At 47.4% G+C, this 115,343-nt stretch carries 89 protein-coding genes and 1 riboswitch (1 of these 90 running past the window's edge); of the genes, 34 read left to right on the forward strand and 55 right to left on the reverse strand.

All coding sequences use genetic code 11. The features are described 5' to 3' along the window. From FSB84_RS29880 to FSB84_RS29900, 5 genes are all read right to left on the reverse strand, one after another. Positions 1-417 carry the 5' portion of an ABC transporter ATP-binding protein gene (locus FSB84_RS29880; RefSeq protein WP_262713780.1) on the reverse strand. 366 nt of this gene lie to the left of the window's left edge, so the window shows 417 of its 783 coding nt (coding positions 1-417); the start codon lies at positions 415-417; the stop codon falls past the left edge of the window. Between the two features lie 287 nt (positions 418-704). Then, positions 705-2,309 carry a hypothetical protein gene (locus tag FSB84_RS29885; protein WP_130543703.1) on the reverse strand — a complete coding sequence of 535 codons (1,605 nt, stop codon included), beginning with the start codon at positions 2,307-2,309 and terminating at the stop codon, positions 705-707. 43 nt (positions 2,310-2,352) lie between these two features. Then, positions 2,353-3,264 carry a DUF4843 domain-containing protein gene (locus FSB84_RS29890; RefSeq protein ID WP_130543702.1) on the reverse strand — a complete coding sequence of 304 codons (912 nt, stop codon included), beginning with the start codon at positions 3,262-3,264 and terminating at the stop codon, positions 2,353-2,355. A 52-nt stretch (positions 3,265-3,316) separates the two neighbouring features. Beyond that, on the reverse strand, positions 3,317-4,777 hold the full coding sequence (locus tag FSB84_RS29895; RefSeq protein ID WP_130543701.1) for a RagB/SusD family nutrient uptake outer membrane protein: 1,461 nt from the start codon (positions 4,775-4,777) through the stop codon (positions 3,317-3,319). A gap of 9 nt (positions 4,778-4,786) precedes the next feature. Then, the gene (locus FSB84_RS29900) at positions 4,787-8,065 is read right to left on the reverse strand and encodes a SusC/RagA family TonB-linked outer membrane protein (protein ID WP_158644177.1); all 3,279 of its coding nucleotides are present in this window, start codon (positions 8,063-8,065) and stop codon (positions 4,787-4,789) included. Here FSB84_RS29900 and FSB84_RS30765 point away from each other — a divergent pair. After that, positions 8,030-8,524: a hypothetical protein gene (locus tag FSB84_RS30765; RefSeq protein WP_158644178.1), complete on the forward strand. Its 495-nt coding sequence runs from the start codon at positions 8,030-8,032 to the stop codon at positions 8,522-8,524. The genes FSB84_RS29900 and FSB84_RS30765 overlap by 36 nt on opposite strands. On the opposite strand, the gene FSB84_RS29905 is transcribed toward FSB84_RS30765, so the two are convergent. From FSB84_RS29905 to FSB84_RS29915, 3 genes are all read right to left on the reverse strand, one after another. Further along, positions 8,518-9,687 (reverse strand): FecR family protein, encoded by a 1,170-nt coding sequence (locus FSB84_RS29905; protein WP_130543699.1) that lies wholly within the window; start codon positions 9,685-9,687, stop codon positions 8,518-8,520. The genes FSB84_RS30765 and FSB84_RS29905 overlap by 7 nt on opposite strands. 60 nt (positions 9,688-9,747) lie before the next feature. Further along, positions 9,748-10,338: an RNA polymerase sigma factor gene (locus tag FSB84_RS29910; RefSeq protein ID WP_158644179.1), complete on the reverse strand. Its 591-nt coding sequence runs from the start codon at positions 10,336-10,338 to the stop codon at positions 9,748-9,750. A 79-nt stretch (positions 10,339-10,417) separates the two neighbouring features. After that, the gene (locus tag FSB84_RS29915) at positions 10,418-11,575 is read right to left on the reverse strand and encodes an ATP-binding protein (RefSeq protein ID WP_130543697.1); all 1,158 of its coding nucleotides are present in this window, start codon (positions 11,573-11,575) and stop codon (positions 10,418-10,420) included. Between the two features lie 220 nt (positions 11,576-11,795). Here FSB84_RS29915 and FSB84_RS29920 point away from each other — a divergent pair, with 220 nt between their 5' ends. The 3 genes from FSB84_RS29920 to FSB84_RS29930 all read left to right on the forward strand — a co-directional run bounded on the left by FSB84_RS29920 (position 11,796) and on the right by FSB84_RS29930 (position 14,373). Beyond that, positions 11,796-13,058, forward strand: coding sequence for an ATP-binding protein (locus FSB84_RS29920; RefSeq protein WP_130543696.1), 1,263 nt, complete (start codon positions 11,796-11,798; stop codon positions 13,056-13,058). A gap of 66 nt (positions 13,059-13,124) precedes the next feature. Then, positions 13,125-13,622 (forward strand): hypothetical protein, encoded by a 498-nt coding sequence (locus tag FSB84_RS29925; protein WP_130543695.1) that lies wholly within the window; start codon positions 13,125-13,127, stop codon positions 13,620-13,622. Between the two features lie 391 nt (positions 13,623-14,013). Continuing rightward, entirely contained in the window at positions 14,014-14,373 is a 360-nt protein-coding gene (locus FSB84_RS29930; RefSeq protein WP_130543694.1) for a nuclear transport factor 2 family protein, read from the forward strand. Positions 14,374-14,398: 25 nt separating this feature from the next. Here the strand turns inward: FSB84_RS29930 and FSB84_RS29935 are convergent, their stop codons facing one another. The 3 genes from FSB84_RS29935 to FSB84_RS29945 form a co-directional block, all read right to left on the reverse strand. Further along, positions 14,399-16,165 carry a BACON domain-containing protein gene (locus tag FSB84_RS29935; RefSeq protein WP_130543693.1) on the reverse strand — a complete coding sequence of 589 codons (1,767 nt, stop codon included), beginning with the start codon at positions 16,163-16,165 and terminating at the stop codon, positions 14,399-14,401. A gap of 201 nt (positions 16,166-16,366) precedes the next feature. Next, positions 16,367-17,554, reverse strand: a complete 1,188-nt coding sequence (gene cmk, locus FSB84_RS31330; protein ID WP_225979928.1) for a (d)CMP kinase — start codon at positions 17,552-17,554, stop codon at positions 16,367-16,369. A gap of 135 nt (positions 17,555-17,689) precedes the next feature. Continuing rightward, positions 17,690-20,215 carry an ATP-dependent Clp protease ATP-binding subunit gene (locus FSB84_RS29945; RefSeq protein ID WP_130543692.1) on the reverse strand — a complete coding sequence of 842 codons (2,526 nt, stop codon included), beginning with the start codon at positions 20,213-20,215 and terminating at the stop codon, positions 17,690-17,692. Positions 20,216-20,310: 95 nt separating this feature from the next. On the opposite strand from FSB84_RS29945, the gene FSB84_RS29950 reads away from it, so the two are divergent. Beyond that, on the forward strand, positions 20,311-20,694 hold the full coding sequence (locus FSB84_RS29950; RefSeq protein ID WP_130543691.1) for an STAS domain-containing protein: 384 nt from the start codon (positions 20,311-20,313) through the stop codon (positions 20,692-20,694). Between the two features lie 35 nt (positions 20,695-20,729). Beyond that, on the forward strand, positions 20,730-21,410 hold the full coding sequence (locus FSB84_RS29955; protein WP_127126056.1) for a 2-C-methyl-D-erythritol 4-phosphate cytidylyltransferase: 681 nt from the start codon (positions 20,730-20,732) through the stop codon (positions 21,408-21,410). A gap of 957 nt (positions 21,411-22,367) precedes the next feature. Here the strand turns inward: FSB84_RS29955 and FSB84_RS29960 are convergent. The 8 genes from FSB84_RS29960 to FSB84_RS29995 all read right to left on the reverse strand — a co-directional run bounded on the left by FSB84_RS29960 (position 22,368) and on the right by FSB84_RS29995 (position 33,071). Further along, positions 22,368-23,306 (reverse strand): GNAT family N-acetyltransferase, encoded by a 939-nt coding sequence (locus FSB84_RS29960; protein ID WP_130543690.1) that lies wholly within the window; start codon positions 23,304-23,306, stop codon positions 22,368-22,370. A gap of 12 nt (positions 23,307-23,318) precedes the next feature. Then, positions 23,319-26,213 (reverse strand): M1 family metallopeptidase, encoded by a 2,895-nt coding sequence (locus tag FSB84_RS29965; protein WP_130543689.1) that lies wholly within the window; start codon positions 26,211-26,213, stop codon positions 23,319-23,321. Between the two features lie 51 nt (positions 26,214-26,264). After that, positions 26,265-27,695: a sugar transferase gene (locus FSB84_RS29970; RefSeq protein ID WP_158644180.1), complete on the reverse strand. Its 1,431-nt coding sequence runs from the start codon at positions 27,693-27,695 to the stop codon at positions 26,265-26,267. Continuing rightward, on the reverse strand, positions 27,688-28,662 hold the full coding sequence (locus FSB84_RS29975) for a Gfo/Idh/MocA family protein (protein WP_130543687.1): 975 nt from the start codon (positions 28,660-28,662) through the stop codon (positions 27,688-27,690). The genes FSB84_RS29970 and FSB84_RS29975 overlap by 8 nt, the downstream gene beginning before the upstream one ends. Positions 28,663-28,766: 104 nt before the next feature. After that, positions 28,767-29,426, reverse strand: a complete 660-nt coding sequence (locus FSB84_RS29980) for a murein L,D-transpeptidase catalytic domain family protein (RefSeq protein WP_225979929.1) — start codon at positions 29,424-29,426, stop codon at positions 28,767-28,769. Between the two features lie 377 nt (positions 29,427-29,803). Further along, positions 29,804-30,514, reverse strand: coding sequence for a LytR/AlgR family response regulator transcription factor (locus FSB84_RS29985; protein WP_130543685.1), 711 nt, complete (start codon positions 30,512-30,514; stop codon positions 29,804-29,806). Next, entirely contained in the window at positions 30,504-31,937 is a 1,434-nt protein-coding gene (locus tag FSB84_RS29990; RefSeq protein ID WP_130543684.1) for a sensor histidine kinase, read from the reverse strand. Before FSB84_RS29990 ends, FSB84_RS29985 begins: the two co-directional genes overlap by 11 nt. A gap of 96 nt (positions 31,938-32,033) precedes the next feature. Next, the gene (locus FSB84_RS29995; RefSeq protein WP_130543683.1) at positions 32,034-33,071 is read right to left on the reverse strand and encodes a Kelch repeat-containing protein; all 1,038 of its coding nucleotides are present in this window, start codon (positions 33,069-33,071) and stop codon (positions 32,034-32,036) included. Between the two features lie 599 nt (positions 33,072-33,670). Between FSB84_RS29995 and FSB84_RS30000 the strand changes: the two genes are divergently transcribed. Together FSB84_RS30000 and FSB84_RS30005 are read left to right on the forward strand one after the other, a co-directional pair. Continuing rightward, entirely contained in the window at positions 33,671-34,906 is a 1,236-nt protein-coding gene (locus FSB84_RS30000) for a DUF4270 family protein (protein ID WP_158644181.1), read from the forward strand. A 7-nt stretch (positions 34,907-34,913) separates the two neighbouring features. Next, positions 34,914-36,164, forward strand: coding sequence for an outer membrane protein transport protein (locus FSB84_RS30005; protein ID WP_130543681.1), 1,251 nt, complete (start codon positions 34,914-34,916; stop codon positions 36,162-36,164). Positions 36,165-36,247: 83 nt separating this feature from the next. On the opposite strand, the gene ppsA is transcribed toward FSB84_RS30005, so the two are convergent. Next, positions 36,248-38,683, reverse strand: a complete 2,436-nt coding sequence (gene ppsA, locus FSB84_RS30010) for a phosphoenolpyruvate synthase (protein ID WP_130543680.1) — start codon at positions 38,681-38,683, stop codon at positions 36,248-36,250. Between the two features lie 534 nt (positions 38,684-39,217). Beyond that, a riboswitch (cobalamin riboswitch) is annotated at positions 39,218-39,378 on the forward strand. A gap of 135 nt (positions 39,379-39,513) precedes the next feature. On the opposite strand from ppsA, the gene FSB84_RS30015 reads away from it, so the two are divergent. Together FSB84_RS30015 and FSB84_RS30020 are read left to right on the forward strand one after the other, a co-directional pair. Further along, the gene (locus tag FSB84_RS30015; protein WP_130543679.1) at positions 39,514-40,488 is read left to right on the forward strand and encodes a ribonucleoside-diphosphate reductase small subunit; all 975 of its coding nucleotides are present in this window, start codon (positions 39,514-39,516) and stop codon (positions 40,486-40,488) included. Positions 40,489-40,540: 52 nt separating this feature from the next. After that, a complete protein-coding gene (locus FSB84_RS30020; protein ID WP_130543678.1) occupies positions 40,541-42,928 on the forward strand; it encodes a ribonucleoside-diphosphate reductase subunit alpha in 2,388 nt (795 codons plus the stop codon). Positions 42,929-43,480: 552 nt separating this feature from the next. On the opposite strand, the gene FSB84_RS30770 is transcribed toward FSB84_RS30020, so the two are convergent. From FSB84_RS30770 to FSB84_RS30030, 3 genes are all read right to left on the reverse strand, one after another. Further along, positions 43,481-43,657 (reverse strand): hypothetical protein, encoded by a 177-nt coding sequence (locus tag FSB84_RS30770; protein WP_158644182.1) that lies wholly within the window; start codon positions 43,655-43,657, stop codon positions 43,481-43,483. A 70-nt stretch (positions 43,658-43,727) separates the two neighbouring features. Continuing rightward, positions 43,728-44,663, reverse strand: a complete 936-nt coding sequence (locus FSB84_RS30025) for an ABC transporter ATP-binding protein (protein ID WP_130543677.1) — start codon at positions 44,661-44,663, stop codon at positions 43,728-43,730. Between the two features lie 18 nt (positions 44,664-44,681). Beyond that, entirely contained in the window at positions 44,682-45,737 is a 1,056-nt protein-coding gene (locus FSB84_RS30030) for a response regulator (RefSeq protein ID WP_130543676.1), read from the reverse strand. A 124-nt stretch (positions 45,738-45,861) separates the two neighbouring features. Between FSB84_RS30030 and FSB84_RS30035 the strand changes: the two genes are divergently transcribed. The 8 genes from FSB84_RS30035 to FSB84_RS30070 all read left to right on the forward strand — a co-directional run bounded on the left by FSB84_RS30035 (position 45,862) and on the right by FSB84_RS30070 (position 54,692). Then, positions 45,862-48,258 (forward strand): heavy metal translocating P-type ATPase, encoded by a 2,397-nt coding sequence (locus FSB84_RS30035; RefSeq protein WP_130543675.1) that lies wholly within the window; start codon positions 45,862-45,864, stop codon positions 48,256-48,258. A 96-nt stretch (positions 48,259-48,354) separates the two neighbouring features. Next, entirely contained in the window at positions 48,355-48,519 is a 165-nt protein-coding gene (ccoS, locus tag FSB84_RS30040; RefSeq protein ID WP_130543674.1) for a cbb3-type cytochrome oxidase assembly protein CcoS, read from the forward strand. Between the two features lie 36 nt (positions 48,520-48,555). Further along, on the forward strand, positions 48,556-50,682 hold the full coding sequence (gene ccoN, locus FSB84_RS30045; RefSeq protein ID WP_130543673.1) for a cytochrome-c oxidase, cbb3-type subunit I: 2,127 nt from the start codon (positions 48,556-48,558) through the stop codon (positions 50,680-50,682). A gap of 6 nt (positions 50,683-50,688) precedes the next feature. Further along, a complete protein-coding gene (locus FSB84_RS30050; protein WP_130543672.1) occupies positions 50,689-50,847 on the forward strand; it encodes a CcoQ/FixQ family Cbb3-type cytochrome c oxidase assembly chaperone in 159 nt (52 codons plus the stop codon). A gap of 46 nt (positions 50,848-50,893) precedes the next feature. Then, complete coding sequence (locus tag FSB84_RS30055) at positions 50,894-52,069, forward strand: cbb3-type cytochrome c oxidase N-terminal domain-containing protein (RefSeq protein WP_158644183.1); 1,176 nt, start codon at positions 50,894-50,896, stop codon at positions 52,067-52,069. A 24-nt stretch (positions 52,070-52,093) separates the two neighbouring features. Next, positions 52,094-53,515, forward strand: a complete 1,422-nt coding sequence (gene ccoG / locus FSB84_RS30060; RefSeq protein ID WP_225979930.1) for a cytochrome c oxidase accessory protein CcoG — start codon at positions 52,094-52,096, stop codon at positions 53,513-53,515. A gap of 26 nt (positions 53,516-53,541) precedes the next feature. Next, positions 53,542-53,985 carry a FixH family protein gene (locus FSB84_RS30065; protein ID WP_130543670.1) on the forward strand — a complete coding sequence of 148 codons (444 nt, stop codon included), beginning with the start codon at positions 53,542-53,544 and terminating at the stop codon, positions 53,983-53,985. After that, positions 53,982-54,692, forward strand: a complete 711-nt coding sequence (locus tag FSB84_RS30070) for a sulfite exporter TauE/SafE family protein (protein ID WP_130543669.1) — start codon at positions 53,982-53,984, stop codon at positions 54,690-54,692. The genes FSB84_RS30065 and FSB84_RS30070 overlap by 4 nt, the downstream gene beginning before the upstream one ends. A gap of 8 nt (positions 54,693-54,700) precedes the next feature. Here FSB84_RS30070 and FSB84_RS30075 read toward each other — a convergent pair whose 3' ends face one another. Next, complete coding sequence (locus FSB84_RS30075) at positions 54,701-56,263, reverse strand: PAS domain-containing sensor histidine kinase (protein ID WP_225979931.1); 1,563 nt, start codon at positions 56,261-56,263, stop codon at positions 54,701-54,703. A gap of 117 nt (positions 56,264-56,380) precedes the next feature. Between FSB84_RS30075 and FSB84_RS30080 the strand changes: the two genes are divergently transcribed. From FSB84_RS30080 to FSB84_RS30090, 3 genes are all read left to right on the forward strand, one after another. Continuing rightward, positions 56,381-57,130: a DUF542 domain-containing protein gene (locus tag FSB84_RS30080; RefSeq protein ID WP_130543668.1), complete on the forward strand. Its 750-nt coding sequence runs from the start codon at positions 56,381-56,383 to the stop codon at positions 57,128-57,130. A gap of 147 nt (positions 57,131-57,277) precedes the next feature. Further along, positions 57,278-57,742 (forward strand): pyridoxamine 5'-phosphate oxidase family protein, encoded by a 465-nt coding sequence (locus FSB84_RS30085; RefSeq protein WP_130543667.1) that lies wholly within the window; start codon positions 57,278-57,280, stop codon positions 57,740-57,742. 37 nt (positions 57,743-57,779) lie between these two features. Beyond that, entirely contained in the window at positions 57,780-59,189 is a 1,410-nt protein-coding gene (locus FSB84_RS30090) for a nicotinate phosphoribosyltransferase (protein WP_130543666.1), read from the forward strand. A 4-nt stretch (positions 59,190-59,193) separates the two neighbouring features. On the opposite strand, the gene FSB84_RS30095 is transcribed toward FSB84_RS30090, so the two are convergent. Next, the gene (locus FSB84_RS30095; protein ID WP_158644184.1) at positions 59,194-59,943 is read right to left on the reverse strand and encodes a sensor histidine kinase; all 750 of its coding nucleotides are present in this window, start codon (positions 59,941-59,943) and stop codon (positions 59,194-59,196) included. Between the two features lie 264 nt (positions 59,944-60,207). Here FSB84_RS30095 and FSB84_RS30100 point away from each other — a divergent pair, with 264 nt between their 5' ends. From FSB84_RS30100 to FSB84_RS30125, 6 genes are all read left to right on the forward strand, one after another. Then, positions 60,208-60,846, forward strand: coding sequence for a response regulator (locus tag FSB84_RS30100; protein ID WP_130543664.1), 639 nt, complete (start codon positions 60,208-60,210; stop codon positions 60,844-60,846). Between the two features lie 83 nt (positions 60,847-60,929). Further along, a complete protein-coding gene (locus FSB84_RS30105; RefSeq protein WP_130543663.1) occupies positions 60,930-61,829 on the forward strand; it encodes a DMT family transporter in 900 nt (299 codons plus the stop codon). Between the two features lie 11 nt (positions 61,830-61,840). Then, the gene (locus tag FSB84_RS30110) at positions 61,841-62,203 is read left to right on the forward strand and encodes a VOC family protein (protein WP_130543662.1); all 363 of its coding nucleotides are present in this window, start codon (positions 61,841-61,843) and stop codon (positions 62,201-62,203) included. Between the two features lie 133 nt (positions 62,204-62,336). Beyond that, on the forward strand, positions 62,337-62,909 hold the full coding sequence (locus tag FSB84_RS30115; protein WP_130543661.1) for a GNAT family N-acetyltransferase: 573 nt from the start codon (positions 62,337-62,339) through the stop codon (positions 62,907-62,909). Between the two features lie 86 nt (positions 62,910-62,995). Further along, on the forward strand, positions 62,996-63,934 hold the full coding sequence (locus FSB84_RS30120; protein WP_130543660.1) for a DUF5050 domain-containing protein: 939 nt from the start codon (positions 62,996-62,998) through the stop codon (positions 63,932-63,934). A 96-nt stretch (positions 63,935-64,030) separates the two neighbouring features. Then, positions 64,031-64,699, forward strand: coding sequence for an NAD-dependent epimerase/dehydratase family protein (locus FSB84_RS30125; protein WP_130543659.1), 669 nt, complete (start codon positions 64,031-64,033; stop codon positions 64,697-64,699). A gap of 3 nt (positions 64,700-64,702) precedes the next feature. Here FSB84_RS30125 and FSB84_RS30130 read toward each other — a convergent pair whose 3' ends face one another. Next, complete coding sequence (locus FSB84_RS30130) at positions 64,703-66,163, reverse strand: alpha/beta hydrolase-fold protein (protein WP_130543658.1); 1,461 nt, start codon at positions 66,161-66,163, stop codon at positions 64,703-64,705. A gap of 119 nt (positions 66,164-66,282) precedes the next feature. Beyond that, a complete protein-coding gene (locus FSB84_RS30135; RefSeq protein ID WP_130543657.1) occupies positions 66,283-68,040 on the reverse strand; it encodes a cellulase family glycosylhydrolase in 1,758 nt (585 codons plus the stop codon). Between the two features lie 213 nt (positions 68,041-68,253). On the opposite strand from FSB84_RS30135, the gene FSB84_RS30140 reads away from it, so the two are divergent. Continuing rightward, complete coding sequence (locus FSB84_RS30140; protein ID WP_130543656.1) at positions 68,254-71,256, forward strand: triple tyrosine motif-containing protein; 3,003 nt, start codon at positions 68,254-68,256, stop codon at positions 71,254-71,256. Positions 71,257-71,271: 15 nt separating this feature from the next. On the opposite strand, the gene FSB84_RS30145 is transcribed toward FSB84_RS30140, so the two are convergent. Then, positions 71,272-71,655: a hypothetical protein gene (locus tag FSB84_RS30145; RefSeq protein ID WP_130543655.1), complete on the reverse strand. Its 384-nt coding sequence runs from the start codon at positions 71,653-71,655 to the stop codon at positions 71,272-71,274. A gap of 133 nt (positions 71,656-71,788) precedes the next feature. Between FSB84_RS30145 and FSB84_RS30150 the strand changes: the two genes are divergently transcribed. Beyond that, positions 71,789-72,793 carry an AraC family transcriptional regulator gene (locus FSB84_RS30150; RefSeq protein ID WP_130543654.1) on the forward strand — a complete coding sequence of 335 codons (1,005 nt, stop codon included), beginning with the start codon at positions 71,789-71,791 and terminating at the stop codon, positions 72,791-72,793. A gap of 6 nt (positions 72,794-72,799) precedes the next feature. Here FSB84_RS30150 and FSB84_RS30155 read toward each other — a convergent pair whose 3' ends face one another. From FSB84_RS30155 to FSB84_RS30225, 15 genes are all read right to left on the reverse strand, one after another. Then, positions 72,800-73,372, reverse strand: a complete 573-nt coding sequence (locus FSB84_RS30155; RefSeq protein ID WP_158644185.1) for a DUF4240 domain-containing protein — start codon at positions 73,370-73,372, stop codon at positions 72,800-72,802. Between the two features lie 113 nt (positions 73,373-73,485). Beyond that, a complete protein-coding gene (locus FSB84_RS30160; protein WP_207234330.1) occupies positions 73,486-73,953 on the reverse strand; it encodes a VOC family protein in 468 nt (155 codons plus the stop codon). A 122-nt stretch (positions 73,954-74,075) separates the two neighbouring features. Next, positions 74,076-75,059: an alpha/beta hydrolase gene (locus tag FSB84_RS30165; protein ID WP_130543652.1), complete on the reverse strand. Its 984-nt coding sequence runs from the start codon at positions 75,057-75,059 to the stop codon at positions 74,076-74,078. A gap of 149 nt (positions 75,060-75,208) precedes the next feature. Further along, positions 75,209-76,009, reverse strand: a complete 801-nt coding sequence (locus tag FSB84_RS30170) for an alpha/beta hydrolase (protein WP_130543651.1) — start codon at positions 76,007-76,009, stop codon at positions 75,209-75,211. Between the two features lie 43 nt (positions 76,010-76,052). Further along, the gene (locus FSB84_RS30175; RefSeq protein WP_130543650.1) at positions 76,053-76,556 is read right to left on the reverse strand and encodes a DinB family protein; all 504 of its coding nucleotides are present in this window, start codon (positions 76,554-76,556) and stop codon (positions 76,053-76,055) included. Between the two features lie 256 nt (positions 76,557-76,812). Continuing rightward, positions 76,813-77,397, reverse strand: a complete 585-nt coding sequence (locus FSB84_RS30180; RefSeq protein ID WP_130543649.1) for a Crp/Fnr family transcriptional regulator — start codon at positions 77,395-77,397, stop codon at positions 76,813-76,815. A gap of 96 nt (positions 77,398-77,493) precedes the next feature. Beyond that, a complete protein-coding gene (locus tag FSB84_RS30185) occupies positions 77,494-78,855 on the reverse strand; it encodes a MutS-related protein (RefSeq protein ID WP_130543648.1) in 1,362 nt (453 codons plus the stop codon). After that, entirely contained in the window at positions 78,852-80,201 is a 1,350-nt protein-coding gene (locus FSB84_RS30190; RefSeq protein WP_130543647.1) for a MutS-related protein, read from the reverse strand. Before FSB84_RS30190 ends, FSB84_RS30185 begins: the two co-directional genes overlap by 4 nt. 15 nt (positions 80,202-80,216) lie before the next feature. Further along, entirely contained in the window at positions 80,217-82,517 is a 2,301-nt protein-coding gene (locus tag FSB84_RS30195) for a Gldg family protein (protein WP_130543646.1), read from the reverse strand. A 31-nt stretch (positions 82,518-82,548) separates the two neighbouring features. Further along, positions 82,549-83,469: an ABC transporter ATP-binding protein gene (locus FSB84_RS30200; RefSeq protein ID WP_130543645.1), complete on the reverse strand. Its 921-nt coding sequence runs from the start codon at positions 83,467-83,469 to the stop codon at positions 82,549-82,551. A gap of 35 nt (positions 83,470-83,504) precedes the next feature. Continuing rightward, positions 83,505-84,410 (reverse strand): zinc-binding metallopeptidase, encoded by a 906-nt coding sequence (locus FSB84_RS30205; RefSeq protein ID WP_130543644.1) that lies wholly within the window; start codon positions 84,408-84,410, stop codon positions 83,505-83,507. Positions 84,411-84,428: 18 nt separating this feature from the next. Next, positions 84,429-85,946: a RagB/SusD family nutrient uptake outer membrane protein gene (locus tag FSB84_RS30210; protein WP_158644186.1), complete on the reverse strand. Its 1,518-nt coding sequence runs from the start codon at positions 85,944-85,946 to the stop codon at positions 84,429-84,431. A 16-nt stretch (positions 85,947-85,962) separates the two neighbouring features. Further along, a complete protein-coding gene (locus FSB84_RS30215; RefSeq protein WP_130543642.1) occupies positions 85,963-89,541 on the reverse strand; it encodes a SusC/RagA family TonB-linked outer membrane protein in 3,579 nt (1,192 codons plus the stop codon). Between the two features lie 53 nt (positions 89,542-89,594). Further along, on the reverse strand, positions 89,595-90,779 hold the full coding sequence (locus FSB84_RS30220; RefSeq protein ID WP_130543641.1) for a FecR family protein: 1,185 nt from the start codon (positions 90,777-90,779) through the stop codon (positions 89,595-89,597). Between the two features lie 13 nt (positions 90,780-90,792). Then, a complete protein-coding gene (locus FSB84_RS30225; protein WP_130543640.1) occupies positions 90,793-91,386 on the reverse strand; it encodes an RNA polymerase sigma factor in 594 nt (197 codons plus the stop codon). A gap of 117 nt (positions 91,387-91,503) precedes the next feature. Between FSB84_RS30225 and FSB84_RS30230 the strand changes: the two genes are divergently transcribed. Next, the gene (locus FSB84_RS30230; protein WP_130543639.1) at positions 91,504-92,211 is read left to right on the forward strand and encodes a DNA alkylation repair protein; all 708 of its coding nucleotides are present in this window, start codon (positions 91,504-91,506) and stop codon (positions 92,209-92,211) included. 35 nt (positions 92,212-92,246) lie between these two features. Here FSB84_RS30230 and FSB84_RS30235 read toward each other — a convergent pair whose 3' ends face one another. Together FSB84_RS30235 and FSB84_RS30240 are read right to left on the reverse strand one after the other, a co-directional pair. After that, positions 92,247-93,089, reverse strand: coding sequence for a hypothetical protein (locus tag FSB84_RS30235; RefSeq protein ID WP_130543638.1), 843 nt, complete (start codon positions 93,087-93,089; stop codon positions 92,247-92,249). Between the two features lie 46 nt (positions 93,090-93,135). Continuing rightward, the gene (locus tag FSB84_RS30240; protein ID WP_158644187.1) at positions 93,136-94,110 is read right to left on the reverse strand and encodes a DUF4421 family protein; all 975 of its coding nucleotides are present in this window, start codon (positions 94,108-94,110) and stop codon (positions 93,136-93,138) included. A 165-nt stretch (positions 94,111-94,275) separates the two neighbouring features. Here FSB84_RS30240 and FSB84_RS30245 point away from each other — a divergent pair, with 165 nt between their 5' ends. Continuing rightward, complete coding sequence (locus FSB84_RS30245) at positions 94,276-96,807, forward strand: hypothetical protein (RefSeq protein WP_130543636.1); 2,532 nt, start codon at positions 94,276-94,278, stop codon at positions 96,805-96,807. Between the two features lie 7 nt (positions 96,808-96,814). On the opposite strand, the gene FSB84_RS30250 is transcribed toward FSB84_RS30245, so the two are convergent. The 9 genes from FSB84_RS30250 to FSB84_RS30290 form a co-directional block, all read right to left on the reverse strand. Next, on the reverse strand, positions 96,815-98,065 hold the full coding sequence (locus FSB84_RS30250; RefSeq protein ID WP_130543635.1) for a glycoside hydrolase family 71/99-like protein: 1,251 nt from the start codon (positions 98,063-98,065) through the stop codon (positions 96,815-96,817). A 19-nt stretch (positions 98,066-98,084) separates the two neighbouring features. Next, positions 98,085-99,056 carry a family 43 glycosylhydrolase gene (locus FSB84_RS30255; RefSeq protein WP_130543634.1) on the reverse strand — a complete coding sequence of 324 codons (972 nt, stop codon included), beginning with the start codon at positions 99,054-99,056 and terminating at the stop codon, positions 98,085-98,087. Beyond that, entirely contained in the window at positions 99,053-100,039 is a 987-nt protein-coding gene (locus tag FSB84_RS30260; protein WP_130543633.1) for a family 43 glycosylhydrolase, read from the reverse strand. The genes FSB84_RS30255 and FSB84_RS30260 overlap by 4 nt, the downstream gene beginning before the upstream one ends. 11 nt (positions 100,040-100,050) lie before the next feature. Next, entirely contained in the window at positions 100,051-101,202 is a 1,152-nt protein-coding gene (locus FSB84_RS30265; protein WP_130543632.1) for a hypothetical protein, read from the reverse strand. 36 nt (positions 101,203-101,238) lie between these two features. Beyond that, entirely contained in the window at positions 101,239-102,555 is a 1,317-nt protein-coding gene (locus tag FSB84_RS30270) for a glycoside hydrolase family 71/99-like protein (protein ID WP_130543631.1), read from the reverse strand. Next, on the reverse strand, positions 102,552-103,265 hold the full coding sequence (locus FSB84_RS30275) for a DUF3823 domain-containing protein (protein WP_158644189.1): 714 nt from the start codon (positions 103,263-103,265) through the stop codon (positions 102,552-102,554). Before FSB84_RS30275 ends, FSB84_RS30270 begins: the two co-directional genes overlap by 4 nt. A gap of 18 nt (positions 103,266-103,283) precedes the next feature. Continuing rightward, positions 103,284-105,119, reverse strand: a complete 1,836-nt coding sequence (locus FSB84_RS30280; RefSeq protein ID WP_130543629.1) for a RagB/SusD family nutrient uptake outer membrane protein — start codon at positions 105,117-105,119, stop codon at positions 103,284-103,286. A gap of 20 nt (positions 105,120-105,139) precedes the next feature. Then, positions 105,140-108,286, reverse strand: coding sequence for a SusC/RagA family TonB-linked outer membrane protein (locus FSB84_RS30285; RefSeq protein WP_130543628.1), 3,147 nt, complete (start codon positions 108,284-108,286; stop codon positions 105,140-105,142). A gap of 115 nt (positions 108,287-108,401) precedes the next feature. Then, positions 108,402-110,621: a GH92 family glycosyl hydrolase gene (locus tag FSB84_RS30290; protein ID WP_130543627.1), complete on the reverse strand. Its 2,220-nt coding sequence runs from the start codon at positions 110,619-110,621 to the stop codon at positions 108,402-108,404. A 454-nt stretch (positions 110,622-111,075) separates the two neighbouring features. On the opposite strand from FSB84_RS30290, the gene FSB84_RS30295 reads away from it, so the two are divergent. Further along, positions 111,076-111,222 (forward strand): hypothetical protein, encoded by a 147-nt coding sequence (locus FSB84_RS30295; RefSeq protein ID WP_207234329.1) that lies wholly within the window; start codon positions 111,076-111,078, stop codon positions 111,220-111,222. A gap of 355 nt (positions 111,223-111,577) precedes the next feature. On the opposite strand, the gene FSB84_RS30300 is transcribed toward FSB84_RS30295, so the two are convergent. Continuing rightward, the gene (locus FSB84_RS30300; protein ID WP_130543626.1) at positions 111,578-114,103 is read right to left on the reverse strand and encodes a T9SS type A sorting domain-containing protein; all 2,526 of its coding nucleotides are present in this window, start codon (positions 114,101-114,103) and stop codon (positions 111,578-111,580) included. Positions 114,104-114,317: 214 nt separating this feature from the next. Between FSB84_RS30300 and FSB84_RS30305 the strand changes: the two genes are divergently transcribed. Together FSB84_RS30305 and FSB84_RS30310 are read left to right on the forward strand one after the other, a co-directional pair. After that, positions 114,318-114,881, forward strand: coding sequence for a hypothetical protein (locus FSB84_RS30305; protein WP_130543625.1), 564 nt, complete (start codon positions 114,318-114,320; stop codon positions 114,879-114,881). Positions 114,882-115,003: 122 nt separating this feature from the next. Beyond that, on the forward strand, positions 115,004-115,288 hold the full coding sequence (locus FSB84_RS30310; protein ID WP_147122460.1) for a hypothetical protein: 285 nt from the start codon (positions 115,004-115,006) through the stop codon (positions 115,286-115,288). Positions 115,289-115,343 lie beyond the last annotated feature (55 nt).

A 115,343-nucleotide genomic window follows, 5' to 3' on the forward strand; every position in this document is an offset into this window, starting at 1 on the left:
ATGATCTTTACCGATCTCTTTGATGAGTTTACGTGCTTCAATGATCTGATTGGGATCGAGCCCATTGGTGGGCTCATCCATCACTACCAGCTTCGGCTTGTGCAAAATAGCCTGTGCAATGCCTACACGTTGTTTGTATCCACCGGACAGGTTATTGATGAGGCGTGAGCTGAAATGTGAAATGCCTGTTCGTTCCATCGCTTCTGCTACGGCAGACCTGATATTGTTCTTGTTCATCAGCCGCAGGTCAGCAGCGTAATGCAGGTATTCGTTCACAGTAAAATCAGGATAGAGCGGAGGCGTTTGCGGGAGGAAGCCAATATTCATTTTTGCAGCCTCTGCCTCTTTCCGGGTATCCTTTCCATCGATAAAAACATTACCCTGTGTTTGATTGAGTACTCCGCAAATAATATTCATGGTGGTTGATTTACCGGCTCCGTTGGAACCCAGCAAACCAATCACCCCGTCTGGTTGATCTCGAGATTGATATCCCTGATGGCCCAGGCCGTACTGTATTTATGCGAAAGATTTTCAACTTTTAAAATACTGCTCATTGTTGCATATTGAATTGTATGATTAATAGGATCATTATGAAATCAGGTAAAAGTTTTGGGCAATAGGATCCCTGAAGCACAGGAAAAATTTTTTCAAACTCTGCCTGTACCAGTATTGAGCACCGTTCAATTACTTCTACCCTTTACTCATCAGGGCATTGGATTGAACGTAACATCCACGATCTTCGGGAACCCGGTTTCTTCCGCTTCCTTTACAGGCAGCTGGTGGCCCAGCGGAAGTTCGTATTGTCTGAATATGCCACTGTTATCCGGGTTGGCAGGATCGTAAGTACACACCACCAATCTCTTGAACAGTTCATTATAGACGGCTTGTCTGCCAGGCGTTCTGACCATGCCTGGTGTATATCGTTGCATTTTGATAAGGCTGATGGTTTCATTGGCGAAAGTGAGAAGGTTGATTGCCTGACCCATTTTGTAATCATAGGCTTTCACTTGATTTCCTTTGGTATAGACCAGGTAATTGGTACTGGTGTTGATCTCAATAAAAGGAGAACCGGCCACTTCCTTTGCGTCTGCTGAATTCATTTTCTTCACAGATTTCAGGATGGCATTGGAAAGGAACTCGATCACATATCCTTCTTCAGTAACCGGGTTATACAGGAAGGCTGTAATGAGATCTTCATCGATCATACCTTCCATTTTGGTGTTCATTGCTTTGGGCAGGAAGCCATTTTTAGAAAAAGGAAGATTGAGAGGGAACACTCCATTGACATTTGAATTTCCTTGTGCATGGGCTCTTACAAATTCATAGTTCTCCATATCATACAGGAACCTGTTGAATTCGGTAGCTAACCATCCAGGTCCGGTTAAAGTATGAACAGGTGAGGCTTTGAAGGCTGGCGCACCGGGTTCCAATGGCGGAGAGGTGCTGAACATGTCATGTGCGTATATGCCAAAGTAGCTCATATAAAAAGTGACGAATCTGTAGACTTTATTGTCTTGTGTTCCCACAAAACTGCTTTCTCCGGAAACATTCAGCACCACAGGAGAAGTTTCAGTGGGCACCATCGTTTGATTGAGATAACCGGTAATATCTTCATTAACCATAAAATCCATGCTTCTGAAAAATTTTATTTCCTTATCGGTGGTCAGCCCCATCCATTGATAAGGACTCAAACCCCATGGTATATCGGCTCCGATATTGTTGAGAGAAACAGGCTTACCGGTAATTGGTAAATGAATACCCAGTTCGGATTCGATATCGATAAATTTTTTATACCCGTTAGCAGTATAAGTGAGCACGCTCAATTTTGCTGTTCCGGATTTGTCGCCGAGTAATACCCAACCTTCACGGGTTGCCGTAGTCAGGAACACGCTGGTATTGGCCAGTTTCGATTTACCGGTTGTTTTTTCGGTAACGGTGAGCAGACAGGGAATACTGGCAGGGTCCTGATTTTCGAAATCCCCGTAAGTCAGGTAAGAGCGGTGACTGATGGTATCATGTGTATTGAGGTTGGTCCATACGAAATGATAGTCTGCCGTATCGAAACCTGCTGGTTCACCGGGAATACGGATATTGGCTTTGATGGAATCTCCGCCTTCGATCCCTTTGATGATTGTAGTAGTTCCGGAAGGTAACTCAAGCACAAATTCTTTTGAGTTACCTGAATCTGCACTAACAAGATCTTTTTTACAGCCGCTGATGATAAGCAGTATCGAGCATGCCAGCAGCGCTCCGGGCCATAGCTTTCGCGGGCCGGGTTTGAATGCAGAAAAACTATATAAATATTTCATTGTTGTAGTATTGGTAAACTTGAATTGAAACATAAAAACCATATCATGGGAAACTGATCTCATTACCATTTCCGTCCAGTACAGGATGTCCGGCATTCTTCTTCTCAATAAGAAGGGTTTTGGAAAGGGAGATGATTTCTGTTTTGATACTGTTATAGGCATCCCTCAACGGCCCTGATGAAATGCCCGTTAAGAGGATTTCAGTATCATCAATAAAATTATAGAGGTCGTTAAAACTGAATGGATCGAAATACAGGTGTTTGCCAGCTTGCAGATCGATGAAATTATTCAGCGTGGTCATATTCGCATTCGATTGCCAATAGGCCGCGCCCTTACGATTGACAGCTTCCTGCATCACGATCATTTTCGCAGCAGAAAAATTACCATAGAAAGTTTCATTCCTGTCAAAATAAGCAGGCTGCTGAAGCATGTTCCCGAATTTGTAGGTGATCCTGTACCAGGTATGATTACCAGGTTTGAAAAACTGGTTATTCTTCAGGGTGAGTGTTAAAGTTTTTGTTGCCGTGTCAGACAATGGTGGTCTGACCAGTTTCAGCTTGAGTTTATGTACCGACTCGTTGGCGCTGATATAGATAGAATCAAGAGGAGGCAGCACAGCATATTCAACGCCATTCCCTTCCACTTCCAGTAGTACGGGCCGGTTCTTGTCTGACATTCTTCCTTCTGCCCTGATCAATAAATTGTGATTGTACACCTCATTTAATTTCAGGGTATCCATTTGATTGAAACTGATGAGGAAGGAAAATTCCTTTTCTGCAACGTATACATTCTGAATATTTCTGACGTTTGCATCGAGAATATTGGTATTGACAAAATAGGTGAAATCCTCACCCGAAAATTTTGGCGGCATTTCCTTTTTGCAAGACAAGAGTGAAATCATCACTATTGCCAGGCTGAGGAGTTGGAGTGTATTCGATTTATTGTTGGCTTGCATGGATCACATTTTTGATATAACGCATTGAAGTTAGCTGGGGATCATCCTGCACTTATTGACGATAATAAGTTTCGTCCTCAGGCAGCGGCACAACATATTTACCGGCATCCATTGTAACGGTGCTGGTACCTGTATACGATGTGATAGTTCCCAGGTTCAGTCGCTTGAACATAAAATAAGTTTGTCCCTCACCAATAAACTCTCTCTCATACTCTTTGCGGATCTCCAATAACAGATCAGCGGAGGTACTGGCAGGCTGATAATTCACAGGGGTGAGGCCGCGACTCAATCGCAGACTGTTCAGGTAAAAATAACCTTGCTGAAGATCAGGCGCCGTTTCTGCGGCAATCAGGTAGAGCTCAGCTTTTTTGATCAGAGGCTGATAATACCTGAAGGTGGCATCTGTGATATTGGCGTTACTATGCTTTACGAAAACCTTGTAGTTCTTATTGCCTTCCACTCCTGTTTTGAACCAGTATCGTAAACGAAGATCGGTTGATGCAGGATCATACATTGCATCCAGCTTTTCCTGTGTGGGTGTATAGATCATTTCATCATGAACGAGGGGACTGAACATACGGCGGTAATAATCATACAGGCTCCTGTTATCGATCCCAAAAAAGGTCTCTTTACTCAGCAAGGGATCTGAGGCCATTTGCTGTTCAGTTTGCCAGGGGAAGAACGCTTCCTGTTCTGCGATGATCGATTGTGCCGCTGTACCTGCCAGTTCTTTTTTGCCGGCATATAAGAGTACTCTTGCCTGTAAGGTCCTTACAGCATAGTAGTTCATCCGGCGATGGCGGTTAGACAGGTAGTCCATTACTTGTCCATCAGCTGGCATTCCGCTGCGGTCAGCGCCTTTGGTACGGACGGGATCTTTTTCCAGCAGTTTAACAGCTGCATCCAGGTCTTCAAGGATCTTATCGATTGCAGCAGTGGCGGATAAAAGCGGTTGTGCTTCAATGGCAGGCTTTGTTATATAAGGAATAGCGGTATTACCCGGAGAGGCGGCATATACAGGACCGAAGATGCGCAGCATATCAAAATGTAAAAATGCACGGATGGCATAGGCTTCTCCCAACAGGATCTTTTTTTCAACAGGCTCAACCACATTAAAGGAAGGGTTCTCCAGCTTGCTGCAAAAAACATTAGCGCCAAGAATAGTGCGGTACGACTTGCTCCATACCTGCGAAAACAAAGATCTCACCGCAGTCATGTTATAATCCTTGAACAGATTCTGGTGTTCGCCGGCGATGGGATAGAAATACTGTGCAAACTGTTCTGTGCCTCCAATAGTAAGGGTTTTGCCATACAGCATGGAATCAGGCAATGATTGATACAGTCCATTCAATGCAGCTTCCACGCCTTTCTTTGTGGAGAAGGCTTCTTCTTCGAACATATAATCCCTGGGCTGTACATCCAGGAATTTTTTGCAGGAAAAGAACTGGAAAGACAGCAGGCAGCACACCAGTGTTACCCGGATTGTTCTATTGGTAAGATGTAATTTTTTCATTCTCCTGGTTTAGAAAGTGATACTGAGGTTAACCGTCACAGATCGCTGGAAAGGATAATCGATACCCCGTTCCAGTTTGATATTCGACAATTGGAATTGGAAAATATTCGATGTGGTGATACCCATATTGAGTGATCGCATTCCCAGCTTCTTCCGGATGCGGTCTTTCAGACCTTGCGAATATTGGTCAAGCAGATCATAGTTGAAATTGATCCCTTCCACATACAATGTATTTTCTTTTTGCAGGAACCGGGACGACATGCCCAGTGATTGCTGTGTGATACCCAGGAAAGAGGCATCATCACCTGGTTTTTGCCAGCGTACATAAAGAGCCCTGCGGTCCTGGTTGAATTCCATTTTTTCCGGAGTGATATTTTCCACTTTGTTATACAGCGCACTGTTGAACTTCATTTCCTGCAATACATAACGGGTGTATACAGAGAGTGTGAACCTGCGGTACCTCAGGCGCATATTGATATTTCCCTGAGATACCGGTCGGCTGCTGCCCACTACCACTTCATTGTTCTTATCGAACAGATAAGTATAATTGCCATCCTTATCCAGGAATACTTCCATTCCCATTCCTTGTCCGATACCGAGTGAGCGTACAGCATATAAGTCATCCGGACTGGCGCCGTCATAATATCTTTGAGCGTATCCACCTTTGCGGGCAGAATCGTTGAACTTGCTCAGTGCATCACCCAATCCACTGTAAACACTTTTGTAGAATAAGGGAGCATTGATGCCGACAGTGAGTGTCCAGTCTTTTTTATTGATCAAACGGGCATCGAATTGAAAATCGAGACCTGTGGTTGTTAGTTTTCCAATATTTTTTGGAATACCATCCGTAAGCCCCACAGAAAGTGGCAGCGGCATTGTGATGATCATTGGATCGGTGAAATTCCTGAAACCTGCCAGTGTCAGGGAGAGCATATTGTTTAAGAATCTTCCTGAAAGGCTATAACTTAAGCTATATGTTTTAGTCCAGTCGAGATTTGGGTTTCCAAAACTCATCAGCTGAATGGATTCACCAAAATAAGAAGGCGCATTGTTGAGCTTGTAAGTGCTTTTTGAGCCGAAATTTCCTGCGTTCTCATTTCCCGTGAGACCGAAATTAGCGGAGATATTCAAATGATCGATCCAGCGTACATCTTGCATAAAGTTTTCTCTGCCCAGGTTCCAGCCTGCTCCCATCGAGTAGAAAGATTGATAAGGATTGTCAGATCCGAAATTGCTGGCCCCGGATAATTTGTACGAGAGATCGAGGTTGTAACGCATATCGTATGAATAGCTCAAGCTGGCGGTAACGCCTATAGAGTTTTGCCTGGTAGCTGATCCTTGTGGTCTTCCGTCGATACTATATGAATTGGCCAGATAGAGCAGCGGCTCTGCCGTGGTGGCAAATCCTACAGCGGAAATGGATTGAATACTGGTAGCATTTTTTGCAATATCACCCCGCAGGTTCGATGTGAGGATATGCTTACCTCCAATCACTTTGTTATAGGTGAGTGTAAGAAATCCATTATAATTCTCCGATGCGGCGTTGCTTTGTTCATAGCTTCCTTTTTGAAGTGCCTCTACATCATTGAATTGGGTATGAAGGGGAGAAAGGAAGAAATCGGTTTGATCGGATGTTTTTGCATATTGAAATCCACCAGACACCCGCAGAAAAGGAAGCAGGTCCCAATGTAACATCAGGTTATTGGTGATCATATTACTTATGGCAGTGTTCTTATGCGGCAGAAGTGCATTGTACAACGGATTGTTGAACCTGTAACTCATCTTCGCCATAAAATTGTTCTGAACGAAATGCTCCGTATGTTGATCCTCCAGGAATCTGGCTGCATAATTGATCCGGTAATAAGGCGGGATACGTACAAAATTGGTGAAAGAGCCATATGGGCTACCTTCCCGTTTGTCGCCTCTTATGGTAAGATTATTCGAAACAGTGATCTTCCCTTTACGGTAATTCAGATTGGCATACCCCGAGTTGGTATTATTTTCAGAACCTTTCATTACGCCGGTGTTTCCGTTCTTTGACAGTCCCAATGTATAATTGAAAAAGCCATCGCCACCTGTTACAGACAAATGATGGTTCAATGTTCCTGCAGTTTGCAGTGGAACTTTCATCCAGTTTGAATTGACCCCGTCGAGAATGGCATTTTTTCGATAGGCATGTTTTTGTTTGACAAGTAGCAGGTTGGCCTCGTTCTCAAATACACCGAAGGGGCCAGGTGCATCTACTCCTACTGAAGCCAGTTCCTGGAATTTGAGCAATTCTTCCGCTGTCATCATATTGTATCCGCTCAAATCCGGCATCGTTACAGTACCTGTAGCTGTATACGAAATGGTCAGATCGCCACTTGTAGGGCGGATGGTTTCCACCACTACTACGCCATTGGCAGAACGGGAACCATACAGGGCAGTAGAAGCAGCATCCTTCAACAGTGTTACACTGGCGATCCGGTTGATATCAAGACTCATGATGGATTGGAGATTGGTCTCAAATCCATCGAGAATGAACAGTGGTCTGTTGGGGTCATTTTCGTATTGCAATTTCAGTTGCTGGCTGTACTGTCCGGGGGTGGGAGGCGGAGGGGTTCTGCTCCCACGCATTTCTATTTTTGGCAATTGATTGGGATCGGAGCCGAGATTGTTATTGCGAATGATCTTCAGGGAGGGATCGAGCAGGTTCAGCGCTTCCAGAATATTTTGCCGGCTGGCAGTGCGAATTTCCTTACCTGAATATTTTTTGGTGACGCCTGTAAAAGTCTCTTTTCTGCGATCGAACATACCAGTGCTTACCACAACTTCATCCAGGTCTTTCACTTCCTGTTTCATGTAAAATGTAAAAGCAGTGGCAGATGATTTGATGAAACTACCATTGTTGGTGAAAGCCATTTTACCGATAGGAGCATTCAACAATTGAGCACCGGTTAAGGTTAGTGGCAGAAATCCGACTGAGGTGATTACAAGTGTTTCGCCTTCTTTGATACTACTGAGCGTAAACCCGCCATCATTATCAGTAGAACCTTTGATGTTGGATCCTTTCAGCAGGAAGGTGGCGCTGGTAACAGGAACTCCGGCAGAATCCACCACTTTGAATTGCAGTTTTTGAAACAGCAGCAGCTCTTCACCGATGACGGGTGAAGGCAGTGCTTTAATTTTTATGACCACCACTTTATCGATCACGGAATACGTGAGGGGCTGGTGGTTGAAAATAATACTCAATACAGTTTCGATAGTAGCATCGTGAACAGACAGATCTACTTTTTCAGTCTTTTTCAATACATCGCTGCCGTATACGAAATTATACCCCGCCTGCCTGGTGATTTCCCTGAATACCTTTTCAAGGGGGCATTCTTCACGGATAGTGTGATCTGGGAAAATCCTCCTGCGCTGGCGTGCAGGCTCGCAATGGTTAGTAAAATAGCCGTCAATCTCATAACCAGAAATATTTTGGATAATCGCTGTCGTTTGGCTACAGAAAAATTACAGCATGGCACAGGCCTTAAGCCTGTACAAAGCAATTTTAAATGCATAACTTTGATAGGTAGTTTACCTGTTGGGAAAGCAATTGTCCCAACAGTGGTTATCAATAAGCAGTCTTTGCGGTTTGTTTATGAGATCAACATTAACTACTTGCCGGGTTCCGTTCGCTGCGGGATCCGGTTTTTTTTATATGCCAATCTGCGTGCTGGTTATAGCATCATCATTGAATTATATTTTAGTTTGAATAATCAGTAGCCTTGCATTACGATCACCTTCTTTCCATCAACTTTAAACCGGACCTTATCAGTGAGCTCCAGGATTTTCAGCACATTGGAAAGCTGGGTATTCCTGGGGAATGAACCATCGATCTCCTGTGATGCTCCGGACTCGATTTTCACTTCGATATCATACCATCTTGCTACCTGTTTCATGATCGATTCAACGGTAGCATTTTTGAATTGGAACAATCCATTCTTCCAGGCGATCACTTCGCTGGTATTTACATTGTTCGTAACTGTGAAGCTGTTGTTCCTGTGCAGTTGCGACTGCTGGCCGGGGATCAGCACTTTGCCGGCTCCGTTTCTAAGTGATACTTTCACACTACCCTGCAACAGCGTGGTAGCCACGATCGCTTCATCGTCATAAGCATTGAAGTTGAAGGAGGTACCCAGTACTTCTATTTCCTGGTTTCCGCCAATTACTTTGAAAGGTCTGGTGGCATCTTTGGCGATCTCGAAATAAGCTTCCCCTGTTACTTCTACCCTTCTTTCATCCTCACTGAATGTTGAAGGGAACCTGATGGAAGAAGCGGCATTCAACCAAACCGCTGAACCGTCAGGCAGGGTTGCCTGCCATTGACCGCCGCGTGGCGTTGCGAGTTGAACCAGTTGGCCGGCGGATGCAATCTTTTCGCCATCGTTGTAAGTGATATTCCCGGAGATACTGATACCATTCTTGCCGGAATCGAGTTCGATGCGCTGATTGTTATTGATGGTGAGAACAGCACGGTTTGTGCCCGGGGCGATATCATTTTTTGCAATGGCGATCTCTTCCGGACCAGGTGATTGAATGGTTTTGTTGTTGAAATAGTAAATAAATGTACCCGTGGTAAGAATAAGGATGGCTGCAGCATAGCGGAGCCATTTTCGTTTGTAGAGCGGGATAGGTTTAATGGTTGTCTGACGGGCGGAATTTTCTTGCTGAACCTTCACGAGGAGATCGGTTTTCAGCCTTTCGATTACAGAAGGATAGGTAAAACCAGCACTGTGGCGGGCAGTGAGCTGAATTTCCATCAATTCCTCCAGCACCTGCTGGCTTTCGGGTTGATGCATCAGCTCCTGTAAGATGCTCCATTCTTCGGGAGTAATGCTGCCGTCCAGGTAACGTTCGATATAGTATGTAAGCCGGTCTGCTGTCATAGTTATGATTGTATAGTCAGGTATTTTTAAGGGGAGGTGGGGCCGCGACAAAAATATTTTTTAGCGGCTGTGGGAAGCCAGCCAGAAAAGGCTGATTGTAACAATTCCGTATTCCTCTTTGATATAGGTGCGCAGGAAAACCAGGGCTTCGAGGATATGATCTTTGACGGTGCTTTTGGCGATGTTCAATTGCTGCGCGATCTCTTCGTAGGAAAGACCTTCATATCGGCTCATTTTGAAGACCTGTTGTCTTCTGGCGGGCAACAATTCAACGCCGCGGGCAATCGCTTCGGAAAGTTGTTTGTATTCAATGCTGGCGTCAGGGGAATGCAGCCAGCTTTTCAAGTGATCGGCAGGAGGTTCAGTGGCAGCCAGTTTGGATTTGAATGCATTGATAGAGCGATTGCGGGTCATCCGGTAAACGTAGCCGGCAAAATTGCTGATGGAAGGAAGTTCGGCTCTTTGTTTCCAGATACTGAAGAGGATGTCCTGGGTAATTTCTTCTGCGAGACCAGCATCTTTGACGTACATCAGACAGTGGCCGTAGATAACTGAGCCGTAATGGTCAATGATTTCGGTGTAAGCTTTTTCATCGCTTTGGGCAAGACGAATCAGCAGTTCGGGTTCGTTATGGATTTGAGTACGGGGCAATTGCTCAAGAACGGTTGACGTGTAAAGGTGCGGAAAAAATGAATATGATGGAATGTGGATGGAGTAAAGAGGGAAATAGTTAGATGTTTTTCCAACTTGTTACATTGTAGTTGCTTCTGTTTTCGTTCTCATTGCCACCGTAAATGAGTGCTTTCTCTACTATTGCAGGTTGTGCTAATTGCTCAAACCGGTCCATCTCTTTGAACAATGCATTGCTTACAGTTTCCGTAGCCTTTATTTCTGCAATGTCAAATCCATTACTGGTTTTCCGCAAGAGGTCTACTTCATTACCATTGCTATCCTGCCAGAAAAAATAATCATAATGCAGGTATTGGTGATGATTTTTCTTTTGATATTCTGCAATCACCATATTTTCGAATACCTGTCCTTTTGATCTGTTTTCGCTTAGTTCCTCAGGCGTTCTGATTCCGAGCAGATAACTCAATAAGCCTGTATCATAGAAATATAGTTTCGGGGTTTTGATCTGCCGCTTATTGAAGTTTTGGTGATATGGCTGCAGAAGAAAAATTATGTAGCTGCTTTCGAGTAAAGACAGCCATGCTCTGGCAATATGGTTGGTAATGTCACATTCATTGGCTAGTGCGCTTACATTTACTAACTGTCCTGCCCTGCCAGCACATAAATTAACAAATGTCCGGAATACTTTTAAATCCTTAATATTTAGAAGTTCGGTTACATCTTTCTCAATATACGTTTGCAGATAGTTCGAATAAAAAACTACAGGGTCAATTAGCCTGTCAAAGATTGCAGGATAAAATCCTTTTATAGCAGCATGCAGGTAAGTAGTTTCTAAAAGCTGTGCTGATCTCAATTCATTAAAATCCAAAGGCAGCAGTTTGAACAGCGCTACTCTACCTGCTAAGGATTGTGTTATGTTTTTCAACAAATGAAAGTTTTGAGATCCGGAAAGGATGAACTGTCCCATCAGACCTGATTCATCTACTCTCGCCTGTATGTAAGAGAAAAGCGAAGGCACTCTTTGTACTTCATCAAGAATAACAAATTTGTTGTTTTGATTCAGAAAACCAACAGGATCAACAGTTGCAAATTCCCTGGTATTAGGATTTTCAAGAGAAACATACCGGTATTCACTGAACAGGTTTTTCAAGAGGGTTGTTTTGCCAGATTGCCGGGGCCCTGTTATTGCGAGCACCGGAAATTTTGAAATCTGAGCCTTAATAAGGGAGGTTATTTGTCTGTGAATGAAGTTGCTCATAACATGAAATTACAAATTATTCACAAATAGCATAGCCAATATTTACAATTTACATAAACAATATTGAACAAATTGCATAAATAAATGGGAAGCAGGCCTTTAATCAGCTGTCGGATTAAACTATATTTAATTAATAATCAATACTTAAAGAGATATTTTGTAAATCTAAAGTAGAATTTTAGAATATCAAAAACAGTATTTTATATTTGTAAAAGTTTTTATGACCACTATTCCGCGCCAAATTACTTCGGAACTCCAGGCTGCCCTCAAAGTAAGCCCTGTTGTATTCCTGGATGGCCCCAGGCAGTCAGGGAAGAGCACATTAGTACGTCATATTACTCACCCCCCTGTAGTGGACGCTGAAGAAAGCGCTACCTATATCACGTTCGATAGTCCTACTCAGATGGCGGCAGCCGCCGCAGAGCCGCAAGCATTTCTTACCAGTAGAAAGGGGAACCTCATCATTGATGAAGTGCAACTGGTACCCGAAATATTCAGGGCTTTGAAAATTGTGGTGGATGAAATCAGGTTAAAAGATAAGTCGAATGTAAATGGCCGGTTCCTCCTTACAGGGTCTGCTAATATCCTGGCTCTCCCCCAACTATCAGACCCATTGGTAGGGCGAACGTCTGTTCTTACGCTATATCCCTTTTGCACAGCCGAAGCCATTCAAAGCAAATGCGATGGCTTGACCAGATTACTCTCTATGAACTTTGATGCAATGAGCAGTCATGGGTTAAGTTTAATCAAAGCAATCGAACTGGCAACCTTTCCTGAAATTTCTACAAGCAATAGCGGAGAAAGATTCCGCTGGTTCGATGGTTATCTTTCAACTATACTTCAACGTGATGTGCGTCAATTGGCTGAACTTGACAAAATCGCTTTATTACCTACCCTCCTGCGTGTTCTTGCAACAAGAGCAGGCAACCTTCTCAACGACGCTGATATCGCAAGAGACATTGGACTCAATGCGGTGACATCTAAAAATTACAGGAATATACTTAAGATGATGTTCCTCAATTTTGATGTCCAACCCTGGTACAGGAATATCGGAAAACGACTGGTGAAAGCCCCCAAAGGATATCTTACAGACACCATGCTACTCTCACATATGTTGGGCATGGAACTTGAAGACATGCAATTGAACAGACCTGAATTGTTTGGCCATGTACTTGAAAACTATGTAGCTACCGAACTGGTGAAGCAATTATCATTCGGAAATGTCAGAGGGCAACTCCATCACTTCCGCACCAGCGATGGTAAGGAAGTTGATTTTGTAATCGAGAAACAGGACGGCTCTATTTTCGCTATTGAAATAAAGAAATCTGAATCAGTAAGCATCCATGATTTCAAAGGAATACAGTTGCTGGCCGAATCTGCTCCAAAAGATTTTAAAGGAGGGGTTATTTTGTATTCCGGAAAAGAAGCAGTTCCGTTTGGGAAGAATTTATGGGCAGTGCCGTTTCAAGTGCTGTGGCAGTAGGATACGCAGCTTACATCACTATTCTGAAAGCTGAAACATCGTTTTATTGTACAATAAATCTGTCTCTTGAATATTATTAAACGCCCCTGGTTTGCTCCTGCGCTAGTACTGTTCTTCGTAACAGTAATTGCAGCGGAAAACTTCATCCTTCCCTTCACACAGATAACCGAAGTTAAAGAAGCCAATGATTTTGAAATAAGCAGAACCAGCCCTACACGCTCTCATTCAACTCGCTGGCTAATTGCAGCAAGCGGCCGTCGCTACAATGTTTCAGCGCCTCCGTACAACTATCTTTCCAAAGGTGATTCCTTTATTATTTATCGTTCATTAATATTCAAAAAACCGTTAAAGATTAGCTGGTGCGAGCCGGATGGTTGCTATATAATGGCAATGGGCACAATGAATGGCAATTACATTTCTTTAATTGCTCTGGGTGCCTTAGCAATCTGGGCACTGTTGAATTTGTTGGGGATCATAAAGCCTTCACCGGAAAGAAAAGGACATTGGAATACTGTAGCTATTGGAATAAGCGGAGCCCTATTTATTTTCTATTTGTGGTATTAAATCAAGATCATAGGCAAACTGAGCCCTCTATTAGTTTCACCTATGCGCAGCGAAAAACGGGAGCTGGAATAGACACCCCCCTGGGACTCTTGCGGATCGCGGATTTCTTTGGCCCCCTTTTCTCCGGCTAATCACTTTGTCCACTCCTCTTATGGTATAAAAGGAAAGCCCGTTCATCAACGCATCCATAGCTGCTTTGGAAGATGCTGGTATTTTTGCCATAGAATTGGTTTTGCCTGAAATTAATCCATCATCATGTTATTTAATTCTTTAATGCAATGATGATCACTTATCTTATAAAGTGATATCTAAGTAATATACCCCATCCCATAATAGGATCCTACGGCTCCCCAGGCCCATTTTTTGCATCCCATCTCATAAAACCTATAACATGACCACTAAAGAGATCGCCACCAAACTGGCCAATTATTGCCGCGAAGGACAATGGGAACCAGCCCAGAAAGAATTCTACGCCGAAGATGTGATCAGCATCGAACCATATGCTACCGATGATTTCGAAAAAGAAACAAGAGGACTGAAAAACATTCTCGCCAAAGGCGAAAAATTCCAAAACATGGTGGAAGAAATGCACAGCCTTGAAGTAGGCGAACCCATCGTAGCAGAAAACTCCTTCGCATTTGTAATGACGATGGATGTAACGATGAAAGGCAAAGGCAGAATGAAAATGCCGGAACTCTGTGTATATACTTTGCGCGATGGAAAAGTGATCTCAGAACAATTCTTCATGTGATCACTTTTTCATCGCGACAATCAGCTTACTGTTTAAAGAGCTTTCTTATCATTTTATTGCCCTGGTCGGCAACAAGGAACTCGCCGTTTATGCCTAATGCGATCGCTACAGGCAAATTGAATTTCGCCTGAACTCCTTCGCCGTCCTTATGACCTGGCAGTACCATGCCTGCAATTACAGTCGCCACACCGGCAGGGCTCAGTGAGTAAACACTGTGGCGCAACTGATCTGCAACGTAGATATTACCTGCAGCATCGGATGCGATATCGGAAGGATTCGTAAACGGATCATTGGTGAGCCCGTTCACCAGGGTGGTCACCTTACCTGTATTATCGATCTTCCTGATCCTTCTTGCAGTTGGTTCAGCAACGTATATCATGCCGTCAGTTGTTACTTCAATGGCAGCCGGATTATTGAAAGACGCCGCTACCCCCGTCCCATCTGAAGATCCTGCTGTACCGGATCCTGCAATGGTGGTGACCACTCCGGCGGGTGTGATCTTTCGGATCCTGTGATTACCATAATCAGCTACATATACATTCCCATTTGCATCAACGGTAACGCCCTGCGGATTATTGAAAATGGCAGTAGTGCCGTCGCCTGCAAGCGTAGACACATTTCCGTTAGGTTCGATCTTCCTGATACGTTTATTGTTCCTGTCCGATACGTAAAGATTATTGTTGCCATCGATCGCCATGGCAGTAGGATCACTGAACATAGCAATATTTCCAGGTCCATCCTGGAATCCCTGCGAACCTGTTCCGGCCAGAACCGTTACAGCCCCGGTTGAACTGATCTTCTTGATCTGCTGATCGGTTTTGTCTGCTACATACAGGAATCCATCATTGCCGATCACTACTGCTGCAGGTGCAGCCAGATCATTTTCAGATGCAATCACAGGAACAGTATACACCCTCCATACCAGGTCATACACGAAATCTGTTGAAGAAACGCCTGTTTTTGTTCCAACCGTAACGGCGATCTTTCCTGTTCCGGCAGCAACAGGTACTGTCACGTCCAATTCATCAGGAACAGCCTTGGTTACAACCGCATCCTGACCATTGATGGAAACACTGTTCTCACTGAGCATGGAAGAGAAACCGCTTCCCCTGATCTTGATCGTTGCACCGCCTTTTGCATTGGGCGTAAAAGAGTTTATAACGATCTCAGGTTGCTCCTGTGTTATTTTCAACAACAATGGCGTAACCGCCGGACCAGTGCTTTCAAGTTTGATAACAGCCTCGCGGGCGCCTATCCTGTTATTGGGAGCGATGGTGAAAAACAATTTGGTAACACCTGCCTTACCGGTGGAGGCACCTGGCGTGATCCACCAGGAATCAACCGGCATCACTATTTTCCAGGGTACATTCGAAGTAATAGTTACAGAGTCCTGCTGACCTTCAGGCTTTTCTTCTATTTCTGTTTTATTGATCAGCATGGAAGGTGCTGCGCCAAGCTGATTGAATACTACACGACTTGATGATAAGCCTTTGGCATTCAGGATAAGCGTAACCGTGAGTTGCTCCGCTTTTGCATTGGCAGGATAGCTGAACTCAACAGTAGCATTGCCACGACCGCTGGAAGGTTCGATGGTGAGCCAGGAAGGGATACCGCTGAAATCCCAATCCACGTTGGAGGTAATATCAAGGGATGCCGTACCGGCTTCTGCAGTGGCTTCGATGGAGGGTTTGTCTACCTCCAGCACCGGTACAACTTTTTCGTCTTTATTGCAAAAAGGGAAAACTAAACAGATTAAGATGAGCAGGCTCCATTGCTGGAATAAGGTTTTCATATTGATGAATTTCGATCATGAACCAAATCGCATTAATAACGCATGTCGTTCAGCCATGTATATGCGAACGGTTAAAAAATGAAATTTATTGGGCTGGAAGGAAATAAAATGGCTCTGTAATTTACAAAAAGCAGGCACATAAGCAAATCCCGGGATAATTTATTGTATTGTCCCGGATGCACATACGCTTTTTATCATGTATTACAATCTTTCTTTCACCCATCCGAGGGCGATATCCAGTTGCTGTCTGATGGTAAGATGGGAATTGTCCAGTACCAGGGCGTCTTCTGCCTGTCTTAACGGGCTTACTTCCCTGTGGGAGTCTATATAATCGCGCATTTCAAGATTGGCTCTCACCTCTTCAATGGTCACATTGGGATTCTTTTCATAGAGCTCTTTGAAACGGCGCTGAACGCGGATGGCGTTGTCGGCGGTCATGAAAATTTTAAGCTCGGCATCGGGGAAAACAACGGTCCCAATATCGCGGCCATCCATCACGATCCCTTTCTTTCTTCCCATCTCCTGCTGTTGTTTAACGGCATATTCACGCACTTCACGGATGGCTGCTACTTCGCTTACTTTTTCCGCTACTACCAGGTCGCGGATCACATATTCTACGTTCTCGTCGTTGAGGAAAATTTCACTCTGGCCATTCTTGTGATTGGCGTGGAATTGAAGTTTGATATGCCCCAATGCTTCGTGTACCGCTTCGGGGTTTGTCCAGTCAACATGATTGCGGAGAAAGTAAAGAGTGATGGATCGATACATGGCGCCACTGTCGATATACACATATCCCAGTTCTCTCGCCAATTGTTTTGCAAGGGTGCTTTTGCCACAGCTGCTCCAGCCGTCAATGGTGATGATGATCTTCTTGTCCATGTTGCACTGCAAAAATGCAGAAAAAGCGGGAATCCGCAATGAATTGGTCAAGCCGAATGAAAGCAGTTTCAATGGGTCAATTTTCAGGCTTGATGGGAGTGCTATTGCCCCAGATATCAGCAGGGCATCGGGTGATGACGCAACAGGAAGAGAATGGCGCTTCTGTTCATTTTCCAATTCGAAAATGCGGGTGTAAAACTTTTGTACCCATTTCAATTTTTCTATTTCACTTTCCTTGCCATTCATATTCTTCTTGTACAACACCAGCACAAAATGGGCATCAAAGATAGCGGGCAGATCCTGCAGGTTACCAGGAAGGCAGAAAACAAGAAAGCGGTCCAGCAAACTGGCCCGCCTTCTCAATAATGTAGTGGGCGACGACAAAGTGGACTCACTACTGTAAGTCACCTGGTTTTCGGTAAGCATTGGATTTTTAGTAGTGTCCATGCCCATGATCAGGGGGGTGGCATCGCGAAAAATAACCGGGGCCTCATCAAGGAAACAAAACACAAGGACTTATGATTGTTAAACGGGCGTTCTTTTCAAATAGTGTGTCTTAAGCTGATTTTAATCCCCGCGAAAAAAGAAGGCCCCGCCTTTCGACGGAGCCTAAGTGTTTCCTTGTAGTGAAAAACTATATTGAGCTTATGCTTCTGATTTCGATTTGCTGGGTTCCTGGATATTGAACGTGATCTTACTGTTCTCTTTATCCAGGTCAGCGATCATGATATCACCCTGCTTGATATGCATGTTCAGGATCTCTTCCGCGAGAGGATCTTCCAGGTATTTCTGGATGGCCCTGTGCAGCGGACGGGCGCCGAATTGAACATCGTAACCTTTCTCGGCGATGAAGTTCTTCGCTTCTTCTGTGAGCTCCAGCGTAAATCCAAGGGATTGCAAACGCTTGGTAACACCCTTCATCAGGATATCGATGATCTTGAAGATATTCTCTTTGGTGAGAGAGTTGAAGATGATCACATCATCGATACGGTTGAGGAACTCGGGAGAGAAAGTACGTTTCAGCGCTTTCTCGATCACGGCCTTGTTGTTCTCATCGGAAGATTGTGTGCGGGCTGCAGTTGCAAATCCTACACCTTCTCCGAAGTCTTTCAACTGGCGTACACCGATGTTGGATGTCATGATAATGGTAGTGTTCTTGAAGTCCACTTTTCTACCGAGTCCATCAGTAAGCTGACCATCATCCAGCACCTGCAACAGGATATTGTAAATATCGGGGTGTGCTTTTTCGATCTCATCCAGCAGGATCACGGAGTAAGGTTTGCGGCGCACTCTTTCGGTGAGCTGACCACCTTCTTCGTATCCAACATATCCGGGAGGCGCGCCGATCAGGCGGCTCACAGTGAATTTCTCCATGTATTCACTCATATCGATACGCACCAGCGCATCTTCAGAGTCGAACATATAACGGGCGAGTGAACGTGCAAGCTCCGTTTTACCCACACCGGTAGGTCCGAGGAAGATGAAGGTACCGATCGGTTTCTTCGGATCTTTCAGGCCCACACGGTTACGCTGGATGGCTTTTACCACTTTCTCGATGGCTTCGTCCTGACCAACTACCATTCCTTTCATGTCCTCAGACATGCGGCGGAGTTTTTCGCTTTCAGCCTGTACCATCCGCTTAACGGGGATACCGGTCATCATGCTCACCACTTCGGCAATGGCTTCATCGTCTATGGGATAACGTTTGTGTTTGCTTTCTTCCTCCCAGCCTGCTTTCGCTTTTTCCAGTTCTTCCTGGAGGCGTTTTTCAGTATCGCGGAGAGAAGCAGCTTCTTCAAACTTCTGGCTCTTTACAACTTTATTCTTTTCCACTTTTACATCTTCGATCTTCTTCTCGAGATCAAGGATCTCTTTGGGCACATTGATGTTCTTGAGGTGAACGCGGGCTCCTACTTCATCCATCACGTCAATCGCCTTGTCTGGCAGGAGACGGTCTGTAATGTAGCGGTCGCTCAGTTTCACACAAGCCTCGATGGCGTCGTCACTGTAAGTAACGTTGTGGTAGTCTTCGTATTTGGACTTGATATTGTTGAGGATCTGGATGGTTTCATCAACGGAAGGCGGTTCAACCATTACTTTCTGGAAGCGGCGGTCGAGTGCGCCATCTTTTTCGATATACATCCTGTATTCGTCCAGTGTGGAAGCGCCGATGCATTGGAGCTCACCTCTGGCGAGTGCGGGTTTGAAGATATTGGAAGCATCCAGAGAACCGGAAGCGCCGCCGGCGCCCACGATGGTGTGGATCTCATCGATGAAGAGGATCACGTCGCGGTTCTTTTCGAGCTCGTTCATGATCGCTTTCATTCTTTCTTCAAACTGACCACGGTATTTGGTACCTGCCACCAGGGCGGCGAGGTCAAGAGAGATCACACGTTTGTCGAACAGAACGCGTGAAACTTTTCTTTGCACGATACGTAACGCCAATCCTTCCACGATAGCGGTTTTACCAACGCCTGGTTCGCCGATGAGGATGGGGTTATTCTTTTTACGGCGTGAGAGGATCTGAGATACACGTTCGATCTCAGCTTCACGTCCTACAATGGGATCGAGTGATCCGTTCTCTGCAAGTCTTGTGATGTCACGGCCGAAATTATCGAGCACGGGCGTTTTGCTTTTTGCATTGCCTGATGCGCGTGATTTCTGCTGCGAGTATTTTTTCTCTTCATCAAAATCATCCTCACCTTCATCAGCATACTCGCTTCGTACGTCATTGCTCTTCACCACGCCTAATTCATTTCTGAAAAGATCGTAATCCACGTCGAATTGATTTAAAATTTGAGTAGCTATGTTTTCTTTGTTCTTGAGAATCGAGAGCATCAAGTGTTCGGTTTCCACCGTAGGGCTCTTGAGCGCTTTAGCCTCGAGCACGGTTACACGAATTACCTTTTCCGCCTGTTTGGTTAGGGGTAAACTATTTATGTTGGCAATATTCTTTCCGGTTTTGTCCTTCACCGCCATCTCCACTTCCTTTCTGAGCTCATAAAGGTCTACATTGAAGCTCTTCAGAATGCGGACAGCAGTGTTCTCTCCTTCCCGGATCAACCCCAGCAACAAATGTTCGGTACCGATAAAATCGTTCCCCAGCCTTAAAGCCTCCTCCCTGCTAAACGAAATGATCTCTTTCACCTGGGCTGAAAAATTGTTGTCCATTTTTATAATTTGTTGTGTTATACAATAATAACGAATATTTTTGACTTCTGTTCTAGCCGTCTTATTAACGGTTGTTAACAAGTACCAAGTGTGTTATGAAGGTCAAAATTGATACCAAGCAAAAATTCCATGTCATTTACATCACAGAACCAGTTCTTTCTGGCAATATGACAGCGGAATTAAGTGAAAGTCTGCTTCCTTTCCTCCAAATTGACGTTAAAAACGTGATCGTTAATTTGAAAGACATTGAAAACCTGGACGAAGCTGCCGCTGAAACATTGTTAAAGCTTCAACAAACCTTTTACGAGCAACAGGCCAGCTTCGTAATCTGTGAGCTTCAACTGTCTGTAAAGGATCAGCTGGATCAAATGGAACTGCTGGACCTGCTGAACATCACCCCCTCCGAAAGTGAGGCATGGGATATAGTTCAGATGGAGGAAATCGAAAGAGAGTTGCTTGGTGGCGATAATGAGTTCTGACGATTGCCCGCCGCCACCCATTACAACCAAAACGAATGAAGAAATTTGCCGTGATAGTAGCCGGTGGATCCGGCCTGCGTATGGGTACACAGGTACCCAAACAATTCCTGCCATTGCGCGATAAACCTGTGCTCTGGTACACGCTCACCGCCTTCCTGGAAGCATTCGATGATCTCACCATCATCCTGGTTCTCCCGGAATCACATCTCCAGACCGGCCATGAAATCCTCCGCTCCACCTTCGACCCCGATCGCATCTGGATGACCACCGGAGGGGAAACACGTTTCCATTCCGTTAAAAATGGACTCGATCATATCCACCAGCACTCCATCGTATTCGTGCACGACGGCGTCCGCTGCCTCCTCACGCCAGACCTCATCCGCCGCTGCTTCAATATGGCACAGGAACGAGGCAATGCCATCCCCGCCGTTACCGCGGTTGATAGTATCCGCATCGAAACATTCAATGGAAATGCTGCCATAGACCGCAACAAAATAAAAATCATACAAACACCACAAACATTCTACTCAGACCTCATCAAAGCCGCTTTCGAACAGGAATATGATGAAAGCTTCACCGATGAAGCAAGCGTAGTGGAAAAACTGGGAGTGAAAATTCACCTGCTGGAAGGCGAACCTACAAATATCAAGATCACGAGACCTCTGGATATTTTGATAGCAGAGAAGATACTTGAGGAACGCGAAATGGGGATATGAGTTGGGGGCGTGATATTCGCTTTTTTATTAGGCTGGTGTTCGCGAAGGGATATGTCAACGCGGCTGAGAAACGAACCAGCGCTTTTTGTTCGTTGATGGGCTGTGGGCGGGTTGGATGGGACAGGAGGAATTCTATTGGGGTCTTTCGCTTACGTTTCTTAGGCCGCTTGTGCCATATCCCGTTCGCTCAATCACGCTGAGAGAGAGATGGTGGTAAAAGTGCAGCAGTTCCTGTGAAATGAAACTGCGGTCCCCGGACTTTGAGAACTTTGATAAATGATATGGACCTGGAATTGCGTTTTACCAATGTTGCTTTTCAGTGTGCACTTTCCTGAAACAGTTTTTACATTTTTTCTTGATTCAGATTTTCCCTTTGTTGTTTTTAAGATTAAAAGCCCACTTGATTTCGCATTCCTATTTTTTAGCCCCTGCCTTTTCTGCTCCCACTTTTTCAGTTCTTAATTCCATTAATCCATTATGATTATTTTGGAATTTTATTATTCTGTTATTTTGTTATTCTGTTATTCTGTTATCGTTCATTTTTGAGTATTGCATTTTTTACTTTTCCAGGCGTTGATGTTTTGAATTTAGAATAGCTGTTTCCTTTTCTACTTTCTATTTTCTTCATTGTAATTGTAAAACATCAGGCTCCATTCTTAACCGGGCTTATATCCTCAGCTTCATTTCATCCATCCTCACAGCACCATTTATCCGGAACACTTCCCCCACCCCTGCTAAATTTCATCAGCCACTCATAACTTTAATACAGCACTGATGCACTCTCAACCTCATGCCGGCGAGGGTTCTGAAAAAACTGGCCTTGCAAACGTAAGCGAAGAAGATCAATGGAATTACCATCGCCCATCCAACCAGCAATAGCCCAACATACAAACCTATGCGCCGGTACGTTTCACAGCCAGCGTTTCAGAATCCCGAGAAGGCACCTGCCGGTACGTTTCACAGCCAGCGTTTCAAAATCCCGAGAAGGCGAAAGCGGTTAATGCGGAGAGACGGATAAATTTCCAGACTGGCGCCGAAACTGCTGTAAAAGAAAGCCAGGTTACGGATATCTGAACCTTCAAAGTCCAGCGTAAGCTCCTCTCCGGCATGCTGATGAATGAAACGATCGATGAGAAAATGAGATGCACCGCTGGTACGGCCATTGGGATGATTGCCCACAAGGATATAACAGGCACGATTGTTCGAAAATACGTAGGCACAACTGGCAAGCAGCTGATCATTGACATCAAACACTCCACAGGCAATGGCTTTGCCCTGCTGATGCAATTGATTGAAGAGCGATTCAAAGTTTTCATAATCGCGGTCGCTGAGATTGGAAATCCCCTGCATCTGGGATTTGGAAAGACTTAGTACCTCGGAAATGGGAATGTCCGTTGCATAACGATTGTTGAGTTGTTGCGCCTTTTTGATATTGCGCCGGATATTTTCCCGGTAGGCAGATTGAAGTGACTCATAGGGAGCCCTGAGATCCAGGACGTAGTTGTTACGAAGGGATATGCTGGTGTTTTTTTGAGGGCCGACATTGGCATGGGCATTGGCCTGGTTGAGCTCGATCTCGATCAGGCGAAACCTTTTGGGAATGGCAGACAGAAAAGCTTCGATCAGTGAAGGCGTGAGATGTTTCCCGAATACACCCAATTGAGCGGTGAAAGGTGGCTGGTACAGGTAAGCGATCCCGTATTTACTGTTCCAGGTGAGTGGCATCACCGCTTCGTAATCGCCGAGGACCAGGGCACTCCAGTGCTTGCACATATGGTCCAGGTAAATGCTGTACGCATAGGGAAGTCCGTTATCAGCCTTTTGGATGACAGCATCCCAGCGCTGAATATCCAGTTCTTGCCGGGTCAGGTATTGTATGGCGGGAAGGGACTGCATGCTCAACTATACCTAGAACGAATAATAGTTTTTGGTCATCCTGCGCAGATTCAGCCTGTGGATATCGATGCTGAAAGAGATCTTCTTCAGGAACTTGTTTTCTTCGGGAACCGTTTTGAGATTGTCGCGGAACTCTTTGCTGTATACTACGGGGATATAGATATTGATCAGTTCGCGGTACAGTACCAGCTGTACTCCGCCCACATAGAGAAATCGACTGGTATAGGCATCTTTCTTCCAGGCTTCGGCATAGGTACCCACGTCCAGGAACAAACGAACAGGTAGTTCAATAGGGAACATTTTCGTCGGCAGCGTAGTGTTGAAGTTCATGGATGCAATCCAGTTATCGGATCTTCCCTGAAGGTCCTGGAACAGATCGGTGCGCAGTTTGAGGCCGCCATCGCGGATCATGATCTGCTGATTGCCGATGCCCTCCTGTTCATTGCGACCAATGAAATAGTTGCTGTAGGTATAATCTTCGTAACCACGTACAGCCGTAAGCTTGGGCTGGTACCTGATGGTTCGGAATTCTTTCTCGAGAGTATGACCTCCAATGTATCCGAACTTTGCTGCAAAGGCGCGCACCTGCAAACCACCGCCGGAACTGTAATTGAGAAAATAATTACCAGTGACGGATGCGCGATAGAAACCATCACCCTGCTGGATCTGTAATTGCGCATCGTAGGGATACAGGGTCCGGTAATTGGTAACGTTCCAGGTCAGTTGATTGATATAGCTGGTTTTCGTTTCAGCTTTATAGGGATGATAGAGCGAATCCTTGCTGCTCATGGCATAATTGAAGCCGCGCTCACCGATGATGAAGGTCTTCCATTCGATCCAGTGCTCGATAGGATTGCGGGCCGTTTTGTTACCGAAAGTAATGCGCAGTTGCGGCGTGAAACGGTAATAGCCGCCAAACAGTTTATTGTTGTTGCTGTCAACTCCTTCCATCGTGGAAAAACGTGCAGCGCCAACACCGATATCGATCTTCCTGATTTTCCTGTCGGGCAGAAAGGTATAACCGATCCTTCCCACTCCATTCACCTGCTTACTGCCGAATGCATAGAGCGGTGCAAATACATAACGGAATTTTTGAAAAGGCGGATTGTAATTATGAATGAGCAGACCTGCCATGAACTTATCATAACTGTTATAACCCAGCGCAGGGAAGAAGTTGATGTAATTCACCTTGTCATTGTCCTTGAAATTGAACATGAAAGTGGGTTTGAATTTCTTTCTGCCGGAATACGGCGATATGTCCCCCTTGCGGTCCAGCTCATTGAAGAAATTATCCAGGTTGCGGCCGGATGTCTCTTCCATTATTTTACGAAAGTCCTCAGGCGAAGGATGCCTGAACTGCCATTGTTTGTAATACTCCTGCATGCAGCTATCGAACAGGCGGGTACCGAGTGTTTTCTGCAGCTCCTGCATCCAGAGACCTGTTTTCATGTAGGCCACTACGGCATAGTTGAGTGGCGTGAAGTCTGCACCTTTGGTGGTAATGGGCTGGTCCAGCTTGTCCTTTGTAACAACAGACACGAAGAGGCGGGGATCATCTTCCGGAATGCGGCGTGTCATCCAGTTTCCACCGGAATCATTATTGAGTTCACCAAAGCGGATATCGTAATAGGTATTGATGCCTTCGTCCATCCAGGGATTATCCCTTTCATTGGTGCCGATAACGCCGTAGAACCAGTTATGTCCAACTTCGTGACCGATAAGTTTTTCCAGGTCCGAAGCAGTGCTCACCGGAGAGATACTTGTAATGGTGGGATACTCCATACCACCACTGAAACCCATGGGAGTTTCGGCAACACTTACCACATCATAGGGATATTCACCGATCACTTCAGAACGCCAGCGGACCGCTTCTTTCAGCATAGGCAGTCCTCTTTTCCATAATTCACTTTTGGAAGGCAGGCGGAATACATTGGCTGTGACCATGCGGCCGGAAGCCAGCTGTATTGTATCGGAATCGAGGACGAAGTCAGGATTGGCGAACCAGGCAAAATCGTGTATGCGGTCCTGTTTGAACTGCAAAGTGCGCGTTGGAACAGGTGCATTGGCCTTCGCAGGAAGATCAGGCGGAGGATCGTTGGTGATGGTGAGCGCCGCTTTTTTGTTCTTGTTCTTATTGAATGAGGAAGATGCTGGTTTCTTCACCGGTTTCTTCTCCATCAGGAAAGGGTGTTTCTTCTTTTCCACTTTTTTCGGTGCCGGAGCTGAACCGGCCGGAGGAAGATATGATCCCATCACAAGATTGCCGGTGGCGGCAACTGCATAGTATTCGGGAACAGTGATGCGAACATCGTAACTGCCGAACTCACTGTAGAATTCTCCCTGGTCGAGATAAGGCATGGGATGCCAGCCCTGTTTGTCGTACACTGCAGGTTTGGGATACCATTGTGCAATCTGGTAGGCATGATCTTTCCAGCCGCTCCTGCTGAAAACGCCGGGCAGCTTCACATGGAATGGCGTGGTGATCAGTGTCTGAGCGCCGGGCGCCAATGGCTGAGGCAACCACACTTTCACCACATCGATAAATTGCGGATGGTCTTCCGTTCTGATACGGGCATTGTTCACGCGGAAATCAAGCCGGTTGATATACCCACGTTTTTCCATATCCGAAAAATAGAAATCAGTACGGCCGTTCTCCAGCAACTGATCGGAGAAAGCGGTGCGATCGTTCTTATAGGCATTGGGCCATACATGGAACCAAATGAAATGAAGTGTATCGGGAGAATGATTGATGTACTGCATTTTGAGCATGCCATCGAGCGTATGTTCCTTATCATTCAGACTAACGTCGATGGTATAGTGAACTTCCTGTTGCCAGTAGTTGGATTGCGCGTAGAGTGAGGATTGAAGCAGTAAGCACCAGCCAATGAGTAGTAGAAGTCTGTGCACGAACGTACCTTTTATCAAAAATAAGGGATTACAAAGGAGATACAAAGCAAATCACTTGCCCTTGCCCAGAAAGAGGATGCGCAGGGTATGGAGCATGATCTTGAGATCGATGGCCAGCGAAACATTTTCGATATATGTCAAATCATATTTCATTCTCACCACCATTTCTTCAACGGAGCTGGCATAACCGAATTGTACCATTCCCCAGGAAGTGAGGCCTGGTTTCACTTTCAGCAGGTAATTATAATAAGGCGTTTGTTGCTGGATCTGGCGGATATAATACTCTCTTTCAGGACGTGGTCCTACCAGGCTCATATCGCCTTTGAGGATATTCCATAATTGTGGCAATTCATCTACACGCCACTTGCGCATGATCCTGCCCCAGGAAGTGATCCTTGGATCATTGGTATCGGACAATTGCGGTCCATTGGCTTCTGCATGATGGAACATGCTCCTGAACTTGAAAATATGGAATCTCCTTCCTCTGTACCCTACCCGTTCCTGTGAGTAGATAACCGGCCCGGCCGAAGAGAGCTTCACCCTGATGGCTACATAGGCCAGGAAGGGGCTCAGGAAAATGAGTCCGGAAATCGCCACCACTACATCCACCACGCGTTTGATATTCTGTTGCCATTCCGGCATCAGGTCTGTACGTATATCGGAAAGCAGGGCGCCGGTAATATTGCTGGTGCGTACACTGCCGGAAAGGATATCGAGCGTATCAGGAACGATCTTCACCTCCACATCTTTTTCGCTCAGCACTTCCACTATATGGTTGATCTGTTGTTTTTCATTCTTGTCAACCGCAATTACTACCAGTTTGATGCCGCGCTGATCTATCACCTCACTCATATCCTTATACGAACCGAACTGTGGCAGGTATTCCCGGATACCGTTGGGCTCCTGCCCTGCCGCCAGGAATCCCTTGTAGTGGAAGCCTGCATTGGCCAAACCTTCGCGTGTTTCCTTGAAGATCCTGGTGGCAACGGAATTGCCACCGATGAGGAGAGTATTGAAATGCACATTCCCGCGCATGAGCTGTTGCTTCACACGGGAAAGGATCATCAGGCGGCCGGTCCAGGTAAACAGTATCTGCACGCCGATATAAGTGGCAAGTGCATTGTAAAAGTAGGTATAGTGATGCTGGGGATCGTTGATCACCAGGGCAAAGAAGATCAGCGTACAACCAATGAGGGAACTGAGTACAGTCAATGCAAACTCGCTCAACCGTGATTTCCGGTAGAGTGACTGGTACGCTCCCAACATTCCCTGGAATACAACCCATCCAATGGGAATGATCATCAATCCCAACCAGAACCTGTCGTTCAGAAAGATCTTGTTGTTGACGATGATATGCTCATTGAGGAAATACCTTCTGGCGAAATAAAAAACTATCCATCCAAGCACAGCTGCAGTATAGTCACTTAGCAGGTACCAGGCACTGTGAATGGTTTTTTCTGATCCATTAAAAGGTTTAGGCAACAATACTGTTGTTTTTAATTTTCTGAAGTATTTGATGCGCTACGTCCATTGCTCTGTAACCATCTACTTCAGACACACGTGTAGGTGTATTTTCCGCGATGGCATCGCGGAAAGCTTCGAGCTCTTTTTTTATCGCATTAACTTCAGGTACTTGTGGGTTGATCACCGCAATGGTGCGTTTCCCGTGTGGTGTATCCAGGTCGAACGAGAAAGCATCCACATCCAGCGGGCTCTTGAGTTTGATCACTTCGGATTTCTTGTTAAGGAAGTCAACGCCAATATACGCATCTTTTTGGAACAAACGCATTTTACGCATCTTCTTCATGGAGATCCTGCTGGAAGTGAGGTTGGCCACACATCCGTTATTGAACTCGATCCTCACGTTGGCTATATCGGGCGTATCCGTCATAACGGCCACGCCGCTGGCGGAAATCATTTTCACTTCACTCTTCACGAGATTGAGGATAATATCGATATCGTGGATCATCAGGTCGAGTATCACGCTCACTTCCGTGCCGCGGGGATTGAATTCCGCCAGACGATGCACTTCGATGAACATGGGCTGCAGGTCGAGGCCGGACAGGGAGAGGAAAGCAGGATTGAACCTTTCAACATGACCAACCTGGAACTTGATATTGGATTCTTTCACCAGTTTCACCAGTTCACGCGCTTCATCCATGGTATTGGCCAGGGGTTTCTCCACAAATACATGCTTGCCTTTCCGGATGGCTTTTCTGCAGAGGTCGAAATGGTAAGTGGTGGGCGCTACAATGTCTACGGCATCCACGGCATCCATCAGCAATTCGGGATCCAGGAACCTGGGGAGTTGATATTTTTCCGTTATTTGTTGTGCTGCATCATCTGAAGGGTCAAAAAAGCCTACCAGTTCTACATCCTTCATCTCCTTCCAGTTATTCAGATGGAACTTACCCAGATGGCCTACACCGAAAACGCCTACCTTTAGCATAATAAAAAATTAATTGTCAAAGATAAACGCTGTGGCCGTTTACATAACGGTTTTTTATTACCACGCAGTATGCGGATGTGAATAACTCAGCACATGATGCCGGATCAGCGCACCAACTTTGAACGGGAAATATAAGCGGATGTGGGGTGATAGATAAACAGCACTGTTCCATCTTTGATCTCGTCTATCAGGGGACGGCTGATATCTGTAGGCACTGCCGGACAACCCTGGCTTCTTCCAATATAACCCTTGCTGTTGATCCATGAATCCGAAACATAGTCGGCTCCATGCACTACAATGGCCCTGCGGAAAGCAGCATCGTTGATCCCTTTTTCCATTCCCTGCAATTTCAGGGAATAGCCATTGCTGCCGCGATAGGTTTGACCGGTTACGTAGAAACCCAAACTGCTGGCATTGCTCCTGGGCTTGTTGGAGAATACATTGGCGGACTCTTTTCCGGAGCGGTTGCCATGGGCCACCAGGCTATGGAAAAGTACCTGATAATTATTGAGGTCGATCACAAACAGGCGTTTTTCGCTGCTTGGCCTGGAGAAATCTGCTATTGAGAGGATATTATCGCGAATGAGGCCGGTCTTTTTCAGTTTTTCCATTCCATTAAGAGCCATCTGGAAAACCGTACGGCTCAGCCCCTGCTCTTCGAGATGAAGGCTATCATATACCTCCATTTTGGAAAGAGACCAGGCAATGGCATGATACTCGATACTTCCAATGGGGCTGGGAGCAAAGAAAATCTTTTTAGACAAAGGGGTTGATGCAATTCCATCTGTTGTAAAAGGTACGAATGACCAATGTAATACAATCAGAACGCCCAACACTGTGGCCCTAACCAATGTGGCCAGCCTTAACTTCTTCCTTGGTTTTTGCATGGACTCATTCCATTTTTTTAGGGTAAAAAATCATGCGTGCTACTTCCGCATATTTTTCTATCAACGGGATACCTGAAATAAAATTGCCCTGGGAATAAGCAGGGCAATCCTGGATTTTTACTAATTGAACCGTGGCAAATGTACGGTATTTTGAAAAAAATGCAGCCTTGTGGCATTTTAAATGCAGTCCGGATCAGGTTTTTAACATATCAATACAATAATCAATTCGTAGAAAAATGGAAACCTGCCAGTTCTTATAAATTTTCTCCGATCAAAGTATACAAAATATTACGATAATGTTCACTGCAGGGCAGTTCGGTTTCACCCAGGAACACAGTTTTCCTGCTGACAGTGTCCAGTTTACGGAGCGATACGATATAGGATCGGTGAATGCGGATAAAGGTAGTTGAAGGCAGACGGCTCTCGAAGTACTTCAGGCTTTGTAAAGTTACGATGGGCTTTCTGCTACCGGAAAGATGGATACGCGTGTAATCTTTCAGTCCCTCGAGATAGATAATGTCCTCGTAAAAGATCTTCTGGATCTTGTGAGAAGTTTTGATAAAAATGAAATCTTCATTGCTGGCCACCTGACGGTTGTTCTTGCGGAAGCTGATGTATTCGTAGGCTTTGCTCACTGCGCCAACGAATCTGTCGAATGGCACCGGTTTCAACAGGTAATCGATAGCATCCAGTTCAAATCCCTCCACGGCAAATTCATTGTAGGCCGTAACAAAGATCACCGACGGTTTCCTGGGAAGTGTTTTGAGGAACTGGATCCCTGAAAGATCCGGCATCCTGATATCCAGGAAAATGAGATCGATCTCTTCCTTGTCGAAATACGGTCTTGCTGCCATCGGGCCCTCACATCTGGCCACCAGCCTGAGATAGGGGATCTTCTGAATAAAGTCTTCCATCAGGTCCAGAGCCCAGGGTTCATCATCGATGATGAGGCAATTAATTTTCATGGTCCAACTCGATTTTGAGGTTAACAATGTAGAGGGATTTATTGTCTACCACATCCAGCAGGTACCTGCCGGGATATAAAACATCCAGCCTTCTTTTTGCATTGATCAGTCCTACCCCTTCATGCCCCGTCTGGCGTGTAGAGGTAATGGCATTGGAAACTGTGAGCAGCAGGTTATTGCCGATCACGTCTATATTGATCCTGATCTCGGAAGGAATGGTATAACTCACACCATGTTTAAATGCATTTTCGATATAGGTGATAAGGAGCAATGGCGCGATCAGCAGGTTATCTGTATTGCCGGTCACATTGTATCTGACTGTAACGTTTTTGGATAATCGAAGTTTTTGAAGATCGATATAATTGCTGATATATTCAAGGTCATTTCTCAGTGTGATCTTTTCGGTACTTGTATCGTACAGCACATAACGCATGATCTGACTGAACTTCAGGATGGAGTATTCCGTTTGTTCTGATTTGAGATGCGCCTGTGAATAAATGCTGTTAAGGGTATTGAAAAGGAAATGCGGGTTGATCTGGAGTTTCAGGAAGCTGAGCTCCGCATTCAGTCTTTCCGTTTCCAGGACCTTCTTTTGTTTTTCACTGATGAGCAATGAATTGGCCAGTTTGATGAATCCACTGATCAGCAGAATGATAATGGCGGAAGTGAGTGTATCCATCAGCAACATGGGCAAAGCCATCAATGGGATTTCAGATCCAAACAATTTCATCACCGGGATATCTCCTGCAATGGCCAGGGTGCGTCCCATCGGCATGGCAGGAAGCGCGCCCTGGGAAAAACTCCGTTCAACAAAACGCTCACGGCTTTGCTCACCCGAAGGCACCATACGTGTGGTCAGCACTACCACAGTATCTTTTTCGTGATCTGAAGATTTCCTGTATTCGATATTCTCCACAAAACTTCCATCAGGCCCTACCCTTCTGATCATGGTGGTATCCTTGTTCACAGTAACTGACCCAACCATCGGCGCCAGCTGCATTTTACCAACGGGTGAAAGGCGATGAAAGAAACGATTGGGTCCTGTTCTGATCACCATACCGGCCTGTTTCCGGAATTTGTATTGAATGAAAGATTCCACTACCAGTTGCTGCAGGCAGATCACCAGCAAACAACCAAGTATGGTAAGGAAATATTTTCCGTATTGCTTTTTCTGAAAGAATCTTGGAATGAGAAAGTAATAGTGGAAATAGAATAGAAGAATAAGGAACACCTTGTTGACCACTTCCCTGTACAGGAAAAAAGTATCGAGTATCTCAATTCGGTAGATCAGCAAAGGCAGGGTGAGGAAGAGTCCCCATCCCAGGATATGCAATGAAATGATAAGCAGACGGTGCACCACCGTTTTAGCAGGCTTGAATCCTAACACGTAGGCAAAAACATCCAGCGCACTGTCTTTTCTCATTGTTGAATTGAGCCGCCAAATTAGTGAGGCGCTGCATGCAAAACATTGCAACGCCTCGCTAACCGGCTAATTTATCTTAACTATAACAAATGCGGTTTAATAGTTGTCGTTATCATCCTGCTCATCAAATGGCTTGAACTCGAACATATTGTCGAAGATCTCGGAGCCGCTGCGACCGGTGAGGAGAAAGCCTCTGTCTTTCAGCGTGAATCCGACAGCGCCTTCGCGGGCAGTGCCTTCGAAAGATGTTTTCTTTGTCCAGAGGTCATTGGTGGCATCATATTCCCAGGTATCGGAGATCAATGATCCGGCGCGGCCTGTAGCCAGGTACACTTTGGTTCCTATAGTGAATGCCACTGCACCGTAACGGGCGATATTGGCATAATCATCATCATAACTTTCATCGCTAACATTGGTGAGTTTACGGAGATCAGTCCAGGCGCCCTGTCCGCTGTTACCGGTAGGATCGAACGACTGAAGATCATTCAACGCTTCGCCATTGTTGTTGCCACTGCATACATAGGCTTTGCCATTTATGACGAAAGCCACAGCCTGTGAACGTTTACGTCCGCGGATACTGGCTTTTTCCGTCCAGGTTTTGCCGGAAGGATTGAATTCCCAGCAATCTGACATTGCGCTCGTATTATAACCGGTAGCGATATAACCTTTATCATTAAGCGTAAATGCCACTGCATTGCGACGGGGATCACCGGGGAAAGGATCGAGCTCTGTCCATTTGTCGAGCGCCGGATCATATTCCCAGAAATCGTTCAGCAATTTATTGGCGGGGCCATTGAATCCGCAGGCCACATATGCTTTGCCACCGGCAGTGAAAGCAACGGCCCCGCGGCGCATTTCGCCGGGGAAGTCGGCTACAGGCTCCCAGTAGCCGAAGTCGAGGTCAAGCCGGTAAAACTTATTGCTGTACTGTCCGTTCGTTGCAAAAAGCCCTGTTCCCACATATGCTTTGTTGCCTATCACAAATGAAACCGCTTCACTCCTGGGGTCACCCCTGAAATCTTCGCTGCGCACCCAGTTACCGACCAGGTCGGAATCATCGTCGGAGCTGTTTTTAGAGCAGGCAGATAGCATGAACAGAGAAGAAAGAATGATCAGGAAAACCGGATGTTTCATTTGAGTAAATTTTGCACAAAGTATCTGGGGGTTACGCAAACAATATGATAAAATAGATGGAGGGTGGAATGAAATCGACTAAAAGGGTGATTTTGTCTTTATGGGCGGGGGCAAAGAAGGGGTGGGTTTGGACGGGCTGTGAAACAAACCAACGCTTTTTTTATTTATTGGGCGGTGGTAGGTGGGATGGGCGGTGGAGCTGAGCTGTACTGTGGAGCTTTTGTTTCGAAGGCCCGCACAAACCCACCCACTTCTTTGCATGGCACACTGAGAAAGCAAAAGATAAAATCCCCTTTTGTGATTTCATTCTTGAGTGGAGAGAGGGGTACGGGTGCGTCAGCGAGATGAATAGAAATAGACAAGCAATATGAGGGGCGGGTGTGAATTCGGAGATAGAAAATGGAATTCTGCCGATTTTATTGCAGGGCTGATATATAATAACAAAATGCACCAAATAGTGGCGGATATATTGCGCACAAATGAACAACCCAGGAATGATCACGCATATTTACGCCCCTCGCAATATTTGTTGGCTCATTGTTTTTTGTTGTATCGGTTTTGTGGCTTGTCAGAAAAAAGAAATACAGTTTGGCACCGGAATGCAGGATAGCTTTACAAGGCTCATTACAGTAGATACTTTTACCCCTTTTCTTTCTACTGTAGTGCTGGACTCATTCCCTACCTCAGGAACCAATGTGCTGTTCGTAGGCAGAACGGAAGACCCGGTAATGGGACCTACCATCGCGCAAACCTTCTTCCAGCTTGGATTACCGGCCGCTGCCCAAAATGCGGAAATCCCGGATGATGCGGTATATGATTCACTGGTGCTTGTGCTGAAACCGAATAATTCCTGGTACGGCGATACTTCAAAACCAATTTCTTTCACCGCCTATGAAATGGCAGAACAGACAGACTATACCTATTCCAGCAGGATCTGGAATACCAGCAGCTTTGGATGGCTGCCATCAGCTCTTGCTTCGGTGAACCGGTCGCTCAGCCCGGCAAGGGATTCACTGGAGCTGAAGATCAGGAATGATAAAGGATCGGAAATGTTCCAGAAGATCCGGGATAAAGATGTCGCCTTCCAGGATGTGGATTCCTGGCTCAGCTATTTCAAGGGCATCACCATCAAAACCAATGCAGGCGATAACGGTGCCGTGTATGCGTTTAAAACAGACAGCGCTACTGTTATGCGGATTCACTATCATACCACATGGCCTTATTTCGAAAAACATACTATCGACTTCTACCTCACCCGCAATGAATACCAGTTCAACCAGATCCTCATCAACAGGACCGGCACCCCGCTGGAGAAAAAGAACGACGGACAGGAAGAATACTTTCCGGATGAAACACATCCTTATGCATTTTCTCAAACAGGCACAGGCGTAATGCTTAAAATAAAATTCCCCAGCCTCCAGGACATCAAAACCCTCGGCAAGACCATTAAATTATTGCAGGCAGTTCTGGTGCTGAAACCTGTTGAAGGTAGTTTCGAACAGTACACTTTTCCACTTTGTTCCAGCCTCTACATGGTACAGACCAATGCCACCAATATCATCGGAGACCAGATGACCGATATAACGGGACAGAACCCACTTTCAGCCGTACCTTATATCGATGATGCATACAGACTGAACACCAATTACAGTTTTGATATCACACATTATATCTCCTACCTGCTCACAATGAACAACAGCGCGGAAATGGGCATGTTTGCGCTGGAAGAAAGTCCAGGTTCCGCCACACGCCTCAACCGGGCAGTGATCGGTAACAGGCTGAACCAGCAATACACCTCCCAACTCAAACTCACGCTTTTGACCACTACCGAATAAACTGATTATGCAATACAGAATTATTGTACTCACTATATTTTCCCTTGCAGTTGTTTCAACACAGGCACAAAGCATCAACTCCCCCTATTCCACTTATGGTATCGGGGATATCGAGCACAGGTATTATGATAAAACAGCAGGTATCGCCAATGCAGGCACCGCCCTCATGAGCAATCCTTTCCACCTGCTCAATAAGAACCCTGCTTCCATGGCCGGACTGGAAAGAAGCGTATTACTGGGCAATGCCACTTTTGTTGGCAAAACAGTGAGCTATGCCGGCAATTCCATTACAAGCGATAACAATACAGGCAGGGATATCTTCATTAAGAATTTTTCTGTTGCCATCAAACTGAACAAATTCTGGACTTCAGGTGTCAGTCTCATGCCCTACAGCTATGTGAATTATTCCTATCGTTCCAAACTCAATATTGAAGGCTCAACGGAAACCTATGATGCATTGTATGAAGGTGATGGCGGCGTTTACAACGTTAGCTGGAACAATGCTTTCAATGCAGGTAAACATCTGGCGCTGGGCGTTCGTACATCCCTGCTCACCGGATCCGTGAACCAAACCGAATCATTGCAGACCGCATATGCAGAGGATCCCATCGAAACAAAAAGAAAAGATTATTACAACAAATTCAGGTTCGAATATGGCGCCATTTACTCCGGGAAACTGGGTAAGAACTGGCAATATGCACTGGGTGGCAAGTTCTCCGCCAAAACAGATCTGGACAGGGAAAAAAGTGTAACTATACAACAAGGCAATACTATCATTCGCAACGAGGAAGTGATTGCCAATGATCATTTCACATTGCCCATGACCTTTGATCTCGGACTGGCGGTCACCAGTAAAGGCCGCACCACCTTTACCGTGGATTACAGCTACCAGGACTGGGCGGCTAACCGTGTACGTGGGTCCAACTGGAGCACCATCAATTCCTACAGGATCGCAGGCGGTGTACAGATGTCCAATATAGTGGAACAATGGAATATGAAATTCGAGAAAAGTTATATGCAGGTTGGTGGATATTTCAACAGGAGTTATCTGCGCGTGAATAATACACCTATCGATGAAGTGGGCGCCACCATTGGATATGGCGGTTATCTGAGTGGCAAGATGAGTTATGGACTGGCGCTGGAAGCAGGTCGCAGAGGCACCATCGCCAATAACCTGATCAAAGAAACTTTTGTACAACTGAGCTTCCGGTTTTCATTCCGGGAATTTTTGTACAGTAAGGGAAGAAAGTATGATTGATTTGATATAGCAGGATGTTGTCTCCCTGTGAAATCAAAAACCCCGTATTGCTACGGGGTTTTGTTCATTATTACATGATTCGTTTATTGTGCAACCACTGCTTTCGCTTCGATGGCGCTGATGGCTTTGATGGTCTTGATCACAGAGTCCGGTGTAACGGAGATACTATCGATCCCCCTTTCCACCAGGAACTGTGCAAAATCAGGGAAGTCTGAAGGTCCCTGTCCGCAGATGCCCACTTTTACTTTACATTCTTTGGCAGTGTCTATGAGCATGCTGATCATCCTTTTCACAGCATCATTGCGTTCGTCGTAGAGATGTGCTACGAGTGCGGAATCACGGTCGAGGCCCAGCGTGAGCTGGGTGAGGTCGTTGGAGCCGATGGAGAAGCCATCGATATGCTGCGCAAATTCTCTCGCCATAAGGATATTGGAAGGAAGCTCTGCCATGAGGTAGATCTCCAGTCCATCCTTACCCTGTACCAGTCCGAATTCCTTCATCGTTTCCTTCACTTTCAGCAGCTCCGATACAGTTCTGCAGAAAGGTATCATCACTACCACATTGGAGAGGCCCATTTCCTCACGAACGCGCTGGATAGCTTTACATTCCAGTCCGAATGCGGGTTTGTAGCTCTCGGAATAGTAGCGGGAAGCGCCACGCCATCCGATCATCGGGTTCTCCTCATGCGGTTCGAAATATTTACCGCCGAGCAGATTGAAGTATTCATTGCTCTTGAAGTCGGAGAAACGAACGATCACTTTATTGGGATAGAAAGCCGAAGCGATCTTGGCGATACCATAAGAAAGTTTCCTGATGAAGAACTCTTCTTCATTGGCGTATCCTTTGGTGAGTTTTTCGATGGTGCGTGTGAGCTCGGGATCATTCAACTCTTTATGCTGCAACAATGCCAGCGGGTGAACGCCGATATAATTGTTGATGATGAACTCTTCGCGCGCCAGTCCTACCCCACGGTTGGGGATATGCGAAAAACGGAATGCCAGTGCTGGCGATGCCACGTTCAGCATGAGCGCTGTATCGGTTTGCGGGAGATCGTCGAGGGAAGTTTCGTTGACTTCATAATCGAGTATTCCGCTATACACGAAACCTTCATCGCCTTCCGCGCAGGAGATGGTGATAGCCTGACCTTCCTGGAGGATCTCTGTGGCATTGCCACAACCTACGATGGCCGGAACGCCCATCTCGCGCGCCACGATGGCGGCGTGACAAGTCCTTCCACCCTTATTGGTAACGATGGCAGATGCTTTCTTCATGATCGGCTCCCAGTCCGGGTCCGTCATGTCGGTTACCAGTACATCGCCTTCCTTGAATTCATGTCCTTCTTCCACGCGTTTGTCGAGGGAGAACATGATGCTGACCTTGCCGGCGCCGATCTTATCACCAACGGCAATTCCTTTCACGATGGGTTTGGCGTCTTCAGGCTTGTTCTTCATCACATACTCTGTGATGGTATTGTGTTGCTTGCGCGAGTGAATGGTTTCCGGGCGGGCCTGCACAATGAAGAGTTCCTGGGAAAGTCCGTCCAGCGCCCATTCCACGTCCATAGGGCACCAGTAGTTCTTGATCTTGCTGTAGTACTGTTCGATGATGGCCACCCATCCGGCAAGCTTCAGGATGTTCTCATCGGAAAGACAAAAACGGTACTGCGCAGAACGTTCTGTTGGGATGATGCGTACGCGCTCATCAGGATCATCTCCATACACCATCTTCTGGTCCTTTACGCCGAGCTTTTTCTCGATGATGGATTTGTATCCCTTTTCCAGCGTGGGCTTGAACACGATGAATTCATCAGGAGATACGCTGCCCTGCACTACCATTTCACCCAGTCCGTAAGAACCGTTGATCACGATCACATCTTTGAAACCGCTCTCGGTATCGAGTGAGAAAGCAACGCCGGAACTTCCAAGGTCTGAACGGACCATTTTCTGTACGCAGACGGAAAGGCCTACGGAGAAGTGATCGTACTTGAAAGTTTCGCGATAGCTGATGGCGCGGTCCGTGAAGAGTGATGCAAAACAGTTACGAACTGCATCGATGAGCGCGGCTGGTCCGCGTACGTTGAGATAAGTTTCCTGCTGACCTGCAAAGGATGCATCGGGCAGATCTTCAGCGGTGGCGGAAGAACGCACGGCCACGTCTGTACCTTGCTGATCATACTTTGCAGAGAGCGTGTAGTATGCTTCGATGATCTGCTGCCCCAGTTCCGGAGGGAATTTGGAGTTACGCACCAGGTTCCGGACCTGCAAACCTGCACGGCGAAGCGATTCCACGTTGTTGTAATCGATCTCTTTCACCAGCGCCCGGATGGTTGAGTCGAGATTGTTGAATTTGATAAACTCATTGTAGGCGTTCACTGTGATGACAAAACCTCCGGGAATGTTTACACCAAGATTGGTGAGGTTTTGTAGCATCTCGCCCAGGGAAGCATTCTTGCCACCGACCAGGTCGATGTCGTGAATGCCTACCTCATGAAGTAAGAGAATACTGCTGGTTGTTTTCATCTGAAAAAAATGTTGTTGTCTGATGACAGGATCTGTTTGGCAATCCAAAAGTAAGGTAACGATCGTTAGTCTTATGGTGGAACTTATCAATATTTTTTTGAATGCGTCCAGAAGACACGTAACAACCGGTTGCAAAGTGATCCGGACAAGGCAGAGCGGGATTTTCCGCAAACCGGCCATAGAGAAGAATGAACAGGTTATGTAATCGATATAAATAACCCGGAATAGATCGCATATTCATTAACGTTACTAAAGGCCTAAAGGGACATATCTATAATTTTATTACATGATTATTTTTTTTGCTGCCTGATAAGTGTTTCCATCTATCGTTTTGCAATCCACCATTCAACCCCAATGGGCCTTTCCGGCCATCACCTCCTTCCAAACCCGTAATGCTTCTGCACCCTTCAAACCCTTACCAGACATAAGCCGCATCATTCCTGCACTTCCACATCATCCCCATTAATTATACACATCCTGTGATTAAGTTAAATTGGAAAACGCTCCCCCGGATGCTACGTTTGCAGTCAGCTCTTGTACGCAATTTGTACCGGTTCCCGGACCTGCTCGCAGCCTCCGGGAGATTTCAGGGGAACCATGTGTGATTCATGGACTGTTGCGCAACTGTAAGTTTACCGCCCTCAAAAAGCGGACTACAAACAAGTCAGAATACCTGCCGGTATTGATCTGTGCTGAATCCTTCGCATTAAAGGTAAATGCATAACTATGATAGATGCCTGTACTTTATTCCAGGAATGAAGTAGAGGGCATATTATCGCCGTCACTTACCCTCACTGCGATCATTAAAATGTGAATTTAAAAGCGATAGTATGCAACACGAAAACGAAATTCTTTTACAGGAAAACAAAGATCGCTTTGTGATCCTTCCCATCAACTATCCCAGAGTCTGGGAAATGTACAAGAAGCATGAAGCCAGTTTCTGGACAGCTGAAGAGATAGACCTGAGTGGCGACCTGAAAGACTGGGCTGCCCTGAACGACGGAGAGCGTCATTTCATCTCCCACGTATTGGCATTCTTCGCAGCCAGCGATGGCATCGTGAACGAAAACCTGGCCGTTAACTTCATGTCTGAAGTGCAACTCCCCGAAGCACGCTGCTTCTACGGCTTCCAGATCATGATGGAAAATATCCATTCTGAAACTTATGCCCTCCTGATCGATACATATGTAAAAGACCCACAGGAAAAACACCATCTCTTCCACGCCATCGATACAGTACCCGCAGTGAAAAAGAAAGCCGAATGGGCGCTCCGCTGGATCGAGAACGGCTCCTTTGCAGAAAGACTGGTCGCATTCGCCGCCGTTGAAGGCATCTTCTTCTCCGGCTCCTTCTGCTCCATCTTCTGGATGAAAAAACGCGGCCTCATGCCAGGCCTCACTTTCTCCAATGAACTGATCAGTCGCGATGAAGGCCTCCACTGTGAATTCGCCTGTCTTCTTTACAGCATGCTCAACAACCAGCTTCCCAAAGAACAGGTGTACAAGATCATCGGAGACGCTGTCCGCATCGAAAAAGAATTCGTCACTGAAGCACTACCCGTTGACCTCATCGGCATGAATGCCCGCCTCATGCAGCAATACATCGAGTTCGTTGCAGATCGCTGGCTCATGGAACTGGGATGTGAAAAGATGTTCAACGCCACCAACCCATTCGACTTCATGGAAATGATCTCGCTCGAAGGCAAAACCAACTTCTTCGAAAAACGCGTGGGTGATTACCAGAAAGCAGGTGTAATGGGAGGCAACAAAGAAAATAATTCCTTCTCCCTGGATGAAGATTTCTAAGCAATACCTGATAAACTAACCATACTTACTACCACCATTAATATCTCAGCACATGTTTGTAGTTAAAAGAAACGGAAAAAAAGAATCCGTCAAATTCGATAAGATCACGGCACGCGTTGAAAAACTCTGCTACGGTCTCGACAGACGGTTCGTGAATTCCATCGATGTGGCCAAGAAAGTGATCGAAGGATTATACGATGGCGTTACCACCACTGAACTGGACAACCTCGCTGCAGAAACTGCCGCCTCACTCACCGTGAAGCACCCGGACTATGCACTGCTCGCCAGCCGCATCGCCATCAGTAACCTGCACAAGAATACTATCAAGAGCTTCTCAGATACCATGAAGCTCCTCTACGAATGCAGGGACGCCAAAGCCGGCAAAGCCGCACCCCTCCTCGCAGACGACGTATGGGAAGTGATCCAGCAACACCACGAACTGCTGGACTCCACCATCATCTACGACCGCGATTATGCATTCGATTATTTCGGTTTCAAAACACTCGAGAAATCATACCTCCTCAAAGTGGACGGTAAAGTAGCAGAACGCCCGCAGCATATGTACATGCGCGTTGCCCTCGGTATCCACAAACAGGATATCGATGCCGCTATCAAAACCTACCATATGATGAGCGAACGCTGGTTCACACACGCTACGCCCACACTCTTCAATGCAGGTACACCCAAACCACAGATGAGCTCCTGCTTCCTCCTCACCATGAAGGACGATAGCATCGATGGTATCTACGACACCCTCAAACAAACAGCCAAGATCTCCCAGAGCGCCGGCGGTATCGGTCTGTCTATTCATGGCATCCGCGCCACCGGCTCCTATATCGGCGGCACCAACGGCACCAGCAACGGCATCATCCCCATGCTGCGCGTTTACAACGACACTGCCCGCTACGTAGATCAGGGCGGCGGCAAACGTAAAGGCGCATTCGCCATCTACCTCGAACCATGGCACGCAGACGTATTCGAATTCCTCGACCTCCGCAAGAACCACGGTAAAGAAGAACTCCGCGCACGCGACCTCTTCTACGCCCTCTGGATCCCGGACCTCTTCATGAAACGTGTGGAAGAGAACGGCGACTGGAGCCTGTTCTGCCCCCACGAAGCGCCAGGCCTCCACGAATGCTGGGGAGATGAATTCGAAAAACTGTACAATCAGTATGAACAGGAAAAGCGTATGCGCAAGACCGTTAAAGCGCAGGACCTCTGGTTTGCAATCCTGGACGCACAGATCGAAACAGGAACGCCTTACCTGCTGTACAAGGATTCCGCCAACCGCAAATCCAACCAGCAGAACCTCGGCACCATCAAGAGCTCCAACCTCTGCACAGAGATCCTGGAATACACTTCACCTGATGAAGTAGCAGTTTGTAACCTCGCCTCCCTCGCACTGCCCCGCTTTGTGATCGATGGCAAGTTCGACCACAACAAACTCTATGAGATCACCTACGAGGCAACAAAGAACCTCAACAAGATCATCGACTATAACTATTACCCTGTAAAGGAAGCTGAAACTTCCAACCTCCGCCACAGGCCTATCGGTCTCGGCGTTCAGGGACTGGCCGATGTATTCATCCTGCTCCGCATGCCTTTCGAAAGCGATGAAGCCAAACAACTGAACAAAGACATCTTCGAAACCATCTACTTCGCCGCCATGACAGCCTCCAAAGACCTGGCAAAAGTAGAAGGCGCATACGAAACCTTTGCCGGCTCACCCGCTTCCAAAGGGCAGTTCCAGTTCGACATGTGGGGCGTTGAACCAAGTCTCCGCTGGGACTGGTACAGCCTCAAAGCTGAAGTGATGAAGCATGGCGTTCGCAACTCATTGCTGGTTGCCCCCATGCCCACCGCCTCCACTTCTCAGATCCTCGGCAACAACGAATGCTTTGAACCGTACACTTCCAACATCTACGTTCGTCGCGTATTGAGCGGAGAGTTCGTAGTTGTGAACAAGCACCTCCTGAAAGATCTGATCGAGCTCGGCCTCTGGAACGATGACATGAAGAACAGGATCATCGCGCACAACGGGTCCATCCAAAAGATCGATGGCATTCCCGACAATATCAAGGAAATCTACAAAACAGTCTGGGAGATCAAACAACGTAACCTGATCGATATGGCTGCCGACCGTGGCGCTTATATCTGCCAGAGCCAATCCCTCAACCTGTTCGTGGATACGCCCACCAATGGCAAACTGACTTCCATGCACTTCTATGCCTGGAAGCGTGGTCTCAAAACCGGCATGTACTATCTCCGTACAAAAGCCGCCACTCAGGCCGTACAGTTCACTGTTGAAAAACAAGGTGGAAAGATGGTGGAGCCGCTCACAGACAAACACTCACTGAAGGTGATCGAAGGCGCCAACGACGTGGAAGCACAGGGTCCTACCTGCACCATGGAAGAAGGCTGCGTAACCTGCAGTGCATAATACCTGGTTATTTATCATCGACCCATACCCGTCATTGGCATCAGCTGGTGGCGGGTTTCCTTTTTACGCCTCAGTTGCAAAAGCTGGGCGTGCAAAAGCTGGTGGTGCAAAAGCTGGTATGATCACCGGCTGGAAAACAAACCGGCGCAGGAGAATATTAATTGGGCGGTTGTGCATGGGAGTTAGCTTTAGTAATGGGCCAGGCTTCTTCGCTTATGTTTTCAAGGCCGGCTTATCATACCAGCGTTTTGCACATCACGATGATAAGGCTGGGCCGTAAATACATTTTGAAATGTACACATGCATCGCCGAACATATCTTTACCAGCTTTTGACTCAAAAGCTGAATAAAAAAGATGCATCCAATAACTGTGCAATATAACTGTGCAATGAAACTGCAATTGTGAATATTCCTTGAATTGCGTAGATGACCTCCATTGTGCGGATCCTCTCCACTGTACAGAAGACCAATGCTCAGATACACTCAATTGCATCACGCAAGCATAATGGAAAATGACAATGATGCAATGATGCCTTCAATAGTAGTTCGCCTTCAATATAGCTTTACGGCCATGCCCTGTGCATCGTGCTGCGCAAAACGCTGGTATGATAAGCCGGCCTTGAAAACATAAGCGATAAAGCCGAACAGCATTACCACAGCCCAATCCAACCAACTCAAAAGCCCATCAAACATCCTCCCGCGCCGGTTTGTTTTCCAGCCGGTGATCATACCAGCTTTTGCGCTACAAAGGAATTGAAATCAGCTTTTGTGCACTAAGGTGTTCAAACGCCGGATACATTTATTTGAGGCTTTCTACCGGGCTCACAGTAACGATATCGCCTTCTTCGATTGTGAGGTTCATCATGCGCGAAGTGAACATGCGCGTATCGGTGTAAACTTCCACATCGTAATAGCTGCCACAGAAAATGATGTTCTGCACAGTGCCCTTTACATCGCTGATATGTTTGCGGGATAATACGAGGTCTTCAGGACGAACGATGCGCTGAACGCCATTCTTATCTTCCCACACATTGTATTTGCCGAGGAGGCCGGCAGCGTAATTGTCTACGGGATGACGGTATACTTCTTTGGGCATACCATGCTGGATGATACGGCCATCGCGCATGAGCAGGATCTCATCAGCCCAGCTCAGTGCATCAACGGGATCGTGGGACACCATGATGATGGAGATCTTCAACTGCTCGGCAATGTCTTCGATAATGGCTTTCAGCAGTTGCTTGTGGATCATGTCTGTGTTGGAATAGGGCTCGTCAAGGAGCAGGAGGCCCGGGGATCCGATCAGCAGGCGTGCAATGGCGATGCGCTGTTGCTCGCCGCCGGAAAGCTGGTCTGTTCTGCGTTTCAGCAGGTGCGTGATGCGGCAGATCTGGAATAATTGTTCGGCAGACCGTTGGGTGAGCTTATTGGCATATTCCAGCACCTGCTCCACGCGGAGATAATGAGGCAGTTCAAATTGCTGTGAGAGATAGGCAATTTTCGGATGACCGGGGATCAACTGGTCATTGGGGCCCGGAACTTTCTTGCCATCGTAGATCACTTCTCCGGCATCCTGTTGCGCCAGCCCTGCAATGATGCGCAGCAGGGTGGACTTTCCGGAGCCCGTTTCACCGGCAATGGCGATCTGCTGATACCATTGCTGACTGAAACTGACGTCCTTCAATTCAAAGCCTCTTTCGTTCTTCTTGTGAATGCCGGATACCTGGAGTAATACCATGCGGCAAAAATATAATTTTTAGAATAAGAGGTTGCGGAGTTTTTCAGCTTGCAGGATCCTGATCTTGCCTTCCCGGATCTCGATGAGTTTTTCCGATTTGAAATCGCTCAGCGTACGGATCAGGCTTTCTGTGGCTGTGCCAACATACTGGGCAATGTCTTCGCGGGGAATATCGATGGCCTGTTGATCGCCATTGGGATTGAATTTTTGCTGGATATCTACCAGAGCTTTGGCAACCCGCTTGCGCAGGGAGTCGTAGGCCAGGCGAAGTAGCCGCTCTTCTTTTTCCTTTACATCGCGTGAGATCAGTTTGATGAAGCGGGTGGCAATATTCATGTCGTTGAATACGGCAGTAACGAAATCTTCTTTGGGGATCATTACTACTTCCGCTTCTTCCAGCACTTCTGCGGTGTCATCATAGCTGGAATTTTCCAGCAGGGCCACATGGCCTAGATAATCGCCGGCGCTGTAGAGATTGGTGATATATTCTTTTCCATCTTCATGTATGCGGAAAGTTTTGATTTTTCCACTTTTCAAATGATAGAGGAATTTGGGGCGCTTGCCTTCGTGGTAAACGATACTTTTTTTGGGGATACGCTCACTGTCGTATTCGTTGGGATCGAGGGTGATGAGGCCGGAACCTTTCAATTCTTTCAGCAGTTCATTGGCGCCCTGTTCGCCCTGCGCATATTGCGCCTGGATGATATTGAGTTTTTTAAGTCGGATCTCGATGGCCTTCAGCAATTCGATATCATCGAAGGGCTTGGTGATATAATCATCGGCGCCCAGTTCCATTCCCTTGCGGAAATCGCCACGCTCGGTTTTGGCAGTGAGGAAGATGAAAGGGATATGTTCTGTTTCCGGTCTGTTCTTCAGCAGGTGCAATACGCCGTAACCATCCAGTTCCGGCATCATGATATCGCATACGATGAGATCGGGCTTTTCACGGCCTGCGATCTCCACGCCGCGTTTGCCGTTTTCGGCGGTGTAGGTCTGGTAACCAGCCAGGGTCAGGATCTCGGCCGTGTTCTCACGTATGTCCGTATTATCATCAATTACCAGTATCGTTTTCATGGGGCTAAAATTACTACATAACCGCTATCATATGCCATATATGATAAAAATCAGGATTTTGGGTGAGTGGGGTCAAAGATCAGCTGGCGGTGTGCTGCTACTTTAGCAGCGTTAAATCTCAGGCATGGAAACAATAGTAACCGGTTCTCAGATCATTTGTTATCACTGCGGTGAAACCTGCGCCAATGAAAAGATCATGGCCGATAACAAAGCTTTCTGCTGCGAAGGCTGCAGGATGGTGTTCCGGTTGCTCAACCAGAATGGCCTTTGTGAATATTATGATCTCAACCAGCAACCCGGCGCCAATCAGCGCATCCAGGCGCGGAAAGATAAATTCGCTTTCCTGGAAGATGAGAAGATCCGGCAGCAACTGATCAGTTATGAAGACGAGAAACAAACGCATGTTACATTCTATCTTCCCCAGATCCATTGCAGCAGTTGCCTCTATCTCCTGGAGAACCTGCATAAACTCAATGATGGCATCATTTCCGCCCGCGTGAATTTCACCAGGAAGGAAGTGAGCATCGTTTACGACCAGCGCCTTGTGAATCTCCGCGAAACAGCGGAACTGCTCAATAATATAGGATACGAACCGTACATCAGCTTGCATGATCTGCAACACCAGCCACCCCGGATAAAAAAAAGAATGATCTATCAACTGGGAGTGGCTGGATTTTCTTTCGCCAATATCATGCTGCTCAGTTTCCCGGAATACCTGGGGCTGGAAGACGCTGAAAAGGGCCTCCGGCAGGTATTCCGTACTCTCAATGTGATCCTGGCATTGCCGGTTTTCTTCTTCAGCGCGCAACCTTTTTTTGCTGCGGCATGGAGCGGCATCAAACATAAATTTCTCAATATCGATGCGCCCATCGCGCTGGCAGTACTGGTCACATTCGTCCGAAGCATGTACGAAGTGATCAGCGGAACCGGCGCAGGTTATTTCGACTCCATGAGTGGCATCGTGTTCTTCATGCTGCTGGGCAGGATCTTGCAGGATAAAACCTATCAGCAACTGAGCTTCGACCGCGATTATACTTCTTATTTTCCCATAGCCGTCACCGTTATCAAAGAAGGTAAAGAGATACCCACTTCCCTCCCCGATATCAAACCCGGCGATACCCTGCTGATCCATTCACAGGAGCTGATCCCTGCCGATGGCATCCTCACCAAAGGCAAGGCTGCTGTGGATTACAGCTTTGTCACAGGTGAATCCGTTCCTGTGCAGAAAGAAATGGGTGAGCTCCTGTATGCAGGGGGTAAACAAACGGGGAATGCTATCGAGCTGCTGGTGATCAAGGAAGTGGCGCAGGGTTATCTCACCAAACTGTGGCTGCGCGATGAATTCAAACAATCACCCCGTGAAAAAGGCATTTCATTTGTTCACCTCTTGAGCAGGTGGTTCACTGTGATTGTGCTCACCATCGCAGCACTGGCTGCCATTTACTGGGGTGTTACCGATAGCAGCAAAGTATGGAATGTGATCACTGCCGTACTGATCGTGGCCTGCCCCTGCGCATTGTTGCTCAGCAACAGTTTCACCAACGGGAATGTATTGAGGATACTCGGCCGCAACCGCTTTTACCTGCGTGGTGCACAGGCTATAGAAGAAATTGCCAATGCCAATAGTATCGTTTTCGATAAAACAGGAACACTTACAACTACCCGCGAGCAGGATGTAGAATATGAAGGCCGGCCGCTGACCCTGGCTTTGCAGCAGGCAGTGACCGCCCTCGCTGCACAAAGCATCCATCCGCTGAGCAAAGCCATTGCTCAATATTTCAATGTCAAAAGCAATATGCGTGTGGAAGGATTCCGGGAAGTGGCAGGCAAAGGCGTGGAAGCTTACGTGAATGCACAGCTGATCACGCTCGGATCATCCAAACATGTGATCGGAATGCCCGAAAAAGAAGATGCAGGCTCATCCGTATTCCTTGCTGTGGATGGTGAATTCTACGGATTCTTCCGGGTGAAGAACCGCTACCGCGAATGTGTTCCCCAACTGGTCCAGGAACTAGGCAAGCACCATAAGCTCTCTGTACTCTCCGGCGACAACAGCGCCGAACGCCCTTATCTGCAGCATCTGATGGGCGAAGAGGCGCTGTTGCTCTTCCGGCAACAACCGGAAGACAAACTGAATTTCATCCGCCAGCAACAACTCAAAGGTAATAACGTGATGATGATCGGCGACGGCCTCAATGATGCCGGCGCTCTCCGCCAGAGCAATGTGGGGATCGCCATCACGGAAGACACCAATAACTTCACACCGGCCAGCGACGCTATCCTCGAAGCGTCACAACTGCCCAAACTCCCGCTCTTCATCAGGCTTTGCAGGGCCAACAGGAATATCGTGATCGCCAGCTTTGTGCTGAGCATTTTATACAATATCATCGGTATCTTCTTTGCCGTACAGGGTGTACTCTCTCCATTGATCGCTGCTATCCTCATGCCTGCGAGCAGCCTGAGCATCGTTACGATCACATTCGGCTGTTCAAACTGGTTAGCAGCCCGCTGGAAGCTCTGATCATCCGCCTCACCTGATTAAAATCATTTTGTCATCTAAGTGTAATCATTCCCCACGCATCCGCGCACCGGTACTTTTGACCATCAATCCGAAAGTATGAGTGTGATCATAATCTTAATCATCGCCAGCGTAAGCATCGCAGCATTCTTTCTGGCAGCATTCTGCTGGAGCGTGAAAGACAAACAATACGACGACGAGTTCTCCCCGCCCCTGCGTATGCTCTTCGACGATAAACCTGCAACAGATCCCGAAAAACAATAAAAGAAAACAGCCTCTCAGATCCTGAAACTAAATGTTATGCAGCCAGAAAAATTCTATTACGACAACAAGATTGTGAAATGGTTCGGTTATGCTACCCTGCTCTGGGGAGTTGTTGGTATGATCGCAGGCCTCTGGGCAGCCATCCAGATCTATGCACCATCGGCCTCGCTGAACTTAGCTCCCACAACATTCGGAAGGCTACGTCCCTTGCATACCAATGCCGTGATCTTCGCCTTCGTGGGCAACTGTATCTTCACCGGCGTTTATTATTCCCTGCAACGGCTCTGTAAATCCCGTATGTACAGCGATAAGCTCAGCTATATCCATTTCTGGGGATGGCAGGGCATCATTGTTGCAGCTGCACTTACACTGCTTATGGGTTTTACTACCGGCAAGGAATATGCGGAACTGGAATGGCCGATCGATATCGCCATCACTCTCGTATGGGTGATCTTCGGTATCAACATGTTCGGCACCATTATCAAGAGAAGGGAAAAGCACCTCTATGTTGCCATCTGGTTCTACATCGCTACCTGGGTAACCGTTGCGATGCTGCATATCGTCAACTCCATCGAATTACCGGTGAGCTTCATGAAAAGCTACAGCTGGTATGCAGGCGTACAGGATGCACTGGTACAATGGTGGTACGGTCACAATGCCGTAGCATTTTTCCTTACCACGCCTATCCTCGGTCTGATGTACTATTTCCTGCCCAAAGCAGCTAACAGACCTGTTTATTCTTACCGTCTTTCCATCATTCACTTCTGGGCACTCATCTTCATCTATATCTGGGCCGGCCCTCACCACCTGCTCTATACTGCGCTGCCCGACTGGGCGCAGAGCCTCGGTGTTGTATTCTCCATCATGCTGATAGCGCCATCATGGGGCGGTATGCTGAATGGATTGTTCACACTCCGCGGCGCCTGGGACAAAGTGCGTGAAGATCCCGTGCTGAAATTCTTTGTGGTTGCCGTAACCTGTTATGGCATGGCCACATTCGAAGGACCGATGATGAGCCTGAAGAGCGTGAATGCTATCTCCCACTTTACCGACTGGACCATCGCCCACGTACATATCGGCGGTCTCGGCTGGAACGGTTTCATGGCCTTTGGTATGCTGTATTACCTGATCCCGAAAATGTACGGAACGCAGATCTACTCGAAAAAACTCGCCAATAACCACTTCTGGCTCGGCACTATCGGTATCATCGTATATGCCATTCCGTTATATTGGGCAGGTTTTGCACAGGCCCAGATGTGGAAGACCTTCACGGAAGAAGGACAACTGAAATTCCAGTTCCTCGAAACCGTTACCCATATCATTCCCATGTATGTTACCCGCAGCATCGGCGGCAGCCTCTACCTCATCGGCGCCTTCCTGATGGTGTACAACCTGTACAAAACCGTTAAACAGGGGAAATTCATTGCCAACGAAGCAGCAGAAGCCGCTCCTATGGTGAAGGAACATTCACCTGTTCGCGAATACTGGCACCGCTGGATCGAGAAAAAGCCCATGACCATGCTCGTTATGAGCCTTATCGTAGTAGCTATCGGCGGCGCTCTGGAGATCATTCCCACCTTCCTGGTGAAATCGAACGTGCCCACCATCAGCAGCGTGAAACCTTACACTCCGCTTGAATTGCAGGGCCGCGATATTTACGTGCGGGAAGGCTGCTACACTTGTCACTCCCAGATGATCCGTCCCTTCCGCGATGAAGTGGCGCGTTACGGTGAATATTCCAAAGCAGGCGAATTCGTGTACGATCACCCTTTCCAGTGGGGCTCCAAGAGAACAGGCCCGGACCTCGCACGTGAAGGTGGCAAATATCCCGACAGCTGGCATTACAACCACATGCTGGATCCCCGCATCATGAGCCCCGGCTCCATCATGCCCGCATATCCATGGCTGTTGGATGCGCCCATCGATACCGCTTCCACCCCCGCCAAGATCAGGGCCATGCAGAAAATGGGTGTGCCCTATCCCGAAGGATTCGATAAAGAAGCCAATAAAGACCTGATGACACAGGCTAATTTCATCAAGCTCAGCCTGAAGGCCGATAAGATCGAATCCGCTTCCAACACAGAGATCATCGCCCTCATCGCTTACCTGCAAAGGCTGGGTAAAGACATCAAGGCGCAACCAAACACCACCATTCAAAAATAACAGACCATGAAGTTCATACACTATCTCGAAAAGATCACCGGCGTTAGCATCTACCCGCTCACTTCCTTCATCATTTTCGGTTTGTTCTTCCTGGGAGTATTGATCTGGGTAATGAAGACCGATAAAAAAAGATTGCAGGACATCAGCAGAATTCCGCTGGACTAAACCCAACCTTATGTTCCGATCAAGTGCAATAAATAAAAGAATGACAATGACCAAAAGACTGGCCCTGCTCTTGCCCGCGCTGGCAGCCACCCATTTCACATTCGCAAGAGAAGGATACGATCATCCGCCACTTCCCAGCTCTATCGGCGATCCAATGGTCACTATGCTGGTGATCATCATGGCGATCCTCCTGCTTATCATCATACTGCTGGCGCATGTGTTAACTGGCGCAGCATCCTTTTATTACAAACGTGAGAAAGAGATCGAAGCGGAAAAGAAAAAGATCAATGTTTCTTCCACCGTACTCACTGTTGCGGTACTATTCTTCTGCATGCCCCTATTTGCACAGGACGCACCGGCAGATGCTGAAGCAGTAGTGGTACAGGCCAAAAGTTTCGGCCCTCTTTCTGCAACTGCCTATTACCTCGTTACCGGAGTGATTGCAATTGAGTTGCTCGTGATCGTTGCATTGCTCTGGCAATTGCGCACATTCCTCAGTAGAGTAAAAAAGCAGAACGCAACAGAACATGAAAAAGCAACAAAACCTGCGGCCTGGAAAACCATTTGGGCGAAGCTCAACAGCCTTAAACCCATCGAACAGGAAAAAGCCCTGGTAATGGATCACGAATACGATGGCATCCGCGAACTGGACAATCGTCTCCCACCCTGGTGGCTCTACGGGTTCTACGGCACCATCATCTTTGCAGGCATCTACCTCTGGCGCTATCACGTGTCCGAAACAGCGCCGCTGAGCCAGCAGGAATTTGCTATCGCGATGGAAAAAGCGGAAGAGCAGAAAGCAGCCTACCTGAAAAAATCTGCCAATAACGTGGACGAGAATACTGTAAAAATGCTCACGGAATCCAGTGCCCTGGATGCAGGGAAAACAGTGTTCATTCAGAACTGTGCTGCCTGTCATGGTAAAGACGGAGAAGGCACTGTAGGCCCCAATCTCACAGATGATTACTGGTTACACGGTGGCAGCATTGCAGATGTTTTCAAATCTGTAAAATATGGCTGGCCTGAAAAAGGAATGAGGAGCTGGAAAGAAGACCTCAGTCCCGTACAGATCGCGCAGGTAAGCAGTTTCATCAAATCATTGCATGGCAGCAATCCTCCCAATGGAAAAGAAAAACAGGGGGAACTCTACCAGGAATCCGGCGCGGCCCCATCCGACAGCACTGCCGCAAAAGCAGACAGTTCGGTGGTATCAGCGAAGTAATACATAACATCAAAAGTTCAGGCAGTGGTGGAAAAAGAAAATATATCGAAAACAGGAGAAGGGAACAGAGAATCGTTCCGCGACAGGATCGCTACTGTAGACGAATCAGGAAAACGGAAATGGGTATTCGCCCAGAAACCGAAAGGAAAGCTCTACAATATCCGTACATACGTAAGCTGGTCTTTTTTTCTGCTTTTCTTTTCCCTCCCCTTCATTGAAGTGAATGGGCAACCGCTTTTTCTCTTCAATGTGGTGAAAGCAAAATTCATACTTTTCGGTAAAGTGTTCTGGCCGCAGGATTTTTTCATTTTCGGTTTGGGGATGCTCACTTTTATCGTATTCATCGTGCTGTTCACGGCAGCTTTCGGCCGCCTGTTCTGTGGATGGGTTTGTCCACAGACCATTTTCATGGAAATGTTCTTCCGGAAGATCGAATACTTCATAGAAGGCGATGCAGCGCAACAAAAGATGCTGGCAAAAGCTCCCTGGACGGGATCGAAGATCTTCAAGAAGGTTAGCAAGCATATCATTTTTTACATCTGTTCCTTCATCATTGCCAATTTCTTTCTATCCTATATCATCGGTGTAAAAGAACTCTGGAAGATCATCACGGAACCGGTAACCCAGCATATCGGCGGCTTTTTGTCCCTTGCTGTTTTTTCCGGCGTCTTCTATGCCGTATACGCTTTCTTCCGTGAACAGGTCTGTACTGTGATCTGCCCCTATGGCCGTTTACAGGGCGTATTGTTGGATAAGAACTCCATGATCGTTGCCTACGATTATCAGCGCGGCGAGCCAAGAGGTAAGTTCAATAAAAAAGTGGAACGAATCCAGGGTGATTGTATCGATTGTTTCCAGTGCGTGAAGGTTTGTCCAACAGGGATCGATATCCGAAATGGCACGCAGATGGAATGCGTAGGCTGTACCGCCTGCATAGACGCCTGCAATGCCATCATGGACAAAATAAACAAACCATTGGGCCTTATCCGCTATGCTTCTGAGCTCGGTATCGAGAAGAAAGAAAAACTTCAGTATACCGGCCGAATGAAGCTCTACACCGTGTTGCTGGGTGTGCTGGTGACCGTGCTCGCCTTCCTCCTGGTAACACGGAAAGAGGTGGACACCACCATCATGAGAACACCCGGCATGCTCTACCAGGAGCGTGGAACCGACAGCGTTAGTAACCTGTACAATATCAAAGTGGCCAACAAAACCACCAATTCCATTCCGCTGCAGCTCAAACTGGAAAATGTAAGCGGACAGATCGAGATCATCGGCGGCCATTCCGTTCAGGTGAAGGAACAGGGAGAAGGCACTGGCTCATTCTTCATCGTGCTGCCACGAAGCATCATCCATGAAAGAAAAACATTACTGAAGATCGGAATCTACAGCAACAACAAAAAGATCGATGTGATCTCCACCAATTTTCTCGGACCGGTCCAATGAGCACATCACCATCAAAATAAGAAATCATGACACTCAATTGGGGACATAAACTCACCATCTTCATTTGCGCCTTTGCCGGTATGATCATCCTGCTGGTGTACAAAAGCACACAGACCAACTTCGACCTGGTGACCAAAGAATATTACAAGGACGAACTGAAATACCAGGACGTGATCGATGGCACCAAACGCGCCAACAGTCTTGCTTCCAAAGCAAGTGTTGTCAAATCCGGGGAAACCATCGATATTCAGCTTCCGGAAGAGATGAAAGGACTGGCTATCACCGGTTCCGCCTGGTTCTACTGTGCCGCCGATGCTAAAAAAGATCTCAAGATCTCTTTGGCCGTGAATGCAACAGGCAAACAGCAGATCAGCAGTCAGCTCTTACTGCCCGGCAGATATACAGTAAAACTAAACTGGACAGCAGGTGAACAGCAATACTATTCTGAAACTTCCTTAGACATTCAATGATCATGTGGCCGGTGATCACAGCAGCAGGATTGCTCGGACTGATGAGCAGCGCACATTGCATTGGCATGTGCGGACCGCTGGCTATGTCATTGCCGGTGTATCATTTATCGAAAACAGGACAGTTATTGTCGATGCTGCTCTACCATTCGGGCCGCATCATCACCTATTCCGTATTGGGATTGTTGTTCGGCCTTGCAGGCAGAGGGCTTTACCTCGCCGGCTTCCAGCAATGGTTTTCCATCGCCACCGGCATCATCATGATAGTACTGGCGGTATATTATTTTTTAGGCAGATCGAATGGATACCCGAAATGGGTACAAAGCTGGTATTTACCGTTACAGTCGTTGATGGGAAAATTATTGAAAAAGACGAATACGATTTCTTTCCTTCTCCTCGGTATGGCGAATGGATTGCTTCCCTGCGGGATGGTGTATATCGCTATCATCGGCGCCATTGGTCTATCCGGTCCAATACAAAGCGCCGGCTTCATGTTCTTCTTTGGTCTCGGCACTTTCCCGGCCATGTTCCTGATGAGCTGGTTCGGGATTCGCATCAGCATCGACGTTAGATTGAAACTGAAACGGGCAGTACCTTTTATCATTGCTGCCATGGGTGTGATCCTTATCCTTCGCGGCATGAATCTCGGGATACCGTTCATTAGTCCCGTGCTGAGCACTGAGCATTCTCCCGCCGCGGGCTGCCATTAACATTACAGTTATTGTTTAGCAGACAGGTCCGGCAATTCCACTGTAACCGTTGTTCCTTCTCCCAATTTACTTTCCAGACTGATCTTTCCCTGGATCAGGTCCACATATCGCTTCACGATATGCAGCCCCAGCCCGGTTCCCTGGATATTCACGGCATTGCGGCCGCGGAAGAAACTGGTGAACATATGGTGCTGATCTTCTTCGGCAATACCGATGCCCTTGTCCTGCACAGAAAGATGCAACAGATCATTTTCATTGGAAGCGCTTACCTGTATGGGTGAGCCTTCAGGCGAGAATTTTGCGGCATTACCGATCAAATTGATGAGAATATTCCTGAGCAGTTTCTTATCGGTTACAATCAGATCATCGCCGGAGCAACTGATATTGATCTCCTGCCCGGGTTTGAGCAGGGTCTTCATTTCTTCCATTATGTCTTCCAGGAATTCTTTCAGGTCCACCGGTCCGGTAGTAGTAAGCACTTTTCCTTCTTCCAGTTTTCCGAGAGAAAGGAAGTCTTCCAGGAGGTCATTGAGATGTTTAACGGAGTCGCGTATGCGCTTGAGGTGACGGTCGCGCTTGTCCTGATCATCCGACTGCGTGTATTTGCCGATCAATGCGGCTGAGGACAGCACGGTACTGAGAGGGGTACGGAACTCATGTGATGCCATGCTCACAAAACGCGATTTGATCTCATTGAGTTCTTTCTCCTTATCCAGTGCTTCGCTGAGGTTTTGTTGTGATCTCTCCAGTTCCTGCAGGGCGTCTTTCAGGATCATGGTCCTCTCTTCCACTTTATTCTCAAGATCGGCATTGAGCGTGCGGATCTCTTCGGTTACATGCTCCAGTTGTTCGCGTTTTTCCATCAGGCGCTGCTCAGATTCCTTACGCTGTGTGATGTCCACAATAAAAGCGATCACGAAGAATTCGTTCTTCTGTTTGTAAAAGCTGAGGCTCACTTCAACGGGGAATTCCTCGCCTGTTTTGGTTTTGGCGAAGAGATCACGGCCATGCCCCATACTTCGGTTGCCCGGTTTTTTGTAGAAACCTTCACGGTAACCAGAATGCGCATGATGAAAGCGACCCGGGATCAGCATTTCAATGGCCTTCCCCAGCAGTTCATCCTTATGGTAACCGAACAATTGAAGCGCAGCAGGATTCACCAGCACGATCTCACCCTTTTGATTGGTAAGGATGATGCCTTCCGTTGCATTATCAAATAACGCTTTCACCTGTTGCTGATCGTTCTCCAGTGAGCCGTAGATCTTTTTGATATAGATCACGGCAATCATGGTGAGTAGTACAATGATGCACTGGAACAACAACTGCAACAGCAATAACTGTGTGCTGCCTGCTTCACGCGGGTAGAAGCCGGAAAGCAGGATCAGCGCCAGGCTGACGATACCGAACAGTTTGGTAAGGTTATCGTTCTGCAGGAAGACAGTGAGCAAAGTGGCTGCCACAAAGCCTCCGTAGAGAAAACCGATATCGGGATAAATGAACTGCAATACGGCTGTGCATACCGTTAGTATGGAACAGAACAGCAGTACATTGAGCGCTTTTTCTTTGAACATCAACACAAATTATATTAAAATTTACAAGTAACACTTACAGCTTTCCTGAAAAAAGATAGTTCAACACCTGATTTTAATCAGTTTTTTTCTTCTCCTGCCGGATTAATTTGCCGCTGTATGACAGAACAGTTCCTGAAGATAGATGAGCAAACTCCCGTTACAGAGATCGTGAACGGGGATTACCGTACGGCAGACGTATTGCTCAAATACAATATCGATTTCTGCTGTGGCGGCCGGTGGCCCCTGCAGGTAGCCTGCGAAGCCAGGGGAGTAAGTACAGACCTGGTGATACAGGACCTGGAGACCGCAACCCGCCGTATCCTGATTTCACCCAACCTGAATTTCAACAGCTGGCCGATAGATTTCCTTACGGATTACCTGGTGCATGTGCATCATGCTTATATGAAAGAAGCATTGCCATCGATCCATGATCATCTCACCAAATTTGTGGCCGGGCACCGGAAGAAATTCCCTTACCTGGATGAGCTGCAGGCGCATTTCATGCAACTGTACAGGAAGATGCCATCGCACCTGCAGCAGGAGGAAGAAGTGTTGTTCCCCTATATCAAAAGGATCAACCGGGCTTTCAATGGGAAGGAACCTTATGCAGAACTGCTGGTGCGCACATTGCGCAAGCCCATCGCCGCACGCATGGAAGAGGAGCACCAGCAAACGGAAGAACTGCTCGGCAATTTCCGCAGGCTCACCGGTAATTACAGTACGCCCGAAGATGCTTGTGTAAGCCATCGTGTGGCCTTCCTGAAATTACAGGAACTGGACCAGGACCTGGTGCAGCACATGCGATTGGAAAATGAAATTTTGTTCCCACGCGCTATCGCGATAGAAAACACCCTGCTTGGAAAATAGCAGGATATGGTTCAGGCACTGAAGGCGGTCACCCTGCAAAACGGGGTGCGCCTCCTCTACCTGAAACGAATGACAATTTCCACTATCTTTAAGAAGAGAACCACTACCCCACCCAGTTGCCGCTTTCACGTATAAAACCGAAATATTATGATGGGAAAATTAAGTGCAGCGGATATCGAAGAGATCTTAATCAAACAGATAGTTGGCCGGATCGGCTGCCATGCAGATGGACTTACCTATGTAGTGCCTATCAGTTATGCTTATGATGGAGCTTACGTATATGGACATACGCATGAAGGCATGAAACTGGCGTTAATGCGAAAGAATCCTTCTGTTTGCTTTGAAGTGGACGAAATGCAGAACATGGCCAACTGGAAGAGCGTGATCCTCCAGGGAAAATTCGAAGAGCTGGATGATCCGCAATTGCGCAAACATGCGCTGGATATTCTCAATAACCGGGTGCTGCCCGTTATCAGCAGCGTTACCACTCATCTTTCCCCTTACTGGCCCTTCCCGCCTGACGATTATAAAGAGATCAAAGGCGTGGTGTTCAGGATCGCCGTGATCGAAAAATCCGGCAGATTTGAGAACGATCAGTCCGGTCGTCCGTAGATTTGAGCGTTCTATTCGTTCCACCAAATCATTCAGCATGCTATCATTCTCTATCAGTGGCAGCTATACGGATCTCTATGAACTGAGTATCGGGGAAGTGAATTTTCTCGAAAACCGGCATCAGTCGGCCGTTGCCTTCGATTATTTTTTCAGGAAGATACCTGCCAGAGGCGGTTATGTTGTTTTTGCAGGGCTTACCGACCTGCTGGATATTCTGGAAACGCTTCATTTCACAAAAGAGGATATCGACTGGCTGAGGTGGCAGAAATTCAATTCAACTTTTATCGATCACCTGGTTGATTTCAGGTTCAGGGGAAGGATCTGGTCTGTACCCGAAGGTGAGATCGTGTTCCCGCATTGTCCTATCGTAAGGGTGGAAGGAACCTGGCTGGAGGCGCAGCTGGTGGAGACTCTATTGCTGAACATATTGAATTTCGAATCGCTGATCGCTACCAAGGCTTCGCGCATGCGGTATGTGGCCGGCGATCGTATCCTCAGTGATTTCGGGCTGCGCCGCGCTCAGGGCCCCGGAGGCATACTGGCCAGTAAAGCTGCTGTGATCGGCGGCTTCGGAAGTACCAGCAACGTATATGCGGCACAGTTATATGATATTCCCGCTTCGGGTACTATGGCCCATGCATTCGTGACCGGCTACGAATCCGAACTGGAAGCCTTCCGCGCATTCGCCAGATCCAGACCGGAAGGATGCGTTTTTCTGGTAGATACCTACAACACATTGCAGAGCGGCATTCCCAATGCCATCATCGTGGCAAAGGAAATGGAAAAGCAGGGGCAGAAACTCGTTGCCGTACGGCTGGACAGTGGAGACCTCGCCTATCTTTCCCGCAAAACAAGGGCCATGCTGGATGAAGCAGGATTACAATATGTGAAGATCGTGGCCAGCAATCAGCTGGATGAGCATGTGATCAAAAGTCTGCTGGAACAACAGGCGCCCATCGATATTTTCGGTGTAGGCACCAGCCTTGTAACAGGTGCGCCCGATGGTGCACTGGATGGCGTATACAAACTCGCGGAATCTGATGGCAAGCCACGTATGAAGATCTCCGAGACCCTTCAGAAAGCAACCCTGCCCGGCACCAAACAGGTACTCCGCATGATTGATGACCAGGGACATTTCTTTGGAGCAGACGCCATCGTTTTGCAGGGTGAAGAACATGTTTCAGTGATCCATCATCCCTTCGAGCCCGGAAAATCCCTGCAGGTGACCGGTTTCAAACAGGAGCCATTATTGAAAGTGGTGATGGAAAATGGAAAACGCATTGCCCCATCTCCCGGGCTGACAGCCATTGCACAATACTCAAAAGAAAGACTGGCATTGCTGCCAGCCGAGTATAAAAGATTTGAATATCCTCATATTTACAAAACCAGTATCAGTCAGCAATTGATGGACCTTCGCAATGGCTTGATCGCCTCACATAAAATGTAATTCGCTACAAATTCTCCAGGATCGGAACAAAGAAGGAAAAGGTTAGTCCACGCGGCTGGTTCTTTTCTATCCGGATATTTTGCTGGTAGATCCTCTCGATACGGATGGCTGTATTCTTCAGCCCCACGCCATTACCGCAAAGAAGTTTTTCAGGGTCACCTTCAAAGGGAACTGCGTCATCACTAACGCTGATCAACATGTGCGTATCCATCCTGCGGCATACAATGCTGATCGTTCCTCCTTTCACTGAAGGCCCGATGCCGTGGACAATGGCGTTCTCCACCAGTGGCTGCAGCAACATGGGAGCGATCATTACATCCTGGATATTTTCATCCGGGATCCTTACAGAGAGGCGATTGCCGAATCGCTCCTGTTCCAGTTGAAGATAGTTCCGGATAAAACTCAGTTCATCCTTCAATGGCACCATTTCTTCTTTTGTGGAACGAAGAGCATAACGGAAAGTGTCTGCCAGGCGCGCTATCAGCTCACGGGTAGCTTCATGCTGGGGCGGCACCGTTGCACTGATACGGTTGAGGGTATTGAAGAGAAAATGCGGCTCTATCTGCGCTTTGAGCATCTTGATCTCGTTTTCCATGGCTTTCTGGTGCAGTTCCCTTCGACGGTACGCATGGTGGTGCAGATAATTGCGCCACAATTGAATGCCGCCGAACACCAGCAGGAACATCAATACCGTGAGCGCCAGCAAACCAGCTATGCTACCGGCATCCTGCTGAAACAGTTCAGTCCTTTTCATCCACCATATCAGTAAAATAAACCAACAGGTGACAGGAATCAGGATAAAAACCACATGGATTATATTCCGAATGGTAGTTTTTTTGTCGTTCAAATGGCCGAAATTCAGTTTCCGGACAGGTATTTGGAGTTGTGCGATCATAGCTAAACAAATCGGAACAAAACTATTCAGTCCGGTAGGTTAATTTTGCAGCACAACTACCGGAAATTATAATTGAGTAGTACTACTCAGAATGTTCGCGAGCCGTTATAAAATAAATCTGTAATGAAGTTTATCACCGTTAAAGCGCTGGACGATCATCCCGCAATATTGAACGGGTTGCGCATGATCCTGTCTGATTTTCCGGACATCCGAATGCAGGGCACTTATACTGATGGCAACCAGTTGATGGAAGCCCTGGAACAGGAACAACCTGATATTCTCTTTCTCGATATACAGCTGATCGGCACCGATGGCATCACCATCTGCAAACGCGTGCAGGGCAACTGGCCCTCCATCCGCGTGATCGTTTTCACCAACTGCGAAGAGAAACATTATGTACGCAATATGTTGCAGAACGGCGCGATGGGCTACCTGCTCAAAACGGCTGATGGTAATACCATCCGCACCGCCATCGATACAGTAATGGAGGGAGAACAATACATACACGAAGAACTGAAAGAGCAACTCTTTCAGCAAATACTCACCAACCGCAAGCCCAGCAGGTATACTCCCGGCCTCACCAAAAGGGAAAAAGAGATACTGCAACTGATTGCGCAGGGGCTCAGGAACCAGGAGATTGCCGATAAACTATCGCTGAGTGTGCGCACAATCGAGAACCATCGTTTCAATCTCATTCAAAAACTGCAGGTGAACAATGCTGCTGCGCTTATCCGAAAAGCCATCGACATGGGACTAGCCTGATAAGGTTTTGCTGCGGCAACTGCTGGTTCACCATCAAAAAAGCAACCGAGCTTCATAACAATTTTTCTGTATTTTACTGCTGCATGAGCAGTAATAAAAAAACCATGGCGCTGATCAGCATCCTGGTGGTAGTATTGATCTGGGGCAGCGCCTTCACTGTTTCAAAAGTTGGGGTATCTGAACTGCCTCCCCTCTTCATGGCTTTATTGCGGAATGCAGTAGCTACATTGGTGCTGCTGCCCTTCTATCTTTCCGTCCGGAAAAAGGCAGCCAGGCAGGATCCCGGGCCATTGCCAAAAGGGAAGATCATTTTGCTGGGGCTTACTGGTGTTACATTTTTTTATTCTTTCTTCAATATCTCACTCACCTATACCGGCGCAGCCATGGGATCGCTGATCCAGGGCATTATGCCATTGGTGATAGTTGTGCCTGCCGCTGTTTATCTGAAGGAAAAGATCACGGCCAGGGTAATTGCAGGTATCCTGATCTCCGTTACAGGAGTAGTGATGGTAGGCTTTATCGGTCAGCATGATCAGAATAACAGCCTGCTCGGAAATTTCCTCATGGCCGGTTCCGTTTGTTGCTGGGCTGCCTATACTTTGATTTCGCGAAGCCTTAACCAATTCCACCCTGTACCGCTCACGTTCTTCGTAACACTAACAGGCACCCTTATGCTCATTCCATTTGCACTCGTTGAAGGATGGGGCAAACCTTTACCTGCAATCTCTTCCAATGGGTGGATGGCAGTTCTCTATTTGGGTATCCTGAGCTCTGCTATCAGTTATATGCTCTATAATCAATCGCTTCAAACCCTCACGGCTGCACAGGCAGGTAATTTTCTGAACCTCGATCCGGTGATCGGATCGGTAATTGCGCTCATCTTCCTGAATGAATCATTCAGTACATTGCAGTATGCAGGCGGAGCCCTTGTATTGCTCGGCGTTTGGCTAAGCAGCGGTTCGGGCACAGAACAACATCAATAAAAAGCTTTTACATGAAACCAGTATTCAACGGAGGTGTGAACATCGCCATCAAAATTCCGAAACAGAAATATGAAGCCACTGTGGCATTTTACAGGGATACACTCGGACTTGAAGTAACAGAAAAACCGATCACCAATCCCACCGTTTCACGCACACATGAAGTGAAGTTCGGACCGAATATCGTTTGGCTGGATTGCGTGGACAATTATACGCATTCAGAAACCTGGATGGAGCTCAAAACAAATGATGTGGAAGCAGCCACTGCACACCTGGCCTCAAGAGGCACTCATACCTGTGATGAACTGGAGGAGATCCCTTCAAATACCCACTGGATCATGGACCCGGCCGGTACAGTTTTTATTCTCAGCCAATGATCACTTGTACATTTTTCCATAAAACTTGACTTTTGTTAGCTAATCTGCACAAGAGCTGATGCAACTTATTCTTCAGGCAACTAATTAATATCTTCATAACCTGTAGAACAATTGCTCACCTCAATACTGGATAATGATCAAGGCAGTCAAAAACGACAGGCAGGTAGTGACGGAGATCCTGGCAGCATCATTCAGCAATAACCGCAGTGTGAACTACGTGATCCCGCAGAATGAAAAGAAGATGGAACGCATCCGGAAACTGATGGCTTATTCCTTCGATGTTTGTTTTGCATTTGGAGATGTATATCTTTCCGATTGCCGAAAGGCTTGCGCACTGGTGCTTTATCCAGACCGCAAACGGGTGACCTGGCAAAGCATCTGGTGGGACCTCAAACTGGCTGCCACTGTTTTTGGTCTGAGCCGCACGGCCAAAGTTTTATCAAGAGAACAACTAATCAAAAAACATCATCCCTCCGATAATATGTTCTACCTCTGGTTCATCGGCGTAGACACCAGTCATCAGCGAACAGGTATTGGTAAACAACTGTTGCAGGAACTGCTGCAGAAAAGCAAAGGGATGCAAAGGCCCGTGTACCTTGAAACCAGCACACCGGAAAATGTGCCCTGGTACCAGCGCGCAGGCTTTGAAGTATATGCGGAGGAAGAGCTCAGTTACCGCTTGTTCTTCCTCAGAAAATTATTATAGTTCAGCAACAGCAGCAGCAACGGTTTGTGGATTTGCATTGTCAGACAGCAGAACTGAAATTGCACACCCGAAAAAAACTGTACTTTATGCGAGCACTCATGCTGCTGTTGGCTTTTGTTTCATTCTTATCCTGTAGCAAGAAAAATAAAGACGGCGAAGGCCGGGGCTGCGCCGAAACACCTTACATCGCTCCACAGGCTTACTCATTTCCTGCCTGGCACCCCAATGGTCAGATCTTCGTATTCAACTATGTTCCCATCTCAGGCATTGAAATGTCTCCCTGCAGAGGCCCCATGTACAAGTTCAAGAGCGATTCTGTTGGATTTTACAGCCTGAATAAAGACCGGACAGGATTAACGAGAATAATGGAAAGGGTCTTCCGCAATGCAACCTGGAGCCCTGATGGCAGCAAACTCGCATACCAGGAAGGTTCCAGGATCTTTATGATCCCATTCACTGGTTCCGGTTTCGATACAGCAGCCCGGAAACTGGTGGTACAGGACTATTCCATGTCTCCTTATTCATTCTTCAATGCCAGCAGCGACTCGATCTATTTTCGATCATCACCGGTGGGCGCCAGCAATCAAAGCACATTATACAAAGTTGCGCTTGATGGCACGGAAAAATCCAGGATCAAGACCGCCGAGTTTTATGATATTTCATTCGGCTCTGACAAAAGATTTTACTATCTCATCGCCAACAGAGAGATCTGGTCGATGGATCAAAATGGACAGGATGAGAAGAAAGAAGTGGCCGTGGAAACTAACAATAGCGAACAACGCCGCAATCCACAGTACTACGATGGACATATCTATTTTATCAGCGGCAGTAAACTCATGCGCTCAGGCAGTAATGTTCCGGTTGTTGACAACTATGTAATGGATTTTGCCGTTTCGCGCCAGGGCGAGATCCTGTACAGCCAGTTCCAGTACCAGGTTTCTGAATCCAACAAACAAAATGGTGTATTGTGGATCATGAATGCAGACGGCAGCAACAAACGCCAGCTGACCTTCAATAACTTTTAATAAAAGCAGGCCTCAGCCATCATTCCCAAAACGGGTGGCCCGCCGCCGCCCGATCTGAGGATTAATTGACTACATTAGCAGTCAAATCGGGTGAACATGAATGATGGCCTCAAAGTATTGATCACTGGCGCTTCCGGAATGGTAGGCGAAGGCGTGTTGCTTGAGTGCCTGCAACATCCATCGGTAGCTGAAATACTGGTGATCACCAGGCGAACTACCGGTATACAACACCCGAAACTTACGGAGATCATTCACAAAGACTTCTTTAACCTGTTTTCTCTCCGCGATCAACTTAAGGGGATCGATGCCTGTTATTTTTGTCTGGGCATCTCTTCTGTAGGTATTTCCGCCGATGCCTACTATCGTACTACCTATACACTCACGATGCATATGGCTGAACTTTTGGTGCAGGCCAGCCCGCAGGCAGTTTTCTGTTATGTGTCCGGTGCAGGTACAGATAGCTCGGAACATGGCCGGATCCGTTGGGCCCGTGTAAAAGGACAAACGGAAAATCATTTGATGAAACTGCCTTTCAAGGCCGTGTACGCTTTCCGGCCGGCTTTCATGAAACCTTCCCCAGGACAGAAGAATGTAAAATCCATTTACAAATTCATCAGCTGGCTCTACCCCATTGGCAGGAAATTATCGCCCAATAGTTACTGCACTTTGCGGGAAGTGGGATTGGCCATGATCAATATCACACTCCATGGTTACTCAAAAAAAGTGATCACTGGCCGCGATATCATTGCGCTCGCCGCCAAATGATGATCATTTATTCCTGAAAGCAGCATAACAGCTCAACAGGAACTTAACACCAGCCGATTGATATTCTTTGGTGAAAACAGTGAAGTGATCCCCGGGAAAATAACCGTATTCAAATCCTGTATCGAGATCTTTGGTTTCCTTTTCCAGTAAATGCACGGCCTGGTTCAACATGAAATTATCCTGCTCACCGGTAGAGATCCTGACCTTTCCCCGCAGATCTTCCTTCACTTTACTCCAGTTATTTTTCAGGAACTGGCAAATATCATATTGTTGCCAGTGATTCACCGTCACCGGATCGATCTCACCTGTTGCGGCATTCACTAGCGGTCTCGGGCTGCCATCTGCATTTCGCTGACTGAACACAGCATTGAAAGATTGCATTTGTTCGCCCCGGTTCATCACATGCTCCATCCGGATCATCTGCTTCATACTGATCCAGGGAAAACGACCAGCCACTGTGGCAATCCAACGAAGCGAAGAATCTTTTCCATAGTACAGGTTCTTCTCATTATATATATCAACGCCTGAGAAATTCCTGAAATCCACCGGATCGGGAGCACTGGACCAGGTGCCTGCAAACACAGACGGATACTGGGTTTGCAGCCAGAGTACAGTCCAGCCGCCACTGCTGTGCCCCATCAGGACCCTTCCTCCGTCACAACGGAATTCCGCTTCCACAGCAGGGATCAGCTCTTTCACCATCGCATCGCCCCAGGGGCCATTGTTGGCGCTGTTGGCATATACAGAATGGCCGGTTGGACAATTACCATCCAGCACCACTCTGATGAATGGAACAGTATCCATAAAACTCTCGGGACTCTTGTATCCGGACATACGTCTGTAGTCGCCACCAAATCCTGAAACATAATAGAGCACCGGGAATTTCCGGTCAGGCTCTTTGAGGTAAGCTGCTGGCAGCATCACGGCTACGTTCAGGCTTACCGGCCTCTTGTGAAAATCTGACAATAATTTAGACTCCACTTTCAGCTCTTTGGAATAATCTGTTTCAACAAAAGCTTTTTCTTTCACTACTTCAGTGCAGGAAAGCGAGAAAAAAGCATCTGTCTTTTTGGTGAAGTTGAATTTGGATGGCTTATTGTAATAGTTGCCGATGGTTTCTGCAACCAGGTGATCTCCCGTATTCTTATCCCACACCGCCTGTGCATAATATTCTCCACGTTCCAGGTCAGATAATTTTACAGGATAACTCACGGCGGCATCATTGAACACCACGGCTTGTCCGGGTTTCACACCTTTCACACTGATGCGGTACAATGGAAATGCAGTCAGACCAACATACCCGGATTTCGGTTCTTTATTTTCTTTGGAGAGATAGAGGAAAACATTCCCACTGAATTTTTCAGCAGCATTACCAGTATAAATCACTTTGATCTGCTGAGCAGATACAGAAAGAAGACAACTCCCTCCCAGCAAAGCAACACTTAATAGTAGCGTATTCTTCATGATCATTGATTTAAAATGATGAAAGTGAAATTACGCCCCTAATCACAAATGAACAAGGGCGCACCTTGAAAGTGTGCGCCCTTCACCAAAAATGAACTATACGCTATTAAAAACTGCCGCTAGTTCCTGCTGAAATTGATACTGCTGAGGCGGAAGCCGCCTTCCTCCACGTAAAGGCGCAGTTGTTGCTTACCTTCTGACAGGTAAATATTGCCCGCGTGCACTTCCACCCACTCCCCTGCTTTACCTGCCATCGAAACCGGAAAAGACTTTGCCACGGTATTGCCATTCAGCAACAGCGAAGCTTTGGCGCCTTTTTTTTCTGAGCCTGCCAGCAAACGGATAGTATAATTCCCGGCCTTCTCCACCTGCAATGTGTACTGCAGCCATTCTCCCTTTTCCGTATTACTGACAAAAACATTGTTCTTCCCTTTCTCGATATCTACACCATCATTCCTGTAAGTGTATCCCCGGTTACCCACGCTGTTCTTTCCGGTAGACACCCTGTAGTTGGCAGTGTCCATATCAAAATAGGCATGACCATTCGAACCAATATCATAATCGGCCGCCAATATCTCCGCATGGCCATTGATGATATTCGCTGCAAAAGGAATGGTGGCATTGGAATGTGGTTGCCTGATCATCGCATCCACCACATCCCTGTGAATGATATTATTATTGAACCGTGCAGCTGTAGCCAGTTGCTGCAATGCTTTCCAGGCTGTTGCAGCATTGGGTTGCTGTTTGGTTTTTCCATTCCAATAATTGAGTAATTGCTCGTATTCCGCACTGGAAGGGATCTCCAGCGGATTGTTGATACCGATCTTTTTCAGAGGCCACCAGGCCCAGCCGATATTGTGTTGTTCCAGCAAACGGATAGCCTCGGTGAACCAAACATTGGAATTCTCTCCCGTTTCACCCAGCCATACAGGCACCTGGTATTGGTCTCTTGTCTGAAGGATATGTTTGATGGCTTCATCATTGTTGTAATTCCAGTATTTGTGAAAGCTCAGTACCATGTTCTTGTCCCAGGGTGGTAGCATGCCATTGTAATTATTTCCCCAGCCATTGCCTTCAATGATTATGATATGATTGGTATCAACTTCGCGGATCGCTTTTGTGATATCCACCAGCAATTCTTTCAGTGGACCATTCCCATTTTCCTGTAATCCATTTTTATCGTTTGGATCTTCGAATCCCCAGTTGGGTTCATTGATCACATCGTAGGCGGCGATCATCGGTTCATTCACATAACGCATTGCCAGCTCTTTCCAGAGGGCGATGGTTTTGTCGCGGTTGGCTTTCAGGTCCCATAGTGAGGGTTTGGTATCATCGCGGTCTGAAATATTGAGATCGTTGCCCTGTCCGCCGGGAGCGGCATGCAGGTCGAGGATGAGCCAGAGCTGATTGTCTTTACACCATTGCAGCAGGCTGTCCGTCATGGCAAATCCTTTGGTCAGCCATGTATTCTTTCCGGCAACAGGTTCCTTCTCAACAGGCAGGGTGTAAAGATCATAATGCATCGGAAGGCGGACGCTGTTGAATCCCCAGGCCTTCATCGCTTCAATGTCTTCCCTTGTGGTATGATTGCTGAGCCAGGCTTCATAAAAGGCATTGGTCTTTTCTTCTCCAACCAGTTTTTGGATGCGCTCGCGGATCTTGTGTTGTTGTCCTTTTTCATTGATGCGAAGCATATAACCTTCCTGCAACATCCATCCGCCAAGGCCGATGCCGCGCAGCAATACATTTTCTCCGCGATCGTCCAGAATACGCGTACCGGATGTTTTCAGAAATCCCTGTGCTTTTGAGGAGCAGGCAAATCCGAAAAAAACGCTGACTAAAATAACTAACCGGAGAAATAACCAAGAGTTCTTCATATGCTGATTGTGTGTTTCATCTGGCTCAAGTGACAGGGGGAATAAGGTTCTCCAATTGTACTCCAAATTACTGGTCCCGGTACGCTTATAAGAATTTCCAACTACGCCATTATTACTACAGCTTTTTATTATGCATTGATTTTCAATAATCCACTTTTACACCGGCACTACTTCAATTTATTTTTTGTATATTTTAGTACAAACGATTGCTCCATGTGTAGACTGCTTATGGCGCTCGCCCTCCTTATCCCCTGCCGGTCCTTTGCCCAAAACACCATCGGTTTCCCGGATATTCTCAATTATACCAAACAGGAATATCAGGGAGGGGGGCAAAACTGGGACGCCACCACGGACCAACGGGGGATCATGTACTTCGCCAACACGGAAGGACTGCTGGCTTTTGACGGCCATTACTGGAAAGTATATCCCATTCCCAACAATACAAGACTGAGATCTGTACTGGCCACTGCAGACGGCCGCATTTATGTGGGCGCGCAGGACGAGTTCGGCTATTTCTATCCCGGCGCCAATGGTATCCTTCAATACCATTCTTTCAAACCGCTGCTGCCGCCTGATATGAAACAAATGGCTGATGTATGGGATATAGAAGAATACGATAATGCCATCTGGTTCAGAACAAACAATATGCTGTTCGAACTCAGGAATAATACCTTCAAAACGCATGCAGCCCCTGCGGAATGGCGGAAAATGTATAAGACCGATAAAGGATTATATATTCAGGACTACAATGCCGGCCTGATCCAGTTCGAAAATGGAAAATGGAAAACGATCTGCGGAGACAGTGCATTGAAAAAAATGCTGGTGACTTCGCTGCATATCCATCCGGACGGAAAATTGATGATCGCCACGCTGAAGGATGGCCTCTTCCTCATCGATAAAGGACACCTGATCCCCTGGCAAACTGAAGCCGACAGTATCTTCCATTCCGGCAGGATCTTCTGTTCCATCGTGCTCTCAGACCAGGAACTGGCCGTGGGCACCACTTCCAACGGCTGCTTCGTCATCAGCCGGCAAAATGGCCGCATCATCCAGCGCTTCAGTATGGAGCAGGGCATGCAGAACAATAACGTACTGCAGCTTTTCGCAGACAAACGAAAGAATATCTGGGTGGCGCTCGATAACGGCATCGACCTGATCCGTTACAACACTTTCGTGAAACAGATCTACCCGCATAACAAAGACCAGCTCACCAGCTATGCTGCACAGGTATTCCATAATAAACTCTATATCGGTACCAGCGATGGCGTATATGCCACCACGTTGGACGGCTCTACGGATTTCAGTGCATCGCGCAGCAGTTTCAGCCTGGTGCCCAATACGAAAGGACAGGTATGGAGTTTTTCAGTAAGCGATGATCAACTCCTGCTCGGCCACCACGAAGGCGTGTTCCTGATCAAAGAAAATATTACACAGCCACTGATCCGCGACCAGGGCATCTGGCTCTACCGGCAATACGCATCCTCCGGCAATACCAAAGATCTCCTGATCGGTGGTTACAGCGGGCTTTACAAAATGATGCAGACCGGCAGTGAATTCACGCAGCCCAAACATATCAAAGGGCTCCAGGAATCCATGCGCTTCATCACCATCGACCGCGATAATACAATCTGGTGCTCGCATCCCTATCGCGGCATCTATCGCATCCGGCTCATGGGCGATTCCCTGGAATACTCATTGCTCTCTGCCAAAGATGGCCTGCCCGCCGATTGTGAGAACTACGTGTTCTTCATTCGCAACCGTGTTGTAGTAGCCACCCAGCACGGATTGTACGAGTTCAATGCCAGCACCAGCCGCTTCCAGCAATCAGCCCTTCTCTTCGATATCTTTGGAGACATTCCCATACAGTTCCTCCGCGAAGATGCTTATGGCAATATCTGGTTCGTATCTCAGAAAGTGCCCGCCATTGTGGATTTTCACAAACCAACCAATTCGCAGCCTTACTCCGTGGTGTATTTCCCGGAACTGAAACACAGTATCGTCAATGGCTTTGAATTCATTTATCCTTACGATGAAGAAAATGTATTCTTTGCGGCAGAGAAAGCGCTCTATCATATCAATTACAAAAAATACCTGCGCCTGTCTTCTGTTCCCAGCGTTACGATCGGGAGAGTGAAAACCATCGGCAAGAACGATAGTCTTATCTTCGGCGGCTATTTCACCGGAAAGGATGGTCCGGCCACTCAACAGAGCAAGGACCAGATCATTTGCCTGCCAAACAAATACAACAATTTCCGGTTTGAATTCGCGTCCCCATCCTATGATCAGGGGAGCAATATCGAATACAGTTACCGGCTCAACGGATTCGACAAGGAATGGAGCAACTGGAATCCCAAACCGGAAAAGGAATATACGAACCTGTCTCATGGCACTTACACTTTTGTTGTGAAGTCGAGAGACAACCTGGGCAATGAATCTGCGCCGGTTGAGTATTCCTTCATCATCTGGCCTGCATGGTACCAGACCTGGATCGCGAAGACAGTATATGTTGTGCTGTTCTTGATTTTCCTGTACCTGCTCTACAAAAGACAAAAAAGCAAATTCGCCAACCAGCAGATCAAACATAAGAAAGAACAGGAGCACCTGATCTCACTGCATCAACTGGAACTGGAAAGGAATGAAAAGGAATTGATGCAGGTGCAAAATGAAAAACTGGAATCCGATGTGATGTTCAAGAACAGGGAGCTGGCCACTGTTACAATGCACCTGGTGGAAAGAGGGAAAGTATTATCGGAGATCAAGGAGAAACTGGTACAGGCCATTACAAAACATGATCCCCCACTCAATATCGGCAATTTCAGAAAAGTGATGCGATTGCTTGAGGAAGCGGAGAACAAAGATGAGGACTGGGAACATTTTGCCCGGCATTTCGATGAAGTGCACAGCAATTATCTGAACTCTGTGAAGAAACATTTTCCATCACTCACCACCACTGACCTGAAATTGTGCGCTTATCTGCATATCAACCTCACGTCAAAGGAGATCGCACAACTGATGGGCATTTCCGTGAGAGGCGTGGAAACCAGCCGCTACCGCCTGCGAAGAAAGCTCAATATCCCCGGAGAAACATCGCTCAACAGCTTTTTGCTGGAAGCCATTGCGGCAGATCAGCATAGTAACGGGAATGGACATATGAACGGGAATGGAAATGGCAACGGTATTGCAGTAAGGAACGGATCAGAACAGGAGGCATCCTGATCCGTTCACTCAATCCTATATTCCAGCTTTGGCAGCATAGGTTCCTTTGAATTGAAGTAAGGCCATCAGTGCTACCCAGGCAGCAACTGCAATGATCAATACGATCCCGATGGTGGAAACAGTTCCCGCCAGCAGGAAGGCCGCAACGATACTGCCCAGCACCCAGAGCAGATCAAGGCTGGTGACCAGCATTACAGATCTCAGGCTGATGGGTTTGCGGGTGGCAACATACAATACAAACGCGGCAAACAAAACCAGGAATACACCTGCTTCAACAAAGTACACAGTATCGCTGACGCCAAAGATACCTGCAGCCATTCCCGGAAAGAGGGCCAGGAGTAATCCGGTTGCTCCGGAACTGATCGCATTTACCAACAGGGTTGTTTTTAATGGTGACATATGTTTTAATTTTCAACAAAGCTACTCCGCCGTATGCGCCATGCGGGAGTCTTTACCCGCCAGTATTCTGCCATTTTCCGCCAGGATGATGGCAACGGAGGAAAGGCCCGCTATCTTTGAGAAAAATAAACAAATGGAAAATTTCCAGAGAAGGTTCATACTGGCACTGCTGGGCTATGCTGTGTACAAGGGAGTGGATTCGCAAAGGCTCTGCGATCTGTCTGGCATCGATCTGAAAGAACTTCAGCTGGATGCCGCCATCCGTTATGATGGCGCCACCATCAACAGTCTCTGGAAGAATGCCGCGCATCTCAGCAACGATCCGTTATTCGGACTGCATTTCGGTGAATCGATGCAGCTGGCAGCCCTCGGCATCATCGGGCAGATCGTACAAACCAGCAATACCGTAGAGGACGCACTTATGAATGCAGGCGCCATGACACCACTGATCACAGATATCTTCGATATGAAACTCGATCGCGGCAAAACGCATTTCACTATTCTATTTTTGTACGATAAAACGAAAGCTGAAACCTGGCCATTTGCATTCAGGCATATGGCGGATTATCTTTCGGTGATCGTGGTACATGAAATGGATGGATTGCTATTGCAAAAGATAACGCCTGTTTCCGTACAACTCCCCTATCCGCTCAGCAATCAGCATGAATATGAAAGGATCCTGCGTTGCCCTGTACGGAAGAGCATTGACCTGCTGAGTATCGAACTGCATAACCGTTATCTCACAGAACCTGTACTCACGGCCAATTACGCCATTCAGCAGCATCTGCTGCAACAGATCAGTGTAGCTATGAAGGGAATGGAAAAAGACAGCAGCCTGCATACACGTATCTACAATTACCTGCTCACTAACAGTTATCTCCAGCTGGTATCGCAGGAATCCGTGGCAGCCAATTTCAATATCAGCACCAGAAGCCTGCAACGTAAACTAAAAGAAGAAGGGATCACATACCTGGAGATAGTGGAGGAAGTAAGAAAAACACTGGCCATCAATTACCTAAGCAGCAAACAATACCAGGTAAAGGAAGTAGCGCATATCCTCGGATACAACGAGCTAAGCGCTTTTATCAGGGCTTTCAAACGCTGGACAAACAAAACACCTTCAGAGTTCATGGCCTGACCATCTTTATACAGCTTCCATTCTTGCTGCAAACAATGCAGGACAGATCGCTTTCATACTTACAGGATCATCTTCCTCCCAATTGAAATTGATGGGCGCATATCCCTCGGAAGCATCGCGGAGCCTGTCTTCTATATGAGAGAAGATCGATTTCCCGGTCTTCCTTTCAAACGCATACACACATACATAACCGAAACCTTCGAACTCATATTCGTACTCATCCTGGTCTTCGCTGGTGAACTCCAGCAGCCTGTCTGGTTTTTCCAGTACAGAAAAGAAGGCTTCTTTACCCCTGGAGATCAGCCAGCACCTGAAAAATTCAAAACCATCATCGGAGCAGCCGCCATTGTTGATATAAGCAGCGCACCAGAGCTCGGACAAATAAGACCTCACCATCAATGATCCTGTGCGCAGATGAAATCCGATGATATCCTGCGGATACATCACTTTCAATCGGTTCACCAGGTATTCTTCCTGTTCTTCCTGACCATCTGTTTCTCTGAGCGAATCCTGGATGAGCTGCCAGTAAACCTGTTCATCCATCATCTGTCCTGACTTTTCCAATGCGTCGAGATTCATAAATTCAAATTGTAGTTGTATCATTTGTTAGGGCCGGCAAAAATAACCAGGCAAATGATACAATGCAATACGATCCTCATATTGAGAAAAAAGAAATATCGGTTTGACAATTCCTATTTCTTTTCCGGCTCTTTATAAGTCACCAGGTCGATACCGATACCGTTGGGATCTTCGATAGCAAAATGGCGATCGCCCCAGGGTTCATCGCGGAGTTCGATCTTTATTTTCACACCTTTCTTTTTGATCTCTTCGTACAGTTTATCTGCATCGGGCACTTCGATAGTGAGGTACATGCCCTGTCCCTGGAATGGTTTATGGAAAAGCGGTTGTTGGGAAGGGTGATTGGGCAGCAGAAAACTAAGGCCGGCCTGCCCTCCCGGCGAATTGAGCAACAGATAGAAATCATTCTCAAAAACCAGTTCAAAGCCCAGTGTTTTGATGTAGAAAGCCTTGCTTTCTGCCAGCTTTTTGGTAACGATCCCGGCATTCATTTTCATTTCGGGTTGTTTGGAGGGAGCTGTTTGCGCCATCATATCTGAAGAAACAAATAAGATGAGCAGGATGCTGATTATCTTTTTCATATTCCTATTTTTTGATAATGTAAAATTCAACATTCCTCCATCCGCAGGATTGTAAAAAACGGACAAAAAAACTGCCGGCAATAATTGCCGGCAGTGGAAGTATCAATTGGGTTTTTCAACTATTATCGTAACGCATTTCTGAGCTCGGTGGCTGCCTGACGAAGCGCTGCCTGCACTGAAGGCACCTGCGCCAGGGGATTGAGAAGGCCGTAATCATGGATCTGTCCCTGTACCCTCAGCAATGTGGTGGGCACACCTGCTTCATCCAGTTTTCTTGCGTATGCTTCGCCTTCATCGCGGAGCACATCGTTTTCGGCTGTCTGCACAATGGTGGGAGGCAGTCCTTTCAATTGTTCCAGGCTGGCCTGTAACGGTGATGCATAGATCTCTTTCCTGTTCTCTACCGGTGTATAGGCATCCCAGAACCATTTCATCATATTACGGGTCAGGAACCTGTCTTCAGCAAACTGATGATAAGAAACTGTATCGAAGTTGGCGTCAGTTACAGGCCAGAACAATAGCTGCAATTTCAGATCAGGTCCTTTTTTGTTCTTGGCCATCAGGGCAATGGCTGCAGTCATATTTCCGCCAGCGCTGTTCCCAGCCACTGCCAGTCTGCTTCCATCTATATCGATCTCGTCGCCATTGGCAGCTGTCCATTTAAGCGCTGCATAGATCTCATTGAGGGCAGTAGGATATTTTGCTTCGGGAGAACGGCTGTACTCAACAAACACAGCGGCTACGCCGGAATACACTACCAGGTCTCTTACAAAACGTTTATGTGTGGGAAAATCGCCCAGCACCCAACCGCCACCGTGCGTGAAGATGAAAGCTGGCAGTTTACCCTGTATACCAGCCGGACGAACAATAAAGATCTTTACATCCAGACCATCCTGTGTGATGATCCTTTCTGTGATATCAACGCCTGAATAATCCACTTCTACTGAAGCCTGTGCCCCTTCCAGCACTTTGCGCGCTTCTCCGGGTTGCATTTCTTCCATCGGTTTACCGCCGCCACTGTTGAGGGCTTTCAGAAAATTCCTTACATTTTTTTCAATAGCAGGATCAGTTGCTGCATCTGCGGGTTGAAAAGTATTGATTGACATAAAAAAGTATTTTGAAATTGGTTAAGTAAAATGAATACGATGCCTGTGAACAAATCTGTTCATTATTTTCTGTGATCGAAAATTGAGGGAAAAAGGAAGGCGGCACTTGTGAGAGCCTTTAAAAAATCGTGCCGCCTGTTATAGGTATGTTATGCGTGCTGTTGGAGCCAGTCGAAGATATAGCCTGCCTGCATTCTCCAGCTGGGCAGTCCTACCACGAAGTGATTGATGCCTTCAAATTCTTTGTAGTCCAGTACAGAACCATTGTCTTTTTTGTACGCCTTGTAGTTCCTGCGGTTCAGGTGAGCAGGAATGATATGGTCCTTGCTGCCGGCAATGATCAGTAATGGTGGGTGAGGTTTCTTGAAGTCCACTTTTGCAGCTTTTGATAAACCGCCACGGGCAACAGTCTTGGATTCGGGAATGGTATTTTCTTCCCAGGCTTTTTTCTGTTCCTCAAGTGTCATTCCGTTCACGAATGCATACTGCCAGTCTTTGAGGCTCATGAGGTAGGTCTTTTTGGTAGAAGTAAAGAGGCCTAAAGATTTCCATCCGGCTTTCAGGAAAGAGAACTCGTATGGGAAAACACCTAAAGGAGGCACAGGGTGCAGTACTGCTGCGGCAGCTACGATACCACGGTTCACGAGGATCTGTGTGATCAGACCACCGAGCGAGTGACCGATGGCGATAGGTTTTTCAGGAAGGCTTTTGGCAACGTTGGCGTAGTGATTGATCACTTCATCCAGGGTGAGAAGGCCAAGGTCTGTATCGTTGGGTTGTCTTTTTCGAAGTTCATCAGGAGTACCGTCTTTGAAAGGCCAGGCAGGTGCTACGGTTTTGAAGCCTCTGCTTTCAAAATATTCCTGCCATGGTTTCCATCCGAGATGGGTAACAAAGGCTCCGGTTACGAACATGATGTGTTTTGATTTGGTGTTGGTTAACGTTTCCATGATCTGGTTGATTTTATGTGTTTGTATTCAGGTTGATGTTTGTTTATTTTTTCAGGTAGATCAGTTGTCCGAGATGATAAGCCAGGTGAGCCGTACGGTTGATGAGCATCCCGATCTTGTTGCGGTGCGGCTCATGCAGGAAATCTTCTTCACAAACTGCCTGGTGGCGGCTCAGCCAGTCCTGCGGCTGCATCACATTGAAATAATCCGTCAGTGTTTCGTTCACTTTTTTCCTGAACTCTCTCAGGTCTGATGTGGGCGGAAACTTCAGTCCTGACTTATCGGAATTATCGATAAAGATGTGTTGCAGCCAGGGGTAGAGTTTATCTCTCAGACCGAGCAGGGGCAGCAATCCATCGCTTACCGCTGTGAGATGACCCAGCAACCAGTTTCCGGTATTCCTCCCCGGAGCGGTCTCACGGGCCAGGTCTTCATCACTTAGTTGCTCCAGCAGCGATTCCAGGCGTTGGTTCTGGAGGTTCCAGTTATGCAACACGGTAATTACCAGGAGGGCCGCTTCATCTGTATTGTTGGGTGTCTGTTTCATCTTTTTTCGTTTTATCGTTATCACCGATTGACTACACAAAGATGCGATTACAGGGGGCCCTTCTCCAATGATAAACCACAAGAAAGCGGCTTGACAAAGGTCAACCTTCCCGCTTGACATTCTAGGGAACAAGGGTACACTGCATGCCGGCAGGCAAACATCAGACAATGCGAAAACACACATCCACACTGGATCTACAAGCAATTAAAGGTATCAGTTGTAGTCCGGGATAGAACCCGTTCTGCAAGAGGGAGGATTACTTCGACAAGGCATTTTTACGGATCCGGCTAAGCGTTTCGGGAGAAATGCCCAGGTAAGATGCTATCATATTTTGAGGAAATCGTTGGAAGAATATGGGATGGGATTTGAGCAGTTCTAGGTAACGCTCTTCGGCAGTGAGACTGATGGCGCCATGAATCCTTTTCTGGTTGGCTATCTGGCCGCGTTTGTCCAGTTCCTGGGTCATTTTCCGGAAGGCCGCTGAGCTCTCGTACAGCGTAACCGCATGATCGCGCCGGAGCTGCAGCAGCTCTACATCTTCCCAGGCTTCGATATTGTACATGGAGGGAGTTTCAAGCTCAAAGCTCTCCCTGTCCATCATCCACCAGCCTTCGATCCCGAAGCGGAGGATATGTTCATTGCCCTTCTGGTCTACCGTATATTGGCGCATCGCGCCTTTGAGAATAAAGGAAAGATATTTGCACACATCGCCTTCCTGAAGCAGGTATTGCTTTTTCCTGTATTTTTTGAAGGCAAATACAGCCTCGATGGGCTCAAATTCTTCGTCTGTCAGCGGACAATTGAGATGTTTGTTGATATAATCACGAAGGACCTGGTGCATAAAGGTTCGATAAAGACAATCTTGTAAAAATGGAAAACCAATTTACGGAAATTATTCCATCGAACCAGTAGCTGAAATGAAAAGGTAACAGTATGGCTAACCGAAAATGCCCTCGGGCGATACTTTTTTAGCTTTAATAATATCCACTATCCCCTCATTGGCAATGATCATCATGCCATGGCGGTCGGCAGAGATCCCTTCCTGCAGTTGATAAGTGTAACGGGGTACCTGTTTTTCCATGATAGTGGGAAAGAAAAGGAACTGCATATTGGAGCTCCGGTGGCGCAGGGTTTCACCGGCTTCCACAATATGGGTGCTCACAATGAAGGTACAGTTCCGGTTTTCGCCAAATGCTTCCGTAACGGCCACGGTGGCGTCATAGGCATCTTTCACATTGGTCCCTTTGAACAGCTCATCGAAAATGATCACCAGGTTCCTGCCCCTGCTCACTTCTTCAGCCACTCTTTTCACACGCAGCACTTCTGCATAGAAATGACTGTAGCCCTCATTCAGATTATCGGGCACATTGATGGAAGTGTAAATGCCATCCTGAATAGAGAACTCCATTGCTTCTGCCGCCACGGGAAAGCCCATATGGGCCAGGTAGAGAGCCACTCCAAAGGATTTCATGAAGGTAGACTTACCCGCCATATTGGCCCCAGTAAGGAACACCAGGTTGCGTATAACGTTCATGCCCACACTATTAGGCACTGCGCCGGGTACCTGGGGATGAAACAGATTTTCCATGGCTATCCTGTTCTCACCTTCTTTGAAAGGAAGGGCCAGCGCATATCCGAATTTCCTTTCTTCCGCTACGCTGGTTACGGAAATAAAGGCATCCGCCTCATAGAGTATGCTCAATAGTTTTTCAAGGTCCTGGCGGCTGGAATGGCGCAATTGGTGATCCATTTTCACCTGTTGACCAAATCCTTTAATAGCATTATCTACCCCGGCCAGCGCCTGATTTATGCCTGGTGTATTGCAGATGCGTTTGATCTCATCGATCGTTTTCTGGTAGAAAGATGCATCGCCGCATACGGCTACCTGTTGCATGAACCGGTCAGTTTCCCGGATCAGCTTTACTGTGCTCAGTATCCCCCGGGTGATCAGCTCATGTTCCTTGTCCGATGCAATAATCCGCATGGCCTTGCTTCGCAACATATTCATAGCGGCCCCGGCCAAACTGATAGCACCAGCCATACTGAGGTATTGCTCCACCTCTTCACATAGTTCCTTCTGCACTGGAAAGGTGAACCGCCCCTGCTGAAAGAATTTCAATATTGCTGTACGCTGGTTGATAGCATCCGCATCGGTAAGAGGATGCTGAAAAAGATTTTCCAGCACCTGCGCACCACCTCTGGTTTGAGTGCGGTCGAAAAGATTATAAATGGAATTACCCTTGTACTTTCCCAATACGTTGAGATCATCCAGTGTTTGCTTGTCTACAGTAAAACTCATATCACACCGGTTTTAGCATTTTGCTTCCTGCTTTTAAGGATGCCGATAATATTTTCGTTGCCAATGATCATCATGCCATGACGGTCATTGGTGATGCCCTGGGTGAGCCTGTAAGTGTATTCCGGCATTTGTTCCTTCATAATGGTTGGGAAATACACAAAATTGATATTGTCGCATTTTTCCTTCAGCACCTCTCCTGCCTCGATAATATGGGTGGAGAGAATGAAAGTGCAATCCCTTTTCTCTGCAAAGGCATCCGCCACTGTTACTGTTGCATCGAAAGCGTCTTTCACATTGGTGCCACGGAACAACTCATCAAAAATGATCACCAGCCTTTCTGTTTTGCCTGCCTGTTCAGCCACTTTCTTCAAACGCAACACTTCAGCATAGAAATGGCTGTAACCCATATTCAGGTTATCTGAGAGGTTAATGGTGGTGAACAATCCCTGCTGCACGGAAAACTTCATCTGCCTAGCCGGCACAGGAAATCCCATATGCGCCAGAAAGATAGTGATACCAAGAGTTTTCATGAAAGTGCTCTTGCCGGCCATATTGGCTCCCGTGAGAAAGATCAGGTTCCTGCTGCGATCGATCCTGAGCTGGTTACTAACGGGATTGGACAAACCGGGATGATACATGCCTTCGATCTCAATCATATTCTCTCTTCCATCCAGTGTTTCAGCAAAGGCAAATCCCCTGAGCTTCGACACGTTGGCAACCGACATGTACACATCCATACTGTACACATGATACAGCAACTTCTTTATTTTTTCCCGGGATACGAAACGCAGCAACCTGTCGTATTCCGCCACTTTCGCGTAGTTCAGTTTTTTACTTTTCTTTTCTTCCCTCATGAATTGCAATAGCGGTTCCTTCAGCAATTGTTGCATGGCGGTCACTTCCGGTTGCCAGGCCTCAGCAATGGGACCGGTGATGCCATTCAGAAAATCCTGCAGGCGGTTGCACATATCCATCACTGCCAGCACAGCTTTATGCAGCGCTTCAAATTCCGTATCGGCGCCAACGATATTCTTCAGTTTGCGCTGCAGGTTATCTTCCTCCATCGTCAGTTTGGACCTTTCATCGGTATTCTCCAGGTAATGTTCGATGATATCGAAACTTTCATTGCTGAATGGGAAAGACCTGTCCAGCTCCCGGAAGAAACGGATGATGGATGTTCGCTGCCTGATGCGAAAAGCATCGGCCAGCGGATAGTTGAACATATCTTCCAGCAACAAAGCGCCTCCGCGGGTATGGGTATTGTTGAAGATATTGTAGATAGAGCTGCGCTGCTTGCCGAAAATATTCAGATCGTCCAGCGTTTGTTTGTCTATGATAAAGCTCATGTGTTCCGTTTTCGTTTATCTGCTTCTTCTGCGTATCCATCCCACCAGCGCTGTGATCACCATCAGGCCGGGTAATACCCAAACGAGAGCTATTTTGGTGGTAGCCATACTGTCTTTGGTGAGACTTACAGCATCATCCGTTGATTCAGGCCTTCTAACGTCGATGGGCATCTGATTATCCGACATCCAGAAGAATGCGCCGGTGATCAGTGAGAAATTGGCGGCAGGGATATTCTGCCTGCTGATGCTGATCTCTCCATTGCTGATACAGTCTGCATCGCCCAGGATAATGATCTTCTGAACCTTGTTGCCTGCTTTCCTGCTCAGTGCAATGGCAGTGGGATATGCCTTCTGTACCTCTCCCACAGCAGGATTCAACTTCACGGTATCATCTATGAAATTGGTACTTTCCACTTCATTCCAGGCCGAAGAATCGGACATCAGCAGCGGGGCCACGTCGAAACCCTTGTCTGTAGTATACTCCAGACCAACGGCCCCGGGCATGGTGACCACCAACTTCCTTCTGTGCATTTGCCCGAGTACATAGATCAGGTCCTTTGAATCGGCAGTGGGCTTAGACATGATGAAGTCCGGCAACTGGGTTTTGCTCTGCACCACCAATTGCCCTGGAACAAACTTTACTCCAAAAGGAGCCACCAGTTCGGCCATGGCTTCCTGCCTCCTGGTTTCACCTGCAATCAGCAGGTTACCGCCTCTTGCGATATACTGGTCCAGGAATTGTTTTTCTGTTGGGTTGAGGCCCACTCTCATATCTGCGATCACCAGGATATTGATATCGGCCGGCACTTCCTTGTTGAGCACCACATCCGCCACATCAAATCCCTGGTTGAGGAGAGAGTAACGGAAAGGCTTATCCTGTGCAAAGCGATTATAGTTCCGGTCGCCCTCATTGTTATTGTCCCTTTCGCCATGTCCCCGGAGGAAACCTGCTTTCGGCAGCTTCTCCATAGTCAGGCGTTTAAGCGCGGCCGTTATCTCGGATTCTCCCGGGAATACCATCTGGTCATCGAAGATGCGGAGGAATGTTTGTTCTCCGCTGCCACGTTTGATGGATCGTACAAAAGTTCTTCCTTCGCCGGACAGATCGATCTGCCTGCGGACCTCTTCCGGCCCGATCACCGATTTTTCTTTCATCTCATAATGCTCCAGTATCTTCTTCATCCTTTCCTTATTGGTCATCTTCGGATATCTCTTTTCCAGGCCGGGATTATTCACGGAATCATAGTAGTAAACATATTCCAGTTTGGTTTCGGGCTTGAAGCGCACGTACTGCCTGAAACGGTACATATCAGCCAGTACCGCTTTGGGGTAAGCGATATAAAGATTCTGATCGTCCAGGATATTCACATAGGTAGTGATGGTAAGTGGCCCTTTCAGCTTTTTGATCACTTCCTGGCTATTGGGTGTAAGCGTATTGAATTTGGTGGATGTGGCATCGTGAAAGAACATCAGCATTGGGCGTGAGCTGGCATAGCCCAGCATCAATGCTGAACAGATCACGAGAACATACTTTCCCGCAGAGGCCGTCCAGCGGCTCTTCTGGCGAACTGCATTAAGACGGATGATACTCAGGCCAAGGAAAAGCGCCATCACAATGAGGAAATAAAAAAAGTCCTCGCTCGTGAACATTCCAATGAGGAACCAACCAGCCCGGCCTCCGATCGTAAGCCAGTAGGTGATCTCCCGTACAAATTCCACATCCTGCCAGAGACCGCCTATATAGTTAAGCACGGCCAGTACGGCAAGGGTGCCAATGGCAGCCACTACCTGGTATGATGTAAGGCTGCTCATGAACAGGCCGATAGCAGCATAGGCCAGCACCACCATATACAATCCGAGTACACCCACCAGGATGGCCTTGATCTCGAAATCCTTCACCACTGCCCAACTGTACAATACATACACCATCACAATGCTGATCAGCAGCAGACCATATACCATCATGGACAGAAATTTGCCGAGCACGATCTGTGCATTATTGATGGGAGATGAATACAACAATTTTACAGAGCCGCTTTGAAACTCACGGCTCATCAAACCCATGGTGAGCAGCGGGATATAGAGATAAAGATAATTGAGCACACTGAACAGCAATCCTGAGATCTGGTTCGCAAACAGGTCCATGGATACGCCGCTGGATTTATATCCCTGCGCCAGGTATTTCTGCCAGCTTTCCAGGCTGGAAGAATAGCCCATGCTGCACTGAAAAGTAAATATGATGAGGATCAGCCAGGCCACTGGTGAGAAAAACAGGGTCTGCAATTCGGCACGCGCAATATTGAAAACAGTTTTCATTTTTTCTTTTTTCTACTTTCCGGTTTAGAATCTATTTCTTGCTCAGCTCAGCGAAAATGGCATCCAGTGAGCTTTTCTCGGCAAATATTTCAGTAAGCCTCCAGCCCTTTGCCACACTGGTTTCCACTATCCTTTCCTTTACATCCTGCCCATCGGAAAACTTCAGCCTGTACTTTGGTCCGCCCAATGATTCCACGCCGGCCACTCCGGGGATATTGCCAAGCTCTTCCACAGAAGGCATGGCAGTCAGAGAAACAATGAGGGTATTGGGAACGATGTAATTGTCGAAGTCCTCAACCGTTCCTGCAAACACCATCCTCCCCTGTTCAATCATCCGGATATAATCGCAGGTAGCCTGCACTTCGGAAAGGATATGCGTGCTCAGGATAACGGTCCTGTCTTCAGCAATCTCCTTTACCAGTTTCCTGATCTCGATAATCTGATTGGGATCGAGTCCATTGGTAGGTTCATCCAGCACCACAAAATCAGGATTATGGATGATGGCCTGTGCAATGCCCACACGCTGCTGGTAGCCCCCGGAAAGATTACCGATCAGTCTTCTCCTGAAATGCGCGATGGCGCAGCGATCCAGCACGGAATCCACCGCTTTGTTCAGCTCACGCGCGGGAATGAATCGTAGCCTGCCGCTGTATCGGAGGAACTCTTCCACAGTCAGGTCCGCATTCAGTGGCGGCTTCTGCGGCAGGAATCCGATATGACGTTTGGCCGCCACCGGATTATTGCGCATACTGATGCCCTTTATGAAAACATCGCCTTCGGTTTGTTTCAGCACGCCGCACATGATATTCATGGTAGTGGATTTACCGGCCCCATTGGAGCCCAGCAATCCATAAATACCATTCTTCGGGATCTCGAAATCTATGTCGCGGATCGCCCACTGAACCGTGTAGCGGTGCGACAATTTCTCAATTTTCACAATGGGACCATTCATAATATCCTTTCTTCCTTTTTGTTGTTTTAGAATAATCAGGCGCCTTCATTGCCAATGGCCTGAAGGTCTATACCAAATGTGTTCAGGAAATAACTGATCACGATATCGTATTTCTTTTTGATCAGTCCGTTCACATCCACGGAGGGATGCAGCAGTCCGCCCGGTGCAGTCAGACTGGCGTAGGAATTGGAAACGATGGTTTCCATAAAAACATCCCAATCCTCTTCAACCCCTTTCCTCAGGTAATCGATCACACCCTGTTCATATGCTGTCCAGTAATCCACCAGATCATAATCAGTGAGTGCAGTAAATGCCGCCTGTCTTTTGATCGCATTCTTCGCATGTGCATTAGCGAGGAATAAAGAATTGAGTTTGGATTTCAATGCATACTTCTCCGGAGCAGAAATGGCGTTGATCCTGCTACCTCCATATCCAACGATCATGAAATCACCGGCTGCATAAGCTTCATGCATCAGGTTCACATTTTCAGAAGGCTTACCCGCTCCCGTTCTGGCGAAATAAAAACTGTCCAGCAAAAAAACTTTTTGAGGCAGCCCTGCGCGAAGAAGAGATTCAGAATAGTATTTCAACAGTGTTTCATTAATGAGGGCGAGTTGTTCATCTACATAATCCTCATTAGCCGGAACATCAAAATAACCGGCTGTGGTCTTGTTCGCAACAGCATCATACCTGCCGCCGATCCACCAGGTAACATTGTACATGATATCCTTGGGCTCATACTTGTAGAGGAACAGTGTCCTGTATTTTTTGAACATCTCCAGGATAGTTGCATCATAGGGATGATTACCCTGTGGCAGGGTTGGATCACCGTAAATATTTTCCGGTTCAGGACTGGCTGTAAGCGCTCCTTCCTTTTTACAACCCGTTGCGAGGAGGGCAACCAGTAACCAAACTGTGGTTATATAGAAAAATGATTTCATAATTCGATGTTTTGTTGATTATGGATTGGGTTCCAGGTTAGGGTTCCTGATCAGCGCAGACCTTGGGATCGGCAGTGTATAGCGCTTATCATTCTTTTGCAGCACATATTCCACAGGCGCCTGACTGGCGGTAGTCTGGAACTTATGCCTGATCTCTGGCATACCATATCTGCGGAGATCGAACCAGCGGTGGTCTTCGAAGCTGAGCTCGCGCCTGCGTTCATCGCGGCAAAAATCCAGTAATGCCTGGCCACTGAAATCGACGGGAACATAAGCCACATTCCGGGTATCGTATCGATTGGAACGAAGGAAGTTCAGGTCGCTCAGCGCCGAAGCCCGGAGCGCTTCATCGCCATTCTTCAGGTACTGTATGATATTGGCTTCAGCGCGGTTAAGATACAGCTCAGCCACACGCATTCCCTTCACTACATTACTACTGTTGGAACCTCCCAGTTTCTTTCCAAGGATCGGAACATAGATGGTCCAGTCGTAATCCAGGTAATCCCAGTAATAGAAATAACGCATACGCAGGTCACCGCGATTGCTGGTATTGGTCCTGGTGAAATCATATTTGCTTCTCAATTCAGGTGAAAGGCAGAAGTTCAGAATATCATAATCGAACCGCCCCATTTCACGGTATTCACTACCGTTCGCATAACCGAGCCAGATAGCTTCTGGACTGTTGATGCTGTAGATATTGGTGGCGGGATCACTCCATGTGCCGGGATAAGGCACAGAAGCAAGCCTGAGCAGGGAGGAATTGAGGGTAAGACCATCGCTCGCATATTGGGCTGCCTGTTCCCATTTTTCCTGGTAAAGGCTGAGCCGGCTTAATAACGTATATACGAATCCGGTAGTTACCCTGAATTTACTATTGCCTGATCCATGTTGCCGGATCAGTGGGAGCGCTTTCATCAGGTCTGCTTCGATCTGATCGTAAACTTTTTTTATGGATGCGCGGCGGGGATACTCATCTTTCACCACGGAACTGAGGATCAGCTCCACGCCCGGCGCCGTTTCACGGTCGATACCCGGTGCATTGTAAGGCTGTGCAAAAAGGTTTACCAGCATGAAATAGTAGAAGCTTCGCATGGCCAGCGCCTGTGCGCGCACATTCTCCCGCTCTCCTTCATCGCCTCTTACCCCATCGATCATTTCCAACACCACATTGCAACCTTTGATCCTCCTGTAATAATGGGCATAGGTATCGATGGCTCCCGGCGTCATAGCCGCCTCCATCAACTCGAACATATCAGAACGCCAGGTATACGGCCCTTCATATTGCTTGTAAAGTGTTGGGCCAGCCAAACCGGGATTGAAATTGCTCACCATATCATCCGTCATCAGGTCCAGGTAAGGATGAAAGCCGGGAGTATAGGATCCTGCGGGATAAACCTCTCCCATCAGCAATTGCTGCAATTCAGCCACGGAAGAAGGCCTGACCTCATCCTGACTTTTTTCCTCCAGGTATTTGCTGCATCCGGTGAAACCGATCAACAGCCATATGCCCAGTATGCTTTTATATATCGTATTCATTTTTTTGTCTTGAAGGTTAAAAACTAACATTGAATTGCATGGAATACACTCTGGGTATGGGTTGATTGCCGGTGGCTACTTCCGGGTCCATTCCCTTGAAATCCCTGCTCACGATTATAAACGGGTTTCTAACGGCTGCGGATACACTAAGATTCTTTATATACAGTGGCTTCAACAATCTTTCGGGAACATTCCAGGTAAGGGAGATATCGTTGCACCTGAAAAAGCTGGCATCCACCACGCGGGCAGTTGAATAATTGTACATTTCGTAAGCATACTCATATCCGGGATAAGGTGGAATCAGCAACAGGATGGCATCTGTCTGGTTATTGACAGGGTTCCAGATCCTGGAGGGGATGGAAGGGATATTGGTATTCTTTTCGTCACCTGGCTTTTTCCAGCGGCTGGCAAATTCCTTTGGCATATTCATGTAAGCGCTGGGCAGATCAAAACCGGTGAACATCTGGTAGAGCAATTTCTTGCCACCTAATTGCATATTGAATGATGCGGAGAGTGTAAATGCCTTGTAGCGCAATACCTGTGAGATACCGGCAGTAAAATCAGGCTCCAGCCTGCCTGCATATTTCATGTAAGCAGTGGCATCCTTCTCACCTGCGATCCAGGCCGCCTGATCCTTGGCAGGAAGCACAAACTCAGGCGAACCATCATTGGGATTCAATCCTGTAAAATCAAACACCCAGAAGGACGACACCCCATAACCTCCCTTGTTCAACCTGCCGGAAGCGGCATTGCGCCAGCTTTCCGAGCCAATGATCTCGCTGTTGATCCTGTTGCGGTTCCTGGAAGTATTGAAAGAAATATTCCAAACAAGGTCCCGGCTGCGGATAACGGTCCCGCTCATACTAAGTTCAATACCTTCATTATCCAGTTTGCCTCCATTGATGGGCATCTGATCGATACCATATGAAACCGGGATCTCCCTGTAAATGATCAGGTCATCCGTTTTCTTACGGTAATACTCAAGCGACATTATAAAACGATTGGAAGCTATTCCCAGGTCAAGGCCCAGGTTCATTGTTTTTGTTTTCTCCCATCTCAGGTCCGCATACCCAAGTGATTTGATCAGCAACTCGTATTCTCCTGTTACATTATTCACTACATTCGAGGGAAGTTGTGCAATAAGATCAGGGCCGAAGTTTTCGGCCACATTACCCTGCCAGCCATAAGAGGCGCGCAGGTTCAGCTCGCTCACCAGTTTCTGCTCCTTCATCCAGGGCTCATTGTGCACATTCCATCGTACGCCACCAGCCCAGATGGGAAGGAACCTGTGCTTCTTATCCTGGCCAAAGCGGTTAGACGCATCCGAACGAAGACTACCGGTGATCACATATCGTTCATCATAAGAATAAGTGAGGTTGCCATAGTAAGAAAGGAAATTAGCATCACGGTCTGTGATCACATTCTTTATCTCTTTATACAGGGGATTGGTGATCACACTTCCGTATTGCAAAATAGTAAGGGGCGGACTGGTGATATTACGTCCCCTGTCTGGAAAATATCCAAACTGATTGGAGCTGAATCCCCTGGTGGCGGTACTACGCAGCTCCTGCCCTGCCAATGCACCAATGCGATGAAGCCCTATCAGCTTATTCCAGGAGAGACTGTTCCTTATATTGTAAGTAGTGTTGCGGCTTTCGATGGAATTGTACTCTCCTCCATGCGGTAACTTCGATTCCATATAACGCTGGCTTCCCACCCCAAACTCACCCACTTCATAATCCCTGATAAAAGCAATATGCCGGGAATACTCAGAAGCCCATGATTCAGCATTGGCATTTACAGAGGTCAGGCCCAGTAAACTTTCAAAACGAAGACCATTGATGATATTATAATTGATATTGAGCGAGGCATTGAAGTTCCGCTGATCGTTCTGATTGCCGGTCTCCGCCAATTCGTTCAGCACATTGAATCTTAGCGGAGTTCCATTATGGCCCGGTATTTCATAATATTTTGGATTTCCATCTTCATCAAATGCGGGAATGGCGCGACTTGTTTCCTGTGCATATTTGAAAGGATCTACAGCATAGAAACCTTTTGTTCTGATCATACCTGCATTCAGTTGCACGCCTGCTGTGAGCTTATCGGAGATCTTCGCATCCAGCCGGAGCGTACCCGTCATATTGCGGGTATCGTTTCCTTTGGCAGTACCGAAGTTCTGAGAAGTGGCCAGTGATGAATAATAGGAAAGACGTTCGGAGCCCCCGGAAATACTAACACTGTGATTATGGCTGAACGGTGTGCGGTAGAGCAGTTTCATCCAGTCTGTATTCACCGTTTCAAGATACTTCACTTCCTCATTGAACTGAGTGTAACTGATCTCTTTGTTGAGGTAACGTTGCAATACATTTTCATAGCCTACCGCGGTAGTGCCGATTACTCCCAGTAATCTTTTCTCATAGATCTCGCGGCTTACATCGATGCGTTCTTTGGAGTTCATCAGGTTGAGCTGATCATAGTTCAGTCGTTCCGTAATGGCAAAGCCTCCGCTGTAGTTCACCGTCATCCTGCCACCGGGTTTGCCACGTTTTGTTTTGATCACGATAACGCCATTGGCCGCCTTCACACCGTAAAGCACGGTGGCAGCGGCATCTTTCAGAACAGTAATATCTTCAATGTCATTTGGATTTAGCCAGGAAATGGAATTGCCGATCAGGTTCCGCATCATATCTGAGCTGCTGCCCACATCATTGAGGGATTGGGCATTGAATGGAACAGGATCGGTCTGGATCACACCATCCACCACCCAAACAGGTTCCTGGTTGCTCAGCAAAGTGGAAGTTCCGCGCACACGAACCCTCGGTCTGGTGCCTACCATACCGGTCTGGTTCATTACCACGGTGCCGGGTAATTTTCCCTGCAACATCTGCTCTACCGTATTGGTGCCATCGTAGAACATCTCATCACGCTTGATCGTATTGGCTGATCCCACCATCTCCGATTTGCGGATATTCTGATAACCCGTTACTACCACCTGGTTCATCTCATTGGGAGCATCTTCCATGGTCACATTCTGGATGTAGGAGTCACCTTCAGCACGGATATTCAGACTCTGCGACTTCATCCCTACATAAGTCACTTTCAGCGTGGTCCTGCGATGTGTTATCAAACTGAATTTACCGGATGCATCTGTGATGGCAGAGACCCCGGACGACTGATCTGTTACACTGGCGCCGTAAAGCGGTTGTCCCTTTCCGTTAAGGACAACGCCCCGAACTGTAACAGTGGTATCGGGATTCTTTTTCGCGGGATTTTCTGCTGGTGACTTCCGTTTGATAATGATCGTATTCTTTTCGATGGAATACTTCATATCGGTTCCATCGAGCAGCATGTTCAATACCTCCGTAACCGGACGATTGGTAACATTGATGGTAACAGGAGGGAATTTATTCACATCATCCACACTGTAAAACAGGTTGATCTGTGAACTTTTTCTCACAGCATTCAACGCTTCTGAGAGCTTTGCGTTCTTGAGATTCAGGCTCACGGTCTTTTCCGTGTCCTGTGCTTTCAGGGAAAGCATGAAGAGTACACCCGCGGCCAGCAACAGGCTGCGGAATACCACAAGATGTTTCATGGTAATCGAGTTTAGTTTTGGTTGATTGCTCCGTTTATTCTCTGGTTCGTTGGCTATTTTGACATGACCTGACTTACAAGAATTGTTTTCCCTTTGATGTTGAATTTCACATAGGCAGGTTGCTCGATGAGTGCAAGCACATCTTCAATATGTGCTTCTTTTTTCAGTCTCCCTCCCACTTTTCGCTGCTTTAATTCAGGAGAAGAGAATACAAAATCGAAATCGTATAAACGGCTAAGGTTGTTTGTTGCTTCTTCGAGAGAAACCTCGTCGAATATGATCTGCCCGTCTTTCCAGGCGGTAAATGTTTCTGTGTCCACAGCTCTGGTAATGAATTTATCATTGGTAAGCATGGCCTGCAAACCCGGCTCCAGCATGGCCTGCATGCCTGCGGCGTTCAGCCTTACTGACCCGTTCACCAGTGTGGTGGTAAATTTTTTGGTATAGGTATTCACATTGAACTCCGTGCCCAATACCTGCACTTCCATCCCACTTGCATTCACAATAAAAGGCAATGCAGTATTCTTCTTCACTTTAAAATAGGCTTCGCCGCTTTCAAGAAATACTTCTCTCCTGGTTACACCCCCAAAATGAGCGGGATAACGCAGTTTGGTGGAGGCATTCAACCAGACCTCGGTCCCATCCGCCAACTCCAGCCTGTACTGACCACCCCTCGGAATGATCAGGGTATTGTATCCCGCAGCTTTCACCAACCCTTCGCGGGCTGCGTATTTCAAAAGGCTTGTATCTACATTGGTAATCTCAGTTAGGCCTTGTTGAAATTTACTGTCAGGATTTTCCTGCAACTCTATTCGCTCTCCATCGGCCAGTACAAGGGTGGCGCGACGGGAATCCAGAGGTTCGGTAATGTATTTTGCGGTCTCAGATGAAGCCTGGTCTTTTTTATTCACCAGCAGGTAAGCCAGAGCGCCAATCACCATCAGCCCAAGTACAACCGCTGCGTATCCCATCCATTTCCTTACGGGCTGTAACCTGCGCACAGCACCAGTTTCAGCGGTTGCATCTTTCTGAAGTATAGCGGTAATGATCTGCTCTGCGTCCCGCAGTTCCAAAGGCTGTTCCTGGTTGTTCTCCGAATACAGTCCGGCCACCAGCGCATCGCGTTGAGATGCCGCTTTACCCTTCGATAAAAAGGTCATCAGCTCCAGTTCCTCTTCTGCTGAGATCGAATGACTGGTCCATTTGGTGAACAATTCCCGCAGCCTGTTATCCTCCATATTCCTGGTTTCTTTAAAGTAGACGAATGAGTATAAAAAAAGAGGGGATGCCCCAGAAAACAATTTTCAATAAATTCTTTTTGAGGGTGGCGGTAGCCTTCTTGATATATTCTTTCACTGTATGAATGGAGATACCCATTTCTTCTGCGATCTCCTGTTGTTTCTTTCTATCAAAGCGACTCATCTCCCAGACTTTCCGCTGCTGCGGCGGCAATTCAGCCACCGCCTGGTAAAGTTTGGCGTGGTACTGTTTCCATTCTTCATCGTTCTCTTCTCCAGATTGCTGGCTTGATCCCGATTGCAGCTCGTGCAGGATGATTCGCTCATGGGCCATCCTCCGCAGCATATCGCTTCCGGTATTGCGGGCAACAGTTACTAACCAGGCTTCAAAATTGCTGATACGAACCAGCTCAGCACGCTGCTGCCATAATTTGGTAAAGGCTTCCTGAACTATCTCTTCGGCAAGTACTGAAGAACCGGTCAGTTTGAGCGCAAAAGCATTGATACGGGGAGACCATGCATGGAATAGCGTGCGGAACGCATTTTCATCGCCTTCAGATAGTTTAAGCAGCAGTTCAGCCTGATCATATTGCGGGTTGGATAGCAATTGGGTTTCCCTGTTTGGTTACAAAACTTGGCAGCGATCGTAAAAATAGCATTTGAATCATTATCAAGTGTAAAGTATTCGTTTGGCCTCTTTATATTTGGTCACCAATCAACGCTCATGAAAAGCATTCTCACTCAACTCAGAGCTGATCTCGACAGCATGGCGAATGCCGCCGCCAAATCATCTGCCGAAAGATTTTTCAAAGAAGCTATCCAAACCAGGGGTATCAAAACGCCACTGGTGCGCAAGCTCTCAGCACAGTATAAAAAAGAAATGAAACAACTTCCGAAAAAGGAAGTATTCCAGCTTTGTGAAGAGCTCTGGCAATCTGGCTACCTGGAGGAATCTTTTGTAGCCTGTGATTGGGCCTATTCCCAAAAGAAAAAATTTGAACCGGCCGATTTCAAAACATTCGAACGCTGGGTAAAAAAGTATGTATCCAACTGGGCTTCCTGCGATACGCTCTGCAATCATACTGTTGGGGAATTCCTTATGATGTATCCTGAATTCCTGCCTGAACTGAAACGCTGGGCGGTATCAAAAAACAGGTGGGTGAAACGGGCCGCAGCGGTGAGCCTGATCGTTCCCGCCAGAAAAGGGCTATGGATGGAGGAGATGCTGGAAATTGCTACCATTCAGCTAGAGGATCAGGATGACATGGTGCAGAAAGGCTATGGCTGGATGCTGAAATCCGCCAGCGAATCAGACCTCAACCCTGTATTTAAGTTCGTAATGCAGCATAAGACGAAGATGCCGCGCACTGCTTTGCGTTATGCCATCGAGAAAATGCCTGCAGATAAGAAAGCAAAGGCGATGGCCAGATAATGCGCCATCGCCCTGTCTGAATATTTTCCATTTTTCTATTTCGTATACAACGGCGTACGCTTCAGTAAATATTCAAGCGTATTCTTGTAAGCATCCTGTGTATTCCAGAAAGAATTGCGTTGCTGGCTGTACACGGTTACGCCTTTGTCATTGTAAATGCCCAGGTCCAGACTGGTCTGATAGTTTTGCTGGGCGGTACCGTAAGTGGAGCTGTTGTATTTCTTATCTTTCTTATCATCATCATCCTTTGTTTTCACTTGTCCATAAGTGTTAGAAGTAACGGTTTGCGTGGTTTTGTTCTGATTCACCACTCCGCTGATCACATACTCTACGCCCAGGATATTACAGAGATCCTCCATTGTATATCCTTTGATGTTCTGGTCCGTAATCCCCGCTTTGATCAGCAGCGCGTTGGTGGTACGGGGATCGAGTATAGTGAACATGCCTGCATGTTTGCTGAGAAAATTATAGGCTTCCTGCTGCACCTGGTCTCCAACTGCATCATCAGCTGCCTGTCCGTCTTTCACGAAAGTGAAGGGAAGGAAAGCTACTTTGTTGTGATGTGATTCCAGGTTGGGATTGGCGGCGGGCTTTTGTTGCTGGCCGGCTGAGCTGCCTGATGGCTGACCGGCATTTCTGTTGAAGAATTCGATCCTTCCGCTGGCATAAGTGATCTTCAGGATCTCGGTCTTTTTGATACTATACGTAAGTGTTTCTCCTGCATAGGAAAATACGATAGCGGAATCATTGATCGACTGAACTTTTCCGGCAAGTTCATCACCATTGGTTTTGAGTATTACATCATTCTTTGCAGGCTGCTGGGCATAAGTGATCATACCCATAAGAATCAGGGCTATCAGTAAGGTTAGCTTCTTCATACAATATCAATTATGGTTTGTTTGGGAGATGTATAAAGATAATAAATCATTTGATTCCGATGGTGCGCGATACCGCATCCACCGGCTTTTTTATCCAGGAAGGAGCATTGAGGCGGAAGCCGATCACGGCATGAAAGATGGTCCTGTCGTTTTCCACAATTACACTTGTCTTCTCCTCCCGGTAAGCAGACTCTGCAAAGCGCATGTAGATACCCGTGAAAAACCTCTGGCTGTTATAACCGATACCAGCCCTTCCATCCAGGCGGAAAATGAAATTCCTTTGCCTGCCAGACTCACTGTAAGTCTCATACCGGTTGGTGATCCTGCTGAATACATAGCCTGCTGCCGGTGTAAGTCCCAGGGCGAAATAGAATTTTTCCTTCAATACAAAATTGTAATGGTATCCTGCTCCCAGCAACAATTCCAGGTTGTCTCCTCTTTGATTGAAGCCACCTGGCTCAGGAGGCGTTTTGTGGTCATTGATATAGTACCTGTAAAATAAAACGGGAATAAAACTGCCGGCACTCTTCAATTGCCGCTCTGACTGCGTTACAATGGCATTCACAGAAAAGTCAGGGTTAAAATTGTAAGCTGTGCTTCCTTCATATTGAGTGAAAGACAAGCCCGGGAACTGGATATAGGGAGAGTCCGGAGTCCAGGTTGGATCTACTTCAGGCGTATTCTCCAGGTAATAGCCTTTGGTGCGGGTATAAGACAGTTCCTGTATCCAATGCCTGAAATTGAAACCCACATTGAATCCTCCACTCCTCGTTTTTCCTTTGAGCGCATCATCGTCTTTGTCTGAAAACAATTTGGGAGCGAATCGGATGCCGAAAGAAATGAAGCGATAACTGAATCCCAGCCTGGTGGCCGATTCCACATTCGGGCTCAGGCGGATATCGAGTCCCGGGGTGATCACGCCTATCCGCTCCACATCGGAGCTTTGACTAAGTTTGAGGGTAACAAAATCCGACATCGCCTCTATCTTCCGGGAAACAGGGAGCGTATCCGTCGCTGCCATCAGATAAAATGGGAAAAAAGAAAAAAACAACACGGCCGGCATGGTTCTTCTCATACTCAAATATAAACTGTTGACGTTGCAACTTCGCATCAGGAAAATGAAAGTTTGACCTATGTTAAAGTTTTTTTAGATTTGATTCAGATGCTTCGACCAACAGCAATATCATTGATTTTCATTTTCTTTTCCCTGCCTGCATTCTGTCAATCCTTCGGTTTGCAGTTCTCCAGCCATGAGGCTGTACAGGAGAAAAGAACTTCCTTCAACCTTACCCCTGGTAAGCCTGCCTGCTTTGATCAGAATACCGATCTGCAGTTCGATTTCATGTTACGTTCCAATATGCCCATCTACTTCGGTTACCTGTTGCGGATCGTAACGGACCAGAACAGGAATATCGATATCGTTTACAATGAACGGCAGCGGCTGCTCAATTTCATCACCGGGGAAAAATTCATCAGTTGCCCGGTGGATTCCATCGGCGCATTCAACCAATGGAACCAGCTGACAATCCGGTTCGATACACATAACAAAACAGTGGAGTTCCTCGCCAATGGTCATGCGCTGGGCAAGAGCGCTATCGAGACCAATGATCAACTCTGCTGCCGCATCGTTTTCGGCGCCAATGATCTGCCGGGTTTCCAGACTGCCGATGTTGCTCCCTTCCTCATAAGGGAAATAAAGATCACTGAAAACAAGAAACTACGTTACCATTTTCCCCTGGATGAGAACGGAGGGAATGAAGCGCATGAGCAGGTGTCCGATAAAAAATACTTCGTTGCCAACCCGGGCTGGATCGCTCCCATGCACCAGAACTGGAAAAAAGTGTATAGCACACAAACGGGCTCTGTTCCTGCCCTGGCCTACAATAAAGAAAAGGATATCCTCTACATCATTTCCGGGGACTCCCTCTACGAGTACTCCCCCAGGAACGACGCCATCCGCATCACCAGGTTATCGGAAAAAAGAAGGGATATGGCCTATGGCAACCAGGGGATCTACAACCATATCAATAATAAACTGTACAATTTCTATATCGATGAGCACTCGGTGAGCGTCTACGATACGCTGCAAGCGAGGTGGGACAAGAGTTTTCACAGTGACCCGCTCACCATTTTCTGGCAGGCCAACAAGTTCATTTCTTCCACTGATACTTCCCTGTACACCGTGGCCGGATATGGCCAGCTGCATTACAAGAATCTTATTCAACGCTATAGTTTCAACACGCAGCGTTGGGATACCATCCACCCGAAAGGGGATTTCTTCATGCCCCGTTACCTGGCCGCGCTTGGTATGAATGCCAGCGGCGATACTGCGTATATCCTTGGTGGTTATGGCAGCAAAACCGGCGACCAAATGCTGAATCCCCGCCACAGCTATGATCTGCTGGCTTTCGATGTGCGTGGCCGGCAATTCACCAAACTCACGGAACTGAAAGAACCGGAACATCCGTTCGTGTTTTCCAACAGCCTTATCCTGGAACCGGGAACAGACAATTTTTATACACTGATCTATCCCAACGACCGTTTCAATTCACGATTGCAACTCATCAAAGGCTCGCTTCACAATACAGACTATGAGCCGATGGCTGATACCATCCCCTACCAGTTCCTTGACGTGGAATCCTTTGTAGACCTGTTCTACAGCCCCGTTTCCAAAAAACTGCTGGCAGTAACCCTGCACACCGGCAAGGATACGGTTACTGACGTGAACGTGTACTCGCTGAATTTCCCTCCCAATAAAATGATCGCGGCCACCACAACGGCTACAACCGAAAGCGCCGGCAAATGGCTCTATATCATTGGCGGGATCTTGCTGGCCCTGGCATTCAGCCGTATTTTCCTGAAGAACAGAAAGAAGAAATCAGAAAAAACAGATCCAGCAACGGATATAAATCACCAGCATCAGGAAGCAGCTGCTCCAGACGCCAGCCACCTGGCGCCATCTATAACATTGGCGCCTTCACCGGCTGTGGATACCACGGCCATTTATTTGTTCGGACAATTTGAAGTGCTGAGCCGTGATAAACAAAACCTCACAGCCAGCTTCTCTCCTTTGCTGAAAGAACTGTTCCTGCTGATCCTGTTGCATACCTGTAAAGACGGTAAAGGCATCAGTCCTGAAAAACTGCTGGAGATCCTCTGGCCCGACAAATCGTCCAAGGATGCACGCAACAATTACCAGGTGAATATCGCCAAACTGAAAACGATCTGTGAAAAAATAGGTGGCATCAATATCAACCGTGATACAGGCCACCTGAGATTGCTGGCAGAGGAGGAAAATATCTTTATAGATTACAAACGATTCGCAGAGCTTACCGGCGGAGCCTATACCATCAACAATCAATATGTGACAGCATTGCTGGAACTGATACAGAGGGGAGGATTCTTGCAACAACTGCATTACAGCTGGCTGGACGATTATAAATCAGAAGTCTCCGGCATCATCAGCGACATCTTCGTCAAATACGCCACCACAGCGGATCCCGAGGCCAATGCCGAGCTTACGCTCCGTTTTGCCAATGCGGTGTTCCTCTTTGATCAGCTGAATGAGGAAGCGTTGGTGTACAAGTGCAAAAGCCTGATGATCCTCGGACGCCATGGCATGGCTAAGGATACTTTCTCCAAATTCGCCAAGGAATACCGCGAGAATTATGGAGTGGATTTTGAGAAGACCTTCGTTCAGATCACCGGAAACTCCTGATAAAATTCTATTTCACCGCCGTCGGTTTTGCCGGCGTTAATGCAATTTCTTTTTTCAGCATCCTGCCACCATCACCGGCAAGCCGCATGTAATAATCGGAGGAGCAGGCAGTACCATCTTCATCCAGGGTCAGGAAACTGGAACCTGCCGGCACCATTGCCTGAGTTTCTGCTGTTTTCGCGATCTGGTTGCCTTCATTGTATTCATCAAACATCGAAATATAAAAGCCCTGTGCACCGGCCCGCATCATATTGTAAAACTGGCGCCACATGAATTCGCCATGCACTCGTTGTCTTTCCTGCAGGTCGCCGGGCATGATGCAGGGCTGGTAATCGATGCCATTGGCTTTACAGAAAGTAACATCGGGCGCATTGGTCTGCACCAGGAAATTATCGGAATCGATGATCTTGCTCATGCGCCCCACCATCCAGGGTGAAAGCATATTGAAATTCTTGTACACTTCAATGAAGCCTGGCCTGCTGTCGCTGTTCTGGCTACGCCAGTGCGTAGGCACTCCGCCAATCACGTAACAGCCCTGGTCTTTGAACCACTTGATCACATCTATACAGGCAGCGGCGGTGAAATTGTGGTTGTTATCGTTAAAACCGAAGCCCCAGATACATACCACCGGTTTTCCGTTCTGCTTCGCATAGGCGGAGCTGGTAGTGTATGTTTTCATTTTGTTGGTCCAGTCGGTTTTTACTTCAGTCTGCATATTGTTCCAGCCGCTCACATCGTACATGATATAAAACTTGCGGCCATATTTTTCTGCAGCGGTCTTTACCCTGGCGGTAACGGCATCACGGATTCCGCCTTCAATGCCATTGGGATTGAAGCGCTGGAGGGCCGCGCAATCCAGGTTGTATTGTTTCATCCAATTGAAATGAACGTCAACTGTCTGATCATCGTAGTTGGAAAAAAGATGCGCAGGATTTCCATTGTTGAGATCGGCCCAGCCGGTGGCGTAGGTTTTCGTATAGTCGCGAACGTCAGGCCAGCTCTTGATACCATTGTTGGTGGAGGAAGGAAGCTTGCCCCAGTCCTGCGTCCAATGCCAGTACATATTGATGGGGCCTCCGTCGCCATTACAGGCAAACCATCCCTGGTAGCCTACGGTGACCTTGCCCACAACATCGCCAACGGGTGAGGGCCAGGTTGGTTTATCTTCTTCCTTTTCTCCTCCCCCATCGCTTTTGGAACAACTGAGCCAGGTACTACCCAGCAACAGAAGAAGGATATGATGAAATCGTATTTGCATGGTTGTTGGTTTTCGTTTTTTATTTTTTTCCTGCGGTCTGCACCACTTTTTTGATCAGGCCGTTTTCCGTGTAGCTGAGCCTGTCTGCACAGATACTGCGCAGCCAGTCGTGTTTTGAAATGGAACTATTGTGATAGAATGCATACCAGTTTCCCTTGAATTCCACAATGGAACCGTGGTTGGTGTAACTGTCGGTGGGATCCATATAGATCCCGCGATAGGTCCAGGGACCGAGCGGACTATTGCTGGTAGCGTAGCGCATGCGGTTGTGCAGATTGGCTTCATCGTGGTTATCGGAGTAGGAAAGATAATAGATTCCGTTGCGCTTGTGCACCCAGGCGGCTTCGTGGAAATCCACGAGGCCGGTCATGTTTTGCATGGCGCCATCGATCTCCATCATATTGTCTTTTAGTTTTCCTCCTTTGCAAACACCGCCGCCGCCCTGGTAGAAATAGGCTTTGCCATCATCGTCAACAAATACACAGGGATCGATCAAGGGATCGATGCCCGGAATATATCCCTGTACGGTGAAATCGCTGGCTGGTTTCTTGCTGGTGGCCACGCCGATCTTCCAGCTGGTATTCCATTCTGTTTCGCTGGGATGGGGAAAATAGAAATAGTAAGTGCCGTTCTTGTAGGCGCAATCGGGCGCCCACATGAAGCCACCATCGGGCCTTCCCCAACTAACCTGGCTGGCGCGCAGGATCTCGCCGTGATCGGTCCAGTTGATCATGTCATTGGTGGAAAAAACATGGTACTGATCCATCAGGTCGCAGCCGCGTGGTGGTTCGATATCATGAGAAGCATATACGTACAAGCGACCATCCGCCCAAACATGGGCGGATGGATCTGCTGTGTACATATGGGTAATGAACGGATTTTTGTGTTCTTTCGCCCAGAGGTCAACGGGTTTCTCCTCTTCGCTCTTTTTGGAAGAGCAGGCCGAAAGAACGAAAACCAAACCTGCAGCTATTGAGAAAACTGGTTTCATGGTTTAGGTTTTACACCACTGGTCTGCTCCACCATTTTGATGGAACCGTCTTCATTGAAGTAGAGCTTGTCTACACAAACGGAACGCAGCCAGTCGTGATTACTCAATACACTGTTGTGGTAGAAAGAATACCATTGTCCTTTGAATTCCACGATGGAGCCGTGATTGGTGTAGCTATCGGTGGGTTCCATGTAGATGCCCTGGTGTTTCCAGGGACCGAGGGGACTGTTGCTGGTAGCATATCTCATGCGATTGTGCTTCCCATCCACATCGTGATTATCTGAATAAGAGAGATAATAAACGCCATTGCGTTTGTGTATCCAGGTGGCTTCATGGAAGTCTTCGAGTCCTTCCATTTTTTTCATTTCTCCATCTATCTCCACCATATTGTCTTTCAGCTTGCCGCCCTTGCAGGTGCCGCCGCCGCCATGATAGAAATAAGCCTGTCCGTCATCATCGATGAATACACAGGGGTCGATCATGGGGTCGATGCCTTCAATAAAGCCCTGCACTTTGAAATCGCTGGCAGGTTTCTTACTGGTAGCTACGCCGATCTTCCAGGTGGTATTCCATTCGGTGCCGCTTGGATGCGGGAAATAGAAATAGTAAGTACCGTTCTTGTATGCGCAGTCCGGCGCCCACATGAAGCCACCTTCTTTGCGTCCCCAGGGCACCTGGCTGGCGCGCAGGATCTCGCCATGATCTTTCCAGTGCACCATATCATCTGTTGAGAATACATGATACTGATCCATCAGATCACAGCCGCGTGGCGGTGCGATATCATGGGAGGCATACACGTAGAGCCTGCCATCTGCCCACACATGGGCGGATGGATCTGCTGTATACATATGACGGATTATGGGGTTACCTTTTGGTTTGTCTTTGGTAAAGCCAAACAGGAATAATGTACTTACACCCAGTGCAACTATTCCGGCTGCGGCAAACAGTACGATCTTACGCTTCACAATAAATGATTTTCGCATGTTCATATATGTTATGGTTTCTCAACTATCCTCAGGTCGTCTATCGCCACGTTGAGCGGCGCAGTATGCGATTTGTCCTTCGTCCAGAAATAGATCCGGAAGAAATTGAACGCCGCCAGATCAGGACCATTGTCGCCATTGGATTCCGCTGCATCGGACCAGTTGAGCGTAAGCTCATTCCAGCCGCTTTTCAGGTTGGGGATCATAGGCCCGAGATTCCAGGAATATTCCTTTTTATCGGATTCACCGGAGCTGGTCAGCTCGATCTGTCCATCATCTTTCAGCAGGCTAACGTCAGACAAATAGAACCAGAATTTGAATTGTCCGGTGGCCTTTGTAAGACCGGCATTCACAGCAGTGGGACGTTTGTAGATGAAGTGCATATAATCTTCATTCAAAGCAATAGCGGATTTCAGGCTGGCTTCCCCTTCTTTCTTATTGGTCTTATCAACCGACTTGGGACCAACGATCTCCCAATTCGTGTCTGCATCACAGTTAGCGAACAGTTCGTTCACTTTGGGTCTTGCGCGTACTTTGATATCGTCGATCGCCACTACCATATCAGGATGGGCCTTGTCTTTTGTGAATAGATAGATCCGGAAGAAATCCAGTTTGCTAAGGTCGGGTCCGCCGTCGCCAGAGATATCAGCCTTGGCGAAGTCCAGTTTCATTTCATTCCAGTCGGGTTTCAAGTCGGGAATCAATGATGGCGCAAGGTTCCAGGCATATTCTTTTTTATCAGACTCTTTGGAACTGGTGAGCTCGATCTGCCCATCCATTTTGAGTAATGAAGGATCGCCTATATACAACCAGAAAACCAACTGACCTGTTTCGCGCGTGAGTTTGGAATCGATCGAAGTTGGGCGGCGCTTGATAAAATGTGCATAGTCCTCATTGGTATTGATAGCCGTTTTCAGACTGGCATCTCCTTGTTTCTTATTGCCTTTGTCAACGGCTTTTGGTCCGGTGATCTCCCAGTCTGTATCAGCTTCACAGGGATCGAATTCCACGAGTGTAGGATCAGGCGGAGGGCCGGGATCAACAGGAGTGGGTTTAACACCACTGGTATCCCGCGATGAATAGTCATCAGCTTTCTGGCAGCCTGCAATGGCCAGCCCCAGCAGGAGCAGGTATACTGCCATGATCGGTTTGAAATATTTCATTTCGTATCAGTTTGAGTTTACGAATAACGTTTACTGTTAGTTACGAACCGGTTTGGCGCGGGAATAGCCCGATGCGCCATGGAACCAATTAGCACCCTGGCCGGTGAGCCAGAGATAATAATCGGATGTAAGCTCATTTTCGATGCCCACGAATTTCAGCCCGGCATCCCCGTTCAGCGGTGTGTTCTTTTCCAGCGCTGTTTTGAAGATGGCCGTGCCTTCATCGATCTCATCGAACATGGCCACATAAAGTGATTGCGCGCCTGCATCCTTTGCACCGAAGATCTGCTGCCAGAGGAAATCCCCTTTCAGCCTCGGTATCTGGTGATAGATGGTTGGATCCTTGTGCATATTGCCCCAACTGAAGCCGGGGAATACAAGCGGCACATAATCCACCTTATTGGTCTTGCACCACTGGATATCATCGTACACATTGCGGGCATTGTACTGCTGCGAATTGAACCGGCCTACCGCCCAGGGCATCACGATATCGCATTTTTTGATCAGCTCATGGAGTGCAGATGATTTTTCTGTATCAGAACCAAGTGTACGCCAGTAATAAGGCACACCCAGCATCACGGCATATTTGTTCTCTTTACCCTTGATACTGTCTACCAGTTTGCTCACATCGGCGATGGAATATTTCCTTCCATCATTGAAGCCCACACCCCAGATGGTGACCAGAGGCTTGCCATTGTGATAGAGATAGGCAGGTTGCTTCTTATTATTGTTGAGCCCGTACAATTGTTGCAGTTCTCTCCAGTCTTCCACCAGGTAATGCATATCGGAAGATGATGAGCCGCTGAGATCATACATCACGCTGATAGCGCGACGGTATTTAGTGGCTGCTTTCAAAGCATGTCCCAATACTGTATTGAAATGCCTTTTACCGGAGGGATTGGTCGCTTTCACTTCGCCAAGGAAACGCTGCATGTGCACGCCATCGATGCCGTAGTCTTTCATCCATTTGAAATGGAGGTCCACGCTTTCATCATCGAATGGACTGTACAGGTACGCGTTTGTTCCGTCAGCGAATTTGAAAGGCGACTTATATCGCTTAGTGTACTCCGTTATATCCGGCCAGAAATCGACATTGGTATTGCCGGGATAGAATCCTCCATGTCCCTGGTAGTGGTACCAGCCACGATTGCTTCCATCTCCTTCGGCGGCAAACCAGCCCTGGTAACCGGCCATCACCAGTTTGTTGTAAGATTTGAAGAACAAGCCGGTGGTGTCATATGCTTGCCCCATGACGGCCGGCTTGTCTTCTTTCCCTTGTTCTACATTGCTCTTCGAGCATAGCGCCAGCATTGGCGCTATGCCCAGCAAAGCCAATGTGAGTTTCCTTATCATTTTTGATCAACTTTAATTTGGATGATATTGCTCAGGTTGGAGCTCTTGTAACTGTCGTTGTAACGAACCCCCACACGCACATAGAAGATCCTTCCCGGTAAAAGGCCCTCGATGGTGATCTCAGGCGATTTATCCGCCGGGGTCATATCAGCCCATTCTTTATTGACTGTGATCTTCTTCATGTCTGAGAACTCGTAGATCGAAGCGCCGGGCCCTACCATGCTGGTAGTATTGAGGTATGGCTGGATCTCCGTGATCGTAGGCATACCTGCTTCCACCGGAGCGCTGATATCGAACCGCAGTTTCAATGTGGTGGTATCCAGCTGCACGGTGAAATTGTTGATCTCGGTATAAGGCGTCAGCTCAAAATCCTGTTTAGTACCGCCGCTGATATCGATCTCGATGGGCAATACCGGCCAGAAAGCGCCACCATAGGGTGTTACGCGGTAATGACCTCCGAACAGTTTCGAGTTCTTGTAGGTGCCGTCGATCTTACTGGGTATTTCCTGTGGCGCAGGTGTTTCACTCCAGCTCAACTGTTCCAGCTTTACCTGTATGCTACCGGTAGCTGTCTGAAAGTTGTTCTTGGTGCCTGCCACAAAGAAGTTGCCTTCCAGTGAAGCATTGGGGCCATCGAGATTATCCTTCTTCAGGCAGGAAGTGAATCCCAATACCATCAGGAGGCCGGCCATTGTTATCAACTGTTTCATATCTCGTAGCATTTGATATTAGTAATTAGGATTGTTGGGATAGAGATTCGGATTCTTTGCCAGTTCTCCCCCGGGTATTGGTTCGTAATAAGCTCTCTTCTCGAAATTGTAATTCCTGCCGAAGGTTTCCTGCTCCCTGAGCATGATGAATTTTTTCTCGTCATACACATAGTATGGCAACAGTCCTTTGAAGCGCTGGTTGTTGAGGATCACATCGGCAGTGCGCCAGCGGCGGATATCCCACCAGTAATGGTTCTCGAATGCCAGCTCTTTGCATCTTTCGTTCCTGACGGATTCTACGGTTACCTCTCCCTGTGAGAGCGTAGCGCCGCCACCCCTGGTGCGGAGCAGATTGATGCAGTTCATCGCATCTTCTGTTTTACCGGTCTCAACAGCAGCTTCCGCGCGGTTGAGCAGCACTTCGGCATAGCGGAATTCTATCCAGTGCGTAGTGCTGGTAAAGAGCCCCACTTCAGATTGCGGACGCCTGAAATCGATATACTTCCTAACGTAGAAGCCTGTGCGCGTCCACTGATCGGTGGAAGTGGAAATGCCGGTCATACCGATGATCTGCATCTCATCATTGTATTTGGCATCCTGACCGGAAGCGGTAAACATGTTGCGTTGGTTATCGGGCTTTGCAACTTCTGCCGCTGCAGTTCCGGAAAAAGAAGGATAGATCCCGCGACGCACATCAAACTTCAGCCCGCGCAATGTGGTGCCGGGGAAGTATACAGTGGCCAGCAGGCGCGGCTCCAGGCCCTGCGTAAGCGTTACCACATCATCGTAGCGTTTGGGTGTACCGTCTGGGTTGATCACATTCAACACACCCCAGCGCTCCACCAGCTCCAGTGTGGGATAAGCCCGGCTCAATCCATCGGCTGTCATGAAACGCGGAGAAAATGTTGCATCCCAGCTATGCGCATTATTTCCGGGAACGGAATAATCACGTACGAGGATATTTTCCGGACTGTTATTATCCAGGAAGGTCATTACATAATTGAGTTCTTTGTCGCCCTCTTTCTGATAGAGACTGTATTTTGCTTCCAGGAGTTTGGCTGCTTCCCATGAGCGGTTGAAAAAGTCTTCCGCCTTATCGGCAGGAATTCCAACAAATCCCTGGGCTCTTGCATCGCCTTCCACAAAATTGAGTGAACCGTATTTGGCGATGGAACCTGCATACAACATGGCCCTTGACTTGAGTGCTGCCGCCGCATATTTGTTGGCGCGGCCACTCACGCTGGTTTCAGGCATCATGCTCCAGGCTTTGTCGAGGTCTTCTGCAATGAAGTTCCAGCATTCTTCTTCCTTGTTGCGCGGTACCTGTAGTTCTTCCACTGTTTGCTGCGGAAAATTCTGCACTACTGTGATGTAGGGAATGCCGCCATATCTTTTCACGAGTGCGAAATAATAATAGGCCCTGAGAAAATAGGCTTCACCCAGGAGTTCATTCACTTTGTTGCCTACATATTTGTCTGAATACCTGGGAAGGGTCTCTATGAAATAGTTCACAGCGCGGATATCGGCATAGGGCCAGTATCCGAAGCCACCGGCAAAATCCAGTCCGCCCCAGGGGCCTACCATTTCACCACATCCGGCGCCGAGATGCCAGAAATGTTCCCATTCGTGGTGGAGATTGAATCCCCATCCATCGCGGCCGGCGGGCCTGTAAGAGAAATCTTCGATTGGCAGTTTCCGGTAAACCTGTGCCAGGTATGTATTGATCCCTGCCTCGCTGCCGAAGATCTGATCGTCGTTCAGCACGTTCACCGGCTTGATGTCCAGCTTATGGCAGGAACTCACTGCCAGCAGCAGCGCGATGAGTGTGCAATAGAATTTATGTAAGGTTTTCATCCGTAATATTTTTCGTTGTATCAAAAAGTGATGCTCGCACCTACGTTGAAGGTCCTGTTCAGCGGATATTTGTATCCACCCAAACCATATTGGAAACCTGCATCGGGTTGCTGACCAGGATGCTCGGGATCACTGTTCCTGAGTTTGGTAAATGTGAGCAGGTTGTAGGCATTCACATAGAATCTGCAGTTCTTCATGCTGATCCTTTTCAGCAGTGATTGCGGAAGCGTATATCCCAGCTCGATAGATTTGAGCCGAACATAGGAACCATCCTGAACGGCTTTCGTTCCTTCAGGCTTTGGCGAGCCCATGGCAGGATATTTTCCGGGCACCCATTTTGTATTCGGATCAAACACATTATCATCTGGATTTACTGTATGCCAGCTGTTGAGGAACTGCGTGAGGGCGCTGCGGTCGTACATAAGCGGTTCCAGGAACTGCTCTTCGTACATGATGTTCACACCGGTAACGCCTGCAAAGAGTGCAGAGAAATCGATCCCCTTCCAGGTAACGCCGATGGTCAGGCCAAAATTCACGAGGGGGATATCCCTGGTAGCGATGGGATGGTCATCCCTTCCATCAATCACACCATCTTCATTCCAGTCCTGGTAGTAATAATCACCGGGGATCACATTGTTGTTACCGCCACCGGTGTTCACTTTATGATTGTAGATCTGCTCATAGCTGGTGAACTGGCCTGCATAATCCTTACCCCACCAGATATTGGTGAAGCGGTTGCTGCGCTGGCTTTTCCAGTTCTCAAATTCATTGCCGGCACGGCCCTGGATCACATCGAGCATTTGTGTGCGCGCCTGACTGAAGTTACCAGTGATATTGATACCGAAATCGTTGATGCGGTTACGATGGGTGAGTTGAAGCTCCCATCCCTGCGTTCTGTCGCTATCAAGGTTTTCCTGCGCCAGCTCGATACCTGCAGTTCCTGGAATGGCCACAGTTTTGCGGGCAGGCAATCCTTTACGGTCGCGTCTGTACACTTCGGCCACTACATCAAGTTTGCCATTGAGGGTGGTGAACTCCAGCCCGATATTGGAAGTATGTGCGGTGAACCAGGTAAGATTAGGGTTAACGGCATCACGCATGGCAGAACCTTTTATGAACTGGCCATTGAAAAGATAGCCGTAGATACTGTTGTCATTTGGATTGATGGTAGGATAGTTGAAACCATCTATGTATTGAAAGCCTGTGGTGCCATCATCACCGGTGATACCATAAGAGCCCCTGATCTTCAGGTTGGAGATGTATTTGGGATTCACCAGTTTGTCAAACCAGGGCTCGCGGCTCACTACCCAGCCTGCAAAGAAACCAGGAAAGAAGCCCCACTGGTTAGCGCCGGGTTTGTATTTGTTGGAGCCGTCGTAGCGGAAGGTGAATTCAGCCAGGTACTTGCCCCTGAAATCGTAGGTAGCGCGACCAACCACCGCCTGTGTCACCACTTCGCTTACCCCATTGGGATAGGTGCTTCCTTTTTCTTTTTCATCTTCTCCACCGAACAAATAATCCACGGGCAGCAGCATATTGCGGCTGGCAAAAATATTATCACCCTTTGAATAGCTTTCCTCGAACAATGCCATAGCCGTAACATTGTGATCACCGGCGAAAGTATTCGCGTAGTTCAATCCCAGTTGTGAAAGGGTAGACTGGTTGTTGTAATACTGCCTGAGCAGGTTGGGAGGATTGTTGACAGTGGAGGCGTGATACACATCAAGATCCGGTTCGTAAGTGTAGAGCGTGTATGATTTCTTGTACTCGGAATTGTCGTCGATATTGTAGCCGTAGTTAAACATGCCTCTTGCTTTCAGTCCTTTTACATAAGGGATATCGTATTCGAGACTGAGCTGTGCCTGGATATTCTTCTGTGTTCTTTTCCTGAAGCCCACCTTATCAGCATCGGTGATCACCAGTGGATTGGCATTATCATCTATCACGGAAGGATAGAGCGGATTGCCATTGGCGAAGGCCTGTTTGATGGGGATCATACTCCAGGTGTACTTGAAGAGTGTCCACATTTCCTGGTAGGGCTGGTATTTCTCATCTATATGTCCGCTCACCAGCGCCTGTGCACGCAGGCCATTGGTGATCTTCAGGTTGATATTGGAGCGGAAATTATAGCGGTTGTAATTGATATCGTTTGTTTTCAGTACGCCATCCTGTTTCATGTAACCTACGTTGAAGAAGTAGGAAGCTTTGTCTGTACCGCCGCTGATATTGAGATTATGCTGAACCTGCGGAGCAGTTTTGTTGAAAGTGGAACCGATCCAGTCGGTAGCCTGGAATCGCCCTTCCATCCAGGGGAGCATGTCTTCATAAGAATAAGCAGGCTTCACATTGCTGATGAAGTTGTTGGCGAAGGCGCGTTTTGCTTTTTCGTTAGACAACATCATGAAGTCCAGCGGTCCAACACCTTCAGGCATGCCGAGAAATTGCTGGAGGGCGAGGTTCACTGAGTAATTGATATCGAACTTGCCGTTCCTGTTCCCTTTTTTGGTGGTGATGAGGATCACACCATTGGCGGCCCGCACCCCGTAAACGGCGGCGGCAGCGTCTTTGAGCACAGAGATGCTTTCGATCTCGTTGGGGTCCATCTTTTCAAAACCACCGCGGGGAACGCCATCGATCACTACCAGTGGGGCAGAACCGAAACCGCGGATATCGTAGGTGTTCTCGTATCCGCCTGGCTCGGCAGTACGCTGCACCATCCGGAGACCGGGGATCTTACCGGTGAGCATGTTCACCACGCTCTCGTTCTTGGTGACCACTATCTCACTGCTCTTGAGCACTGAGACGGAACCCGTGAGTGTGGCTTTTTTCTGTGTGCCATAACCTACCACCACAACATTCTCCAGGCTGGAGTCGGCAGCAGACATACTCACATCGATCACGGAACGCGTGCCGATATTTTCTGTAACAGGCTTCATGCCCACATAGGAAAAAATGAGTTGCGTAGCCCGCTGAGGAATGGTGATACTGTAGTTCCCTTCATTGTTGGTAACTACAGAAGTTCTGCCTGTACCCGATGCCACCGTTACGCCGCTCAACGGTTGACTGGATTGTGCATCGGTTACCTTACCTGTTATTGTTTTCTGCTGTGCTGCGGCAAACAGCGGAACAAAGCAGATCAATAGCAGTGCGTATTGTAGAATTTTCATAATACTTTGATATAAGAATTAAGGATTAAATCACATAAGCAGTGTGTTGAAATCGGTTGATGTTGTTAAGGTGGCAGCAGTGGTGTTTCGAATGGCATAGCAGCAGTTTTTCGGGTTAATTAAAAAGTTTGTTTGGTTTAGGTCCCATTTCCAGTTCAAGGGTTCCTCCGTTCATGAGATCCTGGTGTGAGAACCAGAGAGTATGTAAATCTTTTCCGTTAAGGGTTGCTTTCTGGATGTATTTGTTCAGGTCAGAGCAATTATTGGCATTTACTGTGAACTGTTTTCCATTGGTGAGATTGATGCTCACTTTACTGAAGAGCGGGCTGCCGATTGTATACACCGGGTTGCCGGGCGTAAGCGGGTAAAAGCCCATGGCAGAGAACACTACAAAAGCGCTCATCCCTCCCCCATCCTCATCACCGGGAATGCCGAATACATTGTCGCCAAACCATGCATCCAGCAAAAAGCGTATGCGCTTCTGCGTTTTCCATGGAGAGGAAGTGTAATTGTAGAGATAAGGAATATGGAAGCTCGGCTCATTGCCCATGGAGAATTGTCCAACCAGTCCGGTTGCATCGGGGAACGTGGCCCAGAATTCGTATTTCGATCTGCCCAGTCCTTCGCGAAAGAGCTGGTCCAGCTTCTCTTCAAATTTTTCTTTTCCCCCCATCATTTGAATGAGGGCGGGAATATCCTGTTGTACCTGCCACGCATAGGTGTAGCCGTTATTTTCATCGTAGTAATCGCGGCCACCGGGACCTCCTGAGAATTTAGGATCGATATCGATCCAGTTGCCTTTATTGTCCTTCGGCAGGAAGAGTTGTTTTTCAGGATGCCAGAGGTTGTGATAGTTCTTACTGCGCTGGAAGAAGAAACCGGCATCGTCTTTTTTGTTGAGGTCTTTTGCCAGTTCGCTCAGGGCCCAGTCGTCATAACTATGTCCGAGTGTGATGGCAACTGCCTGTCTTTTTTCGAAGGGGTGCACTTTGGGCTCGGTTTCTTTTTCGCCGGGATGCAAAGCGGGGAACCAGCCATTGGTATGGTAGAAATCATCCAGTGCGGTCTTTGGACCGTTCACCCAGGGGATCATGGTGGCGTCGGTGGCATTCTTCCTCATACCTTCATAGGCTTTGTTCACATCGAAATTGGTAATGCCTTTGCGGTAAGCATCGAGGAAGCTGATACCTGAATGGAATCCATTCATGCAGGCATGGTCTCCGAACAGCACAGGGAATGTGGGCATCCAGCCGCTTTGCTGGTACATGCGCACATAGGATTGCAGCATGTCTGCTTCCTGTTCGGGATTAAGGATGATGCGGAGCGGATGATGCGCCAGGTAGGTATCCCAGGCCCAGTCGTCTGTGTAGAATGTTCTCTCATCCTTATGAACCTGTTTATCAAAGCCGCTGAAATAGGCGCCATCTTCGGTGATGTCTACCATTCTTTCATAACAGCGGTAGAGTGCGGAGTAAAAACTTCTTTTCTGTGCATCGGAGCCACCTTCCACCTGGATCTGTGAAAATGTTTTCTCCCAGATCTGCCTGGCCTGCTCCTGCAGGCCATCGAAATCCATTCCATTCAGTTCAGACAGGAAATTCTTTTTCGCCTGTTCTGCACTGATATAGCTGAGGGCATATTGAAACTCCACGATGGCCGTTCCTTTGGGAAATTGAACGAAGGCTTTTGTATTGTTGCCAGAAACGTAGTTCCTGTTTTCCATTTTTCCATTTTCTACTATTCCACTTTTACCGGCAACGCTGAACTTTCCGTAGAGGAATACTTTGATATCGCCGTGATATACTTCGATACCAGTAAGCTCGTGGCCGGAGAAACGGTATTCGTTCGTACCCTGATTATAGTTTCCGAAAAGCAGGGATGGTTCAGAACCGGCGGGAAAACGGAACCTGAAGATCCCGGCTTTGCGGCCGGGTGTAAAATCAACGGTGATGTCTTCGTCAATCAGGTAAGTGGAATAGAACCAGGGGCTGGCGGTTTCAAGATCATTATCCCAGGTCTGGAGCTGCGCCCAGGAGCCTGCATTAACAGGCTTAACAAATGGCTTAACGGAGAATACCTGCCCCAGGCGATGGCTCACCAGCGTGAGCGGGAAAGAACTGATCTGATCATCGAAATTATCTTTCCGCTGCGGGGTGAAACGGATGAGTTGATTGGGAAGATGGGTAAGCGGCCGGGTAGGTTCCAGCAGTGCGCCCACATTGCCGATACGGGGATCGATATATTTAAGATTGGAAACGGATTGCCCTTTTGCCAGGGTAATGGCAATAACAAGGCAGCATGTGAGGGCCGGTTGCAGAAACGGGGCTAATCTCATGAAGCAGTGATTCTGGTGTTTAAGCTTTGGTACGACACCGGTCGGCTACATGAAACTATCCCGTCCCCGGGATGGTTCCTTTTCATATAGCAATGGCATCGTTATCGTCAGCAAAATAGCTTTGGTGCATTAACAGGGCTCTTAACAAAGCCCATAATAAGCTCATAACGCCAAAAAAAATTTCAAAATAGTTCCTTTGTATTAAAATTTTCAGGCAAATGAGCGGCGTTCAGGCCGGCAAAAAAAACTTCCTGCCGGAAAAAATGAATTTCCGGAACCGGGCTGGTCCTTTTAATAAGGACATATAATAAAGGAATGGCGGTGGGATTGTCTCTGCGTACCGAATATACAATTTGTCTCGTTTTTTTGCATGCTAATCCCCCCTATTTCAAATAAGGGTGCATACAGCATTGTATTGCCCTGAACCAAAACACTCATTCATCATATACTTATTATGAGTACTATTCCAAAGATCGGGAAGCTCTCACACAGGTACAGCAGCTCCTGGGCCATCCGGGATATCAACCTGATAATAAACCATACAGGTGTGGTAGGATTACTCGGCTCCATTGGCACCGGCAAGTCCGCTACCGGGGGATAACCGAAGACAGACAGGGGATGATGGTCATACGAAATGAGGGAATTCTGGAAATGATCGGTGATTAGTGCTTTGATGAATATATCTAACTGAAAACAAGAAGAATGAACCACAGGAAAGCGCCAGGAGTGTATGGTTAGTTGCTGCTGAATGGGGTAAATACTGGGGAAAAGGTGCTGCGGGAGGTATGCAGGGGGTACCAGGAACTGATGTCCGGGCCTGCTTTCCTGTACGCCGGATGTTCGTGAGTATTGTTGATTGTTGTGGGAATAGTATAGTCATAAATGGAATGTTATGGGTGCAAAACTGCACCAATCACAACATTCAATTGTCATATGTTAATACTAGTAGTACAAGATTAAGGCTGCATCACCAACTGCTTTACCACCCGGGTCTTTCCCATCCATATCACTACCTGATAAACGCCTGCCGGCACCTGATTCAGGTTCAACGGTATTACCAGGCTGTTTGTCTGTTTTTTCATTATTACACTTTTTACCGGCAAACCATTTATACCGGTAATCAATATGCGAATGTCACCTGCAAACCTGTTGTTCAGTTCCAGCCAGCTTTTTCCTTTTGCGGGATTGGGGAATATCCTTACTCCATCATTCAAATTCACATCATTTCCTGAAAGCACGATCTGATCCAGGGTTCCGAAATAAATAGAAGAATTTCCATACTGTTCCTCCCTGTTACCAATAAAATGAAGGCGGCTGGCAGAGGCTTCAAACAAATTGCTGATGGAGAATTCGGGATAGCCATTCCCATAATACTTAATACCATTCGGAGTTCCGTCTTTCCGGATATTGGCGAGGAATCCATATTTCTTCCTGGTGCCGAATATTGGTTCGCCGGTAGTACCAGCCAGACAGTAAGCCGTATCTCCTCTTTCCAACAGGCTGTTGCTGTTATCCGTCAGATAAATATCCAAGGTCCTGGTCCAGGTGGGTGTGCCCCAGCGGTCAACTTTCATCAGCAGCGCATCCCGGTTACCTGACAACGTTGCTTCCGCATAGCCAGCCACCAGGTAGTGCAGATCAGTTGTGGCCAGCAGGCTTTGTGCCGCCAGCACGGTATCGGGGCGCACAAATACACGGGCCCAGATAACATCTCCATCCAGCGTGCTTTGTGCCAGGTAAATTCCCCCTTGTCCGGTCCCATCGGTCCTTGTTGCTTCTCCTGTTACTACCAGTCGCTGGTCCGGTGTAACACTGATCTTATTCGCTCTTGTATTGTATCGGAAGAAGGCGCGGGGTTTTCTCCAGGCTTCCGATCCATCGGTATTCAATTTCATGATCAGGGCATTGTATTGCATCAAACCCTCGCTCTCTGCACCTGATATATAACAGCCACCATCATTCGAAGGAGCAATATCATCAACATTGAGTGTCCAGACCTGGCTGCGCCAGATCACTGTTCCATCGGGCCTCAATTTCAGTACCTGGTCGATGCTGAAGCCTGAATCGAATTCCGTCAGCAATACCAGGAAATTCCCATCAGATGATACGCAGATCCTGCCGGGACTGGAAGCCAGGTCGCTCAGCATCTTTACCCATTCAAATTCCCCGGCTGCATTTATCCTGATGAGGCAGGCCATGTAATCATCTTCGGTTACACCTATCAGTTTTACTGTGGCAATATAGCCACCGCCAGGCAGGTTGAGAGTATGCACTATTTCCTGCGTTACGGTATTCAGTGGTACAGGTAAATTTTTCAGCGATGCTGCTGGTTGAATGGCATAAGGGAAAGGTGCATCCTGCAGTTCCCCATTCAAATTGGTTTTGATCAGCAGTGGCGCCGCATCGGGCTGCCCCGGGAGCCTGGCCCATCCGCCGGCAAGGATGGCATCGGATGTAAGGAGCAGCGTATTGGCGGATTCATTGCTGCCGGCTGTTCCGAATGCTTTTTTCCATTGCAGTTCGCATTGCCAGTTGAATCGACTCAAAACAAGATCAGTGCCGCCTTCCAGGTCATACCAATTGGCGTTCCATCCGGAACTTGATAACACATACCATCCATTGGCATCATGCCGGATCCCCGCCATATCATCATTCATGCTGATATCAACCAGTTTGGTCCACTCAGTGGTTCCATCGGCGCGGGCTTTCAGGAACAGGAGATCAGAATTCCCCAGAAAACTGAAAACCGCTTCAGTGGCGGCAAACAGGTAACCGCCATCGGGACTCTTGCAAAAGAACATAGGCAGGTAATACTCTCCGTTCATGAACAGTGTGGCAAATTGTTTTTCACTGCGATCACCGCTTGCAGTCACAGTGACTACTTTCAATTTTCTTTCATCAGGTGTTGTATAGGCGATCTCCAGTCCTCCGTTCTCTGCTGGTTGCAATGAATAACCGAAGAACAGGCCCTCCGCTATTTCCGTTTTCCAGATCGTTTGTCCTGATTCATTCAGGCAGAGGATATGCAGTCGTTCAGGCTTTTCTTCCATCTCTTTCACATAGGTGAGATAGAAGTTCCCATTAGCCGCAGGGAAGATCCTTACAGACCTCACCTTTTCATTGAACTGGTACTGGTATACTTTTTCCTGCTCTGCATTTGCCGACAAAATGAACACCCAGAAACCTGGCAATCCAATACTGTTGGCTGTGATCACAAATTTTCCGGTACTTGTTCTGATCAGCTTTTCAAAGGGCAGGTCTGCAAAGGCTGCAGGCATCCATTCTTTTTGCAGGATTCCATTTTTATCTGTCAGCACGAAACTATTGGCGCGTATGAATGCATAACCTTCATTACCTGCTTCTACCAGGTCTGTCAGTTGCTGCGGACGGTTGGGGACAGGATATGTTTTCCAGAATGGCTGCTGCGCCTCCGCCAGCAGACAGCAGGAAAGCAGGAAAAAGAGGCTTAAGGCTGATTTCATTTTCATCAGATCGATTTGTCAATTTGCCTCTAATTGACAACCAGATTGATCAATTTAAAAGCCCGCAACAGCGGAACCGGGGAGGAAACCGGCTGAACCCTCCAATAATGTCGCCGGAGTATCCAATTGTTATTCGATTGTTACCGGGGCTACCCGGGTTAAACCATTGCATGAATGCCGGTTCCAATAATGGTAAACAAAAAAATATCATACCATGAAAAAGATATTCATCCTCCTTGCCGCCTCTGTGGTTACACTGGCCGCAAATGCACAAAACATCACACAGGTTTCAAAAAAAGAAATGAAACATGAAAAACACCAGGAAAAGAAAAATGAACGCAAAGAGCTGAGAAAACTGGAAGGTACTGAAGCGAGCTATCAATCGAAGGAAGCATTCCTGGAAGCTTTCCCAAATGCAACGGATGTGAACTGGAGCAGGGACAAGTTCTACGATATTGCCAGCTTCAATCTTAACGGCATCCATCAAACGGCTTACTATGATTACAAGTCGGAGCTGGTAGGTACTGTAATTCCCAAAACCTTCAGCGATCTTCCGGCATCAGCACAAAAATGGATCGATAAAAAATATGCCGGTTATGAAAAAGGAAGAGTGATATTATTCGACGATAATGAATACAACGAAACAGACATGATGCTATATGGTCTCCAGTTCCAGGATGAAGACAATTACTTCATCGAACTGCAGAAAGGTACAAGCGATATTGTACTACAGGTAACACCGGAAGGAAACGTGTTCTATTTCACTGAAGTGAAATAAAAAAACAAAATTCTAAAATTCTGTAAAATGAAAAAGCTCATCATCATAATGCTGGCTGTGCTTGTTACAACTGCAGCTTCAGCAATGCCCGTAGCCCGCATCAGTGGCGGCCATCATGGAGGATGGCACAGACCTCCCAGAACAGTGATCGTTGGCGGAGGCTGGTACAGCCCGTGGTATGGCCCCTGGGATTCTATGGCTACCCCTGGTATCCAACTGCTCCCACTCCGCCCAGCAGGCTGGACCTGCAGCTTTCCACCATCAGGGTCAACTATGGAGATAAGATCAAATCAGTAAGAATGGATAAAGACCTGACCAGACAGGCCAGAAGGGAAAAGATCAAAGACCTGAAAACTCAACGTGAACATGCGATCATCGATGCGAAGAAGAGTTTTTATAAGTACTGATTGATCAGATAAAGAGAAAAGCAGGCATCAGAATGACGCCTGCTTTTCTCTTTTT

Source organism: Pseudobacter ginsenosidimutans (genome assembly GCF_007970185.1).
GTDB lineage: Bacteria > Bacteroidota > Bacteroidia > Chitinophagales > Chitinophagaceae > Pseudobacter > Pseudobacter ginsenosidimutans.

Excerpts from the sequence above, each read along its gene's own strand:
- FSB84_RS29885 (WP_130543703.1), bottom strand. The coding sequence starts at position 2,309 with ATGAAATATTTATATAGTTTTTCTGCATTCAAACCCGGCCCGCGAAAG.
- FSB84_RS29890 (WP_130543702.1), bottom strand. The coding sequence starts at position 3,264 with ATGCAAGCCAACAATAAATCGAATACACTCCAACTCCTCAGCCTGGCA.
- FSB84_RS29895 (WP_130543701.1), bottom strand. The coding sequence starts at position 4,777 with ATGAAAAAATTACATCTTACCAATAGAACAATCCGGGTAACACTGGTG.
- FSB84_RS29905 (WP_130543699.1), bottom strand. The coding sequence starts at position 9,687 with ATGACAGCAGACCGGCTTACATACTATATCGAACGTTACCTGGACGGC.
- FSB84_RS29915 (WP_130543697.1), bottom strand. The coding sequence starts at position 11,575 with ATGAGCAACTTCATTCACAGACAAATAACCTCCCTTATTAAGGCTCAG.
- FSB84_RS29920 (WP_130543696.1), top strand. The coding sequence starts at position 11,796 with ATGACCACTATTCCGCGCCAAATTACTTCGGAACTCCAGGCTGCCCTC.
- FSB84_RS29930 (WP_130543694.1), top strand. The coding sequence starts at position 14,014 with ATGACCACTAAAGAGATCGCCACCAAACTGGCCAATTATTGCCGCGAA.
- FSB84_RS29935 (WP_130543693.1), bottom strand. The coding sequence starts at position 16,165 with ATGAAAACCTTATTCCAGCAATGGAGCCTGCTCATCTTAATCTGTTTA.
- FSB84_RS29945 (WP_130543692.1), bottom strand. The coding sequence starts at position 20,215 with ATGGACAACAATTTTTCAGCCCAGGTGAAAGAGATCATTTCGTTTAGC.
- FSB84_RS29950 (WP_130543691.1), top strand. The coding sequence starts at position 20,311 with ATGAAGGTCAAAATTGATACCAAGCAAAAATTCCATGTCATTTACATC.
- FSB84_RS29955 (WP_127126056.1), top strand. The coding sequence starts at position 20,730 with ATGAAGAAATTTGCCGTGATAGTAGCCGGTGGATCCGGCCTGCGTATG.
- FSB84_RS29960 (WP_130543690.1), bottom strand. The coding sequence starts at position 23,306 with ATGCAGTCCCTTCCCGCCATACAATACCTGACCCGGCAAGAACTGGAT.
- FSB84_RS29975 (WP_130543687.1), bottom strand. The coding sequence starts at position 28,662 with ATGCTAAAGGTAGGCGTTTTCGGTGTAGGCCATCTGGGTAAGTTCCAT.
- FSB84_RS29985 (WP_130543685.1), bottom strand. The coding sequence starts at position 30,514 with ATGAAAATTAATTGCCTCATCATCGATGATGAACCCTGGGCTCTGGAC.
- FSB84_RS29990 (WP_130543684.1), bottom strand. The coding sequence starts at position 31,937 with ATGAGAAAAGACAGTGCGCTGGATGTTTTTGCCTACGTGTTAGGATTC.
- FSB84_RS29995 (WP_130543683.1), bottom strand. The coding sequence starts at position 33,071 with ATGAAACATCCGGTTTTCCTGATCATTCTTTCTTCTCTGTTCATGCTA.
- FSB84_RS30000 (WP_158644181.1), top strand. The coding sequence starts at position 33,671 with ATGCAGGATAGCTTTACAAGGCTCATTACAGTAGATACTTTTACCCCT.
- FSB84_RS30005 (WP_130543681.1), top strand. The coding sequence starts at position 34,914 with ATGCAATACAGAATTATTGTACTCACTATATTTTCCCTTGCAGTTGTT.
- ppsA (WP_130543680.1), bottom strand. The coding sequence starts at position 38,683 with ATGAAAACAACCAGCAGTATTCTCTTACTTCATGAGGTAGGCATTCAC.
- FSB84_RS30015 (WP_130543679.1), top strand. The coding sequence starts at position 39,514 with ATGCAACACGAAAACGAAATTCTTTTACAGGAAAACAAAGATCGCTTT.
- FSB84_RS30020 (WP_130543678.1), top strand. The coding sequence starts at position 40,541 with ATGTTTGTAGTTAAAAGAAACGGAAAAAAAGAATCCGTCAAATTCGAT.
- FSB84_RS30770 (WP_158644182.1), bottom strand. The coding sequence starts at position 43,657 with ATGATCACCGGCTGGAAAACAAACCGGCGCGGGAGGATGTTTGATGGG.
- FSB84_RS30025 (WP_130543677.1), bottom strand. The coding sequence starts at position 44,663 with ATGGTATTACTCCAGGTATCCGGCATTCACAAGAAGAACGAAAGAGGC.
- FSB84_RS30030 (WP_130543676.1), bottom strand. The coding sequence starts at position 45,737 with ATGAAAACGATACTGGTAATTGATGATAATACGGACATACGTGAGAAC.
- FSB84_RS30035 (WP_130543675.1), top strand. The coding sequence starts at position 45,862 with ATGGAAACAATAGTAACCGGTTCTCAGATCATTTGTTATCACTGCGGT.
- ccoS (WP_130543674.1), top strand. The coding sequence starts at position 48,355 with ATGAGTGTGATCATAATCTTAATCATCGCCAGCGTAAGCATCGCAGCA.
- ccoN (WP_130543673.1), top strand. The coding sequence starts at position 48,556 with ATGCAGCCAGAAAAATTCTATTACGACAACAAGATTGTGAAATGGTTC.
- FSB84_RS30050 (WP_130543672.1), top strand. The coding sequence starts at position 50,689 with ATGAAGTTCATACACTATCTCGAAAAGATCACCGGCGTTAGCATCTAC.
- FSB84_RS30055 (WP_158644183.1), top strand. The coding sequence starts at position 50,894 with ATGACCAAAAGACTGGCCCTGCTCTTGCCCGCGCTGGCAGCCACCCAT.
- FSB84_RS30065 (WP_130543670.1), top strand. The coding sequence starts at position 53,542 with ATGACACTCAATTGGGGACATAAACTCACCATCTTCATTTGCGCCTTT.
- FSB84_RS30070 (WP_130543669.1), top strand. The coding sequence starts at position 53,982 with ATGATCATGTGGCCGGTGATCACAGCAGCAGGATTGCTCGGACTGATG.
- FSB84_RS30075 (WP_225979931.1), bottom strand. The coding sequence starts at position 56,263 with ATGTTCAAAGAAAAAGCGCTCAATGTACTGCTGTTCTGTTCCATACTA.
- FSB84_RS30080 (WP_130543668.1), top strand. The coding sequence starts at position 56,381 with ATGACAGAACAGTTCCTGAAGATAGATGAGCAAACTCCCGTTACAGAG.
- FSB84_RS30085 (WP_130543667.1), top strand. The coding sequence starts at position 57,278 with ATGATGGGAAAATTAAGTGCAGCGGATATCGAAGAGATCTTAATCAAA.
- FSB84_RS30090 (WP_130543666.1), top strand. The coding sequence starts at position 57,780 with ATGCTATCATTCTCTATCAGTGGCAGCTATACGGATCTCTATGAACTG.
- FSB84_RS30095 (WP_158644184.1), bottom strand. The coding sequence starts at position 59,943 with ATGAAAAGGACTGAACTGTTTCAGCAGGATGCCGGTAGCATAGCTGGT.
- FSB84_RS30100 (WP_130543664.1), top strand. The coding sequence starts at position 60,208 with ATGAAGTTTATCACCGTTAAAGCGCTGGACGATCATCCCGCAATATTG.
- FSB84_RS30105 (WP_130543663.1), top strand. The coding sequence starts at position 60,930 with ATGAGCAGTAATAAAAAAACCATGGCGCTGATCAGCATCCTGGTGGTA.
- FSB84_RS30110 (WP_130543662.1), top strand. The coding sequence starts at position 61,841 with ATGAAACCAGTATTCAACGGAGGTGTGAACATCGCCATCAAAATTCCG.
- FSB84_RS30115 (WP_130543661.1), top strand. The coding sequence starts at position 62,337 with ATGATCAAGGCAGTCAAAAACGACAGGCAGGTAGTGACGGAGATCCTG.
- FSB84_RS30120 (WP_130543660.1), top strand. The coding sequence starts at position 62,996 with ATGCGAGCACTCATGCTGCTGTTGGCTTTTGTTTCATTCTTATCCTGT.
- FSB84_RS30125 (WP_130543659.1), top strand. The coding sequence starts at position 64,031 with ATGAATGATGGCCTCAAAGTATTGATCACTGGCGCTTCCGGAATGGTA.
- FSB84_RS30130 (WP_130543658.1), bottom strand. The coding sequence starts at position 66,163 with ATGAAGAATACGCTACTATTAAGTGTTGCTTTGCTGGGAGGGAGTTGT.
- FSB84_RS30135 (WP_130543657.1), bottom strand. The coding sequence starts at position 68,040 with ATGAAGAACTCTTGGTTATTTCTCCGGTTAGTTATTTTAGTCAGCGTT.
- FSB84_RS30140 (WP_130543656.1), top strand. The coding sequence starts at position 68,254 with ATGTGTAGACTGCTTATGGCGCTCGCCCTCCTTATCCCCTGCCGGTCC.
- FSB84_RS30145 (WP_130543655.1), bottom strand. The coding sequence starts at position 71,655 with ATGTCACCATTAAAAACAACCCTGTTGGTAAATGCGATCAGTTCCGGA.
- FSB84_RS30150 (WP_130543654.1), top strand. The coding sequence starts at position 71,789 with ATGGAAAATTTCCAGAGAAGGTTCATACTGGCACTGCTGGGCTATGCT.
- FSB84_RS30155 (WP_158644185.1), bottom strand. The coding sequence starts at position 73,372 with ATGAATCTCGACGCATTGGAAAAGTCAGGACAGATGATGGATGAACAG.
- FSB84_RS30160 (WP_207234330.1), bottom strand. The coding sequence starts at position 73,953 with ATGAAAAAGATAATCAGCATCCTGCTCATCTTATTTGTTTCTTCAGAT.
- FSB84_RS30165 (WP_130543652.1), bottom strand. The coding sequence starts at position 75,059 with ATGTCAATCAATACTTTTCAACCCGCAGATGCAGCAACTGATCCTGCT.
- FSB84_RS30170 (WP_130543651.1), bottom strand. The coding sequence starts at position 76,009 with ATGGAAACGTTAACCAACACCAAATCAAAACACATCATGTTCGTAACC.
- FSB84_RS30175 (WP_130543650.1), bottom strand. The coding sequence starts at position 76,556 with ATGAAACAGACACCCAACAATACAGATGAAGCGGCCCTCCTGGTAATT.
- FSB84_RS30180 (WP_130543649.1), bottom strand. The coding sequence starts at position 77,397 with ATGCACCAGGTCCTTCGTGATTATATCAACAAACATCTCAATTGTCCG.
- FSB84_RS30185 (WP_130543648.1), bottom strand. The coding sequence starts at position 78,855 with ATGAGTTTTACTGTAGACAAGCAAACACTGGATGATCTCAACGTATTG.
- FSB84_RS30190 (WP_130543647.1), bottom strand. The coding sequence starts at position 80,201 with ATGAGCTTTATCATAGACAAACAAACGCTGGACGATCTGAATATTTTC.
- FSB84_RS30195 (WP_130543646.1), bottom strand. The coding sequence starts at position 82,517 with ATGAAAACTGTTTTCAATATTGCGCGTGCCGAATTGCAGACCCTGTTT.
- FSB84_RS30200 (WP_130543645.1), bottom strand. The coding sequence starts at position 83,469 with ATGAATGGTCCCATTGTGAAAATTGAGAAATTGTCGCACCGCTACACG.
- FSB84_RS30205 (WP_130543644.1), bottom strand. The coding sequence starts at position 84,410 with ATGAAATCATTTTTCTATATAACCACAGTTTGGTTACTGGTTGCCCTC.
- FSB84_RS30210 (WP_158644186.1), bottom strand. The coding sequence starts at position 85,946 with ATGAATACGATATATAAAAGCATACTGGGCATATGGCTGTTGATCGGT.
- FSB84_RS30215 (WP_130543642.1), bottom strand. The coding sequence starts at position 89,541 with ATGAAACATCTTGTGGTATTCCGCAGCCTGTTGCTGGCCGCGGGTGTA.
- FSB84_RS30220 (WP_130543641.1), bottom strand. The coding sequence starts at position 90,779 with ATGGAGGATAACAGGCTGCGGGAATTGTTCACCAAATGGACCAGTCAT.
- FSB84_RS30230 (WP_130543639.1), top strand. The coding sequence starts at position 91,504 with ATGAAAAGCATTCTCACTCAACTCAGAGCTGATCTCGACAGCATGGCG.
- FSB84_RS30235 (WP_130543638.1), bottom strand. The coding sequence starts at position 93,089 with ATGAAGAAGCTAACCTTACTGATAGCCCTGATTCTTATGGGTATGATC.
- FSB84_RS30240 (WP_158644187.1), bottom strand. The coding sequence starts at position 94,110 with ATGGCAGCGACGGATACGCTCCCTGTTTCCCGGAAGATAGAGGCGATG.
- FSB84_RS30250 (WP_130543635.1), bottom strand. The coding sequence starts at position 98,065 with ATGCAAATACGATTTCATCATATCCTTCTTCTGTTGCTGGGTAGTACC.
- FSB84_RS30255 (WP_130543634.1), bottom strand. The coding sequence starts at position 99,056 with ATGAAACCAGTTTTCTCAATAGCTGCAGGTTTGGTTTTCGTTCTTTCG.
- FSB84_RS30260 (WP_130543633.1), bottom strand. The coding sequence starts at position 100,039 with ATGCGAAAATCATTTATTGTGAAGCGTAAGATCGTACTGTTTGCCGCA.
- FSB84_RS30265 (WP_130543632.1), bottom strand. The coding sequence starts at position 101,202 with ATGAAATATTTCAAACCGATCATGGCAGTATACCTGCTCCTGCTGGGG.
- FSB84_RS30270 (WP_130543631.1), bottom strand. The coding sequence starts at position 102,555 with ATGATAAGGAAACTCACATTGGCTTTGCTGGGCATAGCGCCAATGCTG.
- FSB84_RS30275 (WP_158644189.1), bottom strand. The coding sequence starts at position 103,265 with ATGAAACAGTTGATAACAATGGCCGGCCTCCTGATGGTATTGGGATTC.
- FSB84_RS30280 (WP_130543629.1), bottom strand. The coding sequence starts at position 105,119 with ATGAAAACCTTACATAAATTCTATTGCACACTCATCGCGCTGCTGCTG.
- FSB84_RS30285 (WP_130543628.1), bottom strand. The coding sequence starts at position 108,286 with ATGAAAATTCTACAATACGCACTGCTATTGATCTGCTTTGTTCCGCTG.
- FSB84_RS30290 (WP_130543627.1), bottom strand. The coding sequence starts at position 110,621 with ATGAGATTAGCCCCGTTTCTGCAACCGGCCCTCACATGCTGCCTTGTT.
- FSB84_RS30295 (WP_207234329.1), top strand. The coding sequence starts at position 111,076 with ATGAGTACTATTCCAAAGATCGGGAAGCTCTCACACAGGTACAGCAGC.
- FSB84_RS30300 (WP_130543626.1), bottom strand. The coding sequence starts at position 114,103 with ATGAAATCAGCCTTAAGCCTCTTTTTCCTGCTTTCCTGCTGTCTGCTG.
- FSB84_RS30305 (WP_130543625.1), top strand. The coding sequence starts at position 114,318 with ATGAAAAAGATATTCATCCTCCTTGCCGCCTCTGTGGTTACACTGGCC.
- FSB84_RS30310 (WP_147122460.1), top strand. The coding sequence starts at position 115,004 with ATGGCACAGACCTCCCAGAACAGTGATCGTTGGCGGAGGCTGGTACAG.